Annotated in this window: 107 protein-coding genes and 1 riboswitch (2 of these 108 cut by a window edge); of the genes, 46 read left to right on the top strand and 61 right to left on the bottom strand. The window is 64.0% G+C overall.

The features are described 5' to 3' along the window. The 7 genes from AACZ17_RS01330 to AACZ17_RS01360 form a co-directional block, all read left to right on the top strand. A protein-coding gene (locus AACZ17_RS01330; RefSeq protein ID WP_290744387.1) for a biotin-dependent carboxyltransferase family protein crosses the window boundary here: on the top strand, positions 1-513 show its 3' portion. Its footprint begins 429 nt before the window's first position; the window shows 513 of its 942 coding nt (coding positions 430-942); its start codon lies off the left edge, out of view; its stop codon occupies positions 511-513. A 5-nt stretch (positions 514-518) separates the two neighbouring features. Next, a complete protein-coding gene (locus tag AACZ17_RS01335) occupies positions 519-1,367 on the top strand; it encodes a glutamate cyclase domain-containing protein (RefSeq protein WP_290744389.1) in 849 nt (282 codons plus the stop codon). 34 nt (positions 1,368-1,401) lie between these two features. Beyond that, complete coding sequence (locus AACZ17_RS01340) at positions 1,402-2,259, top strand: aminotransferase class IV (RefSeq protein ID WP_290744391.1); 858 nt, start codon at positions 1,402-1,404, stop codon at positions 2,257-2,259. Continuing rightward, positions 2,259-3,344, top strand: a complete 1,086-nt coding sequence (gene alr / locus AACZ17_RS01345; protein WP_290744393.1) for an alanine racemase — start codon at positions 2,259-2,261, stop codon at positions 3,342-3,344. The genes AACZ17_RS01340 and alr overlap by 1 nt, the downstream gene beginning before the upstream one ends. Positions 3,345-3,408: 64 nt before the next feature. Continuing rightward, entirely contained in the window at positions 3,409-3,597 is a 189-nt protein-coding gene (locus tag AACZ17_RS01350) for a hypothetical protein (RefSeq protein ID WP_027948541.1), read from the top strand. Between the two features lie 76 nt (positions 3,598-3,673). Next, a complete protein-coding gene (locus AACZ17_RS01355) occupies positions 3,674-4,273 on the top strand; it encodes a hypothetical protein (RefSeq protein ID WP_290744396.1) in 600 nt (199 codons plus the stop codon). Positions 4,274-4,352: 79 nt separating this feature from the next. Beyond that, positions 4,353-5,861 carry a Ppx/GppA family phosphatase gene (locus AACZ17_RS01360; protein WP_290744398.1) on the top strand — a complete coding sequence of 503 codons (1,509 nt, stop codon included), beginning with the start codon at positions 4,353-4,355 and terminating at the stop codon, positions 5,859-5,861. Between the two features lie 21 nt (positions 5,862-5,882). Here the strand turns inward: AACZ17_RS01360 and AACZ17_RS01365 are convergent, their stop codons facing one another. Then, entirely contained in the window at positions 5,883-6,941 is a 1,059-nt protein-coding gene (locus tag AACZ17_RS01365) for an alpha/beta hydrolase (protein WP_290744400.1), read from the bottom strand. Positions 6,942-7,088: 147 nt separating this feature from the next. Between AACZ17_RS01365 and AACZ17_RS01370 the strand changes: the two genes are divergently transcribed. Further along, entirely contained in the window at positions 7,089-8,363 is a 1,275-nt protein-coding gene (locus tag AACZ17_RS01370; RefSeq protein ID WP_290744402.1) for a DUF2254 domain-containing protein, read from the top strand. 14 nt (positions 8,364-8,377) lie between these two features. On the opposite strand, the gene AACZ17_RS01375 is transcribed toward AACZ17_RS01370, so the two are convergent. The 3 genes from AACZ17_RS01375 to AACZ17_RS01385 all read right to left on the bottom strand — a co-directional run bounded on the left by AACZ17_RS01375 (position 8,378) and on the right by AACZ17_RS01385 (position 11,316). Further along, on the bottom strand, positions 8,378-9,211 hold the full coding sequence (locus tag AACZ17_RS01375; RefSeq protein WP_290744403.1) for a general secretion pathway protein GspB: 834 nt from the start codon (positions 9,209-9,211) through the stop codon (positions 8,378-8,380). 31 nt (positions 9,212-9,242) lie between these two features. Then, a complete protein-coding gene (locus tag AACZ17_RS01380; protein WP_290744405.1) occupies positions 9,243-10,907 on the bottom strand; it encodes an AAA family ATPase in 1,665 nt (554 codons plus the stop codon). 85 nt (positions 10,908-10,992) lie between these two features. Continuing rightward, complete coding sequence (locus tag AACZ17_RS01385; protein WP_290744407.1) at positions 10,993-11,316, bottom strand: DUF4156 domain-containing protein; 324 nt, start codon at positions 11,314-11,316, stop codon at positions 10,993-10,995. Positions 11,317-11,489: 173 nt separating this feature from the next. On the opposite strand from AACZ17_RS01385, the gene AACZ17_RS01390 reads away from it, so the two are divergent. Next, positions 11,490-12,263, top strand: a complete 774-nt coding sequence (locus AACZ17_RS01390) for an SDR family oxidoreductase (protein ID WP_290744409.1) — start codon at positions 11,490-11,492, stop codon at positions 12,261-12,263. A 15-nt stretch (positions 12,264-12,278) separates the two neighbouring features. Here AACZ17_RS01390 and purU read toward each other — a convergent pair whose 3' ends face one another. From purU to AACZ17_RS01405, 3 genes are all read right to left on the bottom strand, one after another. Further along, positions 12,279-13,154, bottom strand: coding sequence for a formyltetrahydrofolate deformylase (gene purU, locus AACZ17_RS01395; protein WP_290744411.1), 876 nt, complete (start codon positions 13,152-13,154; stop codon positions 12,279-12,281). Positions 13,155-13,198: 44 nt separating this feature from the next. Continuing rightward, a complete protein-coding gene (locus AACZ17_RS01400; RefSeq protein WP_290744413.1) occupies positions 13,199-14,041 on the bottom strand; it encodes an SDR family oxidoreductase in 843 nt (280 codons plus the stop codon). A gap of 142 nt (positions 14,042-14,183) precedes the next feature. Then, positions 14,184-14,756, bottom strand: a complete 573-nt coding sequence (locus tag AACZ17_RS01405) for an XRE family transcriptional regulator (protein ID WP_290744415.1) — start codon at positions 14,754-14,756, stop codon at positions 14,184-14,186. Between the two features lie 89 nt (positions 14,757-14,845). Between AACZ17_RS01405 and tdh the strand changes: the two genes are divergently transcribed. After that, positions 14,846-15,874, top strand: coding sequence for an L-threonine 3-dehydrogenase (tdh, locus tag AACZ17_RS01410; RefSeq protein WP_290744417.1), 1,029 nt, complete (start codon positions 14,846-14,848; stop codon positions 15,872-15,874). Between the two features lie 6 nt (positions 15,875-15,880). Further along, complete coding sequence (locus tag AACZ17_RS01415) at positions 15,881-17,062, top strand: glycine C-acetyltransferase (protein ID WP_290744419.1); 1,182 nt, start codon at positions 15,881-15,883, stop codon at positions 17,060-17,062. 25 nt (positions 17,063-17,087) lie between these two features. Here AACZ17_RS01415 and AACZ17_RS01420 read toward each other — a convergent pair whose 3' ends face one another. Further along, positions 17,088-17,606 (bottom strand): PadR family transcriptional regulator, encoded by a 519-nt coding sequence (locus tag AACZ17_RS01420; RefSeq protein ID WP_290744421.1) that lies wholly within the window; start codon positions 17,604-17,606, stop codon positions 17,088-17,090. A gap of 161 nt (positions 17,607-17,767) precedes the next feature. Between AACZ17_RS01420 and AACZ17_RS01425 the strand changes: the two genes are divergently transcribed. Then, entirely contained in the window at positions 17,768-18,733 is a 966-nt protein-coding gene (locus tag AACZ17_RS01425; protein ID WP_290744423.1) for a nitronate monooxygenase family protein, read from the top strand. Here AACZ17_RS01425 and AACZ17_RS01430 read toward each other — a convergent pair. From AACZ17_RS01430 to AACZ17_RS01460, 7 genes are all read right to left on the bottom strand, one after another. Beyond that, positions 18,730-19,857, bottom strand: coding sequence for a DUF1214 domain-containing protein (locus AACZ17_RS01430; protein ID WP_290744425.1), 1,128 nt, complete (start codon positions 19,855-19,857; stop codon positions 18,730-18,732). The two genes, AACZ17_RS01425 and AACZ17_RS01430, sit on opposite strands and share 4 nt — an antisense overlap. After that, positions 19,854-21,023: a sulfotransferase gene (locus AACZ17_RS01435; RefSeq protein ID WP_290744427.1), complete on the bottom strand. Its 1,170-nt coding sequence runs from the start codon at positions 21,021-21,023 to the stop codon at positions 19,854-19,856. The genes AACZ17_RS01430 and AACZ17_RS01435 overlap by 4 nt, the downstream gene beginning before the upstream one ends. A gap of 139 nt (positions 21,024-21,162) precedes the next feature. Next, a complete protein-coding gene (locus tag AACZ17_RS01440) occupies positions 21,163-23,625 on the bottom strand; it encodes a zinc-dependent metalloprotease (RefSeq protein WP_290744429.1) in 2,463 nt (820 codons plus the stop codon). Between the two features lie 31 nt (positions 23,626-23,656). Then, entirely contained in the window at positions 23,657-24,712 is a 1,056-nt protein-coding gene (locus AACZ17_RS01445; RefSeq protein ID WP_290744431.1) for a 3-deoxy-7-phosphoheptulonate synthase, read from the bottom strand. 62 nt (positions 24,713-24,774) lie between these two features. Continuing rightward, positions 24,775-25,356: a nucleotidyltransferase family protein gene (locus AACZ17_RS01450; protein ID WP_290744433.1), complete on the bottom strand. Its 582-nt coding sequence runs from the start codon at positions 25,354-25,356 to the stop codon at positions 24,775-24,777. Further along, the gene (locus tag AACZ17_RS01455; protein ID WP_290744435.1) at positions 25,353-26,318 is read right to left on the bottom strand and encodes an XdhC family protein; all 966 of its coding nucleotides are present in this window, start codon (positions 26,316-26,318) and stop codon (positions 25,353-25,355) included. Before AACZ17_RS01455 ends, AACZ17_RS01450 begins: the two co-directional genes overlap by 4 nt. 3 nt (positions 26,319-26,321) lie before the next feature. Beyond that, a complete protein-coding gene (locus tag AACZ17_RS01460; protein ID WP_290744437.1) occupies positions 26,322-26,834 on the bottom strand; it encodes a DUF501 domain-containing protein in 513 nt (170 codons plus the stop codon). Positions 26,835-26,960: 126 nt separating this feature from the next. After that, positions 26,961-27,111, top strand: a riboswitch (cobalamin riboswitch). 101 nt (positions 27,112-27,212) lie between these two features. Here AACZ17_RS01460 and AACZ17_RS01465 point away from each other — a divergent pair. Genes AACZ17_RS01465 through AACZ17_RS01485 form a run of 5 tightly spaced genes read left to right on the top strand, consistent with a single transcriptional unit; the run spans position 27,213 to position 32,384 of the window. Continuing rightward, complete coding sequence (locus tag AACZ17_RS01465) at positions 27,213-29,072, top strand: TonB-dependent receptor (protein ID WP_290744439.1); 1,860 nt, start codon at positions 27,213-27,215, stop codon at positions 29,070-29,072. A gap of 10 nt (positions 29,073-29,082) precedes the next feature. Further along, positions 29,083-29,691 (top strand): cob(I)yrinic acid a,c-diamide adenosyltransferase, encoded by a 609-nt coding sequence (cobO, locus tag AACZ17_RS01470; protein ID WP_290744441.1) that lies wholly within the window; start codon positions 29,083-29,085, stop codon positions 29,689-29,691. Beyond that, complete coding sequence (locus AACZ17_RS01475; protein ID WP_290744443.1) at positions 29,681-30,718, top strand: iron ABC transporter permease; 1,038 nt, start codon at positions 29,681-29,683, stop codon at positions 30,716-30,718. The genes cobO and AACZ17_RS01475 overlap by 11 nt, the downstream gene beginning before the upstream one ends. Further along, positions 30,715-31,494: a heme ABC transporter ATP-binding protein gene (locus AACZ17_RS01480; protein WP_290744462.1), complete on the top strand. Its 780-nt coding sequence runs from the start codon at positions 30,715-30,717 to the stop codon at positions 31,492-31,494. Before AACZ17_RS01475 ends, AACZ17_RS01480 begins: the two co-directional genes overlap by 4 nt. Next, a complete protein-coding gene (locus AACZ17_RS01485) occupies positions 31,494-32,384 on the top strand; it encodes a cobalamin-binding protein (RefSeq protein ID WP_290744842.1) in 891 nt (296 codons plus the stop codon). The genes AACZ17_RS01480 and AACZ17_RS01485 overlap by 1 nt, the downstream gene beginning before the upstream one ends. On the opposite strand, the gene AACZ17_RS01490 is transcribed toward AACZ17_RS01485, so the two are convergent. Next, the gene (locus AACZ17_RS01490) at positions 32,385-33,068 is read right to left on the bottom strand and encodes a YIP1 family protein (protein WP_290744464.1); all 684 of its coding nucleotides are present in this window, start codon (positions 33,066-33,068) and stop codon (positions 32,385-32,387) included. A 149-nt stretch (positions 33,069-33,217) separates the two neighbouring features. On the opposite strand from AACZ17_RS01490, the gene AACZ17_RS01495 reads away from it, so the two are divergent. Beyond that, positions 33,218-34,447 (top strand): hypothetical protein, encoded by a 1,230-nt coding sequence (locus AACZ17_RS01495; protein ID WP_290744466.1) that lies wholly within the window; start codon positions 33,218-33,220, stop codon positions 34,445-34,447. Between the two features lie 117 nt (positions 34,448-34,564). After that, positions 34,565-36,415, top strand: a complete 1,851-nt coding sequence (locus AACZ17_RS01500) for a lytic transglycosylase domain-containing protein (protein ID WP_290744468.1) — start codon at positions 34,565-34,567, stop codon at positions 36,413-36,415. On the opposite strand, the gene AACZ17_RS01505 is transcribed toward AACZ17_RS01500, so the two are convergent. Both AACZ17_RS01505 and sstT read right to left on the bottom strand, forming a co-directional pair. Next, positions 36,400-37,203: a PhzF family phenazine biosynthesis protein gene (locus AACZ17_RS01505; RefSeq protein ID WP_290744470.1), complete on the bottom strand. Its 804-nt coding sequence runs from the start codon at positions 37,201-37,203 to the stop codon at positions 36,400-36,402. The genes AACZ17_RS01500 and AACZ17_RS01505 overlap by 16 nt on opposite strands. Further along, positions 37,200-38,417, bottom strand: coding sequence for a serine/threonine transporter SstT (gene sstT / locus AACZ17_RS01510; protein ID WP_290744472.1), 1,218 nt, complete (start codon positions 38,415-38,417; stop codon positions 37,200-37,202). The genes AACZ17_RS01505 and sstT overlap by 4 nt, the downstream gene beginning before the upstream one ends. A gap of 186 nt (positions 38,418-38,603) precedes the next feature. On the opposite strand from sstT, the gene AACZ17_RS01515 reads away from it, so the two are divergent. Continuing rightward, complete coding sequence (locus AACZ17_RS01515) at positions 38,604-39,881, top strand: aminotransferase class I/II-fold pyridoxal phosphate-dependent enzyme (protein ID WP_290744474.1); 1,278 nt, start codon at positions 38,604-38,606, stop codon at positions 39,879-39,881. 94 nt (positions 39,882-39,975) lie between these two features. On the opposite strand, the gene AACZ17_RS01520 is transcribed toward AACZ17_RS01515, so the two are convergent. Further along, positions 39,976-42,381, bottom strand: a complete 2,406-nt coding sequence (locus tag AACZ17_RS01520; RefSeq protein WP_290744476.1) for an acyl-CoA dehydrogenase — start codon at positions 42,379-42,381, stop codon at positions 39,976-39,978. 281 nt (positions 42,382-42,662) lie between these two features. On the opposite strand from AACZ17_RS01520, the gene sodB reads away from it, so the two are divergent. Then, a complete protein-coding gene (sodB, locus tag AACZ17_RS01525; RefSeq protein ID WP_290744478.1) occupies positions 42,663-43,244 on the top strand; it encodes a superoxide dismutase [Fe] in 582 nt (193 codons plus the stop codon). A 33-nt stretch (positions 43,245-43,277) separates the two neighbouring features. On the opposite strand, the gene AACZ17_RS01530 is transcribed toward sodB, so the two are convergent. Continuing rightward, complete coding sequence (locus AACZ17_RS01530) at positions 43,278-43,736, bottom strand: Lrp/AsnC family transcriptional regulator (protein WP_339637588.1); 459 nt, start codon at positions 43,734-43,736, stop codon at positions 43,278-43,280. Between the two features lie 165 nt (positions 43,737-43,901). On the opposite strand from AACZ17_RS01530, the gene AACZ17_RS01535 reads away from it, so the two are divergent. The 4 genes from AACZ17_RS01535 (at position 43,902) to AACZ17_RS01550 (ending at position 50,512) form a co-directional block, all read left to right on the top strand. After that, positions 43,902-45,584: an aminotransferase class V-fold PLP-dependent enzyme gene (locus AACZ17_RS01535; protein WP_290744480.1), complete on the top strand. Its 1,683-nt coding sequence runs from the start codon at positions 43,902-43,904 to the stop codon at positions 45,582-45,584. A 178-nt stretch (positions 45,585-45,762) separates the two neighbouring features. Continuing rightward, positions 45,763-46,917, top strand: coding sequence for an efflux RND transporter periplasmic adaptor subunit (locus AACZ17_RS01540; RefSeq protein WP_290744482.1), 1,155 nt, complete (start codon positions 45,763-45,765; stop codon positions 46,915-46,917). Beyond that, positions 46,918-50,049: an efflux RND transporter permease subunit gene (locus AACZ17_RS01545; RefSeq protein ID WP_290744484.1), complete on the top strand. Its 3,132-nt coding sequence runs from the start codon at positions 46,918-46,920 to the stop codon at positions 50,047-50,049. Positions 50,050-50,242: 193 nt separating this feature from the next. Continuing rightward, entirely contained in the window at positions 50,243-50,512 is a 270-nt protein-coding gene (locus AACZ17_RS01550; protein WP_290744486.1) for a hypothetical protein, read from the top strand. Here the strand turns inward: AACZ17_RS01550 and AACZ17_RS01555 are convergent. The 21 genes from AACZ17_RS01555 to rpsB all read right to left on the bottom strand — a co-directional run bounded on the left by AACZ17_RS01555 (position 50,509) and on the right by rpsB (position 73,298). Continuing rightward, on the bottom strand, positions 50,509-50,790 hold the full coding sequence (locus AACZ17_RS01555; protein ID WP_290744488.1) for a DUF1244 domain-containing protein: 282 nt from the start codon (positions 50,788-50,790) through the stop codon (positions 50,509-50,511). The two genes, AACZ17_RS01550 and AACZ17_RS01555, sit on opposite strands and share 4 nt — an antisense overlap. A gap of 23 nt (positions 50,791-50,813) precedes the next feature. After that, positions 50,814-51,944, bottom strand: coding sequence for a hypothetical protein (locus tag AACZ17_RS01560; protein ID WP_290744490.1), 1,131 nt, complete (start codon positions 51,942-51,944; stop codon positions 50,814-50,816). Between the two features lie 70 nt (positions 51,945-52,014). After that, the gene (locus AACZ17_RS01565; RefSeq protein ID WP_290744492.1) at positions 52,015-53,037 is read right to left on the bottom strand and encodes a TIGR03617 family F420-dependent LLM class oxidoreductase; all 1,023 of its coding nucleotides are present in this window, start codon (positions 53,035-53,037) and stop codon (positions 52,015-52,017) included. A gap of 10 nt (positions 53,038-53,047) precedes the next feature. Next, positions 53,048-54,262 (bottom strand): MFS transporter, encoded by a 1,215-nt coding sequence (locus tag AACZ17_RS01570; RefSeq protein ID WP_290744494.1) that lies wholly within the window; start codon positions 54,260-54,262, stop codon positions 53,048-53,050. A 16-nt stretch (positions 54,263-54,278) separates the two neighbouring features. Continuing rightward, entirely contained in the window at positions 54,279-55,070 is a 792-nt protein-coding gene (locus tag AACZ17_RS01575; protein ID WP_290744496.1) for an SDR family oxidoreductase, read from the bottom strand. 152 nt (positions 55,071-55,222) lie between these two features. Beyond that, positions 55,223-58,711, bottom strand: coding sequence for a DNA polymerase III subunit alpha (gene dnaE / locus AACZ17_RS01580; protein ID WP_290744498.1), 3,489 nt, complete (start codon positions 58,709-58,711; stop codon positions 55,223-55,225). 9 nt (positions 58,712-58,720) lie between these two features. After that, positions 58,721-59,329: a ribonuclease HII gene (gene rnhB, locus AACZ17_RS01585; RefSeq protein ID WP_290744500.1), complete on the bottom strand. Its 609-nt coding sequence runs from the start codon at positions 59,327-59,329 to the stop codon at positions 58,721-58,723. After that, positions 59,326-60,480: a lipid-A-disaccharide synthase gene (gene lpxB, locus AACZ17_RS01590; protein ID WP_290744502.1), complete on the bottom strand. Its 1,155-nt coding sequence runs from the start codon at positions 60,478-60,480 to the stop codon at positions 59,326-59,328. Before lpxB ends, rnhB begins: the two co-directional genes overlap by 4 nt. Next, positions 60,480-61,250 (bottom strand): acyl-ACP--UDP-N-acetylglucosamine O-acyltransferase, encoded by a 771-nt coding sequence (lpxA, locus tag AACZ17_RS01595; protein WP_290744504.1) that lies wholly within the window; start codon positions 61,248-61,250, stop codon positions 60,480-60,482. Before lpxA ends, lpxB begins: the two co-directional genes overlap by 1 nt. Positions 61,251-61,253: 3 nt before the next feature. Then, positions 61,254-61,682 carry a 3-hydroxyacyl-ACP dehydratase FabZ gene (fabZ, locus tag AACZ17_RS01600; RefSeq protein WP_027948594.1) on the bottom strand — a complete coding sequence of 143 codons (429 nt, stop codon included), beginning with the start codon at positions 61,680-61,682 and terminating at the stop codon, positions 61,254-61,256. Positions 61,683-61,706: 24 nt separating this feature from the next. After that, a complete protein-coding gene (gene lpxD, locus AACZ17_RS01605) occupies positions 61,707-62,720 on the bottom strand; it encodes a UDP-3-O-(3-hydroxymyristoyl)glucosamine N-acyltransferase (protein ID WP_290744505.1) in 1,014 nt (337 codons plus the stop codon). A 6-nt stretch (positions 62,721-62,726) separates the two neighbouring features. Continuing rightward, complete coding sequence (locus AACZ17_RS01610) at positions 62,727-63,245, bottom strand: OmpH family outer membrane protein (RefSeq protein ID WP_290744506.1); 519 nt, start codon at positions 63,243-63,245, stop codon at positions 62,727-62,729. 27 nt (positions 63,246-63,272) lie between these two features. After that, positions 63,273-65,870, bottom strand: a complete 2,598-nt coding sequence (gene bamA, locus AACZ17_RS01615) for an outer membrane protein assembly factor BamA (RefSeq protein WP_290744508.1) — start codon at positions 65,868-65,870, stop codon at positions 63,273-63,275. Between the two features lie 69 nt (positions 65,871-65,939). Beyond that, positions 65,940-67,295, bottom strand: coding sequence for a sigma E protease regulator RseP (gene rseP / locus AACZ17_RS01620; RefSeq protein WP_290744510.1), 1,356 nt, complete (start codon positions 67,293-67,295; stop codon positions 65,940-65,942). Then, positions 67,295-68,506: a 1-deoxy-D-xylulose-5-phosphate reductoisomerase gene (gene ispC / locus AACZ17_RS01625; RefSeq protein ID WP_290744512.1), complete on the bottom strand. Its 1,212-nt coding sequence runs from the start codon at positions 68,504-68,506 to the stop codon at positions 67,295-67,297. Before ispC ends, rseP begins: the two co-directional genes overlap by 1 nt. Before the next feature lie 2 nt (positions 68,507-68,508). After that, positions 68,509-69,345: a phosphatidate cytidylyltransferase gene (locus AACZ17_RS01630; RefSeq protein ID WP_290744514.1), complete on the bottom strand. Its 837-nt coding sequence runs from the start codon at positions 69,343-69,345 to the stop codon at positions 68,509-68,511. After that, a complete protein-coding gene (gene uppS, locus AACZ17_RS01635; protein ID WP_290744516.1) occupies positions 69,338-70,108 on the bottom strand; it encodes a polyprenyl diphosphate synthase in 771 nt (256 codons plus the stop codon). The genes AACZ17_RS01630 and uppS overlap by 8 nt, the downstream gene beginning before the upstream one ends. A 13-nt stretch (positions 70,109-70,121) precedes the next feature. Beyond that, a complete protein-coding gene (frr, locus tag AACZ17_RS01640; RefSeq protein WP_290744518.1) occupies positions 70,122-70,679 on the bottom strand; it encodes a ribosome recycling factor in 558 nt (185 codons plus the stop codon). A gap of 30 nt (positions 70,680-70,709) precedes the next feature. Continuing rightward, positions 70,710-71,435, bottom strand: coding sequence for a UMP kinase (gene pyrH, locus AACZ17_RS01645; RefSeq protein ID WP_290744520.1), 726 nt, complete (start codon positions 71,433-71,435; stop codon positions 70,710-70,712). A 143-nt stretch (positions 71,436-71,578) separates the two neighbouring features. Further along, on the bottom strand, positions 71,579-72,436 hold the full coding sequence (gene tsf, locus AACZ17_RS01650; protein ID WP_290744522.1) for a translation elongation factor Ts: 858 nt from the start codon (positions 72,434-72,436) through the stop codon (positions 71,579-71,581). 112 nt (positions 72,437-72,548) lie between these two features. Further along, positions 72,549-73,298: a 30S ribosomal protein S2 gene (gene rpsB, locus AACZ17_RS01655; RefSeq protein WP_290744524.1), complete on the bottom strand. Its 750-nt coding sequence runs from the start codon at positions 73,296-73,298 to the stop codon at positions 72,549-72,551. Between the two features lie 389 nt (positions 73,299-73,687). Here rpsB and map point away from each other — a divergent pair, with 389 nt between their 5' ends. From map to dapE, 7 genes are all read left to right on the top strand, one after another. After that, positions 73,688-74,461, top strand: coding sequence for a type I methionyl aminopeptidase (gene map / locus AACZ17_RS01660; protein ID WP_290744526.1), 774 nt, complete (start codon positions 73,688-73,690; stop codon positions 74,459-74,461). Then, the gene (gene glnD, locus AACZ17_RS01665) at positions 74,448-77,156 is read left to right on the top strand and encodes a [protein-PII] uridylyltransferase (protein ID WP_290744528.1); all 2,709 of its coding nucleotides are present in this window, start codon (positions 74,448-74,450) and stop codon (positions 77,154-77,156) included. Before map ends, glnD begins: the two co-directional genes overlap by 14 nt. 6 nt (positions 77,157-77,162) lie before the next feature. Further along, positions 77,163-78,353, top strand: coding sequence for a succinyldiaminopimelate transaminase (gene dapC, locus AACZ17_RS01670; protein WP_290744530.1), 1,191 nt, complete (start codon positions 77,163-77,165; stop codon positions 78,351-78,353). A gap of 3 nt (positions 78,354-78,356) precedes the next feature. Then, complete coding sequence (nth, locus tag AACZ17_RS01675; RefSeq protein WP_290744532.1) at positions 78,357-79,013, top strand: endonuclease III; 657 nt, start codon at positions 78,357-78,359, stop codon at positions 79,011-79,013. 89 nt (positions 79,014-79,102) lie between these two features. Beyond that, the gene (locus AACZ17_RS01680; RefSeq protein WP_290744534.1) at positions 79,103-79,459 is read left to right on the top strand and encodes an ArsC family reductase; all 357 of its coding nucleotides are present in this window, start codon (positions 79,103-79,105) and stop codon (positions 79,457-79,459) included. 42 nt (positions 79,460-79,501) lie between these two features. Continuing rightward, positions 79,502-80,521 (top strand): 2,3,4,5-tetrahydropyridine-2,6-dicarboxylate N-succinyltransferase, encoded by a 1,020-nt coding sequence (dapD, locus tag AACZ17_RS01685; protein ID WP_290744536.1) that lies wholly within the window; start codon positions 79,502-79,504, stop codon positions 80,519-80,521. 15 nt (positions 80,522-80,536) lie between these two features. After that, positions 80,537-81,664 carry a succinyl-diaminopimelate desuccinylase gene (dapE, locus tag AACZ17_RS01690; protein ID WP_290744538.1) on the top strand — a complete coding sequence of 376 codons (1,128 nt, stop codon included), beginning with the start codon at positions 80,537-80,539 and terminating at the stop codon, positions 81,662-81,664. Here dapE and AACZ17_RS01695 read toward each other — a convergent pair. Then, positions 81,653-82,408: an SDR family NAD(P)-dependent oxidoreductase gene (locus tag AACZ17_RS01695; RefSeq protein ID WP_290744540.1), complete on the bottom strand. Its 756-nt coding sequence runs from the start codon at positions 82,406-82,408 to the stop codon at positions 81,653-81,655. The two genes, dapE and AACZ17_RS01695, sit on opposite strands and share 12 nt — an antisense overlap. Before the next feature lie 102 nt (positions 82,409-82,510). On the opposite strand from AACZ17_RS01695, the gene AACZ17_RS01700 reads away from it, so the two are divergent. Next, on the top strand, positions 82,511-83,287 hold the full coding sequence (locus tag AACZ17_RS01700; RefSeq protein ID WP_290744542.1) for an SDR family NAD(P)-dependent oxidoreductase: 777 nt from the start codon (positions 82,511-82,513) through the stop codon (positions 83,285-83,287). An 11-nt stretch (positions 83,288-83,298) separates the two neighbouring features. Here AACZ17_RS01700 and AACZ17_RS01705 read toward each other — a convergent pair whose 3' ends face one another. From AACZ17_RS01705 to AACZ17_RS01715, 3 genes are read right to left on the bottom strand one after another with little or no spacing between them, the layout of a single operon-like run. Beyond that, complete coding sequence (locus tag AACZ17_RS01705) at positions 83,299-84,117, bottom strand: class I SAM-dependent methyltransferase (protein ID WP_290744544.1); 819 nt, start codon at positions 84,115-84,117, stop codon at positions 83,299-83,301. Between the two features lie 5 nt (positions 84,118-84,122). Continuing rightward, positions 84,123-85,025, bottom strand: a complete 903-nt coding sequence (locus AACZ17_RS01710; RefSeq protein ID WP_290744546.1) for a hypothetical protein — start codon at positions 85,023-85,025, stop codon at positions 84,123-84,125. Positions 85,026-85,028: 3 nt separating this feature from the next. Beyond that, positions 85,029-86,378, bottom strand: coding sequence for a hypothetical protein (locus tag AACZ17_RS01715; RefSeq protein WP_290744548.1), 1,350 nt, complete (start codon positions 86,376-86,378; stop codon positions 85,029-85,031). A gap of 97 nt (positions 86,379-86,475) precedes the next feature. Here AACZ17_RS01715 and AACZ17_RS01720 point away from each other — a divergent pair, with 97 nt between their 5' ends. After that, positions 86,476-86,982: a hypothetical protein gene (locus tag AACZ17_RS01720; protein WP_290744550.1), complete on the top strand. Its 507-nt coding sequence runs from the start codon at positions 86,476-86,478 to the stop codon at positions 86,980-86,982. Here AACZ17_RS01720 and AACZ17_RS01725 read toward each other — a convergent pair. The 3 genes from AACZ17_RS01725 to dapA are packed head-to-tail and all read right to left on the bottom strand — an operon-like array spanning position 86,944 to position 89,675. Beyond that, positions 86,944-87,738: an MBL fold metallo-hydrolase gene (locus AACZ17_RS01725; RefSeq protein WP_339637597.1), complete on the bottom strand. Its 795-nt coding sequence runs from the start codon at positions 87,736-87,738 to the stop codon at positions 86,944-86,946. The genes AACZ17_RS01720 and AACZ17_RS01725 overlap by 39 nt on opposite strands. 9 nt (positions 87,739-87,747) lie before the next feature. Next, entirely contained in the window at positions 87,748-88,791 is a 1,044-nt protein-coding gene (bamC, locus tag AACZ17_RS01730) for an outer membrane protein assembly factor BamC (RefSeq protein ID WP_290744552.1), read from the bottom strand. Between the two features lie 11 nt (positions 88,792-88,802). Then, complete coding sequence (gene dapA / locus AACZ17_RS01735) at positions 88,803-89,675, bottom strand: 4-hydroxy-tetrahydrodipicolinate synthase (protein ID WP_290744554.1); 873 nt, start codon at positions 89,673-89,675, stop codon at positions 88,803-88,805. Between the two features lie 163 nt (positions 89,676-89,838). On the opposite strand from dapA, the gene AACZ17_RS01740 reads away from it, so the two are divergent. The 5 genes from AACZ17_RS01740 (at position 89,839) to AACZ17_RS01760 (ending at position 93,925) form a co-directional block, all read left to right on the top strand. Next, positions 89,839-90,360 (top strand): DUF3806 domain-containing protein, encoded by a 522-nt coding sequence (locus tag AACZ17_RS01740; RefSeq protein ID WP_290744556.1) that lies wholly within the window; start codon positions 89,839-89,841, stop codon positions 90,358-90,360. Between the two features lie 79 nt (positions 90,361-90,439). Beyond that, complete coding sequence (locus tag AACZ17_RS01745) at positions 90,440-91,573, top strand: ABC transporter permease (protein WP_290744558.1); 1,134 nt, start codon at positions 90,440-90,442, stop codon at positions 91,571-91,573. After that, positions 91,573-92,349 carry an ATP-binding cassette domain-containing protein gene (locus tag AACZ17_RS01750; protein WP_290744560.1) on the top strand — a complete coding sequence of 259 codons (777 nt, stop codon included), beginning with the start codon at positions 91,573-91,575 and terminating at the stop codon, positions 92,347-92,349. The genes AACZ17_RS01745 and AACZ17_RS01750 overlap by 1 nt, the downstream gene beginning before the upstream one ends. Continuing rightward, entirely contained in the window at positions 92,349-93,320 is a 972-nt protein-coding gene (locus AACZ17_RS01755; RefSeq protein WP_290744562.1) for an MlaD family protein, read from the top strand. The genes AACZ17_RS01750 and AACZ17_RS01755 overlap by 1 nt, the downstream gene beginning before the upstream one ends. Beyond that, positions 93,317-93,925 (top strand): PqiC family protein, encoded by a 609-nt coding sequence (locus AACZ17_RS01760; protein WP_290744564.1) that lies wholly within the window; start codon positions 93,317-93,319, stop codon positions 93,923-93,925. The genes AACZ17_RS01755 and AACZ17_RS01760 overlap by 4 nt, the downstream gene beginning before the upstream one ends. Here AACZ17_RS01760 and AACZ17_RS01765 read toward each other — a convergent pair. Then, entirely contained in the window at positions 93,916-94,680 is a 765-nt protein-coding gene (locus AACZ17_RS01765; protein WP_290744566.1) for an SDR family oxidoreductase, read from the bottom strand. The genes AACZ17_RS01760 and AACZ17_RS01765 overlap by 10 nt on opposite strands. Positions 94,681-95,044: 364 nt before the next feature. Between AACZ17_RS01765 and AACZ17_RS01770 the strand changes: the two genes are divergently transcribed. From AACZ17_RS01770 to AACZ17_RS01780, 3 genes are all read left to right on the top strand, one after another. Further along, on the top strand, positions 95,045-97,324 hold the full coding sequence (locus tag AACZ17_RS01770; protein ID WP_290744567.1) for a hypothetical protein: 2,280 nt from the start codon (positions 95,045-95,047) through the stop codon (positions 97,322-97,324). Positions 97,325-97,530: 206 nt separating this feature from the next. Continuing rightward, entirely contained in the window at positions 97,531-97,980 is a 450-nt protein-coding gene (locus AACZ17_RS01775; protein ID WP_290744569.1) for an OB-fold domain-containing protein, read from the top strand. Then, entirely contained in the window at positions 97,980-99,167 is a 1,188-nt protein-coding gene (locus tag AACZ17_RS01780; protein WP_290744571.1) for a lipid-transfer protein, read from the top strand. The genes AACZ17_RS01775 and AACZ17_RS01780 overlap by 1 nt, the downstream gene beginning before the upstream one ends. Positions 99,168-99,186: 19 nt before the next feature. On the opposite strand, the gene AACZ17_RS01785 is transcribed toward AACZ17_RS01780, so the two are convergent. The 5 genes from AACZ17_RS01785 to AACZ17_RS01805 are packed head-to-tail and all read right to left on the bottom strand — an operon-like array spanning position 99,187 to position 103,142. Then, positions 99,187-100,044, bottom strand: coding sequence for a CoA ester lyase (locus AACZ17_RS01785; RefSeq protein WP_290744573.1), 858 nt, complete (start codon positions 100,042-100,044; stop codon positions 99,187-99,189). Further along, entirely contained in the window at positions 100,041-100,460 is a 420-nt protein-coding gene (locus AACZ17_RS01790; protein ID WP_290744575.1) for a c-type cytochrome, read from the bottom strand. Before AACZ17_RS01790 ends, AACZ17_RS01785 begins: the two co-directional genes overlap by 4 nt. Continuing rightward, on the bottom strand, positions 100,457-101,983 hold the full coding sequence (locus AACZ17_RS01795; RefSeq protein WP_290744577.1) for an FAD-dependent oxidoreductase: 1,527 nt from the start codon (positions 101,981-101,983) through the stop codon (positions 100,457-100,459). Before AACZ17_RS01795 ends, AACZ17_RS01790 begins: the two co-directional genes overlap by 4 nt. Further along, positions 101,980-102,678: an NUDIX domain-containing protein gene (locus AACZ17_RS01800; RefSeq protein ID WP_290744579.1), complete on the bottom strand. Its 699-nt coding sequence runs from the start codon at positions 102,676-102,678 to the stop codon at positions 101,980-101,982. The genes AACZ17_RS01795 and AACZ17_RS01800 overlap by 4 nt, the downstream gene beginning before the upstream one ends. Positions 102,679-102,686: 8 nt before the next feature. Then, on the bottom strand, positions 102,687-103,142 hold the full coding sequence (locus tag AACZ17_RS01805; RefSeq protein WP_290744581.1) for a MaoC family dehydratase: 456 nt from the start codon (positions 103,140-103,142) through the stop codon (positions 102,687-102,689). 188 nt (positions 103,143-103,330) lie between these two features. Here AACZ17_RS01805 and AACZ17_RS01810 point away from each other — a divergent pair, with 188 nt between their 5' ends. From AACZ17_RS01810 to AACZ17_RS01820, 3 genes are all read left to right on the top strand, one after another. Beyond that, positions 103,331-104,149 (top strand): mechanosensitive ion channel domain-containing protein, encoded by an 819-nt coding sequence (locus AACZ17_RS01810; protein ID WP_290744583.1) that lies wholly within the window; start codon positions 103,331-103,333, stop codon positions 104,147-104,149. Positions 104,150-104,284: 135 nt separating this feature from the next. Next, a complete protein-coding gene (locus AACZ17_RS01815; protein ID WP_290744585.1) occupies positions 104,285-105,553 on the top strand; it encodes an efflux RND transporter periplasmic adaptor subunit in 1,269 nt (422 codons plus the stop codon). Beyond that, on the top strand, positions 105,550-108,681 hold the full coding sequence (locus AACZ17_RS01820) for an efflux RND transporter permease subunit (protein ID WP_290744587.1): 3,132 nt from the start codon (positions 105,550-105,552) through the stop codon (positions 108,679-108,681). The genes AACZ17_RS01815 and AACZ17_RS01820 overlap by 4 nt, the downstream gene beginning before the upstream one ends. A 4-nt stretch (positions 108,682-108,685) precedes the next feature. Here AACZ17_RS01820 and sppA read toward each other — a convergent pair whose 3' ends face one another. Genes sppA through arsC form a run of 4 tightly spaced genes read right to left on the bottom strand, consistent with a single transcriptional unit; the run spans position 108,686 to position 111,865 of the window. Continuing rightward, complete coding sequence (sppA, locus tag AACZ17_RS01825; protein ID WP_290744589.1) at positions 108,686-110,530, bottom strand: signal peptide peptidase SppA; 1,845 nt, start codon at positions 110,528-110,530, stop codon at positions 108,686-108,688. Beyond that, positions 110,527-110,913 (bottom strand): DUF2069 domain-containing protein, encoded by a 387-nt coding sequence (locus AACZ17_RS01830; RefSeq protein ID WP_290744591.1) that lies wholly within the window; start codon positions 110,911-110,913, stop codon positions 110,527-110,529. The genes sppA and AACZ17_RS01830 overlap by 4 nt, the downstream gene beginning before the upstream one ends. After that, entirely contained in the window at positions 110,910-111,515 is a 606-nt protein-coding gene (wrbA, locus tag AACZ17_RS01835; protein ID WP_290744592.1) for an NAD(P)H:quinone oxidoreductase, read from the bottom strand. The genes AACZ17_RS01830 and wrbA overlap by 4 nt, the downstream gene beginning before the upstream one ends. Continuing rightward, positions 111,515-111,865, bottom strand: a complete 351-nt coding sequence (gene arsC / locus AACZ17_RS01840; RefSeq protein ID WP_290744594.1) for an arsenate reductase (glutaredoxin) — start codon at positions 111,863-111,865, stop codon at positions 111,515-111,517. The genes wrbA and arsC overlap by 1 nt, the downstream gene beginning before the upstream one ends. Positions 111,866-112,002: 137 nt before the next feature. Between arsC and AACZ17_RS01845 the strand changes: the two genes are divergently transcribed. Beyond that, positions 112,003-112,449: a TlpA disulfide reductase family protein gene (locus AACZ17_RS01845; RefSeq protein ID WP_290744596.1), complete on the top strand. Its 447-nt coding sequence runs from the start codon at positions 112,003-112,005 to the stop codon at positions 112,447-112,449. A gap of 55 nt (positions 112,450-112,504) precedes the next feature. On the opposite strand, the gene sat is transcribed toward AACZ17_RS01845, so the two are convergent. The 3 genes in view from sat to AACZ17_RS01860 are tightly spaced (at most 56 nt apart) and all read right to left on the bottom strand, a layout consistent with a single transcriptional unit that may run on beyond the window. Further along, a complete protein-coding gene (sat, locus tag AACZ17_RS01850) occupies positions 112,505-113,686 on the bottom strand; it encodes a sulfate adenylyltransferase (protein ID WP_290744598.1) in 1,182 nt (393 codons plus the stop codon). 26 nt (positions 113,687-113,712) lie between these two features. Next, positions 113,713-114,330, bottom strand: coding sequence for an adenylyl-sulfate kinase (cysC, locus tag AACZ17_RS01855; RefSeq protein ID WP_290744600.1), 618 nt, complete (start codon positions 114,328-114,330; stop codon positions 113,713-113,715). Positions 114,331-114,386: 56 nt separating this feature from the next. Continuing rightward, a protein-coding gene (locus tag AACZ17_RS01860) for a sulfotransferase (RefSeq protein ID WP_290744602.1) crosses the window boundary here: on the bottom strand, positions 114,387-114,711 show its final stretch. The gene runs 854 nt beyond the window's last position; 325 of the gene's 1,179 nt are visible here — the last part of the coding sequence; its start codon lies beyond the right edge, outside the window — the gene reads right to left on this strand; its stop codon occupies positions 114,387-114,389.

Below are 114,711 nucleotides of genomic sequence, written 5' to 3' on the forward strand. Positions count from 1 at the left end.
AAACTGGCACCCGACGACGTCCTGCCCTGCCGCAGTGATACCCGGCGTCCACGCCTGTGTGTGCCGCCTGCCGAGAGGCCCCATTACGCCGGGCAACTGACTGTTCGCGTGGTCCCGGGTTACCAGCAGCAGCATTTCGACCGCCTGCAACAGCGACGCTTTTACAGCGCGGCCTGGTCCGTATCGCAACGCGCCGATCGCATGGGCTATCGCCTGGAGGGCCCGGAGATTCGCTGCGACATCGCGGGCATCGTCTCCGAAGGTATCTGCCTCGGCGCCATTCAGGTGCCGGCAGACGGCCAACCGATTGTGCTGCTGAACGACCGGCAGACCATTGGCGGCTATCCCAAGCTGGGTTCGGCGATCTCCATCGATGCATCCCGCATGAGCCAGTTGATCCCCGGGGGCACGGTGCACTTTGCCGCAGTCAGTCCCCATGCGGCGCACAATGCCCTGCATATGCACCACTGGCGGCTACAACACCTGCCCCTGCAGCCACTGCCCGAGGAGTGAGAACCGTGGATGAACAGGCACTGAGTGAAGCCATTGAAAGCCTGCTGGTGGCACGCAATCCACGGCAGATGCAGGTCGCCCGCGCGGCACTGCGCCCGGGCTATTATCTGCGCGCCGCACGCCGTCTGCACGATATCCGTGGCACGGTATTGATTGGCACCGGCTTTCCCGTAGCAGGCACTTTCGAGACCGATGGTCCTGTCGGTGCCATCGCCCTGTACAAGGGCCTGCAGGCGCTCGGTGCACGTCCGGTGATTGCCTGCGCGACACCGCTGGCACAGGTACTGGCCGGCAGCTATCGTATCCTGCCACTGGAACGGGACCCCGCGGATGATGGCTCGGCCAGCGCCGCCCACTGGCTGGCAGCCAACCAGCCCAGCGCCATTGTCAGCATTGAGCGACCGGGCCTGGCCGCCGATGGCCGCTACTACAATATGCGCGGGGAGGATATCAGCGCCCAGTGCGGCGTATTCGACCCTTTCCTGACCCTTGCAGACTGCCCCACCATTGCCATCGGCGACGGCGGCAACGAAATCGGCATGGGCAATATTGCCGAGGCCATCGCCGGTCTTGATATTCGCGTGGCGGTTACGCCCTGCGACGAATTGCTGGTGGCGGACGTCTCCAACTGGGGCGCCTATGGGCTGCTAGCCTTTCTGGGACTCTGGGCAGAGCGCGACCTGCTGTCAGAATTCTCCGCCCTGGAGACCCTGCGCTACCTGTCAGAGCGCGGCAGCGTCGACGGCGTGACGCGAGCGAACACGCTCACTGAAGACGGAATGCCGCCCTCCGAAGGCGAGGCGGTGATTCGTGAGCTGCGCACGCTAACAGGGTTTCTTGAGGCGGCAGCATGAAGCTATTTTTATTTCACCCGGCTGAGGTACGGCTATGAGTATCGTCTATCTGAATGGCACTTATCTGCCCATGAGCGAAGCCCGTATTTCTCCCATGGACCGGGGCTTCCTCTTCGGCGACGGCATCTACGAGGTGGTGCCCTCCTACGCTGGAAAGCTGGTGGGTTTTGGCCCACATATGCAGCGCATGCAGCAGGGCCTTGACGCCATCGAGTTGAAAGTCACGCTGGACGAGGCGGAATGGCGGACCATTGCCGAAGAGCTCGTGCAGCGCAATGGCGGTGGCAACCTTGGCCTCTATTTCCATATCAGCCGCGGTGCAGACCTGCAGCGCAATCACGCCTACCCGGAGAACATCACAGCGACCCGCTACGCCTTCGCTTTCGACATTGCACCACCCCCGGCGCCGGACAAGGCAGCGGCTCGCTGCTTTCACGTCTCCACAGCGGAAGATCTGCGCTGGCGACGCTGCAACATCAAATCGACCGCCCTGCTGGGCAATGTCATGCATTACCAGCATGGACACAGTCGTGGCCACGGTGAAACGCTGCTCTACAACCAGGCGGGCGAGCTGACAGAAGCTGCCGCCTGCAACGTCTTCATTGTCGCCAACGGCGCAGTGGCAACGCCACCACTGGATCACCAGAAACTGCCCGGCATTACCCGGCTCATGCTGCTCGACATGCTGCGTCGTCACAGCAGAATCCCCGTGGCCGAGCGGGTAATCACCATGGAGGAAGTACGCAACGCTGACGAAGTCTGGCTTACCAGTTCCAGCAAGGAAGTGGCGCCGGTGCTGTCCATCGACGACCAGCCGGTCGGCGACGGACGCGTGGGCGATGTGTGGCTGGCTGCCCAAACCCTGTTTGCCAGGCACCGGTACGACTACTGATGGCCAGACCCTGCGAAGCACGGCTGGACCTGTCGGCGCTGCGCCACAACCTTGCACTCGCCCGCCGGTTGGCGCCACGTTCGCGGCTGATGGCGGTGGTCAAGGCAAACGCCTATGGCCACGGCGCCACGACCATGGCCGGGGCACTGGAGCCGCTGGTTGACGCCCTGGCGGTCGCCTGCCTCGAAGAGGCACTGGAACTGCGGGACGCGGGCATCCACGCCCCTATTCTGTTATTGCAGGGTGCCTTTCACCCCGATGAGATCCCTCTCGCCGCACAACACAGGCTGTGGCTGACCGTGGAGAACGCCACTCAGCTGGCCTGGCTGGAGCGGGCGACGCTGCCGGAGCCGCTGCACTGCTGGCTGAAAGTGGATACCGGCATGCATCGCCTGGGTGCGGCGCCGGAGCGGGTCGCCGAGTTTCACCAGCGCCTGCTGGCCTGCGGCAAGCTTGCGGGGCCGCCCGTACTGACCACGCACTTCGCCTGTGCCGACCAGCTGGATCACCCCGCAACCCCGCAGCAAATCGCACGCTTCGAGGAACTCACACACGCGCTCCCGGGAGCGCGCAGCGCCGCAAACTCGCCGGCGACACTGGCCTGGCCCGACAGCCACTACGACTGGATACGGCCCGGCTTTATGCTCTGGGGCAACTCACCCTTCGCGGTCCCGCACGCCGAGGCGGATACGCTGCGGCCCGTCATGACGCTGGTTTCGCAGGTCACCTCGCTGCGCGATATCGAACCCGGCGAGGCGGTGGGCTACGGTGCCACCTGGCAGGCGACACGGAGCTCGCGCATAGCCACCGTGACTGTCGGCTACGGGGATGGCTACCCTCGCAGCGCGGGCAGCGGCACGCCGGTACTGGTCAACGGCCATCGCGCGTCTCTGGCGGGCCGCGTCTCCATGGACATGATCAGCATCGACGTGACGGACCTGCCGGGGGTCGCCCTGGGCGACCCCGTGGTTCTGTGGGGCGACGGCCTGCCGGTTGCCGAGGTCGCCGAAAAAGCACACACAATAGGCTATGAACTGCTGACCCGCATGCCGGCGCGCGTGCCACGCCGGGTGGTGATCGGGTAGCCCGGAGCATCCGTGAACCAGCTGTGGTACACTGGCAGGCCGTCCAGCTTAAAGAGACCCTGTTATGTCTGCCAAGCCACAACGCGCACCCGCCAAGAAAAAGCAGCCCGCGGCGGTGGAGACCTCCAACTCCATAGAAGAACAAACGCGCGCTTTCCTGAAGACCGGCGGCAAGATCCAGAACATCCAGTCAGGCATCAGCGGCCAACCGGGCGGGTACGCCGCGCGGCCCTCCGGCGCAGGACGTAAATAGCACCCCCCGGGGGGCGGATCCAGACGCCCCCGAGGCGCGTACATTCTCCATCGGTCTTACCTGAGCGGGAAGCACCATGGACAACACGCTAGACACCAGCGTCGCCGACAAGGGCGGCGTACACCCCGGGATCGTGGCATTTGCACATGCTGCCCTGGGCGCATTCCTATTGGCGATATTCGCACTGACCAACGACTGGTTCCGCAGTTCCTCACTGCCTCTTGCCGCGCTGCTGGGCGTACTCAGCGGCGCAGCGGCGGGTGCCATCATCTGCACCCTGGTTCATGAATGGTTCCACTACCTTGGCGCCATCGCCGCGCGGGGCCGCTACCGGCGTCCGCCCCGCCTTGCCCTATTCGCTTTCGACTGGGATTTCAAGCACAACAGTCCGCGCCAGTTTCTGGTCATGAGCTACGCCGGCACGCTGGGCTCCCTCGTAGCGATTGCCCTCTTCATGTTCAGCATCCCGGCAGAGACACCCTGCAGCATTGCGCTGTTGGCGGCCAGCGTGGGCAGCCTCGCCTTCGCCGGCGCCATCGAGTGGCCGGTGATCGCCCGGGTACAGGGCGGGGGAGATCCGCTGGGCGAACTCTCGAAAACAACACCGAGGGTGGTGCTGACCAGCGCCGCCATTGGCTTGGTCACCCTGCTCATCGTGGCCTACGCACTGACCTGATCACGGCGTACTCCGTGCGCCGGCAGGGGGCATCCGCTATCATGGGCACCTCCGAACACGAGCACGGGACACCACTGCCTTGTCGCAACCTGTACAAGCGCCTCTTGCCGACGGCAGCCTGCTGGCAGCCGTCGACCTGGGCAGCAACTCCTTTCACCTTATCGTCGCCCGTGTCGAACATGGCGAAATGCGTCCGGTCGAGGCACTGGCAGAGAAAGTCCAGCTGGGGGCGGGGCTGGTGGATGGACGGCTGTCCGCGGACGCCATCGCACGTGGCCTGGACTGCCTGGCTCGCTTTGCACAAATGCTCGGCAGTGTCGATCCGGAGCGCATCCGCGTGGTCGGCACCAACGCCCTGCGCATGGCTGACAACCGCCGGGAGTTCACCCTGCCCGCCCAGCGGATTCTCGGGGCGCCGGTCGATGTGGTGTATGGCGGAGAGGAAGCACGCCTGGTTTACCTGGGGGTGGCCCACACGCTGGCCGACGACGCCCAGTCGCGGCTGGTGATTGATATCGGCGGCGGCAGCACCGAGCTGATCATCGGCCAGCGGTTCGAACCACAGCGACTGGAAAGCCTGCAGATGGGATGTGTCTCCTATTCGGACAGCTGCTTTCCCGCTGGCAAGCTAAACCGCACTCACTACCGTGCGGCATACGAGCGGGCCCGGCTTGAGGTTTCCCACATCCGCTATCATTTCCATTCACGCCACTGGGCGGAATGTGTGGGCTCTTCCGGCACACTGCAGGCCATTGAATCAGTGCTGGTCAGCCAGGGCTGGAGTGAGGGCGGGATTACACGCAAGGCGCTGGCAAAGCTGGAAAAACGCCTGTTGCAGTTCAAGCACTTCGATGCCATTGAGCTGGAGGGGTTGAGCAGCCAGAGACGCAACGTCATCGCAGCCGGCGTCGCCATTACCAGTGCCCTGTTCGATGAGCTGGGCATCACGCAGCTGCGAACCTCACGAGGTGCACTCCGCGAGGGCGTGATCTACGACCTGATGGGACGTCTGGGGCACGAGGATGTGCGTGAACGCACCATCAATGCGCTGATGCAACGCTACAGCGTGGATACGGTCATGGGGGAGCTGATGGCCCGCCGTGCGCGCACCCTGTTCAACGCCAGTCGCGACGGCTGGTCGCTGCGCAGGACCGACCGCGACCTCCTGGAGCGTACGGCACTGACGCACGAGATCGGCATGGCCATCTCGCACAAGCACTACCAGCGCCATACCGCCTATCTGCTGCAAAATGCCGACCTGCCCGGGTTCTCCCAGGAGGAGCAGGAGCAGATGGCGCTTCTCGCCGCCACACAACGTGGCAAACTGGACCATCCGCTCTGGGCTGCCGTGGCCGAGAGTGACCGCCCGCGTCTGCTGCGCCTGGTCACCCTGTTCCGGCTGGCGCTGCTGTTCAAGTACGTCGAACAGCTGGAGGCGCTGCCCGACTTTGCCGTACATGCGCACGAGGACGGCATCAGCCTGGAGTTTCCGCCGACGTGGCTACAGCGCCACCCGCTCACGGCGCGGGAACTCGAGCAGGAGGTGACGCTGCTCGGCAAGGAGGGCCTGCACCTCGCTATCCATTGACGTGGCCGGCGTTCTCGCCGCTCACGACGACAACTGGGTGTCCTGACTGACGATATCGGCGAGGTAGTCGAGGAGTATCTCGTTTACCGCATCCGAAGCCTCCAGCTGGACCATGTGTCCGGCACCCGGAATCATGCGCACCGCACGCAGCTGTGGAAAAATGGCACGCATCTGGCCAATCGGGTCTTCACCGTGAAAGCCCTCGAGGTCGACATCGTGCTCGCTGCCGAGAAAATAGGCAGGCACCGCACTTTGCACCCCTTCAAACGGCTTGCGCTGGGCCCACTTGAGATCAAATGCGCGGTACCAGTTAAGCCCTCCGGTGAAGCCCGTGCGACTGTATTCGGCGACAAAGAACTCCAGCTCCAGTTCCGACAACCACGGCCAGGGCAGTGCTGGCGGCTCCTCCATGGCGTCAATGTAAGACGTACCCGGCGGGTGACGGAACATGTCGAAGTAATTGCAGGCACCGCTCAAGGTATGGAACACCTTGTGTAAAAACCGCCGGGGCTGCGCCGCCAGTTCCCGATCTGCGCGCGGCGGTTCGCGGAAATACTCGATATGCAGGAAGTGCTGTTCGCCCATGCGCCGGTATTCGGTGAGCGGCGGCTCATCCGGGTTGTGCGGTGCGGCCGGGTTCTCCAGGCCAATCACGGCAATCACCCGCTTCGGGTGACGCAGGGCAAGGTCGTAGACGGCAAAGGCTCCGAAATCGAGGCCCGCGAACACCGCCCTGGGCTCGCCGATGTGTGCCAGCAGGCCGACCAGGTCCGCCGTGATGTGATCGATATCATAGGCCTGCAGCGGCAGCGGCGCGTCGGTCTGCCCCATACCGCGCATATCCGGCGCAATCACCCGATAGCCGGCCTGCGCCAGTGCACTGATCTGGCGATGCCAGCTGAACCAGAGGTGGGGAAAGCCGTGGCAGAGCACCACCGGCATGCCGGCTCCCTGCTCGACATAGTGCATGCGGATGCCGTTGATAGTGGCGTGGTGGTGTGTCCATTCCATGGCAGAGAGGCCCTCCCGGCCGCTGATGCCCGCCAGCAGCCGATTGTCTGTCAGTGTTATCCGTCGCATCCCGTTGCAAACCGGGACCCCGGCCCTGCAGTATGGCGAAAAGCGGGCCCTGATCCTCCATGCAGTGTACTCTGCATCAAGGAGCGCTGTGAATCGCGTCGGCTACGGCGATCACGGGGGCCGGATAACACACAGGGGGTAAGGCGCATGCGGTTGACAAAGCGTTGGCAATGGCTGCAGCGCAAGGTTTCGCGCAAATTGTGGCTGATCGCCCTGCTCTACACGGTCGCCGGCTTCATCTCGGTGTTGCTGGGTATCTGGCTGACGCCGGTAATCCCTCCCGGCATGTCCGACCTGGTAACAGCGGATGCGGTTGGCAGAATCCTGAACATCCTCGCATCCAGCATGCTTGCAGTCGCCACATTTTCGCTGGCCACGCTGGTGAGCGCCCATGGCTCCGTGACGGTCAGCACGTCACCCCGCGCGACTGCGCTGGTGATGGACAACGAAGTCTCCAGGCACGCCCTGAGCGTGTTCATCGGTACCTTTCTGTTCAGCCTTGTCGGGCTCGTGGCGCTGAATGCGGGCGTATACGGAGAGCGCGGACACGTGGTCCTGTTTCTGACTACCGTGCTGATCATCATGTTGATTGTCATTGCGCTGATACGCTGGATAGAGCACCTCTCCGAGCTGGCCAAGGTGACGGAAACCGTCGAGCGGGTGGAGGACGCCGCTACCCGGGCGCTGGTGGGGCGGGCGCGCTTTCCCGGAATCGGCGCACGCCCCTGTGAGTCGGTGGAACACCGTATCCCGGTCGGTGCAGGCAGGGTTCTGGCGAACAGTGTCGGCTACGTGGAGCACATCGACATGGCAGCCCTGCTGCAGTGCAGTGCGGAGCACGGGCTGGAGATCTTCGTGCTGGTGGAACCCGGTACCCTGACCAACCTGCAGACACCGCTGGCCTGCGTGGCGGGGGGCGACTGCCCGCAGCCGGTGCTCGAGCACATCCGGGCAGCGTTTTCCCTCGGCCGCGCACGCACCTTCGACTATGACCCCCGCTTCGGCCTGATCGTGCTGGGGGAAATCGCCTCACGCGCACTATCACCCGGGGTGAACGACGCCGGCACCGCCATCGATGTGATCGGGCGTGCCACACGCGCACTGTCAGCCTGGGCCACAACGGCGGCGGAAACGGACGCCGAGGGCGAGGCGCCTAAGGCACAGGTCTGGTTCCAGACACTCGCGGTGCACGATCTGCTGGACGATGTCTTCACGCCGATTGCCCGCGACGGGGCGGGCAATATCGCGGTGCAAATCAGGCTGCAGAAAGCCTTCGCCGCCCTGTCGCAACTCGACCACCGGGCGCTGCAACAGGCGGCCCGCGACCACTCACAGCTTGCCTGGGAGCGCGCTCGCGATGCGCTGTCCATGGATTTCGAGCGCGATGCACTGCTGCCCCTCGTGCTATCGCGCCGCGACTGAAGCAGCGTTTCCGGCTACAGGTTCACCCAGCTGTTCAGTGCCCGCAGGCGGAACTGCTCGCCCTCGTGACTGAGCACGACGGAGTCCGGCAACACCTCTTCCACCCGCACGCCGCGGCCGACCGACTGCCCGGCCGACGCCTGCTGACCGTTGATGGTCACACTGGAGCCGCCGTCCGCGCGGTAGTCATGCTGCAGGTACATCAGGGTCGGCACCGCGTCCTTGCGCTGCTGGGAAAGCTCGGCAAGGAAAGGTGCAGGGTGCTCGGCAAGTCGCACATCCTCCAGCGCCTGCTCCGCGGCGGCCGCCAGGGCGGCGATATCCACACTGTTCTCGGCTCTCGGCTGCGGGTCTTCGGCGCCTGCAACACTGTTCTCCGCGGCGGGTGCTGGTTGCGCCTCGGACACATCGGTTGCCGGTTGGGCGGCACCGGCATACAGCGCAGCCACATCCGGGCTGGCCTCGCGCTCCCCGGGCATTGCCGTCGCGGTCGCAGGCGCAGCCGTGTCTGCAGGGGCAGGCGTGACGACTGTGACCGCCTCAACTGCTACTGGGGATGCCGTTGCCTCGGCTGTGGTTTCGACATCGGTGGATGCGCTGGTCGACGGCACTGCCGGCGTCGCCGGCTGCAGCGGAGCCTGCGGGGCAGGCCCGGCAACCCGGGTGACATAGCCGCCAAGCAGGATGCCGACCACCAGAACGCCCGCTGCCGCCAGCAGAAACCAGAACCAGCGCTGTCGGTGTGGCTGCGATTCAGCCTCGAAATGGACGCTGTCCACCCCGGGCACCGGCGCGGCATTCTGCTGCTCGCGACGCGCCCGGTTGAGCGCTTCCAGAATCAGCGACACGGCAGGCGCTCCTGTACTGTCGAGGGAAGAATCATTGCGCCTCAGCCCCGGCCGTCAAGCGCTGCAACGCCGCCGCCGCGGTCAGGTCGCGCCCTGCGGCGATGTTCAGCCGCAGCAGGGTCTGTTCGCCGACCACCCCATCCGCGCTGAGCTGCCGGCTGGCCTGGAACAGGCGCACGCGCTCCGCCAGCAGCGGAGAGTAGTCTTCCCGGGCCAGCGGCTCGGCCTGCCCGTCCAGCTCGGCAAAAAGCCCCGCGATATCCGCGACGACCGGCCCCGAGTCCGAGCGGCCTACGGGCCCCGAGAAGCCCTCGGGTGGGCGCCAAAGCAATCGGTAGCTGCCGCGCCAGCGCTCCGCCAGCTGCACGAACGGCACACGTCTCAGGCCCGCTTCGGACCACAGCAGGGCATTGCCCGACGACTCACCGAGGAACAGGGCGGCGGCCGCGAAGCGATCAGCAGTCACCAGATCCAGCATGACGGGCCGGTTGAGCGCTATCACCTCCTGCCAGGTATCGGCGCTGTCTCGCAGGCAAGTCAGGGGAAAGCGTATGCTGTTGTCACACAGCACATCGAGTGGTGGCGCCGGACCCGGCGCCTGCAACTGCCACAGGGTTTGCAGCGCTGCCGCCGGCGACAGCTCCCAGGCAGGCGCCTCGGTCTGTACCGGTGCGGCCACTGCCTGTGTTGGCGGTGGTGCTGCCGGAGCCGGCTGCGTGGCAGTCGCCGCAACCGGAGCCGTGGCTGCCGGTGCTGAGGCCGCCGATGGCGTCGGCGCAGCGAGCTGACTCAGTCGCGCCAGCCACCACACGCCGACCAGCAGCACCAGTGCCGCCGCAGCAAACGGCCACAGCCGCAGCCAGCGGCGTGCGCCAGTGGCCGGCTCGCCCAGCACCTCCTCAATGGCCTGGGCCAGCACCTGCCGGTCGGCCACCGTGCGATTGCGGCCGTAGGTGCCCAGCAGCACGCGGTCGCACACCACGTTGATCAACCGGGGGATCCCGCGGGTCGCGCGGTGAATGCCACGGACTACCTCGGGCGGAAACAACTCGCGTCCGGCTGGCAGCCCGGCGACCTGCAGCCGGTGGCGGATATACGCTGCCGTCTCGGCCTGATTGAGGGGCGCAAGGGTATATCGCGCTGTGATGCGCTGATTCAGCTGACGCAGCTCCGGACGCTGCAGCAGTTGCGCCAGCTCAGGCTGGCCGATCAGCACGATCTGCAAGAGTTTTTCGCTGTGTGTTTCCAGGTTGGTGAGCAGGCGGATCTGCTCCAGCACCTCAAAATCCAGGTGCTGGGCCTCATCGATCAACAGCACCGTCTTGCGGCCCTGCGCGTGGTTCCGCAGCAGAAAGGCGTGCAGGCTGTCCGTCAAGGCCTTCAGCGACAGCTGGTTGGCGTCATACTCGATGCCGAGTTCATCGCAGACGGTGGCGAGTAGCTCCTGCGCGTTCAAGGCCGGGTTCAACACAATGGCGATATCGGTATCGGGTGGCAGCTGCTCCAGCAGGCAGCGGTTGATCGTGGTCTTGCCGGTGCCCACCTCACCGGTGAGCAGTATGAAGCCACCGCCGCTGCCCACGCCGTAAAGCAGATGCGCCAGCGCATCGCGGTGACGCGGACTCATAAACAGATAACGTGGGTTTACCGCAATGGAGAACGGCGTTTCACTGAGGCCAAAATACTGAAGGTACATAATTGCCTGCGCTGCCCCGGGGCCTGCGGACTGTCATCCTGTGGATACCCCCGGCAGCGTCAACGACGCCCCGTGGGGACGTGGATCAGGGACAGAGCCAGGCGGTGTAATCGCCCGTTCCCTCGTGGATGGATTCACGCACGACCGCGTTGCCGCCCATACTGAGCGCGCGTTCGCGCGCCAGATTGTCGAGTTCAACACGAACCTTGTTTTCACCGCGCTCAATGCCGGCCACTTTCCAGGCGACGTTGGTGGTGATGTTGCCCAGTCGCTTGCACTGCGCAACCTCGGACGCCTCCACCAGCGGCAGGGCACGCGCTTCATCCGGGATCTTGACCCAGGTACAACCCGTCACCAGCGCCGTCAGCGTACCCAGCGCCGCCGCGCGAAAAAGACTCTGCCGTTTCATGTCCTGCCCTCTGCTGTACACCGCGGCAGATTAGCACAGGGCTGCCGCCGCCGGTACCATCACCGCGTGCCAGGCAAGCGAGATCATCTGCACCGGGCAAACAGCGGCAGCGAATTTGGCTCACGCGGAGCATCAATAGTATATTCCGGCGACCTGCAGCAAAGGACATCGACATGCACACACCTGAAGTGGTCATCATCACCGGCGCCGGCGGCGGTATTGGCGAGGGACTGGCTCGCGTCTTCGCCCGCCATGGCTGGACGGTAGTCGTCGCCGAAATCGACCGCGACAGGGGCCAGGCTGTCGCCGACGCGCTACCCGCCCTGGGCGGCAAGGGGCTCTTCATCGAAACCGATATACGTGATCTGGCCAGCGTGCGCGCGATGGTCAATCAGGCGCTGGACGCCTTCAGTCGTGTGGATGTACTGGTCAACAACGCCTACCCCACCGGCAGCGCCGGCACCACGGTGAGCGGCATCAGTGATGATCGCCTGCAGGGTTCAATGATGGCGGGGTTTCATGCCGTCGCGGCCGCCATGCAGGCGGTGTATCCAGTGATGGCCGCACAGCGCTGGGGACGTGTCATCAACATGTGCTCGCTCAATGGCGTCAATGCCCATGCCGGTACGGTTGACTACAACTGTGCCAAGGAGGCGGTTCGCACCCTGACCCGCACCGCCGCCGTCGAGTGGGGCAAGGACGGCATCACCTGCAACGCGGTGTGCCCGGGCGCAGCGACTCCGGCGTTCCGTGCGCGCATGGCGGAGATGCCGGAAATGATGGCCGGCATTCAGAAGATGATCCCCATGGGCTACAGCGGGGACCCCGAGGAAGACATTGCGCCGGTGGTGCTGTTCCTCGCCAGCGAAGGATCGCGTTACCTCACCGGCAACACCCTCTACGTGGACGGCGGCGGGCACATCAACGGCGTGCCCTGGAAGCCCTGACGCGGCGCGCCGCCGCTACAGAATCACCGTGCGCTGACCGTTCAGCTGCACACGCTCCTCGCAATGCAGTCGCACGGCGTGGGAGAGCGCCGTGGCCTCGGTGTCGTGACCGAGATGAATCATCTGCTCTACCGACACCTGGTGGTCGATTGCCTTGACCTCCTGGGCAATGATCGGCCCTTCATCGAGGTCGCGGGTGACATAGTGGGCCGTGGCACCGATGACCTTCACCCCGCGGTCATAAGCCTGGTGATAAGGCCGGGCGCCCTTGAAACCGGGGAGGAAGGAATGGTGGATGTTGATCGCGCGGCCCGCGAGCTCGGCACACAGCGCATCGGAAAGAATCTGCATGTAGCGCGCCAGCACCAGCAGGTCCGCCTCCTCCTCGCGGAACACCTGGAGCAGCTGCGCTTCCTGCTCCGCCTTGTGCTCCGGGGTCACCGGCAGGTAGTGGTAGGGCAGGCCGTACCACTCGACCAGCTCACGGCAATCCTCGTGGTTGCTCACCACACCCACCAGCGTCGCGGGTAACGCACCGGCGCGCCACTTCGTGAGCAGGGCCACCAGGCAGTGGTCGTAACGGGACACGGCAAGCAGTACCCGCGGCAGGTCGTCGGCGGGGCGCAAGCGGTACTGCATGCCCATATCGTCCGCCAGCAGCGCAAAGCGGCGGCAGAACTCGGTATAGGGCACCGTCATGACGCGGTCATCGAAGACGCAGCGCAAATGGAAGGTGTTGCTGACCGGGTCGCTGAAATTGGAGATCTCCGTGATGAAGGCACCGGCCTCGAGAAACAGCTGGGAGTAGCGAGCCACAACGCCCAGCCGGTCTGGACACTGGAACGACAGGATGTAGGCGCGCGGCGCGGCGCCCGGTGTTGAATCAGTCACGGAAGTCCTCGTTGTCTATCGGGTTTACGCCCTGGACGCGGCAGTCAGAAATTGAAACCGTTGCCGGACACCACCGGCACATTGGTCCACAGGTCATTGGGGTCACGATACCAGCCCGCCGCCGCGAGCGCACCGCCATCAAGGTTTATCGTCGTGCCCGTGACCCAGGCAGACAGTTCGGAGGCGAGGAACAATGCACAGCCTGCGGCATCCTGTGGCCTGCCGAAGCGCTCCAGCGGTATCCAGCGCCGGACGTGCGCCTGATGCTCAGGGGCGATCAGTTCGGATGGACGCACCTGATCGGTCTCGGTAGTTTCAGGCGCAATCGCGTTGACGCGAATACCATCCGGTCCCAGCTCCAGCGCCAGGCTGCGGGTGAACCCGGTAATCGCGTGCTTGAAGGCGCAATAGGTGGTCACCATGGGAATGCCGCGGAAGGCCTCGATGGAGGAGATACTGATGATGCTGCCGCCCCGTCCACGCGACTGCAACAGCGGTATCGCAGCACGCGTCACGGTGAAGATATGCTTCAGGTTAACGGCGTAGAGTCGCTCGAGATCCTCATCGGTACAGGCGGCGAAGGGCTTGATGAGACCGAGGAAGTCGCCAACGTTATTGACCAGCACATCGAGCCCGCCGAAACGCGCCTGCACCTCAGCCATCAGGGCGTCGACCGCCGCGCAGTCGCAGACGTCGGTATTGGAGACCAGTGCATCGGTCGCGCTGGCATCCAGGGCCTCCCGCAAGTCAGCACAGCGCTCGGCATTGATCTCCGCCACCACCAGTCGGGCCCCGCGCGTCGCAAACGCCTCAACGATGGCGCGACCGATGCCCGCACCGCCGCCGGTTACCAGTACGATCTTGCCTGTGAAATCGAGATCCTGCATGGCCCACTCCTGTTCGTCTTTGTTGGTATCGTTGCACCCGATATAACAGAAGCCTCCGCGCAATGCATGCTGGCGCACCGCCCCACCCCCGACCACCCCAACCGGGTTTATGTAGTTAGGCCGCGCCGCGCAGGCCGGGCCGCTACTTGTAGGTCACGACCAGGTAGCCGCGCAGGGGCTCATCGCCCAGTGACCGGATGCTGTGCTCCACATCCGCGCGGTAGTGGGCCGAATCACCGCTGTCCAGGCGACACTCGGTGGCTCCCGCCACAACCAGCGCCGCGCCAGCCGAGAGTGTCAGCAACTCCCGCGTGCCGCTGAAGTGTGCCGAACTGTCCAGACTGGCACCCGGCTGCAGCTGCAGTTCATAGAACTCCACGTGCTTTTCCATGTGCAGGGGCGACAGTGTGCGAATTTGGCACTCGCTGTCGGCGCGAAACAGGCTGGAGGGGTCGTTCGCGCGCACCACTTCAATCAAACCGCTGGCCAGGGGATCATCCACCAGTTCGCCTATACTCAGACCAAAGGCCTGTGCAATGCGGAAGGTCACCGCCAGCGTCGGGTTGGCCTGCCCGCGCTCGATCTGGCTCAACATGGAGCGGCTGACCCCGGAGGCGGCGGCCAACTGGTCGAGGGTGAATCCGTGCGCCTGGCGAAGCTCCGTCACGCGTTCGCAAAGTACCTTGCTGGCCGGATCGAGAGAGGATTTCGACATACGATTTCCAGTTTAGTAGAGAATATTCTTGTATCTGGGATTCCAGATCTCTACTATACCGGATAATTTCCATTATGGTGTAGTCGCCCATGAAAGCACTGGTCAAGAAAGAAGCCCGTCCCGGCCTCTGGCTGGAAGAGGTTCCCGAGCCCGCGTTCGGCATCAACGATGTGCTGATCAAGGTCAAGCGCACCGCCATCTGCGGCACCGACATGCACATCTACCACTGGGACACCTGGGCCCAGAAAACGGTGCCGGTACCCATGATCGTCGGCCATGAATTCGTGGGCGAGATTGTTGCTGTGGGCTCGAACGTGGTCGATTTCCGCCCCGGCCAGATCGTCTCTGGCGAGGGCCACGTGGTCTGCGGTCGCTGCCGCAACTGCATGGCGGGCAGACGCCACCTGTGTGCAAAAACCAGCGGCATCGGTGTCGACCGCTCCGGCGCGTTTGCCGAGTACATGGCGCTCCCCATGTCCAACGTGTGGGAGCATTCCGCCGGCATTGATCTCGATGTAGCTGCCCTCTTCGACCCTTTCGGCAATGCGGTACACACCGCGCTGCAATTCGACCTGCTCGGCGAAGACGTCCTCATTACCGGTGCCGGCCCCATCGGCGCCATGGCGGCGGCCGTCTGCAAACACGCCGGCGCGCGCCATGTGGTGATCACCGATGTCATCGACAAGCGCCTGCAGCTGGCGGCCACCCTGGGTGCCACCCGCACGGTCAACGTGAGCCGGGAGAGCATTGCCGAGGTCCAGAAGTCACTGGGTATGGACGAGGGGTTCGACGTGGGCCTGGAAATGTCCGGTAACCCCCAGGCCTTCCGCGACCTGCTGGCCAACATGTGCCACGGCGGCAAGGTGGCCATGCTCGGCATTCCCAGCGAAAACACCGCCGTCGACTGGAACACGGTGATTTTCAACATGCTCACCCTGAAGGGGATTTACGGTCGCGAGATGTACGAAACCTGGTACAAGATGTCGGTGATGATCGAGTCCGGGCTGGATATCTCTCCGGTTATCACCCACCGCATGAGCTTCCGCGACTTTCAACAGGGCTTTGATGTCATGAGCTCGGGGGAAGCGAGCAAAGTCGTACTGAACTGGGAGGACTGAACCACCATGTACAGCGCATTTCGCGAACACCTGGCCGGACAGCTGGCGGAAATTGATGCCGCCGGCCTGACCAAGCACGAGCGGCTCATCACCACACCCCAGGGTGCCCATGTCGGCGTGGCGCAGAGGGAGCTGCTGAACCTCTGCGCCAACAACTACCTGGGGCTGGCACAGCACCCGGCGGTAAACGGGGCTGCCGCGGAGGGCCTGCGGGACTGGGGCTATGGCATGGCCTCAGTGCGCTTTATCTGTGGCACTCAGACCCTGCACAAGCAGCTGGAGCAGCGGCTGTCGACGTTTCTCGGTATGGACGACACCATACTCTATCCCTCCTGCTTCGACGCCAATGGCGGGCTTTTCGAAACTCTGCTGGGCGAGGAAGACGCAGTCATCTCCGACGAACTCAACCACGCCAGCATTATCGACGGCATCCGCCTGTGCAAGGCCAGGCGCTTCCGTTACCGCAACAACGACATGGCCGACCTGGAAGCGCAGTTGCAGGCCGCGGATGCGGCGGGTGCCCGCTTCAAGCTGATCACCACCGACGGGGTGTTCTCCATGGACGGCTATATAGCGCGTCTCGACGAGGTCTGCGACCTGGCGGACCGGTACGGTGCCCTGGTGCATTTCGACGACTGCCACGCCACCGGCTTCCTGGGTGCCACCGGCAAGGGCACACACGAGTACCGCGGTTGCATGGACCGGGTGGATATCATCACCGGAACCCTGGGCAAGGCGCTGGGCGGCGCCAGTGGCGGCTATACAGCGGCGCGTCAGGAAGTGGTCGACCTGCTGCGGCAGCGCTCGCGCCCCTACCTGTTCTCCAACACGGTGGCCCCGCCGGTGGTGGCCGGCGCGATCAAGGCACTGGAGCTGGTGGAGTCTGAGCCGAGCCTGCGTACCCGGCTGGCCGACAATACCGCTCGCTTCCGCGAGGGCTTGCAGGCCCTGGGCTTCGAACTGCTGCCCGGGGAACACCCGATCGTGCCCGTGATGCTGCACGATGCTGGCGCCGCAGCGCGGTTTGCCGAGGCGATGCTCACCCGGGGCGTGTACGTGGTGGCTTTCTCCTTTCCCGTGGTACCGAAAGGCAGGGCACGCATCCGCACCCAGATGTCTGCAGCATTGAGCACCGGGGATATCGACGCGGCGCTGCACGCATTTGCGGAGGCCAAAGCGAGCCTTTGAGCGGAGGCATGCCCCAGGCTGCAGGCTACCCGATATCTCCCAACATCGCCTGTGCCTCATCACACCAGGCGAGAAAGTGCTCGCCCTGGCGGATACCCGCCAGCAACGCCAGATAAACGCCCTTGCGCCGCACGGGCAGTGCGTCCGGATCCGCGTAGTGGCGCCGGCGGATTTTTTCATAGAGGTACAGCCGCTGCATCATCTGCTCCCGCCGCTGCCCGATCTCGACCGCCAGATGCGCGGCGTTGGCCTCTGACAGGTTGTACAGTTTGACGTACAGATCATCCTTGCCCTCCTGCACTCGCGAGTTGCCCAGCACCCACTCCGCCATGGCATCGCGGCCGGCCTGGGTCAGCGCATAGACGATCTTGTCCGGCTTGCCGGCCTGGGCGACGGTCTCGCACTGCAGCCAGCCGCGGTCTGCCAGCTTGTGCAGCTCCTGGTAGATCTGCTGGTGACTGGCGCGCCAGAACAGGCCCAGTGAAATATCAAAGGCCTTGGCGAGCTCGTAGCCCGACATGTCGTCTTCCAGGAGAGCAGTCATGATTGCGTGAGAGAGAGCCATGGCTGCGACTGTTAACCTTGTGTGACGGTCTGACCGGAGTTTGTCAGCTTACTCCTGGTGCGCGCTCCATGCAAAAGGTTGCATATCAATCAAATATGCAATAAATTGCATAAATCCATCGGTCAACCGGAGCCCTACCCATGGCACTACCTGCAATTCTGAAGGAAAAACTGCGCTTGCCGGCCGTTGCCGCGCCCATGTTCATCGTCTCCAACCCGGACCTGGTCATCGCCCAGTGCAAGGCGGGGATTGTCGGCTCTTTCCCCGCCCTGAATGCGCGGCCTGCCGAACAGCTGGACGTCTGGCTGGAGAAAATCACCCGCGAATTGGCGGCCTGGGATGCGGAGCACCCGGAGACCCCGGCGGCGCCCTTTGCGGTCAACCAGATCGTGCACGGCTCCAACGACCGCCTGCAGCACGACCTCGAGATGTGCGTAAAGTACAAGGTACCCATCGTAATCACCTCGCTGGGAGCAAAGGAGATGGTCAATGAGGCGGTGCACAGCTATGGCGGCATTGTCCTGCACGACATCATCAACAACCGCTTCGCGCGCAAGGCGATCGAGAAAGGCGCGGACGGGCTCATTGCCGTGGCCGCCGGCGCCGGCGGCCACGCAGGCCCCCTGTCACCGATTGCCCTGATTCAGGAAATTCGCGAGTGGTTCGATGGCCCGCTGCTGTTGTCCGGCTCCATCGCTACCGGCGATGCCATTCTCGCCGCGCAGGCAATGGGCGCCGACCTCGGCTACATCGGCTCGGCGTTTATCGCCACACAAGAAGCCAACGCCGAACAGGCCTACAAGCAGGCCGTCGTCGACCACGGCGCGGCGGACATCATCTACAGCAACCTGTTCACGGGTGTACACGGCAACTACCTGCGCCCCTCCATCGAAGCCGCCGGGCTGGACCCCGACAACCTGCCCGAGAGCGATCCCTCGGCGATGAATTTTGGCTCCGGCGGCAACAGCGATGCCAAGGCCTGGAAGGATATCTGGGGTTGCGGCCAGGGCATCGGGGCGGTCAAGCAGATCCTGCCTGCGGGCGAGCTGGTAGCCCGCCTGCAGCGTGAGTATGCAGCTGCGCGGGAGCGCCTGCTCGCCAGCTAGCGCCGGCGGCCGGGCAATGTTCCCAACTCGCTGAACTTGACCACGCGGGCGTGCACCGGCGGGTGCTCGCTCGCGCCGATCCAGCGCCAGCACAGGGTACCGCTGTGATGGCCCGCAGTTTCCACCCAATTCGCCTGCGGTGGCTGCTCGTGGGCCACCACGATCACCACACCACCGTCGTCTTCATAGGTCGCGGTGTGCTTGTTGAAGTGGATCTGGTGGTAGCGGAAATCCAGTGATTCCATCCACCAGTTCTGCAGCACGAAGTTCCAGGTCTGGCAGGCGGGTACAACCGGTGCCTCAATCAACAGTGCTTCGTCCGGCGCCAGGGCCCAGGCGCTGTGGAAGTAATAAATGTTCGGGTCGCCGCCAATGGCCTGGCAAAATGCCTGATCCGCCGGCGCCACCTGGTTCAGCGTGGGCAGGAAACTCGCGGCCCAGCCCTCGAACAGCCCCGTCGTGCTGCGAATGAACTGCACCGCGCCCTGCAGTGCCCGATCCAGCTTCTCCGGCGACAGGGGGTCGGGACGTTCGTGCTCCGCGCCCAGGCGCTCAATGCGGATCTCGGCGCGGGTCTCGTTGCGGCGGTCCTGAAAGGTCTGGCGCACATTCAGCGAATTGGTCTCCGGCCCCATCGGCAGCCAGTTGCCGGGCTGTTGCCGCTGGCTGACGATAATCTCCAGCGTGCCGTCCGGGTTGATTTCCATGTCCCGCGAATCCAGCCAGCCGTCGGTCTTCATGCCGCCGCCACTGCTGTAGCGATTGATCACCGTGCCAAAACCCAGGTAGTTCACAGTGCCGCGCGTACCCGTGATGCGATAGTCATACTGCGGATCAATGGTCGCCGTCTGGTAGTGATTGTCGGGATTGTCCGCACCCAGTTTGATGGTTTCGTGGGCCGGGCAGCGCAGCTCTGGAAACCGCGGGTCACCCGCCTCCAGAAAGCTCTCCAGCCCGGCGCGCAACATGCGCGAAAGGTAGCGGTAGCCCTCGGCCCGGGTAAACGCATCCTGGGGCGCTTTCTCGGCGTCGACCAGCGCGCCCGCGGCTTTCAGCGCATCGCAGAAATCGCTCCAGGTGCTGCCGTCCATGACGCGCTGTTCAGCGTTTACAGGTTCATTCATACGGTGACCTCTTCATCCAATGTCAGGTGATAGCGCCGCATGTAATCGGCAAAGAGCGCTGCCACTTCAGCGCGACTGATGGCGTAGTCCTCCAGCCGGTAGCGATGCACGCCGTGCTTGCCACGCGGGTGGGCATCCAGCCACCCCTGCATCCGCGCCCGGGCTGTGTCATCCAGCGGCATGCCGCGCAACGCATACAACTGCTCAATAACCTGCCAGGGGTTGGCGACAAAGTCATCGTGGTACACATCGAGAAACTGGCCCGGGTGAGTCGGCTCCAGCGCTGCACGATCGGCCTCGAAGGTGCGCGTGTAGGCGGTTAGCATGGTCATCCAGTCACGTCCGATTTCCGCCCGGTCGATGACATCGCTGCTGCTGCGCCGCAGCACTTCGCTGAAGCTGCAACCGGAGCCGACGAACGCCAGCGGTGCACGATGCGTCTGCACGATGATCGCGTCGGGATAGACGCGCAGTATCTCGCGCAGGCCAAGCTGGTGAAACGGCGCCTTGAGCACCCACTGCCCGGGATGGCGGGACTGCAGCAGCTGCAGCTGCCGACGATGGTAGTCATAGCTGTCGGAGCGACACAGGTTGGTATACAGCCAGTTGGCATAGCTCGGCACGTGAAACAGCGCCGAGTATTCCACCGACATGAAATTGCGATTGAGCAGCATATAGCACTCGTCCGGCTCTTCTGCGTCAATCAGGTGTGTCTGTTTGAAACCCGGCAGGAAGGTCTCGGTGAGCGCCACCCCCTCGGCACGCGCGGCAATGCGCGGGTCGCTGGAGTAGGTTGCGGTTTCCGGCGGCGGCACGGGCTGCTGGGCTTCCCAAAGACGCAGGGTGCGATTGCGCGGGTCCTGGTTCAGCAGGTGGTGTAATGCGGTGGTGCCAGTGCGCGGCAGGCCCAGAATGAACACCGGCCGCAGCACGGTTTCCTCCGCCACCTGCGGATGGCGCGCCAGATAGTCTTCTATCTCCAGACGGCGGGAGAGCCCTTCCAGAATGGTCATTTCGGCGCGCAATCTGCCGAAGTCGTTCAGCCGCGCCTCGCTGTGCAGCGCTTCCAGCAAGCGCTCCAACGCCTCGTAAAACGCCGGGTCGCCAAAATCTTCCAGCCCGGTATCCAGCATCGCCTGCTGGCGTAGTGCTTCCAGTTCCAGCACAGGAACATCCTTTCCATCGTTATTATTATGGCGTTACTGCCTGCGCCCACTCTACAAAGCCGCGGGCCCACTGGCATCCCCGAGTCGGTGACTGCCGGCTGCTGGTATAACAAGCGAGACCAGCGCCCGCACTGCGGCCTCAGATGGGAGAGCCCGGCGGGGCCGCGAGGGCACGCAAACCTTCGATGGCGCCCGGCGCGTCCAACCGCTGCGCGATCTGCAGTAACGCAAAACGGTAGTGCGCCCGCCACGCGGGCGGAACCACCGGCACACGCTGCTCCAGCCAACCGCGCAGCGCCAGCAGGGCATCCAGGCTCTCCGCACGTACCTGCGGCTCAACCTCACCGCTGCCCACCAGACGCAGCAAGCGCTGCAGTGTCTCCATATTCACCACCCGCTGCAGTGCGCCTGCGTTGCCCTGCTCGGTGTCCGCGTACCAGCTGCGTTTAAGCAGGGCGTCCAGCAGCTCCGCATAACCCGGCTGGGCGGCAGAGCGCGCCTGGTTGTTGTTCATGCGCACGGCCCGGGTCGGGTTCAGCAACAGGTCCAGCGTCAGGCCCGCTGCCGTTGACGCCGCCGCGAGGGGATCAAACACGTAGCCGGTGTCACGCGGGAACAGTTCACGACTGTCGCTGTAGCCCGGCGGACGGGGCGGTATCTGCGCCAACAGGGCGGGAGGCAGGGCCAGCGCCTCCGGGGCCAGCGTCGCAAGCAACGCCTCCAGCGCAGCGCGCTGTTGCGCGGGCAGCACCGCAGCCACAGGCACCTGTCCGTCACCACGCAGGGCATAGGTAAAGACCTGTCCACCCAGGAGCGTGGCGGCCGCCTGCAGTTGGTAGCGGTGCAACAGGTACATGGGCACCAGCACATCCTCCAGCTGGGCCAGGGGACGGCCCACCCGCACCGTGCGCTCGGAAAACCGTGCCAGCACCGTTGCACGCAGGGTCATCAGCCGATTCAGCTCGGCCACCGGGTCAGCGCCGTTGTCCCAGAGGCTGCCCAGCGGGTGCGCCGGGCCCGCCGTCACGGCAAAGGCATCGCCTCTGGCATGTGCGTCCGCCACGTAGTGCAGGCCGGCAGCATAGGTATCCTGGATAATCTGCTCGCGTGCGGCACTGGCGTCTACCGCTGCGGGGAAATGCTGGTAACCGTAGATAATGGCGCGTTTATCCCACTCGCCGATACCGGTTGCATAGGCTGCCGAGAGGTCTGGCTCGCCTGACGCTGTGAGCGTCACATACGGGTGCGGGTAGTCCATCACCGATGCCCGGTTGTCCGCACTGGCGGCAAAGTTGTGCTCCAGTCCGAGGGTGTGGCCCACTTCGTGAGCGGCCAGCTGGCGTATGCGCGCCAGCGCGAACTCCAGCATGTCTGCAGGTACATGACCGTCCTCACCGTACGGTGCCAGCAAACCCTCGGCCAGCAGGTAATCCTGACGCACCCGCAGTGAGCCCAGCGTCACATGTCCCTTGATGATTTCCTGGGTGCGCGGGTCGCGCACGCTGGCCCCGTAAGACCAGCCGCGGGTTGAGCGGTGTACCCACTGAATAACGTTGTAGCGCACATCCATCGGGTCTGCGCCCTCCGGCAGCAACTTGACCTGAAAGGCATTGTCGTACCCTGCTGCCGTAAATGCCTCGTTCCACCAGGATGCACCCTCCATCAGGGCACTGCGCACCGGCTCCGGCGCGCCGCGGTCCAGGTAGTAGACGATGGGCTCCACGGCCTCGCTGCGCGCTGCCCCGGGATCCTTCTTCTGCAGCCGGTGCCGCCAGGCGTAGGGCCGGCGCACGGGCTCGCCGATGGGGGCCGCGTAGTCAGCAAGTTGCTGATCGTAGTCGGGGTCGATAAACCCGGAGCGCGGGTCATAGGGCAGGGGCTCGTATCCCGGCTCGGGGAGGCGCACAAAGGAATGATGCTGGTGCACGGTCAGCACGCGCGGGTCCGGGGTCACCGTGGCCAGCTGCTCGCCCGCGGGCTCGCCGGCCAGGGTCACCAGCGCGTCCACCTCGGTGTTGTCAGGGAAGGTGCGGGTACGCGGCAGGTACACCGCCGAACGCGCCGGGTCTGTGCGGTACTCGCCCTCACCCCGGTCACGCAGGCGGCGCGCGACGCCGTGCACATCGCTGAGAAAGTAATCTGTGCCGTCGACAAGCACACGCCCGGCACTGCCTGCCACGACCGGGAAACTGGCCAGCGCAGAGCGGGCGAAGGCCTCATCAACCGCCCGCCGCTCATCCGCGTTGCTGCTGCGGGCGGTGTAGAGCGGGTTATCCGCCATCAACAATACCTTGTCGCCTACCCGGGTGAAGCGCGCCAGACGGGTGCTGCCCAGCTGACCGCGATCCAGGCCGAGATCATTGGAGCCAACCCCGCTGGACAAACTGCTGACGTAAATGAAGGGCTGTTCGAACGCGTCGATCTCGAGGAACAGTCGCCCCCGCTCATCGTCCCAGTACAGGCTCTGGAAGCCTGCCATGTACTGCATGCCAGCGGTGTGCTCACTGATCCCGGGCAGCCCGGGGGCACCCGCCTCGCGCGCTCCCTCACCGCAGGCCGTCAGCAGGAGCATGGCGAGCAGCCAACTCAGACGTCTGAACATGGTTCCTCCCATGAGGGCGTGGTGCGCCCGGTTACTGAGCCCGCCGGGCGCGCACTGCGGCGGCCAATTCGGCCAACAACGCTTCGGTATGGGCCCAGTCGATGCAGGGGTCGGTAATGCTCTGGCCGTAAACCAGCGGCTCACCCGCCACCACATCCTGGCGGCCCGCCACGAGGTTGCTTTCGATCATCAGTCCGAAAATGGCACGATTGCCCCGCGCCACCTGCGCGCCGATATCACGAATCACGTCAACCTGCCGCGCCGGGATCTTGCGACTGTTGGCGTGGCTTGCATCTACCATGATGCGGGTCGGCAGGCCCGCCTTGCACAGCATCGCGGCGGCATCATCCACCGAGAACATGTCGTAATTCGGGTGCTTGCCGCCGCGCAGGATAATGTGGCAATCCTCGTTGCCCGCCGTCTGGAAAATCGCCGAGTGCCCCTGCTTGGTCACCGACAGGAAATGGTGCGGCTGGGAGGCGGATTTAATCGCGTCTATCGCCACCTGGATGTCGCCATCCGTGGCATTCTTGAACCCGACCGGACAGGACAGCCCCGACGCCAGTTCGCGATGCGTTTGGCTCTCGGTGGTACGTGCACCAATGGCACCCCAGGCCACCAGGTCCGCCACATACTGTGGGCTGATAAGGTCCAGGTACTCGGTGCCCGTGGGCAGCCCCATGGCGGCAAGGTCTGCCAGCAATTTGCGGGCGAGGTGCAGGCCCTTGTTGATCTGGAAGGTATTGTTCAGGTCGGGGTCGTTGATCAACCCCTTCCAGCCTACCGTTGTGCGCGGCTTCTCGAAGTACACCCGCATCACCACCTGCAGATCGGACTGCAGTGCATCGGCGACACGCTTCAGGCGCGCGGCGTAATCGCGGGCCGCGTCCGGATCGTGAATGGAGCAGGGGCCCACCACGACCAGCAGGCGGTCGTCTTCTTCCACCAGAATGTTGTGGATCGCCTGCCGCGCGGCGGTCACGGTCCGTGCCGCCGCGTCACTCACCGCAATGTCGCTGATCAGCTGCTGCGGTGCGATAAGTTCATTGGTGCGCCGAATGCGCAAATCGTCAGTATTGGTTGTCATGGATGTCCCGGTGGCGAATGCAAAGCCGGGTACTATAGCACCGGCGAACCGGCCCTTGCAGCTTATGCCGGGCCGGTAGACCAGCCTGTGAGATCGTCCGGACAGTCGATGTCGCGCAGGATACCCGCATCCGTCACTGCGAGCCTGTCGCACAAGGCTCCCGCCTCCTGAACCAGCGCCCGCGCACCGGCGTCGCCGGTCGACTGCCGCAACCGGGGAAACCAGTCACTACCAAAGCCGACCGGGTGCCCGGGACGCCCGCGGAACTCGGGCACGACAATACGCTCAGGGGTCAACGCGGCGGCTGCCCGGCAAAACGTGTCCACCCGAATTCCGGGCATATCTGCCAGCGCAACAAGCACGCCAGCCCAGGGCGGCAGCTGCGTCACGCCTTCTGCAAGCGTGTGACCCATACCGCCTGCAGCCCCCGAGCAGACGAGCACCTCGCCGGGCTCCAGTCCGGACTCCTCCGCGAGCCCTGCCTCCCCGGGGCGAAGGCAGACCCGCAGCGGCAAGCCCGCCCGGCGCACCGTCTCGACCACGGCCGCCAGCAACCCGGGGCCGCCCGGTAGCCGGGCGCGGCGCTTGTCGCTGCCGAAACGCCGACTTTCCCCGGCGGCCAGCAGCAACACCCCAACAATCACGCGACGACCTGCCGGCGGCGCAGGCTGACCAGTTCAGCCATGATAGACACCGCGATTTCCAACGGCGTCTTGCTGCCGATATCCAGCCCGACGGGGGCATGCAGGCGCGCCAGCTGCGCAGCGTCCAGACCCAGCTGCCGCAGCCGTTGCAAACGCTTTTCGGTCGTTCTCTGCGACCCCAGGGCACCCACATACCAGGCCTCGGTGGTGAGGGCTTCCATCAGCGCCATGTCATCAATGCGCGGGTCGTGCGTCAGGGTAATAACAATGCTGTGGCGGTCACTGGCGTATGCGCGCACGGCGTCGTCCGGCATTCCTCCCAGCAGCGAGACAGCCGGGCCCTGCCACTGCGCACGCAATCCCTCACGCGGATCGACGACCAGCACATCGTAATCCATCGCCAGTGCCAGCTCGGCGAGGGACTGGCTGAGCTGCCCCGCACCCACCAGCAGCATGCGCATCTGCGGGCCAAAGGTCTGGCGCAATTCCCCGGGCTGCAATTGCAGCGGCAGGTGCGCCGCCACCGAGGACCACTGCGTGGTGCCAGCGGGAATGGCAACCCGCCGCTGCAGGCACTGCCGCGCCGCAATCGCCTCCACTGCCGCGGCCAGCCAGGGCAGGTCCCGCCCCGGCTCGAGCCGCTGCAGCAACACCTGCAACAAGCCCCCGCAGGGCAGACCCAGGCGCTCATTCTGTTCCGCCGTGACGCCATAGGGCACCAGCTCGGCACCCGCCACCGGCAGCGCCTCAGAGCGCAGGCGCTCCAACAGGTCCTCTTCAATGCAGCCGCCAGACAGCGAGCCCGATTGATCGCCGCGGGCATTGCACACCAGGAGCGAGCCCGGCGGTCGCGGGGCAGAGCCCTGCGCCGAGGCCACCGTGCACAACCACACCGGAACCTGCGGCATCTGCTGCAGCCAGGCGAAAGCCGCCTGCAGAACGGCCTGGTTGGCGCTTTGCATGCGCTAGGTCTCCCCCGCGGCGACGACCCCGGCCGCCCAATGCGCATCGAGCAGGCCACCGATGGTATTGGGCACCACCAGATGGGCCGCATACCAGGTGTGCAGGCAGCGTATGCGCTGGAAATCGGCGATACCGCCGATCCCGCGCTGGCGCAGTACATCGACAAACCCCAGGCGCTGCAGGGATGCCCGCTCCTCGGCACTCAGGTAGGCGTCGCGGAGTCGGATGTGGGCGGCGTGGTCAGCGGCCATCCCCGCCTGCAGCGCGCTGTCACCATCCACCTGCTGCTGCAGGCGCGCAATCAGTCCGCTCGCCTCTTCCCGGTCGATGCGGTAGTTGAATGCCGGATCCACCAGCCAGAACAGGGTCGGGAACGGCGTGCTCTCGACCAGGGACGCCACGCGAATCACCTGCGGCCGACCCTGCGCATCCGCCACGGCGACCTCCCGCAGCCCGCGGGGCTTTCTACCCAGCAGCTCCGCTACCTGCGCTGCCTGCTTTACTGAAACTGTCATGGACGCCCTCTTTTCACCTCTGGCTCGCCATTCTACGCGATGCGCGCCCGGTGAACGACGCCTGCAACAGCTTGACACAATCTGGACAATTGACAGTCCCCGCCGCGACCTCTACAGTGCGCGACGTACCAGGTGCCTGCCGCCGGTGTCGCTCGACACGGCTGGGCAGGTTAAATGGGAAGTGAGGTAAGGCACCGCGCCGATCCCTCCGCTGCCCCCGCAACGGTAAACAGACCACTCTGTGAGCCCGATACCTGCCTGTTACGAGCAACGATGGAGCGGAGGGCTTCATTGAAGGTTGCATGATGCCACACTCGCATTGCGTTCCCTGATCCCCTCCCTCAATCGCCACATTTATCACGGCATTGAGGACTACCGATGAAAGCAGTAAAACTCGCCGGCGCCGTTGCGCTGGCCGCCAGCCTGCCCGCCCTGGGCAACACCACCCATCCGGCTCTGGAAGAGATTGTCATCAGCTCTTCGCGGGTCGCCATGCCCCTGCGCGAAGTCGCCACCTCCGTTTCGGTTATCAGCGCCGAGGATATCCAGCGCCTGGGCTTTGCCAGCCTGCAGGATATCCTGCGCACAGCGCCATCGGTGGCAGTGACCAACAACGGGGGCGCCGGCAAGGTGTCATCGCTGCGGATACGCGGTGAGGAGGCATATCGCACTCTTCTGCTGATCGATGGGATCAATGTGTCCGACACCACGGCACCGCAGTTCGGGCCGCGCCTTGAGCATCTGCTGAGCAGCGGTGTACAGCGGGTGGAGATCCTGCGCGGCCCCCAGGGATTGATGTACGGCGCCGATGCCGGTGGTGTCATCAACATCAGCACCGGCACCACGCAACCCGGTGCGGGGGGGCAGCTCGCCGCTGAAGCGGGGCGCTATGGCACCTCGCAATACAGTGCGGAGTTCCACGCCGGCAACGCACAACTCGATGGCAACCTGTCACTCGCCGATTTCAGCACCGACGGCTTCAATTCGCGCACAAGTGATACGGATCCTGCAGATGACGACGGCTACGACAACCGCACCCTGCATGCCCGCGCAGGCTGGAATGTCAGCGACCAGCTGCGTCTGGAGCTGGTCGGCCGCGATGTGGACAGTGACAACGAGTACGACAACTGCTTTACCGTGGATACCTTCGCTCCGAGCAATCGCTGTGCAGACAGCTACCAGCAGCAGGCGCTGCGCGCGGCTGCCAGCTTCCGCGGCGAACAGTTCCAGCACGAGCTCGCCTACAATCGCAGCGAAACTGAGCGGCAGCTGTTTACCGCTGGACTGGCGGGATTCGGTACTGAGGGCGACCTGACCCGTGTCACCTATCTCGGCAGTTACGCATCCGGCAACAATCTGCAGCTGGTCTACGGCGTCGATCACGAGACACAGTCACTGAACGACGGCACCTTCGACACCGAGCGCGACCAGACCGGCTACTACCTGGAATACCAGGGCAGCGTCGCTGACCAGCTGTTCTTTACCGCCGGTGCACGCTATGACGACAACGAAGACTTCGGCAGTCACGACTCCTATCGCGTCAGTACCGCCTACCTGCTGCCGGCCCTGGATGCCGGTGAAGTGAAGTTCAAGGCCGCCTGGAGCACGGGATTTCGCGCGCCCAGCCTGTATGAAATCGCCTATAACAAGAGTTTTTTTGCCAGCCCGCCCGCCGCAGGCAGCGCGCTGCAGGAAGAACGCAGCGAGGGCTATGACCTCGGCGTTGGCTGGTACGATAACAGCGGGCTGGTGCTGGAAGCGGTATATTTCAGGCAACAGGTGGAGAACGAAATCTACTTCGACCTGGAGAGCTTCTCGGGCTATCTACAGGGCAGCGACAACAGCGATTCCAGTGGCGTTGAGCTGATGGCGGACCTGCCGCTGGCTGTGGGGCTGCGCCTGCAGGGCAACTACACGTACAACGACACCGAAACCGCGGCCGGTGGCCAGCGGGTGTACCGCCCCCGGCATCTCGCCAATCTGGGATTGCAGTGGCACTCACTCGGAGAGCAGCTGTTACTCAGCCTGAACCTGCGCGCATCCCGCGATGCCCGCGAGTTTGACGGCTCCAAACTCGACGACTACGACGTGTTCGATGTAAACCTCCGCTACCGTTTCACGCCGCGCCTCGAAGTGTATGGCCGGGTGGAAAACCTGCTGGACGAGCGCTACGAGGAAATCCCCAGCTACCGCAGCAGTGAACGCGCCGCCTACACGGGCGTGCGCTACAGTTTCTAGGAGCACCGCCATGACAGATGAGCGCAAGAACGAACGGCACAAGAAGGCCATGCAGAAGCAGAAGGCGAATGTCGATGCCAGCATCAGTGCCGCCAGCACCGAACGCGGTGTAGGCATACTGCTCACCGGCAACGGCAAGGGCAAATCCAGTTCCGCCTTCGGCATGGTCATGCGCGCCCTCGGCTACGGCTACAAAGTCGGCGTTGTGCAGTTTATCAAGGGCGAGCAGCTCTCCGGCGAGGAGATCTACCTGCGGGAGCACTGTCCGCAGGTAGACTTCTATCAGATGGGCACGGGGTTCACCTGGGATACCCAGGATCGCAGCGCAGATATCGCGGCCGCGCAGCGCACTTGGGAGCAGGCCGCAGCCATGCTCGCCAACCCCGCATACCACCTTGTGGTACTGGACGAACTCACCTACATGCTGGCCTTTGACTATCTCCCTGAACAGACGGTACTCGCGGCCCTGGCCGGCAGACCGACTGAGCAGAGCGTGGTGGTTACCGGCCGGGGTGGCGGCAAGGCGCTGCAGGACATCATGGACACCGTGTCCGAGGTCAAGGAAATCAAACACGCTTATAACGCCGGCATCAAGGCCCGGCTCGGCGTTGATTACTAACGTCATCGATCGACGGCGTCGGGCGCAGCGGCTGCTGTTGCTCCTCGTTGTCACATTGCCTCTGGCCATGCTGCTGGCTCTCGGCACGGGTGCTGTACACATTGCGCCCGCGGATACGTTGGCGGTCCTGCTGGGAGGCGACCGCGGCCAGGCCACTCTGATCGTGCAGCAGATTCGCCTGCCGCGGGTCCTGCTGGCCGGCATTATCGGTGCCACTCTGGCCATGAGCGGCGCGGCCATGCAGGGGCTGTTTCGCAACCCCCTCGCGGACCCCTCGCTGATTGGCGTCACCGCTGGCGCATCACTGGGCGCCTCTGTGCTGATTGTGGCTGGGGGCAGCAGCCTGTCCGGGCTCGCCGGCCTGAGCCTGGTATCACTGGGCGCCTTTGCCGGTGGCGTGCTGGCGGTATTACTCGTCTATCGGTTGGCCAGTTCGGAGAACGGCACCTCTGTCGCCACCATGTTGTTGGCCGGTATCGCCATTACCGCGCTGGCCGGCGCGGCCGGCAGCCTGCTGGAGTTTTTCACCGACAACGAGCGCCTGCGCCAGATCAGCCTGTGGAAAATGGGCGGGCTGGACGGCGCCAACCTGCCGCGCCTGTTGCTGGCCTCGGTAGTCGCCGGGGCCGTACTGCTCGCATTACCGCGCTACGCCCTGCCGCTCAACACCCTGCTACTGGGTGAGTCGGAAGCGCGCCATCTGGGAATACCTGTCAACCGCACCAAGCTGGCATTGATAGGCTGGGTGGCTGTGGGCGTGGGGACGTCGGTCGCGCTGGTAGGCACCATCGCGTTTGTCGGTCTGGTGGTGCCCCACATCGTGCGCCTGCTGATCGGGCCCGATCATCGAACCCTGCTTCCCGCGAGCGCACTCGCCGGGGCCATCCTGCTGGTCTGCGCCGATGCACTGTCGCGTATCGTGCTGGCGCCCACCGAGCTGCCGGTCGGCATCATCACTGCGCTGATCGGCGTGCCGTTCTTCATCTCCCTGCTGCGCCAACGCCACCAGTACGGGATGCAGACATGACCCTGCTGCAGTTACAGAGTGTGGACGCCGCGCCCTGGGGCGACCCTGTACTCACGGACATCAGCCTGGGTCTTGCGCCGGGAGAAGTGATGGGCCTGATCGGCACCAATGGCGCCGGCAAGTCCAGCCTGCTGCGGCTGCTCGCCGGGGACTTTGCCGCCACCAGTGGCAGCGTGCTGTTTGCCGGTCGCGCGCTGGAGAGCTGGCCGCGTCAGCAGCTGGCTCAACAGCGCGCGTTCCTGCCCCAGCTCTCACTGCTGAATTTTCCCTACACGGTCGAAGAAGTGGTGCTGCTGGGACGCACGCCACACAGCACCGGATTGCGCGCCGACCAGGACATTGTGCGCCAGGTGCTGCGCGCCACGGATACACTCTCCCTGCGTAATCGGCTGTACACGCAGCTCTCCGGTGGCGAGCGGCAGCGTGTGCAACTGGCCCGGGTACTGGCGCAGCTGTGGCACCCCGACGATATGCGCGGCACCCTGCTGTTGCTGGACGAGCCTACCGCGGCACTGGACCTGGCGCACCAGCAGCAGCTCGCCGCAACCATCGCCGGTATCGCAGCGCGCGGCTGTGCGGTGATACTGGTGGTGCATGATGTCAACCTGGCCGCCAGCGTGAGCCATCGCCTGCTGGTGCTGGATCGCGGTCAGGCAGTGGCCAGCGGGAGTCCGGACACCGTGCTGACCCCGGCGCTGTTTCGCGAGCTGTTCCATGCCGAGGTGCTCGTACAGCCCCACCCGAACGGGCGCCAGCCGCTGGTCATCGGCCTGTGATGCGCAGCGTCGCCCTGTGCTGGCTGCTGGCACTGTACGCCGCCGCAAGTGCGGGCCAACCGGTGACGGTGGTCGATTTCGCCGGGCGCACCGTGACCCTGTCGCAACCTGCACAGCGTATCGTAGCCCTCGCGCCACATATCGTGGAAAACCTGTACAGCGCCGGTGCGGGCGACCGCCTGGTCGGCGTTGTCAGCCACAGCGATTTTCCGGAAACGGCGCGTGCACTGCCTGTGGTGGGCTCTTTCAACGCATTCAGCCTGGAGCAGATTGTCGCGAGCCAGCCGGACCTCATCCTGATGTGGGGCTCGGGAAACGGCGCCGGCGCACTGGAGAAACTGGAGCGTCTGGGCGTCCCGGTGTATGTCAGTGAATTGCGCTCACTCGAGGATATCGCCACCAGTATCCGTCGCCTGGGACGGCTGGCGGGTACTCAGGAGGTCAGTGAAACCGAAGCGCGGCGCGTCGAGAACGGATTTAGAGACCTCGCGAACGCCTATACCTCAGCCGAACCGCTCTCCGTGTTTTACCAGATCTGGCACCGGCCTCTGCAGACTGTCAACGGAGACCACATGATCAGCCAGATCATTACGCTCTGCGGCGGCAGAAACATTTTTGCGGATGCCGCCACACTGGCACCGCGCGTCAACCTGGAATCGGTGCTGGCGCGCAACCCTCGCGTGATTGTCGCCGGCGGCATGGCGACGGCACACCCGGAATGGCTGCAGCACTGGCAGAGCTACCCTGGTCTGCGGGCGCTTGAGGACGGCCTGGTGTCGGTCAACCCGGACCTTATCCAGCGCCCCACCGCACGCGCCCTGGAGGGCGCGCGGGAACTGTGCGGCAAACTGGCCTCGGTGCGTGCCAACCCCCAGGCGGGTGATCTCTGACTATTGGTCCCTGTCTGTCTGGGCGCCCTCTTCCAGGCCCTTGAGAAACTCGCCCATTTTGCGGCCGGCCTCCTCGGGAGACAGGTCTTCCAGATCCTCGAACTGGCCGCCCATGGCTTCCATGCGCGCTTCCATCTCACGGGAAGCACGCTCGCTGCCCAGGCTGGTGAAGATAAACAGTACGGCCAGCACGCCGAAGACAATCTGTGCGGTTTTCCGCTGTCGCCCATGCACGGCGACGCTGGCCTCCACCAACAACCAGGCCCCCCAGGCTATCGTCACGATACTGCCGATGTAGGGGACAATCCCCAGCAGGGCGCTGACGGGGTACAGTGCGGCCAGCGCCGCCTGGCAGCGAAATGCCACTTCGTAATCTTCCGTGGACCCCATCAGCTTCCAGATAACATACAGCACTGCCGCACCAATGAACGCCCCCAGCACAGCCATCAGCGGACCAAAGATCAGGGCACCGAACACACCCACCAGCAGCCCGCCGGCAGAGCCGAACAGCGCAAATAACGCTGCAATGACACCGGCCACCGCACCCATGACCGCGACAAACACCACGGGATCGCCAAAGCCGCCGGTCTTGGGCATCGACTGAAAATAACTGACCGGCTGGGTGACGATCGCCCGAACCTGCTCAATGATCTGCTGGATATCGAAACTGCTTTTCTCGCTCATGACGCCCCCTGCCGATTATTGCCTTGTTGTTGAGACCGCAGGGAAATAGTACGTCCGGCCCGGCACAATTGCCACCGGTATGGCTTTTGCCAGCGCCACTGGTATCCTCAGCGCTGTCACTTCACCGATGTCTGGTTGCCATGTCCGCTATGACGAAAACCCTCCTTGCCGCCCTGCTCTGGCTATCGTTCGTCGCCACTCGCGCCCAGGCGGAAGACTACGACATTCTCTATCAGGCAAAAATTGCTCCCGACAGCGAGGTCGCCCGGGTGGAAATACGCCTGAGCGGCGAGCGGCTACCGAGCCGGCTGACCCTGACGCTGGACCCGGAGCGTCACCGTTCACTGCGAGCCGCGCGTGGCTTGACCGTGGAGGGCGACACGGCCGTGTGGAAACCGCGTGAACCTGAGGACAGCCTGCACTACGAGTTCGTGATCGACGAACAGAAAGCCAGTGGCAGCTATGATTCGCTGCTGACCGACAACTGGGCGATTCTGCGCAGTGACAAACTCGTGCCGCCCATCGCCGTGCGCGCACCCAAGGGACTGGAGGGCAAAGCGGAACTGCAGTTTATGCTACCGGAGGAATGGTCCGTTGCCGCCCCCTACCCCACGCGTGAGGGTATACCCTCGCATTACCTCATTGCCGACCCGGGACGGATATTCCCCCGCCCCAAGGGCTGGCTGATACTGGGAGACATCACCAGCCGGCAGGACATCATCGCCGGCACAGATGTGCGCGTCGCGGCACCTGCTGGCCAGGGAGAACGGTTGCAGGATACGCTCGCGTTCATTGCCTGGAACCTGCCCGAAGTCAAACGTGTGCTGCCCGACTTTCCCGATCAGCTGCTGATTGTGACCGCCGGCAAGCCGATGTGGCGCGGCGGACTGTCCGGCACGCGCTCCCTGTTTATGCACGCCGATCGACCGATGATCAGCGGCAACCGCACCAGTAGCCTGATTCATGAGCTCATCCACGTCGGGACGGGCATCAGCGGCGGCAAACGCGCAGACTGGATTGTCGAAGGGCTGGCGGAATACTACGCCTCCGCCATTCTGATGCGCACCGGCGGCATGAGTGACTGGCGCTATGCTCAAGTGATCGAGTGGAAAACGGCGTGGGCGGAAGAGGCGGACACGCTGTTCGCACGACGCTCATCCGGGCCGGTGACCGCACGCGCCGCCGTATTCATGCACCGGCTGGACCAGGCCCTCGCCAGGGCGACCGACGGCGAGGCGGGCATAGACGATGTGACCCGGGCCCTGGCGCGGGAACGGGGTCGGGTTTCGCTGGGGCAGCTCAAGGACATAGTCGCCGGACTGGCCGGCGAGGCAGTCGACGTCGACGCCCTGATCAAAACCCTCGAAGGAGCCCACTGAGGCCGGCGTCGGGCGTGACTTTTTGCCGAAGATATTTGCCGCACACAGTCTGTCGCGGAGCATCTGCTGTGCGTATCATCGGCCCTGGTTTCCCTGGCATCCCGGTCGCTGCACCCCATGCGTCAACAGTCTGCTCTCCCCCGCCTGCGCGGCGCACTCTGCAGCGCGCTGCTGCTGGCCTGCGCGCTGCCCACGGCAGCGGCCGACATTGAGCTGCCCCTCGAGCTGGATCTTGCCATCGTTGAAGAGGCACTGGCCGCCCAGCTGTTCAACGGTGCAGACCGCAAGGCTGAGCTGTTCCACGATTCCAAGGCCTGCAATGCGCTGACCCTCTCCGACCCTCGGGTGGAGGGCACCGAGCAGGGCCAGCTGCGCCTGACAAGCCGCTTTGATGCGCGCATAGGACTGCTGCTGGGTGGACGCTGCCGCATGCCTGTGGCCTGGAGTGGACTGATTGAAACCTTTGAAGATGTGCGCGTTACACCCGGCAGCGACCGGGTATCGTTTCGCGTTACGGATTCCAACATGCTCAGCAGTGAAGATGGCAGCCGGAAACTGCCGGGGATGCTCTGGGACTGGATCAAGGACCAGGTGCACCCGCGGCTCGGCGCCATCACACTGGATTTTGGGCCCGCCCTCACGGAACTGCGCTCACTGATTCACGATGCCTTGCCGACAGCGTTGGAGGAGCGCAACGCGGTCGCCAACTCACTGCAATTGCGCGGGGCGCACGCGAGGCCCGGCGCGCTCACCGTGGTCATGTCGATGCGCGCGCCCAGCGTTGTGGTCGCCGAACTGCCCGCAGGAGATCCGGCGCCCCTGACCGAGGCCGAACTGGCGGCCTGGGACGCTGCCTGGCAGGCCTGGGATGCCTTCGCCACCTGGCTGATCAAGGATCTCGCGGCCCCGGCGGACCCGGAACTGCGCGCAGAATTGCTCGCCCTGCTGATGGAGGCGCGCTACGAATTGCGCCATGCCCTGGCCACTGACCCTGCCGGACGCGATCCGGTGCGTGGACTTTTCCTGTCAACCTGGACACGCCTCGCGCCCATGCTGCGAGAAAACGCCCTCGCCGTACCGGGTGGCCGCAGCCTGGAGCTTGCCGCCTTTATCAGTGCCGGCAACGCCCTGCAGGCACTGGATGAGGTGGCGCCGCAACTCGGCTTTACGTTGGACAGCCAGACTCTGCGCCGCCTCGCCCGCCTGCTGGCCCCCAGCGTGAGCGACGATGAGTTGGCCTACAGCACGGCGGTTGATCCCGAACTGCGGGAATTGCTGGGACTGCCGCCTGAACTGGCCATTGAAAGCCCGGAGGAGACCGCCGCGTCCGGCCCTTTTGCCTGGCTGATACCGACTGTGCACGCCAGCACAGTGAGCACGAGTCTGGTGCAACTGTTGACCGGCTGGGTACCGGCAGCCGCTGAACTTGACCGCTACCTGCTGGCCATGGAGCAACTCCTGGATGAGAGCATTGCGGCCGAGCGTGCCCGCGGCACTGTACCCGCCGAGTTTTTCCCGCTGTACCAGGACCTGGTACGTGCGACTGCCTGGCAGGAATCCTGCTGGCGTCAGTTCGTGGCGGAAAACGGCGCTGTAGTGCCCATTCGCTCCTCTGCGGGCTCGGTGGGCCTGATGCAGATCAACCAGCATGTCTGGCGCAACATCTACGACCTTGAGGCGCTGCAGAACAATGTCGGCTACAACGCCCGTGCCGGCAGCGAGATTCTGTCCCACTATCTGGTGGACTACGCGATCAAGCGCGGTGAGCACACGGTGAATGGCAACGTGGACGACCTGGCCCGGGCCACTTATGGCGTGTATAACGGAGGGCCACGCCATCTTACCCGCTACCGGCAGGGCAGCCGGAGCGCCTACCTGCGCAGCGTGGACGCGGGTTTCTGGGAGAAGTACCAGGCGCTGCGCACGACGGGAGCCAGTGCCGTCAAGCAGTGCTACGGCGGCGCCTGAAGCTGCACACCATGCAGTTCACCCACCAGGAACAGCACCGCACTGCCGGTAAACTGCACGCGGCTTCCCTGCAGCTCGATGCCCAACTCGCCGCCACGCGCTGACACCTGACGGGCCGACAAACGGTTTTTCCCGAGGCGCCCCGCCCAATAAGGCGCAAGCCGGCAATGGGCCGAACCGGTGACCGGATCCTCCGGCACACCCAGTCTGGGCGCAAAAAAACGGCTGACAAAATCGTGCCGCTGACCGGGCGCGGTCACGATGACACCCTGCGCAGGCTGCTCGCTGAGCAGCGTGAGGCTCGGCCGCAAGTCACGGACCTCCGATTCACTGGCATACACGGCAAGCAGATAGTCCCCACCGCGGTGCACCTCTACCGGCGCGCTGCCAAGTGCCGCCGCCAAACCCGAGGGCGTGGAGCAGGACACGACAGGCACTGCCGGCAGGTCCATCAGGTAACGCTCTCCCTGACGACGCACCTGCAATTCACCGCTGCGGGTGAAAAACCGCGCGCAGGCCTGATCGTAGCCCAGTTGTGTATAAAGCACGTGTGCGGCGGCGAGGGTGGCATGCCCGCACAGGTCTACTTCCGCAGCCGGTGTAAACCAGCGCAGTGCATAGCCCTCCCCGCTGGGCACAAAAAAGGCGGTCTCCGCGAGGTTGTTCTCCTCCGCAATCGCCTGCAGCACACTGTCATCCGGCCACGCCTCAAGCGGCACCACAGCAGCCGGATTGCCCTCGAATACCCGCTCGGCAAACGCATCCACCTGGTACTGGCGCAGCGTCATACGCCGGTACTCCCGGACGCCGGCGCAAACAGTCGCGACTGGTCCGCTGTGTAGGTGTACACCACGTCCGTACTTGAATTGAGCGCGGTCTCCGCGGAATCCTGTACAACGCTGATCACGAAGCCAACCGCCACCACCTGCATGGCCACATCAAGGGGAATGCCGAACAGCGAACACGCCAGCGGGACCAGCAACAGGCTGCCCGAGGGCACGCCGCTGGCGCCACAGGCGGACAGCGCTGCAATCATGCACAGCAGTAACGCCCCCCCCAGAGACACCTCGATATTCAGTGTGTTGGCTGCGGCGAGCGTGAGCACAGTGATCGTGATGGCGGCTCCCGCCATATTGACCGTGGCACCGATCGGTATAGTCACAGTGTATAACTCCTCGCTGATGCCCAATTTCTTCGCCAGGTTCAGGTTAACCGGAATGTTCGCCGCCGAACTGCGGGTGAAGAATGCCGTGATTCCCGACTCCTCCAGACATTTGAAGACAATCGGATAAGGGTTGCGTTGCAAAATGAGAAACACGAGCAGCGGATTGACCAGCAGTGCCATGATCAGCATACAGCTCACCAGCAGGAGGGCGAGGCCGGCGTAGCCGGCCAGAGCCTCAAGGCCGGTACTGGCAACCGTGGCACACACCAGGCCGAAAATACCCAGCGGTGCCAGGCGAATGACATGGCGCACGATATCGGCAACGCCCGTGGCCAGGGTCTGCAGGTGCTCGCGAAAACTGTCACTGGCACGCCGGAAGCTGATGCCCAGCAGAATCGCCCAGGTCAGGCAGCCGAGAAAATTGCCGGTGAGCAGCGCGTTGACCGGGTTGTCGATCAGCTTGAACAGGACATCGCTGAGCACCGCCGTGACAGCCACCGGCGGGCTGCCACTGGCTACGGCCGACAGCGCGATGTGCTGGGGAAAGGCAAAACTCATGCCGACGGCTACCACTGCTGCGCTGACGGTCCCCGCGAGGTACAGCATTAGCGTGAAGGCCGACTTGCGCCCATCGCTGCCGCTCTCATGTCGATTGGCAATGGCCGACATGACCAGCAGCATGACCAGCAGGGGCGCGACCGCCTTCAGCATGCCCACGAACAGGTCGCCCAGCAGACCGAGCGGCGCGGCGACGCCCGGGGCCGCTGCGCCCAGCACCGAACCGAGCGCGACACCGATCAGAATCGGCGGCACCAGGCCCAGGGACATCAAGCGCATGGGGCGATCCTCACGTAGCAAACAAGCTTCATGCGCTGCCTCCTTCCACACCGAAACCGCTACTGTATACACTTCAGCTTGCGGGGCAAGTTGTGACACGTCCCGAGGCGATGGGGGCTTGCCAAGCGTCCTGCGTCTGCTAACCTCCTGCCCAACACGAATTTGACAGAGAGTGAGCACGCCACGATGAAACCAGCAACCCTGGCACTGCACGCGGGCTACGATGGCGATCCTGCCACCAACGCGGCAACCACGCCCATCTACCAGACAACATCCTACACGTTCAACGATACGCAGCACGGCGCTGACCTGTTCGACCTCAAGGTCCCCGGCAACATCTACAGCCGCATCATGAACCCCACCAACGCCGTGCTGGAAGCGCGGGTGGCAGCGCTCGAGGGCGGCATCGGCGCGCTGGCTGTGGCCTCCGGAATGGCCGCCATTCGCTATGCCATCGAGGCCATCGCCGAGGTCGGCAGCAACATTGTCAGCACGTCGCAGCTGTACGGTGGCACCTACAACCTTTTTGCCCACACCTTTCCCCGCCAGGGCATCGAAACGCGCTTTGCCAAAGCCGATGACTTCGACACGGTCGCCGCACTGATTGACGAAAACACCAAGGCCCTGTTCTGCGAGTCCATCGGCAACCCGGCCGGCAATGTTGTGGATATCGCGCGCTGGGCGGAAATCGCCCACGCTGCGGGCGTGCCCCTGATCGTCGATAACACCGTGGCCACGCCGGCGCTGTGCCGCCCCTTTGAACATGGCGCGGACATCGTTGTGCACTCGCTGACCAAGTACATTGGCGGCCACGGCACAACCATCGGCGGCGCCATTGTCGACTCGGGCAAGTTCGACTGGGCCGCACATCCTGAGCGCTTCGCGATCATGAACACACCGGACCCCTCCTACCACGGTGTGGTGTATACGGAAGCCATGGGGCCCGCCGCGTTTATCGGCCGTTGCCGCGTTGTGCCGCTGCGCAACACCGGCGCAGCGCTGTCACCCAACAGCGCTTTCCTGCTGATGCAGGGTCTGGAAACACTGGACCTGCGCATGCAGCGTCACTGCCACAATGCGAAAAAGGTCGCCAAATACCTGCGCAAGCACCCGCAGGTGAGCTGGGTCAATTACGCGGGCTTGAAGGACAGCCCCTACCGTGAAACCTGCAAGAAAATTTGCGGCGGCAAGGCCTCAGGCATCCTGAGTTTCGGTATCAAAGGCGGCAAGGACGCCGGTGCACGCTTCATAGATGCGCTGCAGTTGATTCTGCGCCTGGTGAACATCGGCGATGCAAAATCACTGGCCTGCCATCCCGCGAGCACGACCCACCGCCAGCTGAACCCCGCTGAGCTTGCCTCTGCCGGTGTCAGTGAGGATATGGTGCGGATCTCGGTCGGTATCGAGCACGTGGACGACATCATCGCCGACATCGAGCAGGCCCTGGCAGCCAGCCAGGGCTAAGCCTCCGTCGACACCCTCCCCGCGGGACGCGTCCGCTCATGGCGATAGCCCCGCGCCGCGGGGCTGCGCCATCCCCTCGACGGCCATTCGATCTTCACAGCAAGGCCTCGAAATGGTCAGTGAGCACGCAGTCCCGGCGGCGCGCGTCATACTCACGCAGCCGCTCAACATCCTCCGCCGGGATCAGTTGCTTGCTCACGGCATCCTGCAGGGCCTCGTCCAGCGTTGCGGCGTCCAGTTCACCCTTGCTCCAGGCTTTCTGCAGCGCAACGAAGGGCTTCTCCACGGCCAACAGCATCTGGTAGGTGCTTTCCACCCGCCCCACCGCATCCTCGGGATCAACACTCAGGTGGACCCGCTCGGCAAGCATGCTGCGCACCGGGTTGGGCGCCATCACCAGGTCACCCAGGTTGCGTATGCTGTTGTCGTCTGGCGCCGGGTAGATGCGGCCCAGGGGCAGACACAGGGCACGCAGCGCAAGTCCCAGAGCGCGAGGCTGGAAGTTTGCGCAGTAGGCAACCAGCGCTTCCTGGGCGAGGTGCAGCGCGCGTTGCAGCGCATAGGCCGCGTGCGCATCAGCCTCCTCGCTGCGCGGCTGGGTGGCATGGAACTTCAACAGGCTGCTGGCGATAAGCAACTGGCTGTGCACATCACCCAGTCGGGCGGACAGCAATTCGCGGCGTTTGAGGTCGCCACCGAGCACGCCCAGTGCCACATCGGCGCAGATGGCCAGGGCGGCACTCAGATGATTGATACGCTGGTACCAGCGCTTGCTGAAGTCATCGGCCCCGGCAGGCACCGCGCTGAAGTACGCGCCGCTCAGGCCCAGCGTGACGAGGCGGGCAAAATTACTCCCCGCGTGACCAAGGTGCCCCATCAGCAACGGTTCAAACTCGCGCAGGCCTTCGTGGATCTCCTCCGCTTCAAGGGTCTGCATCTCATCAAACAGATAAGGATGGCAGCGCATCGCACCCTGACCAAAGATCATCAGGGACCGGGTCAGGATATTGGCGCCCTCTACCGTTATCGCAACGGGCAGCGCGTGGTAGCCCGCGGCCAAGAAGTTGCGCGGCCCCAACTGGATGCCGCGACCGCCCACAACATCCATACCGTGGTTGACCAGCGTGCGCATCAACTCGGTTGCGTGGTATTTCGCCATGGCGGTCATGACCGAAGGCGTGCCATCTTCCAGGGAGCGCGTGACCAGTTCCCGCATTGCCTCCAGCGTGTAGGCTCCCGCCGCTATTTCAGCCGTGGCCTCCTGTACGCCCTCGAACTTGCCCACTTCCATGTTGAACTGCCTGCGTATACGTGCGTAGGCGCCAACCATGAGGTAACACATCGCACCGCTCGCGGTGGACAGCGCTGGCAGGGACACGCCCCGCCCGGCGCCGAGGCACTCAATGAGCATGCGCCAGCCCTTGCCGGCCATTGCGGGCCCACCGATAATCCAGTCGACGGGAATGAACACGTCCTCGCCCATGATGGGGCCGTTCATGAACGGCGCGCCCGGGTTGTGCCGGCGGCCGATTTCAACACCGGGGTGATTCGCCGGCAACAGGGCACAGGTGATGCCATAATCTGACTTGTCCGGGTCACCCAGCAGGCCCTCCGGATCCTGCAGTTTGAAGGCCAGCCCCACCACAGTCGCCACCGGCGCCAGGGTAATCCAGCGCTTGTGAAAATTGAGGCGCAGGCCGATCACCTCCTGGCCTTCGAACTCGCCCTTGCAGACCACACCGACATCCGGGATCGCGCCGGCGTCCGAACCCACCTCCGGACCGGTCAGCCCGAAGCAGGGCAGTTCGCTACCGTCTGCAAGGCCGGGCAGCCAGCGCTGCTTCTGCGCTTCGGTACCGTACTTGACCAGCAGCTCGCCCGGCCCAAGCGAATTCGGCACCATAGCCGTGACAGCGGCGGTGATGGAACGGCTGGCGATCTTCGCCATGATGCGGCTCTGGGCATAGGGACTGAAATCACGCCCACCGAATTCCTCGGGAATGATCAATCCAAAGAACCCCTTGTCACGCAGATACTCCCAGACGTCCGGGGAGAGATCCTGCCGCTGGTGAACATCCCACTCCGAAATCATCCCGCACAGGGTTTCAACTTCGTTGTCCAGAAACGCCTGCTCGCTCTCGGTCAGCGCCGGCGGCTGCAGGGCGCTGAAGGCCTGCCAGTCGGGCTGCCCGCTGAACAGCGCCTTGTCCCAGCCGGTGGTGCCCGCCTCCAGAGCCTCACGTTCGGTGCTGCTCATCGGCGGCATGGCCTTGCGCAGCAGCCGGTATACCGGGGCAACCAGGTACTCCCTGCGCCAGGATGCAACATTCAGCAGCAGGAGCACGGCCAGCGTGGGCAGGAAAACCAGCCACATCCCGCCCTCGCCCAGCGACAGGACGAAAGCCCCAAGGCCGACCAGCAGCGAGCCGGCGGCCAGCGAGGGACGCAACAGCAACACGGTCAACAGGAGCAGGATAAACAGGACAATCGACAGCAACATGGCAGGACACCTCATGCAAGCGCACCGGGCCGGTGCGAGAAGTTCAGGCCCTCGACCTACCATAATGCATTCGGGCAACCACGCACAATGACCGCGCCTGCGCCGTGGCGACGCGCTGCTCGCCGCAAACTGGCCAGCAGCAGGGCAAAAACGCTATAATCGCGCACCTCGCTGGACCTCCTCCAATAACAGCGGCGGCGTTTCAGTGATGCGCCGACGACACAAAACACCGTCTGGACGATGGACAACCCACGACTTCTGAACATTCCGGAGGCAACAACATGGCTTTTGAACTTCCCGCTTTGCCCTACGCACGCGACGCTCTCGCACCCCATATCTCAGCCGAGACGCTCGATTACCACTATGGCAAACACCACAACACCTATGTCGAAAAGCTCAATGGCATGGTTCCCGGCACTGAGTTTGAAGGCAAGTCGCTGGAGGAAGTGATCCGGACCAGTTCCGGCGGCATTTTCAATAACGCTGCTCAAGTCTGGAACCACAGTTTTTACTGGGAGTGCCTGAGCCCGAATGGCGGCGGTGAAGCCACAGGCACGGTCGCGTCTGCAATCAACGCCGCTTTCGGCTCCTTTGCCGAGTTCAAGAAGGCCTTCACCGATGCCGCCGTCGGCAATTTCGGCTCCGGCTGGACCTGGCTGGTGAAAAACAGCGATGGCACCGTCGCAATTGTCAACACGAGCAACGCCGAAACACCGCTCACCGACAGCAGCGTGACACCGCTGCTCACTGTTGACGTGTGGGAGCACGCCTACTACATCGATTACCGCAACGCGCGCCCGAAGTACCTGGACGCCTTCTGGGCCCTGGTTAACTGGGACTTCGTGAACAAGAACTTTGCCTGACCCCGGGGCCGCCGGTCAGCGACCGGCGGCCTCTTACCCCAGCGGCAACGCCGTGGTCGCCTTGATTTCCTCCATGACAAAACTTGCCGAGACGTCAAACAGGTCGGCAGCGATCAGGCGCTGGTACAACCTGTCGTAGCCGGGCATATCCGCAACCACCGCTTTCAACAGGTAATCGAGCTGCCCGCCCAGCCGGTAAACCTCCAGCACGCCCTCCACTTCCTGCACAATCTGTCGGAACTGCTCCACCCAGGCCGCATTGTGCTGGTTGGTGCGAATGGTGATAAATACCGTGAGCCCAAGGCCGATACTGGCCGGATCGAGCAGCGTGACGCGCTGCCGTATCACACATGCCTCCTCAAGCTTCTGCAACCGGCGCCAACATGCCGACTTGGACAGCGCCACACGCTCGGCGAGGTCACCGACCGACAGCGATGCATCCCCCTGCAGCAGCCTCAGCAGCTGTTTATCCTGATTATCGAGCACGACCATGGACAACTCCAGTAAAGGACAATAATTTCGTATTATGCCCAATTATCGGAATACTATTCCCTTCTATTCGATTTTTTACGCACATTTTCGGACAATGTACCGGCACTACGGGCGTACACTGGCTACCTCGATCGGGCCCATCCACCACCTGCCAGGAGCAACCCCATGTCTTCTCTCATTGCCCGCATACGCGATGCCGTCATCGGCAGACAGCACAGCATTGCCACGCCCTTCGGTGAAAAGCCGCTGGTGTATGCCGACTACACCGCCTCGGGCCGCAGCCTGAGCTTCATTGAAGACTACATCCGCGACGAAGTGCTGCCTTTCTACGCCAACACACATACAGAAACTGCATTCACAGGCGCGCGTACCACCGCGCTGCGGGAAGCGGCTCGCACCATGATTCGCGACGCGGTCAACGCGGGCGCTCAGGACAGGGTCATTTTTTGTGGGTCCGGCGCGACAGCCGCCATCAACAAGATCATTGATATCCTGAACCTGCGGCTACCGGCTGATCTCGCCGACCGCTACTCGCTCGCGCAGGCTATCCCGCTGGAAGACCGGCCGGTGGTGTTCATCGGCCCCTATGAGCACCACTCCAACGAACTGCCCTGGCGCGAGAGCCTGTGCACCGTCGAGGTCATTCCGCTCGACGCTGCAGGAGGCATTGACCAGGCCTGCCTCGCCGCAGCCCTGCAGAAATACGCAGCGCGCAAACGCAAGATTGGCAGCTTCTCCGCCGCCTCCAACGTCACGGGTATCAAGAGCGATGTCACGGGCATTACTCGCCTGCTGAAAGAGCACGGCGCACTCGCCTTCTGGGATTATGCTGCCGCCGGACCCTACGTCGCCATCGACATGAACGGCGCGGATCCGCTGGACGCCATTTTCCTGTCGCCCCACAAGTTCGTCGGCGGCCCGGGCACCCCCGGCGTCCTGGTTGCCAAGAACGCGCTGTTCCAGAACCGGGTGCCGGCCACCGTCGGGGGCGGTACCGTAAGCTGGGTCAATGCCACGGGCCACGTCTACGCCCGGGATATTGAGCGCCGTGAGGAGGGCGGCACGCCGGCCATCGTCGAGTCCATCCGCGCCGGCCTGGTATTTTCCCTGCAGCAGGCCGTCGGGACGGATACCATCGCGGCCCGCGAGGCAGACCTCGCGGCCCGTGCTCTCGCACGCTTCCGCAACTGTGCCAATCTCGAGGTACTCGGCCCGTCATCTGCTGCGCGCCTGCCTATTTTTTCGCTGCGGTTTCGCCACGGTCAGCGTGATTTGCACCACGGTTTCGTGGTGGCACTGCTCAACGACCTGTTTGGCATTCAGGTACGCGGCGGCTGCTCCTGCGCCGGGCCCTATGCCCATAGCCTGCTGGGCATCGACAGCGAACGCAGCCAGCAGTTCGAGACCGCAATCACCAATGGCGACAGCCTGATGCGGCCAGGCTGGGTCCGCGTGAACTTCAATTACTTTATTGACGAAGCGGAGTTGGAATACCTGCTGCGTGCCTTTGAACTGGTCGCAGAGCACGGATGGCGTATGCTGCCCCAGTACGCGTGGCACGCGAGCCACGGGGTCTGGCGCCACCACCGCGCGCAGCAGCAGACGCCGCCGCCCTTCACTGGTCTCAGCTGGCTGAACACGCAACCGCGGCCGCCCGAAACAGCCGCCAGGCCACTGGATACCCACTTGCAGCAGGCAGAACGCCTACTGCAGGAACCACTCGCCAATCCAACAGCTGCGCCGCTGATCTTGAGCGACAGCAACGAAGCACTGCGCTGGTTCGTGTTACCGCAGGAAATTCAACCCGGCGAGCGGCGCAGCCGGTGGAACACTGCCAGCGAAGCCTGATTGGCGGGAATCGCCACACTGGGGGCACAAGCCTCGCGAATGTGTGAAAAATTTACAATCGCATTGCGTCAACGCCGTGACAAACCGTCTGATTAGAGGGTTGCTTACCCGAGCTGCTGGCATGCAGGTGCCAGAACCCGGTATTCGCGAAGCACAGGTGCATGCCATGCCAATAACAATGAAAAGCAAACTACTCCCGGTGCTGGTCATCGCTGCCGCCCTCGCGGGCTACGCAGCGCTGCACGCCGCCGCGCCGGAGCCCGAACAGGACACAACACCGGTGCGTCCGATCAGCGTTTTCACCGCTACGGTGCGTGCCGAGCAGACGCAGCTGAGTGTCCGGACACAGGGTGAAGTGCGGGCTGCAACCGAACTCGACCTGGTGACACAGGTAGGCGGGCGGATTGTCGCGGTATCTCCGGAGTTTACCGAGGGCGGCCGCGTCGCCGCCGGCGAGACTCTGCTGCAGATCGAAGATACCGACTACCGACTCGCGCTGAGCGAGGCCCGTGCCGCCGTGGCCGAGGCCGAGGTGAGGGTGCAGCAGGCCCTGGCCGATGCCGATGTGGCGCGCAAGCAACTGCGCAACGAACCGAACGCCTCCCCGCTGGCCCTGAAGCAACCACAGCTCACAGAGGCCCGGGCCATGCTGGAAGCGGCGAGCGCCCGCCTTGAGCAGGCTGAACTCGATCTCCAGCGCACCCGGGTTCACCTGCCATTCGACGGGCGCCTGCTGAGCACCCTGGTCAATGTCGGCCAGTACGTCACCCCGGGCACACCGCTGGGCCGGGCATTTGCCACCAACCGCGTGGAGATCCGGTTGCCACTCAGTGACGATCAGCTCGCAGCCCTCGACCTGCCCATCGGCTACACCGCAGCGCCAGGGCAGGAGCCTCCGGTGATCCTCAGCGCTATCGTGGCCGGTCGACAGCATCAGTGGCAGGGGCAACTACGGCGACTCGATGCCGCCATCGATCCCGGTTCTCGCATGCTGTACGCCATGGCCGAAGTCCAGGAACCCTACGGGCGTGGGGCGTCGGCAGAGGGCATGCCGCTGGCCGCCGGGCTGTTCGTAGAGGCGACCATCCCCGGCCGCACACTGGACGCCGCCCTGCTGATTCCCCCCGCCGCCCTGCGACCGGGAAACAAAGTGCATGTGCTGGATAGCAGTGGCCTGCTGGCTACCCGGGATGTCGAGGTGCTGTCGCGCAGCGCCACGCGCGTAGTGATCGGCAATGGTCTGCAACCCGGCGAACAGGTGATTACCTCGGCCATCCGCAACCCGGTGCAGGGCATGGCACTGTCGGCAATCGCCGAATCGGGGAACGGCTGAATGCGCGCGTTTATCGGCTGGTGGGTACACAATCCGGTCGCTGCCAACCTGCTGATGGTGGGCATCCTGCTCGCTGGCGCCCTCGGTTTCGTGAGTATGGAGCGCGAGGCCTTTCCCCGCTTTGAGATCAACCAGGTCGAGATTGAGGTCACCTGGCCGGGGGCAGCCCCGCAGGAGGTCGAGGAGCAGGTCGTACTGCGTATCGAGGAGTCTCTCGATGACCTCGACAATGTCAAACGCGTCTCCTCTACGGCCTCCGAGGGTCTTGCCAGGCTGGAGGTCAGCACCTGGCCCGGCGTGGACCTCGAGCAATTCCTGAACGATGTAAAGAATCGTGTGGATGCAGTGACTGCGCTGCCGCGGGACATCGAGCCCCCGCGGGTGAAACGCAGCGACTTCCGCGAAGAGATGATCCGCGTGGCCGTGCACGGCGAGGTCAGCGAACGTGAGCTCACGCGACTGGCCGAGGACCTGCGCGACGAGGTGGCCGCACTCCCCTGGATCTCACTGGTCGAGCTGTTCGGCACGCGCCGCGAGGAAGTCACTATCGAGCTGTCCCAGGCCGCCATGTTGCGCTTCGGCGTCAGTTTCGATGAGGTCGCCAGCGCGATCCGTGGCAGCTCCATCAACCTCTCCTCTGGCCAGGTCAGGACCGCTACGGGTGATGTGCGGCTGCGCGCGCGCAATCTTGCCGACAACAGCGAGGACTTCAGCCAGATCGTGCTGCGCCAGAATGCAGAGGGCGCCACCGTGCGCATCGGCGATGTCGCCCGGGTGATTGACGGCTACGAAGAAAATGAAATTCTGGCCACATTGAACGGCGAGCCCGCGGTCCTCATACAGATCCTGTCAACCGACAACATGCAGGTCGTGAAGGCCAGCGCGGCGGTCAAGGCGTGGATGGAGAAAACGCGCCCCACGCTCCCCGCGGGAATCAGCCTTACCCTCTGGTTTGATACTGCAGACATCTATGAAAGCCGCATGGACCTGATAGGCAGTTCGGCCTGGCTGGGGCTGATGCTGGTATTTCTCGTCCTGATCATGTCACTGCGCCCCAAGGTTGCCCTGTGGGTAACTGCCGGTATTGCAGTCGCCTTTGTGGGCACCTTCGCGGTCCTGCCAGCCAACGATGTCTCGCTCAATGTCATGTCCACGTTCGCCTTCCTGCTGGTACTGGGCATTGTGGTGGACGATGCCATTGTCGTGGGCGAGAGCATTCACCAGCATGCCCACGCCGGCGGCGGCATCGACGCGGCGATTGACGGCGCCTATGCCGTCGCGCGCCCCGTGGTGTTCGCGGTGCTCACCACCATGATCGCCTTCGCGCCCTGGTTTTTCGTGGACATCGAAGGCGGCAACATGACGCGCCAGTTCTCCATCGTCATTACCGCGGCGCTGACCATCTCCCTGATCGAGGCATTCTGCATACTGCCGGCCCACCTGCGCCACCTGGAACACCGTGAACACCTCGGCCCCTGGCGGCTGCGCCAGCGACGCTTCGAAGAGGGTATCGTCGCTTTTGCCAACACCCGCTATCGCCGCCTGCTTGCGCTGGGGACCGACTACCGTTACCTGACCGCCAGCCTGTTCACCGCAGCCTTCATCCTCAGCCTTGGCGTGTTCGGTGCCGGCTGGGTCAAGTTCACCTTTTTCCCCGAGGTGCAGAACGAACAGGTTCACATCAATGTGGTGATGCCCAGCGGTGCCCCCTACTCCCGCTCACTGGCCGTCCTGGCGCGGCTGCAGGAAGCCGAGAAGCAGCTGATTGCCGAAGTGGAGTCACAGGCCGCCGCCGAGGGTGGCAGCGGCTCCCTGGTGGAGGGCTGGTATACGCGCTCCCGACGCGACAGTGTGATCGCCATCGTCAGCCTGTCGCCACCGGAAGAACGGGCGTTGTCTGCCCGCGAGACCGCCGAGCGTTTCCGCGAGTTGGTGGGCGACATCCCGGATGCGGAAGAGATCGAAGTCAGCTACACCCTTAACGACCAGGGCGCGGCCATCACCTGGGTGCTGCGGCACCGGGACCTGGACGTCCTGCGCGCTGCGAGCAACGACCTGCAGGCCCAACTGCGCAGCTATCAGGGCAGTTACTACGTGCGCGACAGCCTGCGGGCCGGGAGTGAGGAAATACACCTGAGCCTGCGTCCGGGCGCCGAGAAACTGGGCATCAGCCTTGCCGATGTATCGCGCCAGGTACGCCAGGCCTATTATGGCGAGGAAATTCAACGCCTGCCCAGGGAGCACGGTGATGTCCGGGTGATGCTGCGCTACCCTGCGGAACTGCGCGCACAGCTTGCAAGCCTTGACAGCTTCCGGGTGAGGACCGCGGACGGACGTGAAATCCCCCTGCTCGCCGTGGTAGATGTGGAGGTCAACAACGCTGTGGACCGGATCCAGCGCCAGGACGGCGAGCGCATGGTGCGCATCTCAGCGGAGGCCGCACCGGAGCTGGTCAGCGACATGAACAAGGACCTCAAGGAGAACTTCCTGCCCGTACTGCAGGAGCGTTATCCGGACCTGGTGATCCTGCGCGGTGGTGAGCAGGAAACCGAACAGGCGTTCTTTGACGAAATCATCGCCCTCTACGCAGTAGCGCTCTTCGCCATGTATGCGCTGATCGCCGTGGCCTTCCGCTCCTACGCGCTGCCCCTGCTGATCATGACGGCGATTCCCTTCGGCTTCATGGGCGCCGTCTACGGACACCTGCTGTTCGCAACCCCCATGGCGCTGTTCTCGTACTTCGGCATCGGCGCCGCGGCGGGTGTGGTGGTGAATGACAACCTGGTGCTGGTGGACTACATCCGCCGCTTGCGTGAGCGCGGCGCATCCGCGGCTGACGCTGTGCTGGAGGCAGGGGTCGCCCGTTTCCGGCCCATTCTGCTGACCACAGTGACTACCTTCGTGGGCCTGCTGCCCATCATGGCGGAGCGCTCCACCGACGCACAATTCCTCAAACCCGCAGTCCTGTCGCTGGCCTTCGGCGTGCTGTTTGCGCTGTTGGTCACGCTGCTCATGGTGCCCGCGCTTTACCTGATCGGGGAAGACTGTGCAGGGCTCGCCCGACGCCTGCTGCCCGGGTTGGGCGAGCGACCCCAGGCACCGCAGAACGTCGCCACCCAGCCAGAGCGGTAAAAATCCCGGCTTCGTACATTGCTTTGTCACACTATGCCGCTATGCTGCGCTCCGCCAGCTGGCACAGACTTTGCTGCAATCCGGAGACGGTGGGCCTTTCGGGCCTCCACAGGGTGCTGAGGGGCTGGCAACGCACGGCGATGGTGCATCGGCGCACCGCAACAGGGCTTGAGCTTTCAGGGAGATCCGCAGAATGAACAGCGAATTTAACGCAGAAGAACGCTTTCGGCGCACCGTGGGCGACGTTGTAGTCGCGGAGATGCTGTTTATTCAGGCTACGGTGGAAAGCGCCTCGGTGATCGGCTCCGGACTGCAGGAGCTCGGGCACCACCTGCTCGCCGCGCCCAGCGATCCCCGCCAGCCCATTGGCTCCATCGCCAGCCTGCTGCAGGCCACTGCCGATCGCGCGCTGGAACCCTACAGCACCCGGTTCGGTTACTTCCGCCAGCTCCGGGAGCTCTAGCGACCTGCCTGCAGCGCCGCCAGTTGCTCCGGCGTCGCCTCGGTCTGGTAGCGCGCTTTCCACTCGTCGTAGGGCATGCCATAGATACGCTCCCGCGCCTCGTCGCGGCTGAGCGCCACACCCTCCTCCGCCGCCGCTTCCGCATACCAGTTGGCGAGGCAATTGCGGCAGAACCCGGCAAGGTTCATCAAATCGATGTTCTGCACATCCTTGCGCTGATCCAGATGGGATAGCAGGCGACGAAAAGCCGCCGCCTCGATAGCGTGTTCCTGTGACATAAAAAAGTAGCCTCCAGAATGACCTAGTCGCCCATTGGGGCGACACTGCTCAGAATCAGTTGTACCAGACGCGTCTGCCGGGTGACACCCGTCTTCGAAAAGATGGCGCTGAGATGGGATTTCCCAGTGTTGCGGGAAATGTGCAGGCGCACGCAGGCTTCGTCCAGCGTTGCGCCCCCCGCCAGTAGCAGGCTCAGGGTGGCCTCGGCACGGGTCAGCCCGAACAGGGTCATCAACACATCCACCGGTGCTTCGCGCTGATATTCCGGATCCGACACAAAAACGGCCACGGACGGATTGCGGCTGCCATCCGGTGCTGCCACCAACGGCAGTGGCCGCATCAGCAGGCCGGGGCCCGGACTGCTGCCACTGTCCAGCCGGAGGGCCTTGACCAGGCCTGGCTCCCCACGCAGGTGCGCCTGCATGACATCATCCAGGCACTCCCGGAATGCCTGCTGGTCGCTACGATGCACCAGGCGCAGCTGCCCCTCGTGCTGCGTCAGCCAGCGGCCTTCAGCCAGCAGGCGCTCGCCGGCGCTGTTGCTGTGTCGAATCCGCGCCCGCCGGTCCAGAATGAACGCACCCAGCGCCATGCGGTCCACCGCTGCCGCGAACAGCGTACGCTCGCTCTCCACCCGCGCGATGCGCGCGTGCAGACGGATCGTCTGCTGAATATGGGGCAACAGGCAGCGGGCGAGCTCGCGCTCCGGTGCCGCGAAATTGGTCCGTCCTGCGACCCGGGCAAAGCGCAGGCGTGCGGTATTGCCGAGTTCATCACCCAGATCTGCACCCATAATATGCCTGATACCGGTGGGCTCCACGTATTGCCGGAAATAGGCTGACTGGTAGTACTCGCCGGGGGGCATAAAGGCATCCACGGTGAAGACCTCACCCGGCGGCAGGTTCACGAAGGGGTCTAGGGCAAAGTAGCTCTCGTTATAGGCGTTCACCGCGTCCGGGGAGAGCACCACGGAATTGATGACCAGCCCGCTATCCCCCTCGCGCGGTGCGCGCAGGATCAGCGTGACGTAGTCGGCATCCAGCGCCTCCCCCAGCAGGCGCAGAAACGCCTGCCAGGGAGGGTCTGCTAGCGGGCCTCGCGAAAGCGCCAGCAGCAGCTCATTCATGGGGGCCGAAATCAGATATTCGCGCATGGTGGGTTCCAGCCGGGTCTACGCGCATTGTCCCGCCCGCGAGCGAGGCGGTCAAACAGCCCCCAAAACCTCAAGCTCGCAATCTGGCAATGGCGGCGGCGGCCTGTGTATCCTGGGCAGTGTCCTGCGGCATCGGGAAAGTGATGCTGTCGGCAAGCCCGGCATAGCGTGCGCGCAGCACCTCCGCGATTTCCGCGTAAGAACCCCGTGGCACGAAGGCACTGAGCATCTCGTCGGTGACGACGGCGGGGAGATCCTGCCAGCGCCCCTCCCGGGTCAGTGCCTGCAGTTCGGCACCGCGCGCCTGCCAGCCAAACAGCTCGAGGCTCGGCCAGTAGGCCGGGGTTGAATACAGGAACCCCAGCAAACGGCGCTGTTGTTCCCACTGCTGCGCCACCGCCTGCTCATCGACGCCGGTGGCCACCAGCGGCCCCAGAATCAGCCGCAGCGCTGCGGGATCACGTCCGGCGCGCTCCAGACCGTCGCGCAGGCGGGGCAAGCACACTGTCCGGAGGTACTCAGGGGGCGTATTCGTGGGGTGGGTGATCATACCATCCGCGATCCTGCCCACCATGCGCGTCATGGCGGGCCCCACCGCGCCACAAAGCAGTGGGATGTCCGGATGCGCGATAGGGCCTGGATTGAAGAAGGGCTGCAAGCGGGTAAACCGGTAATGCTCACCCTCGAAGCGCAGGGGTGTACCGTGCTGGAAACTGTCGAAGATAGCGCGCAATGACTGCACATACTCGCGCAACTGTGGCACGGGTGAATCCCAACGCGCCGAATACCGCTGTTCGATGTTCTGCTTGATCTGGGTGCCGAGACCCAGCTCGAAGCGTCCACCAGAGAGTTGCTGCAAATCCCAGGCGGCCACCGCGACGGTCATCGGGCTGCGCGGAAACGCCACCAGCACCGAGGTGCCCACACGCAGACGTCGCGTCGCCTGCAGCGCCAGCGCTGCCAGCAACAGACCGTCGTGGATGGCATCGGGGACATGCAACCCATCAAACCCCATGGCCTCAGCCCGGGCCGCGTGCGCGGCAATGCCACAGGGGCCCATGGATTCCGGTGTCGTTGCATAAACCTTGAACACGGTGCTGCGCTCAGGCGCTGTGATCGCCAGCCGCAGGCAGGCGAATCAGGGGCAGCAGCGCGAGTCCGATGAGCAGAGCGCCGATAAACCCGACAAATGCACCTGCATAGCTGCCACTGCTGTCGTAGATCAGCCCCGCCAGAGGCGGCCCCACCAGCGTCAATGGCATGATCACCGGGTTCATGAGGCCCATGACGCGCCCGTAATTGGCCGCCCCGAACAACACCGCCAGCAGCGAACCCCAGACCGGCAGCATCCCGCCGGCGGCGAGGCCAAGACTGACGCTGCCTGCCAGTAGCAACGTGTAGGTGTCACCCAACAGGTAGCAGGCCACGCCCACCATCACCAGCATCATGGATGCACCCAGTGCCACGCGCAGGTCGAGACGGTCGGCGATGGTGCCGAAGCCAAGCTTGCCCACAATGCCCGCCAGGGCGATGGCGGACACCAGAAATGCCGCCCGCTCGGCCGGAGAGCCCACACCCAACGCGAACGGTACCAGATTTGCCAGCACCGCCGAATACACGCCGAACAGCAGGCCCATCGCCATCGCCACCAGCCAGAAATTCCGCTCGCGCAGCAGCGCTGCCGTGGACAAAGGCGGCGGCGCAAATGCGGGGCCGGAGGGCGGCGCATCACCGTCGGGGTGCAGGCCACGATCGCCGGGACGGTTGGCCACCATCCACACCGCTGGCAGGGTCACCAGCAGCGTGCCCACGCCGAGGATACGCAGCGCGTTGCGCCACTCGTAGGTATCGATCAGCCACTGCACCAACGGCGGGAATACGAAACCACCGACCGAGGTGCCGACTGCGGCAACACCCAGGGCCATGCCGCGACGACGCGTAAACCAGCGCGCCAGCAGGGTTGAGGTCGTCAACGGGCCGAGCAGGTTGATGCCCAGCACCATCAGCCCGGCATAGACCAGCGGCACCTGCCAGCTGGCGGTGGTGAAGGATAACAACAGATAGCCCGACGCAAGACCCAGCGCACCGATTAACATCATCCCGCGCAGTGATCCGCGGTCGATCATACCGCCCAGAAACGGCGAGATCAGACCACCGGCCAGCGTCATCCCCGTCATACCCAGCATCATGGTCATCCGGCTGGCCTGGAAAGCCTCGCCCACGGGCACCGCAACCACACTGTAGGAATACATGATGCTGCCGTTGCTGACCATGAGCACCAGGAACGCAACGCCGACCAACCACCAACCGTAAAACACCAGCCCGTTCTCCCTGTCAGATCGGCATGAACTCACCGCCATTGACATCCAGCGCAGCTCCCGTCACCACGCGCGCGTAGTCAGAGCCGAGGAATACCGCGGCTTTGGCGCAGTCGCCGTCGTCGGGGATATGGCCCAGCGGAATGCTGCGCGTGACCTCGGCGATCAACTCGTCCTTGCTGCGACCCGACGCCTGGGACTGCCAGTCGAAGTACCCCTCGACAGCGGGCCCCCACATCCAGCCCATGTGGCAGCTGTTGACGCGGATATTGTCGCCCCCCAGTTCCAGCGCCAGGTGCTTGGTGGCCGCGCGCAGGGCGGACTTGGAGGCCCCGTAGCCACCCTGGGTCGCCAGCGGCTTGTGCTCGACCATAGTGGCAATCATGACAATCGCACCACCCCCCGCCGCACGCAGGGCGGGAATGCAGGCCTGTGTCAGCTGCATGGTGCCAAAGAAATTGACCTCCATACTGCGGCGCCAGCCATTCAGGTCGGCCTCCGCAATGGGTTCGAAACTGCCGGGATCGTAGGCGCTGTTGAACAGCACATCGATGCGACCAAACTCCGCCACCGTTGCCTCGGCGAGCGCCTGGCACTGTGCATTGTCGGCGATGTCGGTGACCACCTTGAGCACCCGGGTACCCAGGCCCAGCGCCTGGATTTCCGCCTCTGCGGTATCCAGCTTGGCGGGCGTGCGTGCCGCGAGTACCACCGCGCTGGCACCCTCCTTTGCGGCCAACGTAGACAATTCCTGACCCAGTCCGGGACCAATACCTGAGACGATGACAACCTTATCCTGCAGCAGCATGGACCTGTTCCTCTGTTGTTATGTGGGAAGTGCTTGTTCAGCAACTGGGTCATTCTGGGCAGGCAGCGAAGCCAGAGCAAACGAAACCGGTGAGAGACTGCCGGGCAGTGCAGCAGTTCGAACCGGCTTCCATTGCCACGCGGACAGCGGGATCAGCCGTATTGCAGCGCCACCTGTTCCTGGCCCACACAGTCGCGCAGCTGTTGCAGGAGCTCGTCGCTGGGCGTGACCGACCAGCGCTCACCCAGTCGAATGCGCGCGCGACCAGCGGGCTGTTCATACCACACCGAGACCGGACAGCGCCCTCCCCCGGCTGCGGCAAGCGCCTGCGCCAGCCGGTCTGCCAGGGCGTCATCGAGAGCCGCCTGGCTGACCTCGATGGTCAGCTCCGCTGCGTGGGACTCGCGCACCGCCTGCAGGCTGTGTACGTCCTTGGCCCGCACCGACAGACCGCCAGAATAGTCATCGTGTGCCACGTTGCCCTCGACAATCACGATCTGGTCTTTAACCAGCAGCTCGCGTTTTTCGCTGAGGGTTTCCGGGTAGACCGTCACCTCGATGCGCGCGCTGCGATCGTCCAGCTGCAGAATCGCCATGGTGTCGCCGCGCTTGGTCTTCATGGTGCGGCTGGCGACGATGAGTCCGGCCAGCATCTGGCTGCCCTGCTTGTCGGCGCGCAAATCCGCGATCAGCGTTGGTGCGAAGCGTCGCACCTCCTCCGCGTACTCATCGATGGGATGACCTGTGACGTACAGCCCCAACGTGTCCTTTTCCCCAGTGAGTCGCTCACGCACCGACCAGGGCCGCACGGCGTGGAACGCGGCATAGACATCGCCCGCTGTGCGGGTCGTATCGGACACGACCTCGCCAAACAGGTCCGCGATACCACACTCGCGATTGCTGGCACTCTGCTCGGCGGTTTTCAGTGCATCGTCCAACGCCGCGAGCAACACCCAGCGGTCTGTGCCGAGCCGGTCAAAGGCACCGGCACGGATCAGGGCCTCGATCGCCCGCCGGTTGACTTTGCGCGGGTCGGTGCGCGCGCAGAAGTCGAACAGGTCGCGAAAGGGGCCGCCCTCCTCGCGCGCCCGCAGCAGGTTCTCCACCGGGCCCTCACCGAGCCCCTTGATGGCGCCGAGCCCGTAGATAATCTCGTTGCGGCTGTCCACCGTGAACATGTACTGCCCTTCGTTCACATCCGGCAGCCGTAGCGCCAGTTGCATGGCCCGGCACTCCTCGACAAACACCACGATCTTGTCCGTGTTCTGCAGTTCCGAGCTCATGACCGCCGCCATGAAATGCGCCGGGTAATGGGTTTTCAACCAGGCGGTCTGGTAGGACACCAGGGCGTAGGCCGCGGAGTGCGACTTGTTGAAACCGTAACCGGCAAATTTCTCCACCAGGTCAAAAATACGAATGGCCAGCTCGCCGTCTATGCCCTTGCTGCGTGCCCCCTCTTCAAACACGGCACGCTGCTTGGCCATTTCTTCCGGTTTCTTCTTGCCCATGGCACGGCGCAGCAGATCGGCTTCACCGAGACTGTAGCCCGCGAGTTCCTGGGCAATCTGCATGACCTGCTCCTGGTACAGGATGATGCCGTAGGTGGGCTCCAGGATGGGCTTGAGCAACACATGCTGGTATTCAGGGTCCGGGTAGGAGATCTTCTCCCGTCCGTGTTTACGGTTGATGAAGTTGTCCACCATGCCCGATTGCAGCGGCCCGGGGCGGAACAGCGCAACCAGGGCGATGATGTCCTCGAAACAGTCCGGCTTCAGGCGCTTGATCAGGTCTTTCATGCCGCGCGATTCCAGCTGGAATACCGCCGTGGTCTCCGCCGCCTGCAGCAGCCTGAAGCTCGCGGCATCGTCCAGGGGAATTGCACTGATATCCAGCGGCTCCTCACCCTGCTGTGCCCGCACGGCGTTGATCATGCGCACCGCCCAGTCGATGATGGTCAGGGTGCGCAGGCCAAGGAAGTCGAATTTGACCAGGCCGGCGTCTTCCACATCGCCCTTGTCGTACTGGGTGACCAGACCTCCCCCGGCTTCATCGCAGTACAGCGGGGAAAAGTCGGTCAGGCGGGAGGGGGCAATCACCACGCCGCCGGCATGCTTGCCCACGTTGCGCGTGATGCCCTCCAGCTGTACCGCCATATCCCAGATTTCCAGCGCCTGATTGTCCTCGGCGAGAAAGTCGCGCAGCACCTCCTCCTGCTCCAGCGCCTTTTCCAGCGTCATGCCGACTTCGAACGGAATCATCTTCGACAGCTTGTCGCCGAGGCTGTAGGGCTTGTTCTGCACCCGCGCCACATCGCGCACCACGGCCTTGGCCGCCATGGTGCCGAACGTGATGATCTGTGACACGGCTTCACGGCCGTAGGTGTCGGCCACGTAATCGATAACCCGGTCGCGCCGGTCCATGCAGAAATCGACATCGAAGTCGGGCATGGACACCCGCTCGGGATTGAGGAAGCGCTCGAACAGCAGGTCGTACTGCAACGGATCGAGGTCGGTAATTTCCAGGGCATAAGCCACCAGTGAGCCGGCACCGGAACCCCGCCCCGGACCGACGGGGATCTCATGCTGCTTGGCCCAGCGAATGAAATCCATAACGATCAGGAAATAGCCGGGGAAACCCATCTGGATGATGGTATCCAGTTCGAAGTCGAGGCGCGCCCGGTAGCTTGCCTGGTGTTCGGGGAAATCGGGACTGGCGGTGTCAAAGAGGCGCGCCAGGCGACGATCCAGGCCCTCGTGGGAGAGCTGCCTGAAATAGGCATCCATCGTCAGACCGTCGGGCACCGGGTAGTCGGGCAGATAGGGCTTGCCCAGTTCCAGGACCAGGTTGCAGCGCCGCGCGATCTCCACGGAATTCTGCAGGGCTTCCGGCAGATCGGAGAACAGCTCAGCCATCTCGGCGGGCGAACGCAGGTACTGCTGGTCGGTGTAGGCCCGCACCCGCCGCGGGTCGTCAAGGGTACGCCCCTCGCGGATGGACACCCGCGCCTCGTGCGCCTCGAACTCGCTGGCATCCAGGAAACGTACATCGTTGGTCGCAACCACCGGGCAGGCAAGACGCCCGGCCAGTTCCACGGCGGCGTGCAGGTGCGTTTCGTCACCCTCACGCCCCGTGCGGTGCACCTCCAGGTAAAAGCGACCGGGATACAAACTCATCCAGTAAGCCGCCCGTGACTCGGCCTGCGCGGCGCGTTCCGCCAACAGTGCCTGCCCCACATCACCGGCCGCGCCGCAGGAGAGGGCGATAAGGCCGTCACTGCGCTCCGCCAGCCAGGCCTTGTGCACATAGGGCTCCCCGAGATACTGGCCTTCGGTATAGGCGCGCGAGATAAGCACGGTGAGGTTGCGATACCCGGAATCGTTCATGGCGAGCAGGCAGAGCGGGTAGGCGCGCTCGGGGTCATCCTCGTCGAGAACGCGCAAATCCACGCCGAAAATCGGCTTCACGCCCGCTGCCAGAGCCGCCTTGTACACCTTGATGAGCGCGTAGAAATTGCTGCAGTCAGTGACCGCTACCGCCGCCATGCCCAGCGCCGCAACGCGCTCGACCAGGGGCTTGACGCGCACCATGCCGTCTACCAGTGAATATTCGGTGTGGAGCCTGAGATGTACAAAATCGGTCATGGGGTCAGTTTACCCCCGGTGCGTCTCCGGCAACAGTTTTTTGACCGGCGCAAAGCTGCGACGGTGTGCCGGTGTCACCCCGAGACGCTGCAAAGCCTGCAAATGCCGGGCAGTGGGGTAACCTTTGTGGCTGGCGAATCCGTAGCCGGGATAACGCTGGTCCAGCTCAACCAGTTCAGCATCCCGCTGTACCTTGGCCAGAATGGACGCCGCCGCGATGCAGGCCACCCGGTCGTCCCCTCCAATCACCGCATCTGCCCGGTAGGACCAGACCGGCAGGCGGTTGCCATCGACCAGCACGCTGACCGGTTGCGGATCCAGTGCCTCTACCGCGCGACGCATGGCGAGTAGCGACGCCTGCAGTACGTTCAGGGTATCGATCTCAGCCACCGAGGCACGCCCCAGCGCCCATGCCACCGACTGTTCGCGTATCTGCTGCGCCAGGGCCTCGCGACGCAGCGGGCTGAGCTTCTTGGAGTCGCGCAGGCCGGGAATCGGTAGCGCTGGATCCAGGATCACGGCGGCCGCCACAACGTCACCCGCCAGCGGTCCGCGACCGACTTCGTCCACACCGGCTACACCGGGCGCAGCGCCGTCTAGGGCCAGCAGGTCGTTCATCGCGCGCGTTCGTCCAGCACGGCCTCAATGCCATCGGCACAGCGCTCGCCGAAACCCAGCGCCAGTGACTGGTGAATAGCGGCAAAAGCCTGACGCTGCTCCGCGGCCACCTTGGCGTTGTACAGCAGCGGCTGAACCGCTGCGACCAGCGCGGCGGGGGTCGCAGCCTGCTGAATCAGTTCCGGCACCAGCGCGCGCCCCGCCAGGATATTGGGCAATGCCGCGAAGGGAATGCGCACCAGCCGCGACACCAGCGCCCAGCTCAGGGGCGCCATGCGGTAGGCCACTGCCATCGGCCGCTGCACCAGGAGAGCCTCCAGCGTCGCCGTGCCAGACGCCAGCAGGACGGCATCCGCCGCCGCCATCACCTCCCGCGAGCGCCCGTGGACAAGCGTTAGCGGAAGCCCTCCGGCGGGCTCCAGCAAGCCGCGTATCTGCGCCTCACGCTCGGCGTTGGCGGCGGGCAGGGCAAACTGCAGCTCAGGGTCTGCTGCGGCAAGACGGCGCGCGACGTCCAGGAACAGGGGCGTCAGCGCCGCCACTTCCCCGCCCCGGCTGCCCGGCAGCAGGGCGAGCAGGCGGCCCTCCTGCGCAAGCCCCAGGCTGGCACGGGCGCTGTCCCGATCGGTGAACAGCGGGATCTCGTCCGCCAGCGGGTGCCCGACAAAGTCGGCCGCGATACCGTGCTGGTGGTAGATAGCCGTTTCGAAGGGGAACAGGCACAACATCCTGTCTACGGCACGGCGGATCTTGCGAATACGCCCCTGGCGCCAGGCCCAGACCGAGGGACTGACCAGATGCACGGTCTTGATGCCCGCCCGACGCAGCTTCGACTCCAGGCGCAGGCAGAAGTCCGGTGAATCGATGCCAATGAACACATCGGGCGGATTGGCGAGAAAGTGCCGGTATACGCTGCGGCGGATGTGCAACAGCTCCGGCAGACGTTTCAGCGGCTCGACAAAGCCCATCACCGAGAGGCGATCCATGGGAAACAGGCTGTTCAGGCCTTCGGCCTGCATCAGTGGCCCGCCAATGCCCTCCACCTCGAGATCACGGTAGCGGCGGCGCAGCGCGGACAACAGGCGCGAACCCAGTATATCTCCGGAGGCCTCACCGGCGAGAATGCCAACACGCAGGCGCTTGCCTGCCACTAGCGGACGATGCCGCGCTCCGAGGCGCGTATGGAGTCGATCATCACCTGCACCTCGGGCGTATCGCGCAACATGGTTTCCAGCCGCTGGATCGCCAGTTCCAGCGTCAACCCCTGCCGGTAGACAATCTTGAAAGCGCGCCGGAGCTGGCTGATCGCCTCGGAGGAAAAGCCGCGCCGGCGCAGCCCCTCGATGTTGATGGTCTTGGCCTCGGCGGGTGCGCCACTGACGGTGACGTAGGCGGGCACATCCTTGCCAATGGCGGTACCCATGCCGCTGAAGCTGTGTGCACCGATCTTGCAGAACTGATGCACCAGGGTATAACCGCTGAGTATCGCCCAGTCACCCACCTGAACGTGCCCAGCCAGCGCGGTGTTGTTGACCAGGATGGTGTGGTTGCCAATACAGGAGTCATGACCTATGTGCACGTAGGCCATGATCAGGTTGTTGTTGCCGATGGTCGTTTCCGCCCGGTCCTGCACGGTGCCCCGGTGGATCGTCACATTCTCGCGGATGATGTTGTTGTCGCCGATCACCAGGTAGGTGGGCTCATCGCGGTACTTCAGGTCCGGGGTTGCCTCACCAATCGTCGAGAACTGATAGATGTGGTTGCCCGCACCGATGCGCGTTGGGCCCTTGATAACGACGTGGGACTCGATCTTGCACCCCGGGCCTATCTCGACATCCGGGCCTATCAGTGTCCACGGACCTACTTCAACATCGTCGGCGACGCGGGCTGAGGGGTCTACGATGGCCTGACTGTGAATCATGGGTCAGCGGTCGGCGCAGAGAATGGTGGCAGAGGCGCAGAGGGCACCATCGACATCGGAGCTGACCGCAAATTTCCAGATACCGCGGCGGTCCGACAGAATCTTTGCGCGCAGCATAACCTGATCCCCCGGCACACAGGGGCGCTTGAAACGCAGGTCGTCGGCGCCGACAAAGTAGTACATGGAGCCGTCGGCCGGTGTCTTGTTCATCGACTTGAAACCCAAAATGCCTGCCGCCTGCGCCATGGCTTCAAGCAGCATCACACCGGGAAAAACAGGCTTCTCCGGGAAGTGGCCATTGAAAAAGGGTTCATTGATTGTCAGGTTCTTGCACGCGACGATGGACTCGCCGAGGTTCAGCTCCAGCACCCTGTCCACCAGCAGAAAAGGATAGCGGTGCGGTAGGTGGTTGCGAATTTCGGAAATATCCATGATCAAGCTGCGGGTCCCCCACGATCACTCTTGTTGCTGTTTTTCCAGTCCCGCAAGGCGCTTCTGGATGCTGTCCAACTGCGCAAACCGCACAGCGCTGCGCTTCCAGTCCCGGGTGGAGGCCATTGGCGTTCCCGAAGAATAGGAACCCGGCTCGGTGATCGACTTGGTGACCATGGTCATGCCTGTGATATGCACGTTGTCGCAGATCTCAACGTGACCGACAACACCAACACCACCCGCGAGCGTGCAGTTCGCCCCTATAATCGTGCTTCCCGCCAATCCGGTGCAACCCGCTATCGCGGTATTTTTGCCGATGTGACAGTTGTGTGCGATCTGTACCAGATTATCGATGATGGCACCGTCCTCGACCACGGTATCCTCCAATGCACCACGGTCAATGGTCGTGCAGGCGCCGATCTCGACGCGGTTGCCGATGCGCACACCACCGAGCTGGTGGATTTTCTGCCAACCTTCGGGGCTGGGCGCAAAGCCGAAACCATCGGCTCCCAGCACCGCATTGGCGTGCAGCGTACAGTGCTCGCCAATCGTCACATCCCGGTAGAGCACCACGCTGGCGTGCAGGCGGGTGCCCGCCCCGATCCTGCAGCGTTCACCGATCACGCAATTGGCGCCCAGCACCACGTTGGGCCCGATGTCCGCGCCGGCGTCAATCACCACATTGGCACCCACCGAAACGCCGGGTGCCAGCCTTGCCTGCGCCGACACCGTCGCGCTGGGGTGTACGCCGGCTTCAACGGGTGTTTCGTCTACGAACAGTGCCGTGGCACGGGCGAACGCCAGATAGGGGTTGTCGGCCAGCAAACAGGCGACGGGGCAGCGCTCCGCCTGGTCGGGACGCAGGATGACCGCCGCAGCCCGGGTTTGCTGCAACTGGCCCAGATAGCGCGCGCTGGCCAGAAACGACAGCTGGGACGCACTGGCCCGTCCCAGCGGCGCTATGCCCGTCACCGACAGCGACGGATCTCCGCGCAGCTCGGCCCCCAGGAATGCAGCCAGCTCTCCCAGGGTGCGCATGCTGGCTTACTCGGTGAAGGCCTGGTTGAGCTTGTCTGTCACCTTGGCGGTGATGCTGTAGCCGGCATCCGCGTGGATAACGGAACCGCGCTGCAGCAGAAGGCCGATACCTTCCGTGGTGATGAGTTCCTGCAGGACCTCCTGCACCTTGGGCGACATCTCCTGCAGCAGTTGCTGGCCGACCTGTTGCTCGGTCTGCTGCAACTTGCCCGCAACGTGCTCAAGGTCTGCCTGCTTGCTGGCCAGATTGCGGCGCGCAGAGAGCTGCTGGTCCTGACTCATCACCGCGGAATCCTTCTGGTAATCCTTGACCATCTTGTCCAACTCGTCCTTCAGGCGGTCGAACTCTGCCTTGTCGGACTTGTAGGCATCGTTGTTGCGCTCAGCGGTCAGGCGCTTCTGCGCGTGGTCGGTTTGCAGAATGGCCTGCTCCAGATTGACCACGGCGATCTTGCCCTGCGCCCAACCGAAAGTCGGCAGCAGCAGAGCGGCAGTGAAACATACGGTTTTAAGGACTCTAGACACAATACACTCCAACGTCAGAAAAAATGATCAGAAACCCCGACCCAGTGTGAACTGGAAAATTTCGCGCTCATCTTCGGGGGACTCGTTGAGCGGCTTGGCAAGGCTGAAACTCATGGGCCCGAAACCGGTTATCCACGTTACACCGACACCGACTGAATAGCGGAGTTCACCCGCATCAATGTCGAAGCAGTTCAGCTGGTTGCTGGAGCACTTGGTGTTGAACACGTTGCCCACGTCAAAGAAGAAGGCCGAGCGCAACTTGCTGCGATCTTTCAGGAACGGTAGCGGGAACAACAGCTCCACACTGCCTTCGATCAGGGCGTTACCGCCGAACGGGTCCGGGGTGGTATCCGGCACGCTGAAGGTCAGCTTGCCCGTATCCGGGTCGAGGCGGTAGCCAAACTGGGTGCCGTCGGGGCCGCCCACTTCGGTGGGGTTGCCGTTCTCATCAATCCCGGTGACCGGCTGGTTGATGTCATACAGGGCAGCCGGCGTACCGCGGGGACCCAGGGTATTACTCTCAAAGCCGCGCACCGAGCCGAAACCGCCGGAGAAGAAGTGCTCGAAGAAGGGCAGGTTGGTGGTGTCGCCATAGCCATCACCGTAGCCGAGCTCCGTGCGGAAGCGCACGATCCACTCCTCGGTAATGGGCAGGAACTTCTCGCCGCGGTAGACCAGCTTGTAGAACTGGGCATCGGAGCCCGGTACCGCCACCTCGAAGACCAGCGACTGCGACGCACCGCGGGTCGCCAGGATACCGCGGTTGAGGGTCGACTGGTTCCAGCTCAGTGAGGTGGTCCAGTTGAGGTACTCGTCGCCATTCAGGTCGAGGAAGCCAGGCTCCTCCGGAATGGTGAGCGATCCATCGGGCAACTCCTCCAAAGGACGGAATACCTCCGGCGCCGAGAACGTGCCGTCGGGCAAGAGGTTGCTTTCGAAGAAACCCTCAACGCCCTCAACCAGGCGCGGGCTGGCCTTGATTTCCTGCACCGCGAAACGGCCGGCGGTGATGTCCGTATTGGCGACTCCGAAGCTGAACCCGAGGCGCTGGGTCTCCTTGATCGGGTAGCCGAAGTTGAGCGCCGCACCGAGGGTATCGGTGGTGTAGCGTGCCACGTTGATCTCAGACAGGTCGGTCGAACGGTAGAAGACGTTGAAGCCGCGGCTGACACCGTCTTCGGTAAAGTACGGGTTGGTGTAACTGAAGTTGTACAGATCCTGGTAGCGTGAGGAGTTGAGGCCGATACCGATGCGCCGTCCTGTGCCCAGGAAGTTGTCCTGTTGCAGGTTCAGGCCGAATATCAGCCCCGCATCCTGCGCGTAACCGAAGCTGGCACCGATGCTGCCTGACGACTGCTCTTCCACCGTAAAGTCGACGTCGATGAGGTCGTCATGACCGGCGACCTCAGGGGTCTCTACGGTCGCCTTGCTGAAGTAGCCGAGACGTTCCAGACGAATGCGCGACTGCTCGATGGCCGACGCCGAGGCCGGTGCGCTCTCCATCTGGCGCATTTCGCGGCGCAGCACTTCATCTGCCGTTTTCTGGTTGCCTTCGAAACTGATTCGCCGCACGTAGGTGCGCTTGCCCGGATCGACGAAGAACTTGAGGCCGACCGTGTTGTCCTCTTCGTTGATCTCCGGGATGCCGGTGACCTTGGCGAAGTTGTACCCCTCGTTGCCCAGCCGCCGCGTGATGAACTCTTCGGTCGAGGTCACCATCTGCTGGGAGAACGTCTGCCCCTCACCGACCAGGATGAAGCGCCGCAGATCGCTCTCGGGCAGTACCAGGTCACCGGACAGGTCGACACTGCTGACGGTAAACTTCTCACCCTCGGTCACGTTGGCGGTGATGTACACCGAACGCTTGTCGGGAGACACCGACACCTGGGTGGAGTTGATCGTGAACTGCAAATAACCCCTGTCGAGGTAGTAGGAGCTCAGCTTTTCCAGGTCTCCCGTGAGTTTTTCGCGGGAGTACTTGTCGTCATTGGTGAAGAAGGAAAACCATCCCGTCGTCTGCAACTCCAGCAGATCGGTAAGTTCCTCATCGCTGAACACCTCATTACCCACCACATTGATGTGCTTGATGGCAGCGACGGTGCCTTCATCGACGTCAATATTGATCGCCACGCGGTTGCGCGGCTCCGGCAATACCTCGGTCTCGATGTTGGCGTCATAGCGGCCCTGCTGCACGTACTGGCGCTGCAACTCAAGCTGCATGCCCTCCAAGGTAGAGCGCTGGAACACCTGGCCGATGGCCAGACCGGCGCCGCGCAAACCGTCAAGCAGCGCCTCGGTCTCGATCGCCTTGTTCCCCTCGATGTTGATCTCGCTGATACTCGGGCGCTCGGCAACGATGACCACCAGCACGTTACCGTCGCGGCCTATGCGGATATCGTCAAAATTCCCCGTGGCAAACAGGCTGCGGGAAGCGGCGCGGATAGCCTCGGCGTTCACCAGGTCGCCCACCGCGAGCGGCATGGCTGCGAACACCGACCCTGCCGAGATTCGCTGCAACCCCTCCACGCGGATATCCGCAACGATAAAGGATGCGTCCTGCGCCTGGCCCAGGGGAGCCAGCAGCAGCACGGCAAGCGCCAGTAGCAGATTAATGCGTCTTTTCAAAATAGTCCCAACCACTGGTGAGGCCCGACCCCAAGGTCCTTGATGTGTCAATGCCCGGGTTGCCCAACCCTACAGGCGCGCGAAATCGTTATATAGAGCCAGTGCCATGACCCCGAGAATCAGGAACAGGCCAAGCTGGTAACCCAGCATCTGCACTTTTTCAGGCACTGGCCGCCCCGCCAGGAGCTCCACCGTGTAATACAGCAGGTGGCCACCATCAAGCACCGGAATGGGCAACAGATTCAAAACTCCGAGGCTGACACTGAGCAGGGCCAGAAAGCCGATGTAGGACTCCAACCCCGACTTCGCCGAAGCGGACGCCACTTTAGCAATGGTGATGGGGCCACTCAAGTTTTTTGGCGAGATCAATCCCTGGATCATCTTCTTGATCGAGCTCAGAGTAAAGCCCACCAGGTCCCCCGTGCGCACAAATGCCGCTCCCAGGGATGCTACGGGGCCACGCTCAAACTCGCGCAGCATGCCCTCGGGCAACGCCGGCATCGACACGGCGATACCGACACGACCTATCGTTTCGCCCGCGCTGTCAGTTTCTGCATCCGGCACAATCTGCATTGCTACTGTGTCATTGCCCCGCTGCACCTCCAGGGCAATCGACTGGCCCGGCCGGTCGCGCACGTAGGCCACCCACTCCAGCCACTCGTCCATGGGCGTACCGTCGGCGCTCAGCACGCGGTCCCCCGGCAGCAGACCGGCGCGCTCCGCCGGACTGTCGGCGACCACCTCGCTGACCACTGGCGGCACGGAGGGCGCATAGGGTGTGATGCCAAGACCGGTCAGCAAATCGGGGGACTCATCGTCTCCCAGCCACTGCTGAAGCTGGCCTTCGGATTCGTAGATCATGCCCGAGTCCGGATACTTCACGCTGAACTGCACCGTCCCGGTATCGCCGATGCGATCCAGCAGGCGGAAGCTCAAGGCCTGCCAGGTCGGCGTTTCCTTGCCGTCAACAGCGACAATTTCCTGCCCCGCCTCCAGCCCGGCGATATCCGCCACAGAGCCGGGTTTGACCGCGCCGATCACCGGCGCATAGCCGCTTTCGCCGGCCATGAACAGGAACCAGTAGGCGACAATAGCCAGCAGGAAATTGGCGATGGGGCCCGCCGCGACAACCGCGATCCGCTGCAGCACCGGCTTGCGATTGAACGCCAGTTCACGCTCGCCAGCGGCGACCTCCCCTTCCCGCTCGTCCAGCATCTTCACATAGCCGCCGAGGGGGATCAGGGCGATGCAGAACTCGGTGCCGTGCCGATCCTGCCAGGTGTAGATGGACTTGCCAAACCCTATTGAGAAGCGCAGGACTTTCACACCACACCGTCGCGCCACCCAGAAGTGGCCGAACTCATGCACCGCCACCAGCACGCCGAGCGTCAGCAGGGTGATACCGATGGTGTAGGCCAGATCCATTAATTCTCTCCGCCGGCGAGGGGCCGGCTACTATAGCGTGCGACTTGCAAAGCTGCGATGTCGCGGGCTTCGCGGTCCGCAGCTTCGACCACGCTGAGCGAAGTGGGTTCAACCACCCGCACGGCCGCCAGCGCTGCCTCGATCACCGCCGGTATGGCGTTGAACCCGATATCCCCGGCGAGAAAGGCCTGCACTGCGACTTCGTTGGCCGCGTTGCACACGGCCATTGCGGTACCTCCCGCGGCGGCGGCCTCCCGCGCCAGGCGCAGACAGGGAAAGCGGCCCTCATCCGGAGCCTCAAAATGCAGCCGGGACAGCGCCACCAGATCCAGGGGTGCCACGCCGGCGTCAATTCGCTGCGGCCAACCCAGTCCGTAGGCGATCGGCGTCCGCATATCGGGGTTCCCCAACTGGGCCAGCACGGACCCATCCACATACTGCACCAGAGAGTGCACGATGCTCTCCGGGTGTACCACGATCTCGACACGCGACGGCGCAACATCAAACAGCCAGCAGGCTTCAATCAGCTCCAGCCCTTTGTTCATCAGCGTCGCGGAATCCACCGATATCTTGCGCCCCATGGACCAGTTGGGGTGGGCGCAGGCCTCTGCTGGCGTGGCCGCCGCAATCGCCTCGGCAGTCCAGTTGCGAAACGGGCCGCCGGACGCGGTGAGCAGAATCCTGCTGACCCCATCCAGCCCCGGCGTCGCATCCCTGCCCTGCGGCAGGCATTGGAAGATGGCGTTGTGTTCGCTGTCGATGGGCAGGATCAACGCGCCTGCCTTGCGCGCTGCCGCCATCAGCAGATGGCCGGCCATGACCAGCGACTCCTTGTTCGCCAGCAGGATGCGCTTGCCCGCCTCGGCCGCCGCCAGGGTCGAGGGCAGACCCGCGGCTCCAACAATCGCCGCCATGACGGCATCGACGTCGGCGTGTGCGGCTATCCGCTGCAGGCCTTCCGCACCGGCCAGCACCTCGGTGTCACAGGCACCCGCCAGGCGTTTGCGCAGCGCCTCTGCAGCATCCGGATCGACCATGACCGCGTAGCGCGGATGGAACGCCTCACACTGGGCAGCCAGCGTGTCAACGGAACGGTGGGCGGCCAGGGCCCAGGCGCGAAATCGCTGCGGGTGGCGGGCGATGACATCCAGTGTGCTGACGCCAATCGACCCGGTGCTGCCAAGCACGGCCACCTGCTGAATACCAGACACGACTACCACCCCGCCAGAAGCAGGCCGAGCGCAAACACCGGCGCTGCGCTGCACAGGCTGTCCAGGCGATCGAGCAGGCCCCCGTGTCCGGGCAGCAGGGAACCGCTATCCTTCACGCCGCTCTCGCGCTTCACCATGCTGACCGTCAGGTCACCGACCACAGAGGCCAGTGCCGTCGTCACCACCACGGCAATGACCGCCGCCAGGGAAATGTGCGCCATGCGCGCCGGCAACACCGACCAGAGGGCGACGGCAAGCAGCGTGGCGCAGGCGACACCGCCCCAGAAACCCTCCCAGGTCTTGGCGGGACTGACATGCACCGCCAGTTTGTGGCGACCAAAGCGGGTGCCCGAGAAATAGGCACCGATATCCGTCGCTGCCACAATGACCACCATGACCACCAGCAGCAGGCCACCGCGCGGAAATGCCAGCAGGTACACCGCGGCCAACCAGGCCGAGGCGAGAATCAGCAGCCCCATGAGGCTGCGCATCACGCGGCTGCGCCACAGCACTGCACTGGCCGGATAGCTTTTCACCCAGAGCAGGGAAAACGACCACCACAGGCAAGCGATACCGAGCACGGGCTGCACCTGCTCCCGTTGCGGCGCCAGGCCCAGCTCGGCATACACGAACAGCGCAGCCAGCAGCAGACCCAAGGTGAGCACGAACACGCCGCGGGACAGCGATGAGCGCCAGCCCGCGAGCCGCGCCCATTCCCAGGCGCCGAGGCAGACAACGACCCCGAGCATGAAAGCCAGCCACAGCAGCGGCAGAAACAGCACCGCGGCAAGAAACAGGCCTGCCATGGCCAGCGCCGTCACAATTCGCTGCTTAAGCATCCTGCACTCCCGATGCCAGCGCATCCGGCTCACGCACACCAAAACGGCGCTCGCGACGGGCATAGTCGGAAAGGGCACGGGCGAACTCCAGTTCACCGAAATCCGGCCACAGGGTGCTGGTGAAGTAGAGCTCGCTGTAGGCAAACTGCCAGAGCATGAAATTGCTGATGCGGGCGTCCCCGCCGGTGCGAATGCACAGGTCGGGGGCTGGCAGGTCACTCAGTGCCATCACCTCCGCCAGTGATGCCTCATTGATGTCCTCCGCTGCCAACTCGCCCGCCTGCACCCGGGCCGCCAGCGTGCGCGAGGCCTGGGCAATGTCCCAGCGGCCACCGTAGTCCACAGCCAGCACTACCGTGGCAACCGTATTGTCGCGGGTCAGGCGCTCCGCATTCGCCATCAGGCGCTGCAGCCGCTCGCTGAATCGGCTGCGCTCGCCGATAAAACGCAGGCGCACACCGTCCCGGTGCAGGTCGCGCACTTCGTTGCGCAAATACCGGGAGAGCAGCGCGAGCAGGGCCCGCACCTCAGGCCGCGGACGCCCCCAGTTTTCGCTGCTGAACGCAAACAGCGTGAGGACCTCGATGCGGTGCTGCTGGCAGGAGCGCAGGACGCCGCGAACCGCCTCGACGCCGGCGCGGTGCCCTGCGTGTCCGGGGAGCGACTGGCGCCGCGCCCAGCGATTGTTGCCATCCATGATGATGGCAACGTGACGGGGAACCGGAGTGGCCTCCGGCTGGCCTGGCGATTCGCGGCTGGGCATGCGGCCAGGTGACTCAAATTTCCATCAGGTCAGCTTCTTTCTCAGCCAGCATTTTCTCAATGCGGTCCGTGAAGCTGTCGGTCAGTTTCTGCACCACTTCCTGACCGCGGCGCTCGTCATCCTCGCTGATGTCCTTCTCCTTGACCAGTTCCTTCAGCATGCTCATGGCATCACGCCTGGCGTTACGCACGGATACGCGCGCCGCCTCGGCCTCCGCCCGCGCCTGCCGCGTGTACCCCTTGCGGGTCTCTTCGGTCAGCATGGGCATGGGAATGCGGATGACGTCGCCAGCCGTGGAGGGGTTCAAGCCCAGGTCCGACTTGAGGATCGCGCGCTCAATCTTGGGGGTCAGGGAGCGGTCCCAGGCTGTCACCATCAGGGTGCGCGCATCTTCCACGCTGATATTCGCCACCTGGTTCAAGGGGGACTCGGAGCCGTAGTACTCGACGCGAATACCATCGAGAATACTGGGATGGGCGCGACCCGTGCGAATCTTGTTGAAATGATGCACGAGAGCCTCGACGCTCTTTTCCATCCGCTCCTGGGCCTCGGCTTTGATGTCTTCAATCACCTTTATCTCTCTCCTTGCGCTGCAATAAGGCTACTGGATCAGGGTCCCTTCCTGGCCACCGCGCACGATGCTGAGCAACGCACCGCGATCTTCCATCTTGAAGACCCGCACAGGCAGGCGGTGATCCCGGCACAGGCAAATGGCCGTGAGATCCATGACCTCCAGCTTCTTGTCCAGCACTTCGTCGTAGCTCAGCTGCTGGTATTTCACCGCATCGCTGAATTTCATGGGGTCGGCTGAATACACGCCGTCCACCTTGGTCGCCTTCATCACCAGCTCGGCGTCGACTTCGATGCCCCGCAGGCAGGCGGCTGAATCCGTGGTAAAGAAGGGGTTGCCGGTCCCGGCACAGAATATGACCACATCGCCGTTACTCAGCGCGCGAATCGCCTTGCGCCGGTCATAGTGATCGACCACGCCACTCATGGGAATGGAGGACATGACCTGCGTTGCGATATTCGAGCGCTCCAGGGCATCGCGCAGCGCCAGCGCGTTCATCACGGTTGCCAACATGCCCATGTGGTCACCGGTGACGCGATCAAGCCCAGCCGACTGCAGCGCGGCGCCACGGAACAGATTGCCGCCACCGACAACGATGCCCACCTGCACGCCAATGCCGACCAACTGGCCGATTTCCAGCGCCAGCTGGTCGAGTATGCGCGGGTCTATCCCGAACTTCTCACTACCGGTCAGGGCCTCGCCACTGAGTTTGAGCAGTATCCGTTTATACTTTTTGTCGCCTGAAGCCTGTGGCATAACGGTTGTCTCCCGAACTGTGTGCATAATACAGGACAAACCGGCCGCACCCTAGTGCCCCACCGGATAAAGTCCGGCTGCCCCCTCACCCATACCCACAAAAAACGGGGCCGCAGCCCCGTTTTCAGCGACACTGGAGCCTCTCAGCCCTTCAGCTGGGCTGCAACCTCTGCCGCGAAGTCGACCTGCTCCCTCTCGATGCCCTCACCCACTTCAAAACGGATGAAGGACGCCACCGATGCACCCGCCGCGGACACCAGCTTGCCAACCGTGACATCAGGGTCCTTGACGAAAGCCTGCTCAACCAGGCTGTTCTCGGCGAGGAACTTCTTGATGCGGCCACCGATCATCTTCTCGATGATCTCTGCCGGCTTGCCGGAATCCTGCGCCTGCACCGTGTAGATTTCGCGCTCTTTCTCGATGAGTTCGGCCGGCATATCCTCGGCGGAAACCACCTGCGGGTTGACCGCGGCCACGTGCATGGCAACGTCCTTGGCCAGGTCCTGGTCACCGCCCTTGAGTTCCACCAGAACGGCAATGCGGTTGTTGCCGTGCACATAGGCACCGACAACACCGGCATCCGCCGTCACCAGGCTGATCCGGCGCACGCTGATGTTTTCACCGATTTTCTGTACCAGCGACTCGCGAGCCGCCTCCAGTTCACCCGCCATCAGGGCGGCCACGTCGGTTTCGCGCTGTTCAAATGCCGCGTTCACCACCCGGGCGACGAAGCCCAGGAAGTTCTCGTCCCGCGCGACGAAGTCGGTTTCGCTGTTCACTTCCACGATCACGCCGTAGCTGCCATCTTCGGCGATACGCGTGGACACAACACCATCAGCCGCGGTGCGGCCGGCCTTCTTGGCCGCCTTCATGCCGCTGGATTTGCGCAGCTCTTCGATGGCTTTTTCAATGTCACCGTCAGCGGCTGCGAGTGCCTTCTTGCACTCGAGCAAGCCCAGGCCGGTGCGCTCACGTAGTTCCTTGACCAATGCTGCAGACATGGTTTCCTCCTGCTACAACCCTCGAGGGGCCGTGAATTCCTGAACGATTGCCTCCGCTGGGGAGGCCGGGATACTCCGGGATGGGCCGCGGCGGCCCCCCGGAGTGCGAGGCTTACTCGGCCGCTGGTTCGGCAGCGGCAACTTCGACGAACTCGTCGCGCACAACGCTCTGGTCGCCACCGTCAGCCTTGCCCGCGAGGCAGGCGTCCGCAACGGCGGAAACATAGAGCTTGATGGCGCGAATCGCGTCATCGTTACCCGGGATTACGTAATCCACGCCATCGGGGTTGCTGTTGGTGTCGACGACGCCAATCACTGGAATACCCAGCTTGTTGGCCTCGGTGATGGCAATGCGCTCGTGGTCGACATCGATAACGAACAGGGCATCCGGCAGGCCGCCCATATCCTTGATACCGCCGATGCTCCGCTCCAGCTTTTCCATGTCACGGGAGCGCATCAGCGCTTCCTTCTTCGTGAGCTTGGCAAAGGTGCCATCGGCCTGCTGTGCCTCGAGCTCGCGCAGACGCTTGATGGAGGCGCGAATCGTCTTGTAGTTGGTGAGCATACCGCCCAGCCAACGGTGGCTGACGTAAGGCATGCCGGCGCGATCGGCCTGCTCCTTGATGATCTTCCCGGCGGCGCGCTTGGTGCCGACAAACAGAATCTTGTTCTTGTTCGCTGCCAGGCGCTGCACCAGGTTCAGTGCCTCGTTGAAGGCAGGAACGGTGTGCTCGAGGTTGATAATGTGGATCTTGTTCCGGGCACCGAAGATGTAGCGATCCATCTTGGGGTTCCAGTAACGGGTCTGGTGACCAAAGTGAGCGCCTGCCTGCAGCAGGTCGCGCATGCTTACTTGCGACATGGTAAATACCTTTTGTATCGGGTTAGGCCTCCACATATCCCTTGCGCCAAACCGGCCGGAGCCGGCACCCTGACGCAGGTGTCGATATGTGTGCGACGTTAGGTTTCCTTCTCCACGGCAGCCTGACAAACAGGTCTACCCGCAAAGAAGCCGCGCTTTATACCACAAGAGCGCCCCTCTGGGAAGCGGCGAGGCAGACGCCGCGTGGACCCGCGCGACCCCGTCTACGCGTCCGCGGACGCCGCGTGGCGCCCTTTCAGCTGCCCTGGGCGGGTCACAGCCGGCGGTTACTCACAGGGAGCGCGAATCCTGTAGAATACCCCGTTACCCGCGGGTGCATCGGCAACGCCGACCGGCACTCGTTCCCTACAGAAAACGACAGGTAATGCATGGCAGTTACGATCAAGACAGCGGACGAAATCGAAAAGATGCGCGTGGCCGGGCGCCTGGCCGCCGAGGTTCTGGAGATGATCCGACCCCGGGTCGAGCCCGGCATTACCACCGGTGAACTCGACCGGATTTGCCACGAGTATATTACCGGGGTGCAGCAGGCCATTCCCGCGCCCCTGAACTACCACGGCTTCCCGCGCTCCATCTGCACCTCCATCAATGAGGTGGTGTGCCACGGCATCCCCTCGGATACCAAAAAGCTGAAGTCCGGCGACATCGTCAACATCGACGTCACTGTCATCAAGGATGGCTACCACGGCGATACCAGTATCATGGTGGAAGTCGGTGAGGTGGCACCCCATGCCCAACGCCTGATACGGGTCACCCAGGAATGCCTCTACAAGGCACTGGCTCTGGTCCGCCCGGGCACGACGCTGGGTGACATTGGTGCGGTCATCCAGGAGCACGCAGAGAAAAACTACTACTCCGTGGTGCGGGAGTACTGTGGTCACGGTATCGGCAAGGTGTTCCACGAGGACCCGCAGGTGCTGCACTACGGCAAGCCGGGCACCGGACTGGTGCTGGAGGAAGGCATGACCTTCACTATCGAGCCGATGATCAACGCCGGCCGACGCCACACGAAGCTCAACGCAAAGGACGGCTGGACGGTCACCACCCGTGACGGCAGGCTCTCCGCACAGTGGGAGCACACCCTCGGGGTGACCGCCGACGGCTGCGAAATCTTCACACGGCGCAGCGATGAAAGCTTCTGATTCCGCTGGCGTGGCCTACGCCCAGAGCCCACAGCTGCCCGCGGAACTCTTCGACCCGGCGGCCTTTGCCACCGCCGTCGCCGCGGGCAACACCCTGCAGGCCGGCAAACAGGCGCTGAAAACCGCCGCTGACTATCTGGACGCCCAGTTCAGCGCCGGCACCCGGGTGAGCGAGCTGCTGCGCCTGCGTTCATGGTTCATGGACGTATTGCTGGGCACGCTGTGGGATAGCAGCGACTGGTCCGGGGTCGAGCCCGCCCTGGTCGCCGTGGGAGGTTACGGCCGCGGCGAGCTGCACCCCCACTCGGATATCGACATCCTCGTGCTGCTGGGAGAGGACAGCGAGCCCTGCCACGCGCAGCTGGAACGCTTCCTCACCCAGCTCTGGGACCTGGGGCTGAATATCGGGCACAGTGTGCGCACCGTCAGCGAGTGCTGTAGCAAGGCACGCAAGGACATCACCATACTCACCAACCTGATGGAAACGCGGGTGATTCGCGGGCCGCAGGCGCTCATGGAAGCCGTTCGGGCGCGCACCGGCCCCGACCAGATGTGGCCCAGCGCCGACTTCTTCCGCGCCAAGCTTGAGGAGCAGCGGGCCCGCCACGCCAAATTCGCCGATACCGAATACAACCTGGAACCGAACGTGAAGAGCTCACCCGGCGGCCTGCGCGACCTGCAGATCATCGCCTGGATAGCGGAACGCCATTTCGGTGTCGACTCTCTGGAGAACATGGACACGGGGGAGTTTCTCACGCCGGATGAGCGCCGCATGCTGCTGCATGGTCGGGATTTCATGTGGCAGGTGCGCTACGCCCTGCACATGGTCGCGGGGCGCGAGGAAGATCGCCTGCTGTTCGACCACCAGCGCACCCTGGCGGCACTCTGGGGTTTCAAGGATGGCAAGAAGCTCGCCGTCGAGCAGTTCATGCAGACCTACTACCGCTGGGCGCTGGCGCTGGGTGAGCTGAACGAGCTGCTGATACAGAACTTCGACCACGCCATCCTCAGGGCCGACCAGCTGGACGAGGTGCGCATCCTCAACGAGCGGTTTCAGGTACGCAACGGCTACATCGAGTCCCTGCGCGACGACCTTTTCAGCACACAGCCCAACGCGCTGTTGGAAGTCTTCGTGCTCGCCGGGCGCGAGCCGGGCATCATCGGGGTGGGTACCGCCACCATCCGCCTGATTCGCGAGCATCGACACCTGGTGAACAGCGCCTTCCGCGCAGACCCGGCAAACCGCGCCAGCTTCCTCGAGATCCTCCGCTCGCCCCACAACATGACGCGACTGCTGCGCGGCATGGCGCGTTACGGCATCCTCGGCAACTACCTGCCCGAGTTCGGCAAGATCGTGGGGCAGATGCAACACGACCTGTTTCACACCTATACGGTGGACGCGCATACCCTGGAAGTCATCCAGTATATGCGCCGCTTTCAGAAACCCGAGTTCGACGAACGCTTCCCGGTCAGCAGCCGCGTTGCCAGGCGACTGCCCAAGATCGAGCTGCTCTACATCGCCGGCCTGTATCACGATATCGGCAAGGGGCGCGGTGGCGATCACTCGGAGCTGGGCGCGGTGGATGCCGCGCGTTTCTGTGCGGAGCACGGCCTGAGCGAGGAGGATGCAGAACTGGTGGTGTGGCTGGTGCGCAACCACCTGACCATGTCCGCCGTTTCCCAGCGCAAGGACATCTCCGACCCGGAGGTGATCCAGCAGTTCGCCCACCATGTGGGCGACCTGAACCGGCTCGATTACCTGTTCACCCTGACCGTTGCCGACATCAACGCCACCAACCCCACACTGTGGAACGCCTGGCGCGGCAGCCTGTTGCGACAGCTGTATACGGGGACGCGGCGGGCGCTGCGGCGCGGGCTGGAAAACCCGGTGGACAAGCAGGTGTGGATTGAGCAGACCCGCAAGGCGGCTGCAGACCTGCTGGAGTACCGCGGTTTCACCGTTGAAGAGCTGGAAGACCTGTGGCGCGAACAGGGCGAGGACTACTTCCTGCGCGAGAAACCCGAGGACATCGCCTGGCACACCGAGGCGATTGCCGGGCATTATGAGCGCGACCAGCCCCTGGTCCTGATCCGCAACAGCTCCGACTCCAGCGTGGCCAATGCGACGCAGATTTTCATCCACGCGCGCAGCCACGCGCAGCTGTTTTCGCGGGTCTGTGCCGAGCTGGAGCAGCTGGAGCTCAGCGTGCACGATGCACGCATCTACAACGCCCGCGACGGCATGAGCCTGGACACCTTTTTCGTGCTCAATTCCGATGGCAGCCCCATCGCCGACGACAGCGCCCGCCTGCGGCACATCCGCGACCAGCTGGCGCGCTCCCTGGCGACGGCGGACTTCGACCGCGCCCCCAATATCCAGCGTCTCACGCCACGACAGATCAAATCGTTCCCGGTGCCCACTGAAACCAGCATGTTCCTGGACGAGATCAAACAGGTGACGGTGCTGGAGGTATCCTCCCGGGACCGCCCCGGCCTGCTCGCACGGGTGGGCCGGATCTTCGTCGAGCATGGCGTGGAACTGCAGGCCGCCAAGATCCAGACCCTGGGCGAACGGGTTGAAGACGTGTTCTTCATCACCGATGCCGAGCAGCGGCCGCTGCAGGACGAAGCGCTCTGTACCGCCATCCAGAATGCCATCAAAGTGCAGCTTGACGATCAACTCGAGGACCACTAGCGCCCCATGAACGCCCTGCTCGGTGCGCTGCACCCCTACCCCTTTGAGAAACTGCGTGCACTGTTCGCCGACCTGCAGCCACCCGGCGACCTGGCGCACATTCCCCTGTCCATCGGCGAACCGCGCCATCCCTCGCCGCCGTTCGTGCTGGACACGCTGGCAGCGAACCTCCCGCTGCTGGCCAACTACCCCGCCACCCGCGGCGAGGCACCGCTGCGCGAGACCATTGCCGGCTGGCTGCAACAGCGCTTTCAGCTGCCGGGGGTGGACCCGGAATCCGAAATCCTGCCCGTGAACGGCACGCGCGAGGCGCTGTTTGCCTTCGCCCAGGCGGTGGTGACCGCTGGCGCCGGCGCGGCCGTGGTCAGCCCCAATCCGTTCTACCAGATTTACGAGGGTGCCGCGCTGCTGGCCGGAGCGCAGCCCGAGTTCGTGAACGCCAGCGCCGCAACGGGTCACCTGCCCGATTTTGCCGCGGTTCCCGAATCCGTATGGCAGCGCTGCCAGCTGCTCTACATCTGCACCCCGGGCAACCCCAGCGGCGCGGTGATGAGTGTTGTAGCGCTGCAATCGCTGGTGGAACTGGCGGAGCGGCACGACTTCATTATTGCCAGCGACGAGTGCTACTCGGAAATCTACGCTGACGAGAGCAGCCCCCCACCGGGCCTGTTGCAGGCCTGCGCGGCGATGGGCAACGACCGCTTCCGGCGCTGCGTGGTATTCCACAGCCTGAGCAAACGCTCCAACCTCCCGGGGCTGCGCTCCGGCTTCGTGGCCGGGGACGCCGAGGTACTCGCCGACTTCCTGCGCTACCGCACCTACCACGGCTGCGCCATGCCCCTGCATCACCAGCAGGCCAGCGTGGCGGCGTGGGGCGACGAGGACCATGTGCGCGCCAACCGCGCGCTGTATCGGCAGAAATTCGACGCGGTGCTGCCCATTCTGCAGGGGCACCTGACCGTGGAACGGCCAGATGCCGGTTTCTATCTCTGGCCGGAAACCCCGCTGGCCGACACCGAATTCGCCCGGCTGCTGTATCAACAGGCACACATCACCGTGGTTCCCGGCAGCTTTCTCGCCCGCGAGACGCCCCGGGGCAACCCCGGCAGCAACCGGGTGCGCATGGCGCTGGTGGCCTCGCTGGAGGACTGCGTGGAAGGCGCCGAGCGTATCGTCAACGTGCTGGAGCAGCGCTAGGCCATGCTGCCAAAAGCCCAGCGCGTTGCCTTTATCCAGCAACGCCTGCAGGAACTCTACCCCGAGCCGCCTGTCCCGCTGGACCACAGCGACCCGTATACCCTGCTGATTGCCGTCCTGCTCAGCGCCCAGTGCACCGATGAGCGGGTCAATCAGGTGACGCCTGCGCTGTTCGCCCGCGCCGACAATCCGCAGGACATGGCGCAGCTCACCGTCGAGGAGATCAGGGCGATCATCCGCCCCTGCGGCCTGTCGCCGCAGAAATCCGCTGCCATCAAGCGCCTCAGTGAAATCCTGCTGGCTGAACACCAGGGAGTGGTACCCGCCGACATGGAGGCACTCGAGCGCCTGCCGGGGGTCGGGCACAAGACGGCCAGTGTGGTGATGTCGCAGGCCTTCGGGGTGCCCGCCTTTCCCGTCGATACGCATATTCACCGACTGGCCCAGCGCTGGGGACTTACCAGCGGTAAAAGCGTGGTCCAGACCGAGCGCGACCTGAAGCGACTGTTCCCCCGCGCGGCCTGGAACCGGCTGCACCTGCAGATCATCTTCTACGGGCGCGAGTTCTGTTCAGCACGCGGCTGCGATGGCCGTGTGTGCGACATCTGCCGCACCTGCTACCCGGAGCGTAAACACCCCAAACGCACTCACAAAGCCTGAACAGTTGCGTGGCGGCTCCCGCCCGAGCCTGTACCACCGTAGTTTTTTTGCTATCCTTGCGCACCCCACAGAGCCGCAGCGAGGCAGGCATGATTACCGTCTACGGCATCAGCAATTGCGACACCGTGAAGAAAGCGCGGCGCTGGCTGGAGCAGCACGCGATCGAATACCGCTTTCACGACCTGCGCAGCGACGGCCTGGACAAAAGCCAGGTGCAGTCCTGGCTGCAGGAACTCGGCTGGGAAACACTGGTCAACCGACGCAGCACCAGCTGGAAAGCACTGGACGCAGCAGAGCGTGAGCAGATGGATGACCGCCGGGCGCTGGCGGCCATCCTGCAGCAGCCCACGCTGATCAAGCGGCCCCTGCTCGACATCGGCCACGAACGCCACTGCGGCTTTTCGGCGCCCGCCTGGGAAGCACTGCTGCTACGGCATACTCTTTGAACCCACCCCGCCGCAGGCGGGCCTCGTCAGGAATCACGTTTTATGAACCATGCGGCATATGCCCTGGGCCTAGGTCTGGGCACTCAGAACAGCAGCGGTGAGTGGCTGGAGGTCTTTTTCCCTCACCCGGTGTTGTCACCCTCCAGCGAACTGGTTGCGGCCTTTGGCGCACCCGACAACACGGGCACGCTCTCCCGCGAGCAGTTGCTGGCCCTGGAAGCCGCGCTTGCGGCGGCGGGCCAGACCGAACAGGCGCAGATTGCCGCGCATCTGGCCAGCAGCCAGGCGCCCGCCGTTGCGGTGCTGCTGCAGGAGGACGCCGCACCCGGCTCAGTGCCCGAGGCCTACCTGAAACTGCACCTGCTGTCGCACCGACGGGTGAAGCCACACGGCACCAACCTGCAGGGCCTGTTTGCCATACTCCCCAACGTGGCCTGGACCAGCGAGGGCGCCATTGACATCAGCGAGCTACCGGCACGGCAACTCGCCGCCCGGCTGCGCGGCGACACGCTGGAGGTCAGCTGCGTCGACAAATTCCCGAAGATGACCAACTACGTGGTACCGACCGGGGTGCGCATTGCCCATACGGCCCGTGTGCGTCTCGGCGCCTACCTGGGCGAAGGGACGACCATCATGCACGAGGGCTTCGTCAACTTTAACGCCGGCACTGACGGCCCCGGGATGATTGAAGGCCGGATATCCGCCGGGGTGACGGTGGGCAGCGGGTCCGACCTGGGCGGTGGCTGCTCGACCATGGGCACCCTGTCCGGCGGCGGAAATATCATCATCTCCGTGGGCCGCGAATGCCTGATCGGCGCCAACGCCGGCATCGGCATTCCACTCGGCGACCGCTGCACTGTGGAAGCGGGCCTGTTTGTGACCGCCGGCACTAAGGTGGTGGTGCTGGACGCCGACGGTCACGCGGTGGAGACCCTCAAGGCGCGGGAACTGGCCGGCAAGTCCGGGCTACTGTTCCGGCGCAACTCCGCCACCGGTGCCGTCGAGTGCCTGACCAACCGCACGGCGGTAGAACTCAACGCCGAACTGCACGCGCACAACTAGCCACGGGGCCGCACCATGGAACGCACGCTGGAATTGACCTGTGAGCTGATTCGACGCCAGTCAGTCACGCCCGAAGACGCCGGGTGCCAGGCACTGATGATGGACCGACTGGCCCGCCTGGGCTTCCGCTGCACACCGCTGCGTTTCGGCGACGTCGAGAACTTCTGGGCGGTGCGCGGAGACAGCGGCCCCCTGCTGGTGTTTGCCGGGCACACTGATGTGGTGCCCACCGGCCCCGAATCCGGCTGGGATAGCCCGCCGTTCGAACCCACACTGCGCGAGGGCATGCTCTACGGTCGCGGCGCCGCCGACATGAAAGGCAGCCTCGCGGCCATGCTCGTGGCCTGCGAAGACTTTGTCAGCGCCCACCCCCGGCACAGCGGCCGCATCGGCTTCCTGATTACTGCCGATGAGGAGGGCCCGGCCCACGATGGCACAGTCAAGGTCGTGGATTACCTGCAGCAGCAGGGTGAGACAATCGACTGGTGCCTGGTCGGCGAGCCTTCGAGCAGCGCGCAATTGGGCGATGTGGTCAAGAACGGCCGGCGCGGCTCACTGGGTGCCGTACTCACGGTGCGCGGCGTTCAAGGCCACATCGCCTACCCGCAGCTGGCAGACAATCCCATTCACCGGGCGCTGCCCGCCCTGCACGCTCTGACCTGTCAGGTATGGGACCAGGGCAACGCCTTCTTTCCGGCGACGTCCCTGCAGATTTCCAATATCACCAGTGGCACCGGCGCGACCAACGTGATCCCCGGCGAGCTCCAGGTCATGTTCAATTTCCGCTTCTCCACGGAAGTCACGGCAGACGACCTGATACGACGCACGGAACGCCTGCTACAGGCCCACAAACTGGATTACACCCTGGACTGGCAGCTCAGCGGGGAGCCCTTCCTGACCCCGGCCGGCAGCCTGGTGGACGCCGTGGTGGAGAGCATCCGTGCCGAGACCGGCCTGGACACCGAACTGTCCACCGCCGGCGGCACCTCCGACGGTCGCTTTATCGCGCCGACCGGGGCACAGATCGTCGAGCTCGGCCCGGTGAATGCCACCATCCACAAACGCAATGAGTGTGTGCGCGCCGCGGACCTGCCGCGGCTGGCCCGCCTCTACCAGGGCGTGCTGGAACGCCTAGTGCTGTAGCGCCTGCAGCTGTTGCTGCACTGCGCCACGCACGATATCCCGGTTGACCTGCCCCGGAATCACCACCACCTCGTCACCCGCCAGGGCGGCGAGGCTCTCGGCCACCACCGCGTCCGCCTCCATCCACATCGATTCCGGAAAACGCCCCTTGTCGAAACCTGAAAAATGCGCTGTATCGTGAATCTCGGTGCGCGTGAGGCCGGGGCAGAGACACTGCACCCGAATACCCTGCCCCGCCACCTCAGCCTGCAGCGACCTTGAAAAGGCCAGCAGGAATGCCTTGCACGCGCCGTACACCGCGGTTTTCTGCAGTTCCACGAAGGCGCCGACAGAGGCCACATTGATGATCTGCCCGCGGCCCTGCTCACGCATGAAGGGCAGCGCGGCACGCGCCAGCTCCAGTGGCGCGTCAATCTGCAGGCGCACCATTTGCAGCTCGACCTCAAGCGTGCTGTCGGCAAAGTCGCCCAGCGTCGAAAAGCCCGCGTTGTTGATCAGCAGATCCACCGGTCCCTGCTGACGCAGCGCCTCCACCGTGCGCGTTACACCCTCCACCGTGCTGAGGTCCGCAACCACGGGATGAATGCGCGTCAGCCCATCCAGCTCGGCACCCAGTGCCTGCAGGTGATCGCCGCGCCGGCCCACGGCAATGATGGTTTTGCACTGGCGGGCAAGCTGGCGGCAGTATTCTGCGCCCAGTCCGGAGGTGGCGCCGGTGACCAGCGCGATCCCTGTGTTTTGCATCGTGATATGTCCCTGTTCCTGAGGTTGGGCGGCGCGCAGACAGCGCGAGCGGTGTGGCGTACCATGCCGGTGGCAACGGCCAACATCTTGAGGAGAAAACCGATGACGCGCAAGCGCACCGCATTGATTACCGGGGCATCCGCAGGGCTCGGTGAAGAGTTTGCCCGCCAGCTGGCAGCCCAGGGCTATGACCTGGTGCTGGTGGCGCGGCGCAGGGACAGGCTGCAGGCCCTCGCCGCGGAGCTGGCGCAGGCGCACGGCTGCACTACGCTGGTGGAGGTGGCGGACCTGTCGGACCCCGCCGCCCCGGACGCGCTCTACAACAGCCTGTCGGCGCAGGGCATCGAGATAGACTATCTGGTGAACAACGCCGGAATCGCCGGCTCCGACCTCCTGCAGGATCGCGACTGGGCAGATCACCAGGCCTTTTTCCAGTTGATGATGCTGTCGGTGGCACAACTCTGCCATCTGTTTATACCTGCCATGCGTGAGCGCGGCTTCGGCCGGGTGATCAATGTCGCCTCCGTCGCGGGGCGCATTCCCCGCGCCGGTGGCTGCAACTACGGCCCAAGCAAGGCCTACCTGATCGCCCTGTCGGAGGACCTGGCAGTCACACTGCAGGGCAGCGGTGTCCAGGTGTGCGCCCTGTGCCCCGGTTACACCCATACCGATTTCCACAGCACAGCAGGGCTGCAGGACATGAAAGACGGCATGCCGGGATTCCTCTGGTACGGCGCGGACGTGGTGGTGCGTGAGGGCCTGCAGGCTGTGGAGCGCGGTAAACCGGTTTACCTGTCTGGGCGCCTCTACCGCTGGCTGGACCCGCTGTTGCAGTCCGTGTTCACCCGCCGGCTGTTCCGCATGGCCGCGCGCCACTGAGCCCTGAGGGCCTAACGCAGACTGCGTAGCACGTAGACGTCATAGCGCACGGCCTTGCCGGCAATGGTGTGCGAGGGCTGCTGCGGGGTCAGGCAAGGGGCCCGCAGAGGGCGCTTGACCACCACCCGGGCGACGTCGCAGCCCAGGGCCCAATCGAGCAACTGCGCGGCGTCGTCCGCTGTCGTGCCCCCGGCGAACAGAGTCTGGAACAGCGCCATCTCCTTTTTCACCGCTGCAGACTTGTCGCGTTCCGGGAACATCGGGTCCAGGTAGATCACGTCCAGCGTATTCAGCACCGCGGCCGGCAGGGTGGAGGCTTCCCCGTGATGCAGTGTCATGCGCCCTGCGACGCGGTTCAGCCAGGCGTCTTCTGCCCGCGCTGCGCGCTCCAGGCCATCATCCAGCAGCGCCAGCACGACAGGTTCACGCTCGGCGAGGACAACCGCACACCCGAGATCCGCCAGCACGAAGCTGTCGCGCCCCAGCCCGGCAGTTGCATCAAGCACCGCGAGCGCGGGCTTCTTGCCAATACCCACCGCCTTGCCCAGCAGCTCATTCTGGCCACCCCGACGCCGGTGCCGCATGGCCGCGCCACCAAAGTCGACGCTGATCGGCCCCGGGGAGCGACCACCTGCTGCCACCGCCTGCAGGGAAAGCGCACCGGCGCCCACCCACAACAGTGCCTGCACCGCGGGAGGAGCGTGTGCCTGCCCGGGTTCCACACAGTGCGTACCCAACTGCTGTGCCAGTGCCTGCGCCCGATCACGCTGCGCACTGTCCTGCGCGGCTACCGCGATTTTGCCGAGGGGGGCGCTGTGATGTGGCTGCATGGCAGTCAGGCCCGGGACGGCGCCAGCCACTGCTCCAGCCGCGCGCAATTGGCGACGACCGCATCGAGGTAAGGATTGTCACCACCGAAATAACTGCTGGCGTAGTGGTAGGCGCCGGCAAAATCCCGCTCCAGACGGGAACCGGCAACCCCGTGCACAAAGCCGGGAGTGCGCTGAATCAAGTCATCCCGCGAGCGATAGTGACAGCGGGCTGGCTCCGGTGTGTGTTCTCCCACCGCAATGCCGCTGGCGACGAACTCGTCGTACAGGGCCTGGCGACACTTTTCGAGGTAATCCGGTGCGGCGATCTGCGCCAGCAGGTCAGCCGTACCCAGCAGGGCGCCGAGCTGCCATTCCTGACGGCTGCGCACGTTCAGGTACTCGGGCTTGCGGTGACAATTGGTGAAGTGCACGAGCCGGGAGCAGACCGGCGCCAGTTCAGCCAGCCCCACCGCCGGGAACTGCGCGCGAATCAGGGCGGCACCGCGGGGCACGTGGGTGCGCGTGTAGGCTGCGCCCGTGCTGTGCCGGCGATCCCCACGGCGGCGCAGATAGCCTGCATCGTGAAACAGCGCGCTGGCGACCCCGGCCAGGGCCAGGTCGGCGTCAAACGCCCAGGGACCGGGCCAGCGCTTTTCGCGCCCTGCCATCAACCGCGTCATCGCCAGGGTGACGTCCAGCACGTGCTCGGCATCATGGTAGCCCGCATCGCAACCGTGGTACTCGGGATGCTCACCGGCATACAGCACGCAAAACAGTTCGCTGAGGGTATCCAGCGGCGCCCAGTCCCCCTCCGGCCAGTGCGCTTCGAGGATCGCCCGCACTTCGGACATCACGGCGGCCGGATCACCCAGGGTCACCTGACCGGTGATGTCGCAGCGCTTTGCTTCTGCCGGGGACGTCATCACGATTCAGCCATTCTCCCGCGGTTCGCGCTCGAAACGGTCCTGCAGTAATGACGCCAGCTCTTCAACCTGTTCCTGTAACGTAGGTTCCTGTATCGCCGCGGCTGGCTGCGATGCGCCATTGTGCAGGCTGCTCAGGGCCGCCGGTGGTGCAGCGATGGCTGCAGGAGGATCTTCCGCCAGGGCACTCTCGGCCAGCCCCAGCGTGAGGGTCCGGTCTTCGAACTCGAGGGTGAATTCGAGATTGTAGGCGTGCCGGGACAGACCGTGCTTGTCGGTGATCAGCAGGCGGCGCACCGCGCGACGATCATCGCCACTGCCCGCACCGGACAGGCGGCATTGCAGGCCCTGCAGCGTCTTGCCGGCAAACTGTATGCCGTGCAGCGCAACCAGCCCCTCGTTGCACTGGCTGATGAAGGCCGGCGCATAAATGCGCTCCACTGCCGCATCGCCCTCTACCGCGCGCCCAGCGGTTTCGAAGTGCCCGATCAGAATCTGCTGTGGCTGGGCCTTTTCCGCCATGCGCGCCAGCTCGATCGTGACATCGCCCACGATGTAGCTGTGTACAGTGGGATTGACGCCCTCGGCCTGGTAAAGCTCGTAATGGCTGCCGATGTGGTAGGCGGCGCGGATGACCGGCACGGTGTTGCCGTGCGAGGCCCGTCGCGCCACCGCGTTGTCGGCCACGACCAGCAACAGGAAATAGAACAGGTCATGGTTTGCCTGCGCGCCCAGTGCACGGTTCCAGACATAGTAGCCATCGCCGGTGGTGGTGCGCGAAAAATGCACCTCGATGCCTTTCGCCAGCAGCTTGTTGTAGGCGGAATTCAGCGAGTAGGACAGGCTGTTCAACTGGCTGGCCTGCTCGAAGGGCGTAAACAGGGAGAACTCGGCAATGTCGAACAGCAACACCGCGCGATCGCTGACATAGCTCAGCCCATAGCGTTTGATCAGCTGTTCCACACCGCTGGTGACTGCCGGGTCATCGGCGAGTGGCGTATCCAGGCGGATAAAGCCGGGGGCAATGTCCAGCCTGTTGGCAATGGCAAAGAATTCATCCCGGGGTTTGCCGCGGCTGCCGGAAATGAGTTCGCGCACAAAAGCCTCGTTGTCCTGCACGCCCTCTACGCCGGGCCGCGCACAGAAGTTACCGAGGAAGTAGTGAGGGACGAAAATGACAAGTATGCCGCGTTCATCGGCGCTCCAGCACAGCACGATGTTCTGGCCCAGCCGCCACTGCTTGCGCAGGGCGCTCTCAAGCGCCTTCAGATTGCCGCGCTGGGAGATGCTGATGGTCCTGTGGTCTGCCACGGCGCCGCCTGTCATGCCCGCGGGCTCGTCCGGTCTTTCGGTCATAGCCTACTCGTTTCTGTTCGCCCAAGCCGGTACCATTATAGGGTGCCACGCTGCCTGAATCCATGCGCCAGCCGGGCGCGCATCAGGGGCTTAAAACATGGGAACACAACGCATGCTCGGTCGATGGCTTATCGGCATCTCCCTGTGTTGGCTGGCAGCTTGCCAACAATACGATTTCAGCGTCAACGAGCGCGTCGTGTACAGCCCGCGCCCGCTGCTGACGGATTTCCGGATTGAAGACCCGGCATTGCGCAGCTGTATCGAACAGGCCATCAACGACAACAAGATCAGCAGCGTCGGCGAATTGCAGACCCTCGACTGCAGCGGTGCCGGGGTGCGCAGCCTCAATGGCCTGGGGCGCTTCTCCAGCCTGAGCTGGCTCAACCTGGGCGGCAACGCGCTGCAGGACATTCGCGAGCTGGTGGCGCTGCTTGAACTGCGCAGCGTACTGCTGGACGACAACCGGATAGAGGATGCAAGCCCGCTCTACCGATTGCCCGCGCTCGCCGTGGTCAATCTGGAGGGCAATAGCGGCCTGCGCTGCCCCGCCCCGGACAGCTGGGTTTCACTGGAGCGCCTGACCCTGCCCCGGCACTGCCGCTAGCGTCAGCCAGTCGAACCCGGCGTTCTGCGCGGCGAATACCACGCGCTGATCCCCTGCACCCAGCACGCTCTCGAGTGCTGCAGCCGCCCGCGTGGGACAGTTATTCTGTTCACTGATATGCGCGACAACCAGATGCTCGAGGGTTTCTGGGCCGAGCTGGCGCAACAGTTCAGCGGCCTGGTGGTTGTTCAAATGACCCCAGTCGCTGGCCACGCGCTGCTTCAGCGAGGGCGGATAACTCCCCGCCCACAGCATGTCCAGATCGTGATTGAATTCCAGCACCAGGGCATCGCAGCCCCGAAAGCGCTCCACCACGTGCGGGGTAATGCTGCCGAGATCGGTCAGCACCCCCAGCGAGCGACCGCCATGAGAAAGCCGATACTGGCAGGGTTCACGTGCATCGTGGGGAACGGCCACAGGTTCTACCGACAGCGCGCCGATCTGCAGACGTTCCTCGCTGTTGAAGCAGGTGACGCGCGGACACCCCTCGAGGCGACCACTGCGCTGCGTACCGTGCGTCAGATAGACCGGTATATCCCACTGCCTTGCCAGGCGGCTGACACCGGCGCTGTGATCACTGTGTTCGTGCGTGACCAGAATGGCAGCGAGATCATCGGGGCACAGGCCCAGCAGGGCCAGACGGCGCTGGGTTTCCCGCAGGGAAAACCCACAGTCGATCAGCACCGTGGTTCCGCCGCCCGTCACGACCGTGGCGTTGCCCTTGCTGCCGCTGCCCAGTGATGCAAAACGCAGCATGCGGGCGCCCTAGTTGATGTTGCCCTTGAGCAGTGTGAGCAGCGCCTGCTGGTCACGTTTCTCCAGGGTTGCCTCGCCGGCTACCGGCGCCATGCCCACGGTGACCGCCTTGTCTCCCGCTGCGACGACCGACACCAGGAAACTGCGCCCGATCATGGGATTCTCATCTTCGTCGGAGAACATCCAGGAGAACCAGCCGCCGTCCTCTTCTGCCGCCTCGCCAAGGAAACGCACATAGTAGACACCCTCACTGCGGTCGCGATCGGTGATTTCGAAGCGGGAGTCCTCCAGGGCTTTGCCGACGGACGCCCAGGCCCGGGTGAAGGGCAACCCAACCCGCAGGACGCTGGTGCCATTGGCGCCGTCCTCCATGGTCAACTTCCCTTCCGCACTCATCGCGCGGTCCGCGAGCATGGACACCGGAGCGGAGTCGGCGCTGTTGGCGATGAACTGCGCCACTGCGCGCAACATTTCCTGCTCCTGGGCGGTATCGTCAGAGCGCGCGGGCCAGCCGCTTACGTCGCCCGCCTGGCGCATCTGCAACACATGCAGTTCACTGCTGCCGCGCTGCACGCCCTGCTCTATGCGGAAGCGGAAACGCGAGGCCATGGTCTGTCCTTCCAGGTCCAGCCAGCCGGTTTCGATCAACCCGGCCTGGGCGTCCACGCGCCCTACCGGAATACCCGCCGACGTGAGAAAGCTGCGTACCTGGGGCCAGAGCTGGCCCGGAGCAACCGCAATCAGCGCCCAGCTTTCATCACCGAGGGACTGGATGCGCACCACATCCTCGCCGGCCCCGGCCACCAGTGGCGTTGGCCGCGGCACTTCGAACTCCCCGGCGAGCACGGTATCGTCCTGCACGGGGGGAATGGGGTAAATCTCCTCGAGCCTGGCTTCTTCCTTGCCTTCCGGCAAACGAATGGGGTCCATCTCGCGCGCGTTCTTGTAGTCATCCGAGGTGTCGGGAAACAGGCCCTCGTCACCGAACAGATAACTGCAACCCGCGCTGGCCAGCAAGCTGCCAACCAGTGCTGTGCGCAATACCAGCTTCATAGATTCCGCCATTAAATTCCCGCCGCCTCCAACGCTGCAAGGACCTGCGCATGAAAGCGCTCATCCAGAGGCGTCAAGGGTAAACGAATACCTGCCTCAATCAAGCCGCGCTGCTGCATGGCCCACTTTACCGGTATCGGATTCGCCTCCAGGAACAGCGCACGGTTGAGCCCGGACAGGCGCTCGTTGATCTGCGCGGCCTCGGCCCGCTCGCCCGCGAGCGCCAACCGGCAGAGCTCGGCCAGCTGCCGCGGCGCAATGTTTGCGGTAACGGAGACATTGCCGTGCCCCCCGGCGAGCATCAGTTCCATGGCCGTGGGGTCATCCCCGGAGTAAATCGCAAAGTCGTCAGGGCAGCGCGCCTTGAAGTCCGGCACCCGTGACAGATCACCGGTCGCATCCTTGATACCGACGATGTTGTCGAGCTCGGACAGGCGCACCACGGTATCGTTGTCTATATCCACCGCCGTACGGCCTGGCACGTTGTAGAGAATCTGGGGAATGTCGACCGCCGCCGCAATGGCCTTGAAATGCTCGTACAGGCCACGCTGCGTCGGGCGATTGTAGTACGGCGTTACCAGCAGGCAGGCATCAGCGCCATTGCGGGCCGCAACGCTGGTCAGCTCGATCGCCTCGCGGGTCGAGTTGGCACCCGTGCCGGCAACCACCGGGATGCGACCGTTGACGTAGCGCACGCAGTGGCGGATGACCTCGAGGTGCTCCGGGACGCTCAGGGTGGCACTCTCGCCGGTGGTCCCGACCGCGCCGATGGCGCTGGTGCCTGCCGCAATGTGCATGTCCAGCAAGCGCTCCAGACTGCCCCAGTCGAGGCTGCCATCCGGGTGCATTGGCGTCACAAGCGCGACAATACTGCCGGTTATCATGGGAAATCTCCAGAAATGTGCCGGGCGCCGGCCACAGCCGCTGAACGCCGGAATAAAGAAGAGCGCAATTATCCATGCAGGCAACACGAAGACAACCGCGATGCGCTAAAATACGCGCGGGCACGCACACAGACCTGCACCAAAATACGCACCGGAGTATACCATGAGACCTTCTGACCCCGCCCAGTGGTTTCTCGCCACCTTCTTCCTGTTTGCATCCCTGGCCACGCCGTCGCTCACCGCGGGCGCCCAGAATGAGGTCACGGTCAGCCCACCGTCCAAGATCGCCCGCGCCCACATGGCCCAGCAGCGCGCCAGCGTGGACGATCTCGCCCGCCGGGAACTCGGCCAGGGTATCAGCGGCGACCCCGACCGCGACATTCGCATGCTGCAGCGCCTGCTGGACAGGGGCATTGTGACCCCGGAGGACGTCGGCACGCTGCAGGCCATGGGCCTGGTACTGGGCGACCTGCTGGCGAGCGAACTCGGGCTGGCGTGGGTGATCTACAACGACGCCAGCGGTCGCAGCCGGGCACTGTACGACAAACAGACCGACAATTACCTGTTCCCCATGACCATGATTTCCCGTCGCCAGCAGGTGGGTAACCAGAAACCGGTCGCGGACATCTACCGGGATGCAAAGGCCGTCATTGAGGAGAAGCGGCCCAGGCTACCCTTCCAGTAGAACGGTAGCGGGGACTGGCTGGTCATCCCCCGGGTTAGGGTTTAGCATAGTTGACGACTTTTTCAGGACGTCTCCGGGCATGAACCAGCCGGCCGCCGGCTTCGAGCTGGACACCGACAACGCATCAAACACCGCTACACTCCGACTTTACGGCGGCTGGGTGGACGCTGCTTCGGTACCCGAGTTCCGGGACGTGAGGGCGCAGCTCACGGCGCTCACGGTGGACAATCTCCGCTTTGACTGCGATGAGCTGGGCGACTGGACTACGCTGCTCATGTCGTTTCTGCTGAGCTGTGCCAGCTACTGCGAGGAGCGCGGTGTCGACGTCGATACCGAGGGGCTCCCCGAGAACGCCAGGCGCCTGTTATCAATCGCCACCTCGGTACCCGCCCACCAGCGTCAACAACCCGCCCCCCGGCCCTGGTGGCATGTGCGCAGCCCCTCTGAAGCGCTGCGGGAACTGTTGGATGACCTGCGCGTGTCGCTGGCTTTCTTTGGCGATATCTGCATCGCACTCGGCGCCCTGATCGCCGGCAAGGCCAACACCCGCTTCGCCGACTTTCGCACCTTCTGCTACCAGTCCGGTCCCGATGCGTTTGCCATCATCAGCCTGACCAGCGTTCTTGTCGGTATGATTCTCGGGTACCTGGGAGCCGTGCAATTGCAGCAATTCGGCGCCGGCATCTACGTCGCCGATCTCGTCACCATCGGGCTGCTGCGCGAAATGGGTCCGTTGATGACCGCGATTGTGATGGCGGGCCGCACCGGTGCGGCCTACGCCGCCCAGCTGGGCACCATGCAGGCCAGCGAGGAAATCGATGCCGTGCGCACGCTGGGCGTGTCGCCGATCGAGTTTCTGGTGATACCGCGCATCCTGGCGCTGGTGGTGACCATGCCGCTGCTTACCATTTACGCCAACCTGCTGGGCATTGTCGGTGGCGGCATTGTCGCCGGGGGCATGGGCATTTCCCTGTTGCAGTATTCCAGCCAGGCGGGAGCCGCTGTGAGCATCGCCCATATTGGTATCGGGTTGCTGAAAAGCCTTGTGTTTGCGGTGCTGATCGCCATTGCAGGCTGTCGCTCGGGCATGCAGTCCGGGCGCAATTCTGCGGGCGTGGGCAGGGCCGCTACCGAGGCAGTGGTCACCGCCCTCGTCTACCTGATTGTGGCAGACGCCTCCATCAACATCCTCTTCCAGCATCTGGGTATCTGATGACTGACGACGAGCGCGAAGTCCATATCGAGGTTCGCGAGCTGACCATGGCGTTTGGCAGTAACGTCATTCAGCGTGACCTGAGCTTCCCGGTATACCGGGGCGACATCTTCGTCATCATGGGCGGCAGCGGCTGCGGTAAAAGCACGCTGCTCAAGCACATGCTGGGGCTGCTGGAGCCAGCGGCGGGTGAGATTCTGTACACAGGCACCAGTTTCACCCACGCCTCGTCGGAAGTACGCGACGCGATGCGCCGCAGCTGGGGCATTACCTACCAGTCCGGTGGGCTGTTCAGTGCCATGACCCTGGAACAGAATATCAGCCTGCCACTGCAACTGTACACTGACTACACAGCGGCGCAGATCAGGGACGTGGTACGCTACAAATTATCGCTGGTCGGCCTGGGTGGCTTTGAAAGTTACTACCCCTCGGAAATCAGCGGTGGCATGAATAAACGCGCAGCGCTCGCCCGGGCCATCGCTCTGGATCCGCAGATCCTCTTTTTCGACGAGCCCTCTGCCGGGCTGGACCCGATAAGCTCGCGGTTACTGGATGACCTGATCTTGCAGTTGACCGAATCGATCGGCGCTACCGTGGTGATGGTCACGCACGAATTACCGAGTATATTCGCCATTGCCAACAACAGCGTTTATCTCGATGCGAGCACCCGCACCATGATTGGCTATGGCGACCCAAAACAGCTGCGAGAACACAGCGAGGAGGCGGTCGTGCGGCAATTTCTTACCCGCAGCGCCGACGCAGGAGAAACCGGGTAATGTCTGAAGAAAGAGCACACAGTGTCGCCATTGGCGGCTTTATTGTCGGCGCCCTGCTGATTGCATTGGCGACGCTCCTGTTCGTGCTGGGCTCAGGCCTGGGCAGCGATCGCAGCAAGGTGGTGATGGTTTTCGACAGCTCGGTGAAGGGCTTGAGCGTGGGGGCACCGGTCACCTTGCGCGGCGTTGAGATCGGCCAGGTCACAGGCATCAACCTGCTGCTGGACAGCAACACCGCCAAGTTGATCATGCAGGTGGAGGCCGAGCTATCGGGCGAGAGCATACAGATGACCGAGCGGCCATCCGTGGCCCTGATCGACGACCTGATCGGCCGCGGACTGCGCGCCCAACTGGGCCTGCAAAGCCTGCTCACGGGCCTGCTGTATATACAACTGGATTTTCACCCTGAAACGCCCGTAGACCTGCTCGCCATCGACACGGAATACACGCAGATACCTACAATTCCCACTGAGCTGGAACGCATCGTGAGCCAGATCGAGGGCCTTGATATTGCGCAGATGGCAGCCAACCTGCAGAGCATCGCCGCCAACGTCAATGCCTTCGTCGAGCAGGCCCCGTTCCAGCAACTGCCAGCGGACGTCGGGCTCACCCTGGCCAGCCTGCGCTCCCTGACCACACAGCTCGAAGCCACCCTGGCCACCGCTGGCCCCGGCATCGACCGCGTGCTGAACAACTCCAATACGCTGGTCAGCGAAGCTGCGGAAGCGCTGCCCAGGCTGACCACCCTGCTGGAAGACAACATGACCGTGCTGCGCAACGCTACGGCGCGGTTTGAAAGCACCATGGGTGAAATCGATGGCCTGGTATCTGCCGACTCCGCAACCGCCTACCGCCTGAACGAAGCCCTGCGGGAACTGGCACTGGCCGGGAGGGCGCTGCAGATGCTGGCAAAAACACTGGAGGAGCAGCCTGAGTCGCTGCTTCGCGGCAAGAGCGAGAACAGCCAATGACCCCAATCAAACTTCTCACCGTCGTCTGCGCCCTGTTGCTGGCGGCCTGTGGCAGCTCCCCCCAACACCAGTATTACCTGCTCAACAGTAACCAGCAGGCCCCGGCGATGGGGCAGAGCCCGTCACTGGGTGTGGGGCCGATCACCATCCCCGAATACCTGAATCGCTCAGGCATGGTGTACAGCGAAAACGGCAACCGACTGCATGTGGCCCGTTACGAACGCTGGGCCGAGCCGCTGGAGGATGGTATACAGCGCGTTCTGGGGCTGAACCTGTCTGCGGCCTTGGGCACGCAGAATATTCGCCCCCACCCCTGGCAGCGCAATGATATACCCGAGTTCGCGGTGCAGGTCTGGCTGCTGTCACTGGACGCCGGCAATAACAGCGCGGAACTGGTCGCCGAATGGCGCGTTACCCGTACCGGCGACGAGGCGAGCACGCCAGTGGCGCAGCGCATCAGCCGCCTGTCGACGCCCCTGCCGGGGCCCGGGTGGCAGGCCGCCGATACGGCGGCGGCCTACAGCGACCTTCTACAGCGGCTGAGCGACGAGATCGCCAGCGTCATCCGCAGGGACCTGGAGGCCGGCGCGAGCGATCAGAACTGATCGCTGCGCAGCATGGCGTCGGAACCGCCATCGACAAAGAACACCGAACCGCACACGAAGTCCGCCTCGTCGCTGAGCATAAAGCGCATCACATTGGCGATTTGACCGGGTTGTGCGGTCTGGCCCCAGGGCACCATGGCACTGAAGTCGCGCATCACACCGCCCAACTGTTCATCGGCAAACACCTGCTGGGTCAGCGGTGTATCGGTGATGCCGGGCGCCACCGCGTTCAGCCGCACCCCGGCTTTTGCCCAGGCCACGACATTGCGGCGCATCCACACCGTCAGCGCATGCTTCGACGCCGAGTACACCGTCTGCCCCATTTCACCCTCGGCCACGTCCAGCGCCTTCGCTTCATCACCCGCGAGAAATGCCTGGGCCAGCGGGTGCGAGGTCTGCGTCATGGGCGCCGAATTGGAACTCACCAACAGCACAGTGCCACGCCGCTTGCCCACCAAATCCTGCAAGCCTGTCGCCATTGCAACCGCCGCGAAATAGTTCACCGCGGCAATGATGCGTGGCGGCGCTACCGGCGGCAGGCCCGCACAGGGGATAAACCCGTCGAGACCATCGGCAGCGCGCTCACGCACAGACGCCAGGGCGCGGTCACGGCCTTCCTGCGTAGAAAGGTCGGCGATGATGTCACCCTCCTTGATATCGATCGAAATGACTTCGTGGCCCGCCGCGCACAGCTGCTCACGCAGCGCAGCGCCGATACCGGTGGCGCCGCCGGTCATGGCATAGCGTTTCTTCATGCTGGTACTCCCTGATTCTGGTTGATGATTACGGCGTGTATTGTCGCGCCTGCGGCGGGTGGTTGTGTGGGTCGGCCTGAAATGCGTGGCGGCAAGCTCAACTTACTGAACCGGTGCTCTCTCCCTATGCTGAGACCGCACCGGCAGTCGTGCTCTTTCTGGCGAAATTCGACCGCGGTGCGCGGTAACACCTGTGGTCGCACCGCACCACTTCGACTAGTCTCTGAGCTGGATGGTTCAATGCCGGCACGCACCGTGCACTTGGTCCGCGTCGATACGCCACCACAACCGGTGGATAAAACACGAGGAGCCCCACATGATTCACTCTACGCCATCAGTGAGACCTGCGAAGTGGCGTCAACGCATGCTCACCGCCAGTATTCTGCTGCTGGGCGCATGCACCGGGGACTCAGACCCGGGCTGGGTGGATTCGCCCACTCCAGTCACCGACATTGTGACGCCACTTCAAACACAGGACATTGCGGGGGAGTGGCAGGGCTTGCTGAGCTGCGCCGGCCGGGATTTCCCCCTGAGCCTTTCAGTAGCGGGTCTTGGAGACAGTCAGCTCGAAGTCCGATGGACCCTGGAACCAGCTCTGGGACGACGGGGCTACATATCACCCGACGGTCGCACCGAGATCAAAGACCGACTGCTGCTGGGTGAGTACGAGCCGGTCACTGGCCATGCTGCTGTTCAAGAGCAGGTCAAAAACCGGCCTCTGGCGCTGCAACTGCTGTTCGGAGATGACATCGCGTTGCTCGACTTTCAGCGCTGCGACCTTGGGCTGTTGCAACGAACACCCGCCAAAGCCCTGGTCGAACTGCAACATGAACTGATACTGATTCAGGAACCCGTGGTGATTCGCGCCGAGGATCAGCAAGGGGAATGCCCCGGGGAGCTGAAGTCGTGGATTCAGGCGGCTTTGGAGCTGCCCCTGGATGACAATGGCCGGGGTGATACCAGTGCTCTTTGGTCCGCCACCGTGACTGAACCGATCTTCGGCAAACCCTTGGCAGAACTCGGAGCAGAACGGCGTATAGACCTGCGCCGGGCACTCGCAGGCCGTTGTATGGTACGCGGCGACACCCGCCGGAATACCGTGGTCGGCACACTCATGCAGATCACCGATTACCGTTCATTTCGCGATGGACGCTTGACGCAACTGGCCCAACCCTTGGCACAAGCCTGGCTGACGAACCGCGCGCAACCGCTACTGCAGTCAGATCCCCTGCCCCTGCTCTCGCCTGCAACGAGCCAGGCGCTGGGCCGTATACCCCGCACCTTCAATTTTGACCGCCTGTTATCGGGAACAGGCAGGTACGATGCGCACAGCTACGCACAACAGATGGTCGCAGTGAACGATACGCTTACCGCGCGACGCCGGGAGCGGGACTACCTGGAAAACATGCGCAATGCGCGCTTTTTCCCGCTGCTCGAGTTACGGCAAGCAGCGCTGGCACGGGACGACATAGCCGACACACCCGTTGAAGCATTGGTGGCGGCAGAGCTGGTGAGCAAAGCGGAAGCGCATATTCTGGAAGCCGCGACAGCACAGGACGCGGCACAAATGGCGGACTGGGTGGCTGCCGTTGACGCGGATTTGGTGTGCAGCAGGACGACACAAAAGGCCTGCTCACAGGCAGCGGACCTGTTTGCAGACAGGCTGGAGGCGTTAGCGGACCAATTCGCGGAAGACGAGGCCAGTACCCTTGCAACGCTGGAAGACGAGGCGCCAACGCTGCAAAACCTCGCCTCACTCGTGGCCGCAAACGCCGCACTCCTGCGCAGATACGGTCGTACAGTGACATACGGGGATTTTCCCGATGCTCTTGAGCAGTACCAGGCCCTGCGCTTTGACTGGCAGCGAGAATTGGAAGACGCCCTTGCAGCACAGCTCACAGCAGCGCGCACCACGTCCGCGTTAACCGAGCTGGATGCGCGCTACTTTGCGGCCAGTGATTTAACGGATCGCGCGGAGCGCCATCTCGAACGCCTGGGAAAGGTTTACGATCAGCAGCTCTCCGGGTCCCGCCCTTTCGTCAACACGGGCGCTGACGCCTACCTCAATGCCCTGTACAACCAGGAATTCGCAACCCTGGCTCGCATGGACGCTGAGCTACTGGCCGGAGTGGCGCCGGTATTCCGCTTCATGGCACAGCAAATCAACGCCGTCAGCAGCCTGCTGGGCAGCGCAGGACGCCCGTTGAATAGCGCCTCCCGCGAGCTGAACACGCCCAGCGCGGTAACAGCCGTGGCCTTGCGTTACTTGCTGGAATTCGAGGACCAGTACGCATCGTGTTTGGGCGAGGACGCTGCCACCATCACGTTTACGGAACGTGTGGACTCGGTCACTCGCACAGGTAGCGGTATCGAGCTCAGCCGCATTCGGGGCGTACCGGTATCCACCACCTACCGCATCAAGCGCGAGCACCTGGATCTATTCCAGGATGTATTCAGTCGCCCTGAATCCCCAGGCGCAGAGGGCATATTCGAAGCGCTGTTCGGCTTGCAGGGAGTGAACAATCTGACCAATGCAGTCAATGAACTTATGGACGAGCACCGATGCGACTCTGACGCGGTGCAGGGTTTTGAGAAGGGGTTGTTAGCGTATTACGCAGATCGCAAACGGCGTTGGGGACGGTAGGTTTCACTCTGCGGGCTCCCCTCACACTGACCTGGACAGGCAGTTCGGCACAGTCACACGCCCGTGTGCTCAGTCACCGCGCACCTGTAGGTACAGGTCTGCATTGGTATACCCACCACCGGAGAAGCGCCGCTGGCCGGCGGTCCGGTTGCCTGCAACGGGTGCCGGGTAGTACCCTGCAGGCCGCGTTTCGGCGGAGAATCCCCATGAATGAGAAACCCCTGGCACCGGCCATTGAAGGCTGGTTCACGATGGACGAAAAGCCCCGGCTGATCGGCACCCAGTGCTGTGCCTGCAGCACCTATTTTTTCCCCAAACAGCAGCGCTACTGCAAGAACCCAGGCTGCGACAGCACCGAGTTCCGCGAAGTGGAACTGAGCAGGACAGGCCGGGTGTGGAGCTACACCAATGCCTGCTACAAGCCGCCGGCGCCTTTTGTGGCCGCCGAGCCCTTCGAGCCCTATACCATCGCCGCAGTCACGCTGGAGGAAGAGCAGATGACGGTGCTGGGGCAGGTTGTCACCGGTGTCAATGTCAGCGACCTCAAGGTGGGCATGGCGATGGAACTGGTGCTGGAACCGCTGCATGAAACCGATGATGACATCAAGATGACCTGGAAATGGCGGCCACTCGCAGAACAGGGGGAGCAGCACTGATGAGCAACGATATCGCCATAATTGGTGCGGGCATGCACCCCTGGGGCAAGTGGGGACACAATTTCGTTGAGTACGGCGTCGCCGCGGCGCGCGAGGCGCTGGCGGATGCCGGCATCCCCTGGCAGGACGTGGGCTTCGTGTCCGGCGGCGCCACGGTGCGCTGCGGTTATCCGGGCTATGTCGCAGGCGCCACCTTCGCCCAGGCCCTGGGCTGGCAGGGCTGTGAGGTGAATACCTCCTACGCCGCCTGTGCCTCAGGCTCGCAGGCGCTGGCCGCCGCGCGCAACAAGATTCTCGCGGGCGCCTGTGATGTCGCCCTGGTCGTTGGTGCCGACACCACTCCTAAAGGCTTCCTTGCCCCTGCAGGTGGCTATCGACCGGAGGACCCGGACTGGGTGCGCTTCTACCTGGGCATTACCAACCCGACCTATTTTGCCCTGTACGCGCGGCGGCGTATGGACCTCTACGGCGACACGCTGGAGGATTTCGCCGCCGTGAAGGTGAAGAATTCCCTGATCGGCAGCAAGAACCCGCGGGCGCGCTACCGCAAGTGTTTCACCGCGGAAGACGTGGCGGCCTCCGCCATGGTGGCCGACCCGCTGCGGTTGATGGACATCTGCGCCACCAGCGATGGCGGCGCTGCCCTGATCATTTGCAGCGCTGACTATGCACGCCGCATTGGCAAGGCCGATGCGCCACGCATTGCGGCCATTTCCACCGTCACGCCGAGCTTTGCCAGCGCGGTGGTGGAAATGCCGGATATTGCGACGGACTCCGCGGCGGCTGCCGGTATCGATGCCCACAGCTTCCGTGCAGCGCTGCCAGTGAAAGCCTACGAAGAAGCCGGTATCGGCCCCGAGGACGTCGATGTTGCGGAAGTCTACGACCTGTCGACCGCGCTGGAACTAGACTGGATTGAAGACCTGCAACTGGCGCCTCGCGGTGAAGCCGCACAGCTGCTGCGTCGTGGCGACACCGCGGTGGGTGGCAGGATACCGGTGAACCCCTCAGGCGGCCTGGCCTGCTTCGGTGAAGCCGTGCCGGCACAGGCACTCGCCCAGGTCTGCGAACTCACCTGGCAGCTGCGCGGCGAATGTGGTGACCGGCAGGTGGCCGGTGCCAGGGTGGGCATCACCGCCAACCAGGGCCTGTTTGGACACGGTAGCTCGGTCATTATCAAGCGCTGAACGGCCAGCGCCGCTGCGGTTACAGCCGAGCAATATGCTCGGCCGTTGCCAGTACGCGGCGCGCTTCATCCACGTGCATCGATTCAATCAGCTTGCCGTCGAGCACCGCGACGGCAGCGCCCGCTTCCGTGGTTTCCTGCCACAGTGCGAGCAGCCGACGGGCGTGTTCCACCGCCGCGGCAGAGGGCCCGAAGACGGCGTTGGCGATCTCGATCTGCCCCGGATGTATCAGCGTCTTGCCGTCGAAGCCCAGCGCCCGCCCCTGCTCACACACGGCCTGCAACCCGGCGCTGTTGCCGATATCGAGATAAACGCCGTCCAGCACCATGATGCCGGCCAGCCGTGCCGCCAGTACACAGCGCTGCAGGGCATAGGACAGGCCCCGGCGCTGATCGTCCGGTGGCAGGCGCAGTTCCGCACAGAGGTCCGTGGTGCCCATGAGCAGCGCGTCCACGCGCTCGCAGTCCGCAATCTGCTCGACGCGCGCCACACCCGCTGGCGTTTCGATCATCGCCCAGATGACCATGTCGCTGCGGCCACAGGCATCGAGCTCGCGGGTAACGGCGCGCACCTGCTGCACAGACTCCACCTTGGGCAGGCACACCGTCGCCACACCCGGCGCCGCCGCAACTGCCTGCAGATCATCGAGACCCCAGGGCGTGGACAGGGCATTGCAGCGCACCACGAGCTGTCGCGCACCGTAGCCGCCGGCGGCGATCTGCGCAACGACCTGAGCGCGCGCCTGTGCCTTGGCCTCCGGCGCTACCGCGTCCTCCAGATCGAAAACAATGGCGTCAGCGGGCAGGCCTCGCGCCTTCTCCATCGCCCGCTGGTTGGAACCGGGCATATACAACGCGGTGCGCGGCGTCATCTTCATTCCTGTACTTGCTCCTCAATCGGTGGGCGCACGGACGCGCGTTTCAGGTAGGCGACAAGATCCGCCCGCTGCTGCGGATCCGGAATCCCGCGCGCCATCATCGTGGTGCCCGGAAACATGGCCAGGGGGTCTGCCAGCCAGAGGTAAAGCAGCTGCGGCGTCCACACGAACTGCGCATTGCGGAACGTCTCCGAGTAGTACGCAAACCCCGGTTGCTTGCCCGCCACCTGACCGAAGATGCGGTACAGGCTGGGCCCGTTATTGTGGCCGACCTCAGGCTCCGGATAATGGCAGGTGCGGCACTGGCCAAACACCAGCCGGCCACGCTCGGGATCTCCCTCGGGCATCGTCGTGGTATCGGTCTGAGCGCCCGCGGGCGCCACAGCAAGCAATAACAGCAGCAGGAGTGGCTTCATGCGGAAACCTCATGGTTTGCCGCGGCCACACCGGCGCGGCGCCCGAAGAACGTGCAATCACCCACAGACAGACCGCTGGCGATATAGGGTGCAACAGGCAGGCCCGCCGTGGTGCGGCCTGCCGCATAAAGGCCGGGAACAGGCTCGCCAAAACCGCTGATCACACGGCCGTCGATATCCGTGTGCAGGCCGCCGAAGGTGTGGGCGGTGAAGAAGGCGCGCTTCACCGAGAGGTCCCAGGCTTTGAACGGGGGCTTGTCGAGTGGGCGCAGGTACTGCGCCTGCTTGTGGAACAGGGGGTCGCGCCCCAGGTCCGCGAAGCGATTGTAATAGGCGACCGTGTGCTGCAGGGCGCCCTGGGGAAAATCCGTGCGCGCCGCCAGATCGCCGATGGTCGGTGCCTCGGCCACCAGCAGGAAATTGTCCTGCGGAAAATCGAAACTGCTGCTGGCATCGGTAATCAGCCAGGCGCGTCCCTGTTGCCGGTAGGCAATGGCATCCCCCAGCACACCGTAGTAGCTGTCCTCGGGCACGAAGCGTTGCGCACTGGCGTTCACCACGATACCTGCCAGGGTCGACTCCGGCGGGTAAATGGGGGTGATGGCAAAGCCCTCATGCATGTGCAGGGTCTCGCCGCCCACGCCGGCCCCCATGACGATGCCCTGCCCCAGATCGCCCGCGTTGCCCCAGGGCGCGGAGCAGTCGAACAGGGCCGGCGCGTGGCGCTGCACCATCTCGCGATTGTGGATGAAGCCGCCACAGGCCAGAACGACACCGCGCCGCGCGCGAATATTGCGCGTTTCACCGTCCACCAGCACCTGCATGCCAGCCACGCGGCCGTCCGACTCCACGATCAGGCGCTGACCGGCAACGCCCGCACGCATCGTGACACCCGCCGCGGCGGTCTGCGCCAGCAGCGCCTCCATCAGGGTGCGGCCGCCGGTCATGCCGGGCAGGCCCGGCACGTGACCGCGCGGTACCGGGCGCGCAATCTCCCGCGCCGGCCAGGCGAGTTCGTTGCCCGAGTAATACAACGACTCATCGCCCAGCGTCAGCTCCTTCACCGACGTAAAACGATCGTTGTAGGGCACGCCCATTGCCACCAGCCAGTCGAAATGGGCGACACTTTCCTCGCAGTAGAGCTGGATCTTGGCCAACTGGGGATGGCCGCCGCTGTTACCGGCGATAAAGCGGTACATCTCCTCCACGCTGTCTTCAAAGCCCGCCGCCTTCTGCAGGGTGGTGCCGCCGCCGGCATACACCACGCCGCCCGACATGGCTGACGAACCGCCAAACTTCGGCAGGGCTTCGATGAGCAATACGCGGGCACCTGCGCGCTGCGCCTCGATCGCTGCGCTGCAGGCCGCCGAACCGGAGCCTGCGACCAGTACATCCGTCGTCTCGTCCCAGCGACTCACCTCCCGACGGCTCAGCGCCGCAGCAGGGCCGGCGAGCCCGACACCTGCAGCCCCCGCACCGAGGCCGGCAAGCAGTTGCCGACGGCGCCAGCGTGTTGTGCTCATTCCACCCCCTCGCGGATGTACTCCAGCTGATCATTGATCATATAGGTTCGATGCCGGGGGCCACTAACCGCTTCCACCAGGTTCGCATAACCCGCGTCCTCTTCGTAGAGGAAACAGACACCACCCTCCTGCATGATCATGCGCGGCGCATACCGCCGCGGTGGACGCGCGCCCAGCGCCGCCCGGGCGGTGGCGCAGTCGCGGAAATCAGCGAGGTCGACGAGGCTGACGAAGGTTGGCGGCATCAGGCGGAACGGACTTTGCGTATCGCGAATCTCTGCAAAGGCGTCCTGCGGGCGCACCCAGCGGTGCGCGGAGATCTCACCCCCGTCAACGCGTATCTCCGCATCGGCGTCGAGCACCGCGAGGAAAAACCAGGTGCTGTAGCGCCGTCGGGCACCCTCCGGAGTCGTCCAGTGGGACAGGAAATGCAGCTGCTCCAGCGTAATCTGCACATCCGCTTCCTCGCGGGTCTCGCGAATCGCCGCGTGCAACGCGGCCTGATCGTGGTCACCTGCCACCGGGTAGTCGGACGGATCAATTCGCCCTCCCGGAAAAACCCACTCCCCGCCCATGTGTTTCAACGCCCTGTTGCGTTGCAAGAGCAGCACTTCCAGCCCCTGCGGGCCATCGCGCACCGGCACGACGGTCGCCGAGGGCACAATCGGCACGTCGCCTTCGCCCATTTCCAGCATGACGCTGCTCAGGGGAAGAAACGGCTGATCGTGTCGATGACGCAGGCGGGGCGATCACTGCCCTCCACCTCAATCGTCACCCTGACCACCACCTGCACGCCACCCTTGACGTCTTCAGCCGAGAGGATCTCGCCGCAACCGCGCACGCGACTCCCCACCGGCACCGGTGCCGGGAAGCGCACCTTGTCACAGCCGTAATTCACGCCCATCGACACATTGTTCACCTGCAACAGCTGCGGCAGGAACAGGTTCGCCAGCGACAGGGTGAGATAACCGTGCGCAATGGTCTTGCCGAAGGGGCCGCTCGCGGCGCGCTCCGGATCGACGTGAATCCACTGGTGGTCACCCGTTGCCTCGGCAAACAGGTTGATGCGCTCCTGTTCGATCAGGAGCCAGTCGGTACAGCCCAGTGCCGTGCCTTCACTGCCGAGCAGTGCTGCGGGTTTTTCAAATACAGTGGTCATGCTGGATTTCCTGTCAACAATCTACGTGCCCGGACTATACCACCTGCGCGGCGGCTCGGCAGCGAGCGTGGTTTAACGTTTTCCACCACAGCCCCCGCCACGTCCGCCGAGCCCCGGCGCGCCCCGGCGCCTGCAGGCGCGCGGAGTTTCCGGTATATTCACCCACTCGATACACAGGAGACCCAATCATGCTGGAAAATCTCGACTTTACTGAACTGCTGCACACCTACGTCATCCCCTGGGGCACGCGCATCGTCCTGGCGCTGGCGATTTTCTACGTCGGGCGCATGGTGGTGGGCGCCGTTGCCGGCTGGGTCGAGAAATTCATGCGCGCACGGCGCATGGACGAGGTGCTGGTCAAGTTCCTGACCGCGATACTGCACTGGGTTCTGCTGCTGTTTGTGATCATTGCAGCGCTCAGCCAGCTTGGCATCGACACCACATCCATGGTCGCCCTGCTCGGTGCTGCGGGCCTCGCCATCGGCCTTTCGCTGCAGAGCTCTCTGTCCAACCTGGCGGCCGGCGTGCTGCTGATCATCTTCCGTCCCTTCACCAAAGGCAATTTTGTGGAAGCGGGCGGCGCCATGGGCGTTGTCGAGGCCATCAGCATTTTCACAACCACGCTGACCACACCGGACAACAAGGAAGTCATCGTGCCCAACAGCGCCGTGCTGGGGAACAATATTGTCAACTATTCCGCACGGCCCACACGGCGTGTGGACCTGGTGTTCGGCGTGTCCTACGGCGACGACCTGCGCAAGGCAAAGCAGCTGCTGGAAGAGATCATTGCCGCGGATACGCGTGTACTCAGCGACCCGGCGCCCACCATTGTGGTCGGCGAACTCGCCGACTCCAGTGTCAACTTCCTTGTGCGCCCCTGGGTGAAATCGGAGGATTACTGGGCCGTGTACTGGGATACCACCGAATCAGTCAAACTGAAGTTTGATGAAGCCGGCATCACCATTCCCTTCCCGCAAATGGACGTGCATACGCCGGAGCGGGACTGAGCCAGCCGCTGTATTAACAGTATTTCACAGCCTACGGGCCTGCCGATGTGATATAAAGCCTGTTTCGCACCTCCCCCGGTCCGCTCGCGAATGGCGGGCGACCGGGGCAGCAAAACGGTACTGCATGTGGCCACTGTGAAACGCCAATTCGTTGTTGCCAGCGCACTCTTGCTGGCAGCAGCCCTCGTTACTTTTCTGCTCTACGCCACACGGCCCGACACTGATATCAGCGAGCCCGTGTATGTACCGATCACTGTCGACGTGGTCGTGGCGGAAAAGGAGACTATCCGCATCCCCATGCAGGCGCAGGGCACCGTGTCGCCTCTGCAGCAGACCACACTGCTGGCCGAGGTTCAGGGCCGTATTGTGGAGGCCTCTGAAACCTTCAACGTCGGTGGCTTTGTCAACGCAGGGGATGTCTTGCTGCGTATTGACCCCCGCGACTACCAGGCGCGCCTCGCCCGGGCTGAGGCGGCCCTGCGCTCGGCGGAGAGCGAGCTTTTGCAGGAGCGCGGCCGGGCCGATGTGGCGCGCCGGGAATGGGAAAAGCTCCCCGCAGGCAGTCAACGCTCGGACGAAGCGCGTGATCTGTACCTGCGCAAGCCGCAACTGGCACAGGCTGAGGGGCAGCTGCTGGCAGCCCGCGCCGACCTGCAAACAGCACAGGACGACCTCGACAGGACCGTGGTGCGCGCGCCCTACACCGCGCTGATTCGCGCCAAGCACGCTGAGCTGGGGCAATTCGTCACACCAGGCACGCAGCTCGCGGAGGTCTTCTCGGTAGATGTGGCCGAGGTACGGCTGCCCATCCCGCAGACGCGGCTGGCCTATCTCGACCTGCCAGGTGTGCGCAGCACGGAGGCTGGAGCGCGCATCGACCTGTACACCGACGTCAACGGCGACGTGACCCACTGGCCCGCCAGGCTACACCGCAGCGAGGGTGTGTTCGACGAACGCTCGCGCGCACTCTATGCCGTGGCACGCATCGACGATCCCTATGGACTGACGCATCCGGGGCAACCGCCCCTGCGCATCGGCACCTTCGTCACCGCCAGCATCGAAGGGCGCCCCATGTCCGGGCTCGTCGCCCTGCCCCGGTATGTGATGCGGGCAGGTGATAACGTCGCGGTCGTCGACGACAACAACCTGGTGCGTAACCGAACCGTCACCACGCTGAACACCGGGGGTGACTTCGTCTACGTCTCGGCGGGGCTGGACGATGGCGACCAGGTCATACTCACCACACTGGACAGCGCGCTCACCGGTGCCGAGGTCAGCGTGGTATCGCGCATCAGCAGCCGCGAACTGCGACTGCGGAACACCGCCAAGGGCACCACGGCAGCGGGTGCTGACGTCGCCGCCGACGCCGCCTCGGCGCAACCCGGCGGAGCGCCCTCCGCATGAGCCCTCACCGGCAGGGCGGGGTGATTGCCTGGTTCGCCCACAACCCTGTGGCTGCGAACCTGTTGATGGCCATCATCCTGGTGGTGGGGCTGGGCTCCGCGTTCAATATCCAGCGTTCCATGTTCCCCTCCTTCGACATCGAGCTGATTTTCATCAACATGTCCTACCCCGGTGCCTCCCCGGAGGAAGTCGAGCAGGGCATCGTGCTGAAAATCGAGGAGGCCATCAACGACCTCGACGGCATCAAGCGGGTGGAGTCCGATGCCCTGGACTCCCACGCGCGGGTCATGGTGGAGCCCCAGGAAGGGATCGACATGAACGCCCTGCTGGGGGATATCAAGAACCGTATCGACGCCATACAGCATTTCCCCGCCAATGCCGAAAAGGCGATCATCAGCCAGCCGGAACTGCAGTTTCCGGCGCTGCAGCTGCAACTCTCCGGCGAGCTCGATGAGCGCAGCATGAAGACACTCGCGGAGGATATTCGCCGCGACCTGCTGACCCTGCCCGAAGTCTCTGCCGCGGAGGTGGTGGGCGCGCGCGATTACGAGATTTCCATCGAGATCTCCGAGTCACTGCTGCGTGAATACCACCTGACGTTGAGTGACGTGGCGGAGGTGATCGCACGCTCGTCGCTGGACCTGCCAGCGGGCTCGCTGCGCACCCGTCAGGGCGACATCCTGCTGCGCACGCAGGGACAGGCCTATGTGCAGCAGGATTTTGAATCCATCGTGCTGCGCAGCTTTGCCGATGGTACCCGCCTGCTGCTCGGCGATATCGCCACCGTGCGCGACGGTTTTGTCGAGGATAGCGGTTTCGCGCGCTTCAATGGCCGCTATTCACTGGGGATTCAGGTGTTCGCCATGGGGGAGCAGGACATCCTCGATACGGCGATCGCCACACGTACCTGGGTAGAGCAGAAACAGGGCGAATTGCCCGCTGCCGTCAGCCTGGACATCTGGTCGGATATCACCTTCTACCTGCAAGGCCGCCTGGGCATGATGCTGAAGAACCTTGCCATGGGGGCCCTGCTGGTACTCATCGTGCTTGCCCTGTTCCTGGAGATCAAACTCGCGTTCTGGGTGATGCTCGGCATCCCCGTCTGCTTCCTCGGCGCCATGGCTCTGATCAACACGCCCTACATCCACGCCAGCCTGAACATGATCAGCCTGTTCGGCTTTATCCTGGTGCTGGGTATCGTCGTGGATGACGCGATTATCATGGGCGAGAGCGCCTACACCGAGCAGGAGCGCCACGGCCACAGCATCCAGAGCGTGGTCGACGGCGTCAACAAGGTCGCCGTACCGGCCACCTTCGGCGTGCTGACCACGATAGTGGCGTTTGCGCCCACGCTGTTCATGGAAGGGGTGTTTGCCGCCTTCCCGGAAGCCTGCGGCTGGGTGGTGATCCTCTGCCTGCTGTTTTCCCTGGTGGAATCGAAGTGGATTCTGCCCGCACACCTGGCCCACAGCAGCCCCACGCGCAACCCCCTGCTGCTGGCGGTGGACCGGCGCCAGCAGCAGGTCAACCAGGGCCTGAAACGCTTCGTCGAACACCGCTACAGCCCGCTGATGCAGCGCTGCATCCGCAACCGCTATGTCACCCTCGCCGCCTTCATTGCCCTGCTGGTGCTGTGCAGCGGGCTGGTGCTGGGCGGCGTGGTGCGCACAGTCATCGCCCCCGATGTGCCCGGGGAGTTCATTTCCGTACAGCTGGAAATGACCGAAGGCACACCCGAAGAACGCACGCTGGCGACCATCGAGCACATTGTGGCGGCACTCGAACGTGTCGAGCAGGCGCATAAACAGGCCACCGGCGGCAAAGAGCACCTGGTGAATCACGTCTTCGTCTACGGCCGCAGCCGCACCACCGGCGGCGTGGATATCGAACTGACCAAGGAAAACGAGCGCAGCATCTCCACCCGCGAAGTGGAACGCCGCTGGCGCGATGCCGTCGGCACCCTGCACGGCACCAAAGTGCTGTCGATCAGCAGCGCCGACGGACCGGGCTTTGGACCGGCCATCGCCTTCGACCTCATGCACCGTGACTTCACCATGCTGCGTGCCGCGGCGGCGGAGCTGGAAACGGCGATTCACCGCTACGACGGGGTGTACGATATCCGCAACGGCGCCAGCGACACCGCCGATGAATTCCACATTGAGCTACTGCCCGAGGGCGAGGCGCTCGGCTTGACCCGCTACGCCGTTGCCAACCAGGTGCGCGACGCGTTCTACGGTGCGGAGGCCCAGCGCATGCAGCGCGGGCTGGACGAAGTGAAGGTCATGGTGCGCTACCCGCGCGCCGACCGGGAGACCGTCGATACCCTGCAGGAGATGTACATTCGCACACCGGACGGGCAGGAACTCCCCTTCCAGACCGTGGCCACGGTGGCCGTCAAGCAGGGCCTGCGCAAGGTCACCCACATCAATTACCAGCGCGCCGCCGAGGTAACAGCCGAGGCCAACAAGGATCTGGTGGAGCCATCGCGCATTGTCGCCGACCTCGAGAAATCCGTGCTGCCGGGCCTGCTGCAGAAGTATCCGGGGCTCAGCTATGCCGTGGCCGGCCTGGCCGATGAGGAAAGCAAGATGGTGACCAGCATGCTGATCGGCTTCGGCCTTGCGCTGTTCGGCATCTACGCGCTGCTGGCAATACCCACCCGCTCCTACCTGCAGCCCCTGATCATCATGGGCGTCATCCCCTTCGGCGTGATTGGCGCCGTCGTCGGTCACTGGCTGACCGGCTACCCACTGAGCATGATGTCGCTGATGGGGGTGATCGCGTTAAGCGGCGTGGTGGTGAATGACAGCCTGATTCTCGTTGATCACATCAATAACGCGATCAAGAGCGGCATAGAGCCGCTGCGGGCTGTTGTAGAGTCCGGCACGCAGCGTTTCCGCGCCATTTTGCTCACCTCGCTGACCACGTTCTTCGGCCTCGCGCCGATGCTGCTGGAGCGCAGCGCGCAGGCCCAGGAAATCGTGCCGATGGCGGTCTCCCTCGCCTTCGGCATTGTGTTTGCCACCGTTATCACCCTGCTGCTGGTCCCGGCGCTGTACATGATCCTGCTGGATCTGAAGCAGTGGCGCGAGCCGACTGCTCAGGCCTCCGCCCTGCCCGCTCGCTGAACGGTCAGGGCGCGGCACAGCCGACGCAGCGCATGTAGAGGTGCGCCGGGTCGTTCAGTTCGGTGAGCGTGCGGGCTGCAGTGGCCACAGGCTGCAGCAGCTGCTGCATGCCGGCATCCAGCCCGGGAAGCAAACCGCTCACCCCCACCCGCGACGCCAGTTGCCGGAGCAGCATGTCACGCGGCGACAGGGGCTGCTGTACGTATTCCACCGGGTGACGCTGCGGGTCCAGTCCACCCAGCTCGGCCGCCGCGGCAATCGCTTCCCGCAGTGAACCCAGCTCGTCAATCAGGCCCAGCACCTGGGCGTCGGCGGCACTCCACACCCGACCACCCGCAGCCGCCTGCACCGCCTCCTCGGACAGGCCACGGCCACTCGCCACCAGCTGCAGGAACTCACGGTAGGTGAAGTCCACGCCGCTGGCGAGGGTTTCCGCGACCTGCGGATTGAGCGGTCGATCAAGCCGCAGCGACCCCGCCAGCTCTGTGGTACCCACACCGTCCGTAGTGACTCCGATGCGCTCCAGCAGCCGCTCGAACGTGGGAAAGGCGGCGAACACTCCGATACTGCCGGTAATCGTTGTTGGTGTGGCCCAGATCTCATCGGCCTCGGCGGCGATGTAATAACCGCCCGAGGCGGCGATGGCGCCCATGGAAATCACCACCGGCGTGCCGGCCTCACGAATGCGGGCAATGGTCTGCCGAATGCGCTCGGCGGCCAGCACGCTGCCACCGCCAGTATTCACCCTGAGCACCAGCGCCTTGACCCCCGGCTGCTCGGCAGCCTGGCGCAACAGCCTGGACAGGGAGTCGCCCCCAATGGTGCCCGGCGGCTGCTCACCGGACATCATGTTACCTTCGGCGGTGACCACTGCCACGCGGTCTTCCGTGCGCTGGGTGAAGGCAACGGGACGCTTGCTGTTGATATAGGACTCGAAGAACACCGCCTCGTAGAAACCCTCATCGTCCTCTGCCCCAACCCGCTCAATCAGGTAGTCGTTGGCATCGGCGCGGGACAACAGCGTATCCACCAGCCCCTGCTCCTGGGCCACCCGGGCGGAATTGCCACCGGCGGCCGTCAGGTGCTCGGCATAGCGGTTGATGTAGCTGTCGAGGCTGCCAGGGGGCAGGTTGCGGCGGCTTTCAACCACGGTGACATATTCCCGCCAGAGGTCTTCAAGCCAGGCCAGGGTGATGGCTTTCTCTCCCTCGGACATGTCGTCACGCAGAAACGGCTCGGCCATCGACTTGTGCTCCCCGGCATAGAACACATGCATGGTGACCAGTGCCTTGTCCAGGGCCTGCCGGAAATGGTTGCGGTAACTCGCGAATCCCTCGAGGGGCACGGCGCCCATGGGGTGCAGAATCACCTCGTCCGCCTGGCTGGCAAGCAGATACTGGTCCTGCGTGAAGTAGTCGCCGACGGCAATGACCGGCTTGCCGGTCGCCTTGAAGGTATCGATAGCTGCGGCGATTTCCAGACTTTTGCTGATCCCCGCCGACACCAGAAAGTCGAGCTCCATGACCAGTGCGGTGATGGCCGGGTCCCGGGCGGCCTCCTGTATGGCGTCAAGCACATCGCGCAGGACGATTTCGCGCTCCGCAGGGGAAGGCTCACCCGCCAGCGCCTGCAGCGGGCTGACCTCCGACTTCTCGTCAACCAGTGTGCCCCCGAGGTTCAGCAACAGCGCCGCCTTTTCCGGCTGCGGCGGTGGCCCGCCGCTGAAATACAGCACGTAGATAAAGACCAGAAAGGCAAGAAACAGCAGGTTCGACAGCGCCAGGCGAAACCAGGTCAATCCGCGCCAGAGTGCGGAAAAAAGGCGGCGAATGGGCGATGGGCGACTCATGACGATGACTCCGGGGAGGTTTCGCGGGCTGTGTGCAGCTCACGGGCGCGCCAGCGCACGTACAGCATGGCGCTACAGAACAGTACAACGACGGCGACCATGCCGACCCACGGCAATGGCGCCGCCGGCGTTGCAAACAGGCGCTCCACCAGCGCGATAAAGTAGAGCAGGGACACAAAGCACAACCAGATGAAGCTGCGCAGGCGGTCGTGCCACATCCCGTAAAGAAACAGGCTCAGGGGCAGCAGGCTTCCCAACCAGATAATCCAGGGCGGCTGGGTGAATGCCAGGGAAAGCGCCGTCTGGCCAAACAGAGTGCCCCAGCTCAACCACGTGGCGCGCCACAGCCAGAGACTTGGGCCCTGGCGTTGCACAGGGGTCATCGCGCTGCCTCCAGAGCCAGGGACAGCCGCGCAACACGTGCGCCCAGTGCGCGACACAGCGCGGCTTCCTGCGGGTCGAGGCGCTTCTGGTTGTCGGCACCGGCCCAGTGGGAGGCACCGTAGGGCGTTCCGCCGCTGGTTGCCGTCATCAGTCCCGGCTCACTGTATGGCAGGCCTGCGGCCACCATCCCGTGATGCAGCAGGGGCAGCAACATGCTGAGCAGGGTAGACTCCTGACCGCCGTGCAGGCTGGAGGTCGAGGTGAAGACCGCGGCCGGCTTGTCGATCAATGCACCGCTCAACCACAGGCCCGAGCTTTGATCCAGGAAGTACTTCAGGGGCGCGGCCATGTTGCCGAAGCGCGTGGGGCTACCCATCACCAGCCCGGCGCACTCGCCGAGTTCCTCAAGCTCACAATACAGCGGGCCGTCGGCGGGGATCACATCCTCGATGGCCTCGCAGCTGGCCGATATCGACGGCACCGTGCGCACCCGTGCGGTGATGCCGGCAACCGACTCCGCCCCGCGCGCCACCTGGGTGGCCATGGCCGCAGTGGCGCCGTGGCGACTGTAATACAGCACCAGTACGTAGGGGTCGGCCATCAGTCGAGCAGCGCCAGCACGTTCTCCGGGGGCCGGCCGATCACGGCGCGCTCACCGCGCACTACCACCGGCCGTTCAATCAGCTTGGGATACGCAGCCATGGCGGCGAGAATCTCGGCTTCGCTACTGCCCGAGTGCAAACCAGCCGACTTGAATTCCGGCTCTCCGCGACGCAGCAGCCCGCTGGCCGGTACCGCCAGCTTTTTCAGCAGGCGCTTGAGCGCCGCGGCACTGGGCGGCTGATCCAGATAGGCAATCACATCGGGCTCTACGCCATGCTCCCGCAACAGGGCGAGTGCCGCGCGGGACTTGGAACAGCGTGGGTTGTGATAGATCTGAAACTCGCTCACGGAAAACTCCCCGGGGACAAAAAGCGTACATTATAGCAAAAGGGCTGGACGCCGCGCCGCCATGCAATCGTGGCATACTGCGCGCGCCAAGCCATTTTTTCCACTGATTCTGCCAATCAACAAGGAGCAACCCGGACGTGAGAAGCGCCTGCCTGACCCTGCTACTGTTAACCCTGACCGCGTGCCAGCCATCCGCACCGGAAAGCAACGCGGACCTGCTGCAAGGCCTGCGGGGCCAGTGGGTGGTCATCAATTACTGGGCCGAATGGTGCAAGCCCTGCATCAAGGAGATACCGGAACTGAACGCACTGGACAGCGATTACGAGAGCGTAACCGTGCTCGGCGTGAACTATGACGGTGCCACTGGCGACGCCTTACAAGCCCAGCTCGACGCGCTGCAGGTTCAGTTCGAAACGCTGGGTGAAGATCCGGCCGGCCTCCTCGGACTGGACCGACCCAACGTCCTCCCCACCACGCTGATCATCAACCCCGCGGGAGAATTGCTGGATACGTTGGTCGGGCCACAAACGCTGGAGTCGCTGCTGGCGGTGACGGTGCACCGCGCCAGCCAGGCCGAGAAGTAAACGGTGGGGTAGCGGCAGGCGTGGGCCGGCGCAGAACGCGCCGACCCTGCCGTGACTACAGGCTCTGGTAGTAATCCATGAGTATCCTGGCCACTTCCGGCCGGGAGAACTCGGGCGGCGGGGCGATGCCGTTGCCGAGCATTTCGCGCACCCGCGTACCCGAAAGCAGCACGAAGTCCTCCGGGCTGTGATCCGGCGCGTCGCGCATCATGACAACGCGGTCCAGCTTCTTGCTGTAAGCCGTGTGGTCGGCGCGGTAGATTTCCAGCTCCAGGGCACCTGCCGGTACCTCCTCGTCAAAGATGGTCTGCGCGTCAAAGCCGCCATAGTAGTCGCCTACGCCGGCGTGGTCGCGCCCCACAATCAGGTGCGTGCAGCCGCAGTTCTGGCGGAAGACTGCGTGCAGTACCGCCTCGCGCGGGCCGGCATACAGCATGTCAAAGCCGTAACCCGTGACCATCACAGTGTTCGGCGGGAAATAGACATCCACCATTTTCCGGATCGCCGCATCGCGCACGTCTGCGGGAATATCACCCGGCTTGAGCTTGCCCAACAGCATGTGGATGAGAATGCCATCCGCATGCAGGTCCTCCATCGCCATGCGGCACAGTTCCTCGTGCGCACGGTGCATGGGGTTACGGGTCTGGAAGGCGACGACCTTGTTCCAGCCGCGGGAGGCGATTTCGGCGCGAATCTCCACGGCGGTGCGGAAGGTGTCGGGGAACTCGCCGGGGAAGTAGGAAAAATTCAGCACCTCAATCGGGCCGGACAGCAGGGTGCGGCCCAGCGACTTGAAGGTCGCAACGCCGGGATGCGAGGGGTCCAGTGTGCGGAACACTTTCTCCGCGATAAAGTCGATCTGCGCGTCGGACACCGACTCCACCGCGTCCACCTCCATCACGGCAAGCACCGGGTTGCCCTCGGTATTGGGGTCGCGCAGCGCGATACGCGTGCCGGGCTGGATGTCCGTTGCCTCGGTCAGGTTGACAATGGGCACCGGCCAGAACAGGCCGTCGACGGTTTGCAGCTTCTCCGCCACGCTGAGGCTGTCAGCCAGATTCATGTAGCCGTTCAGGGGGTTGAAGTAACCAGCGCCCAGCATGACCGCATTGGCCGCGGCCGCTGAATTGAGCAGCAGCGACGGCAGCTGCTCCGCCTCCTTCAGCAGCGCCTCGCGACGGGCATCGTCAGCGACATAGAGAGGTTGCAGCTCGTCTGAGCCGTGTGGCTTGATCATGTTCGTCTCCGTTCGGGGTAGGGTAATCAGGACTTGATGATGCCGCGCTCGCGCAGCAGGGCGATGATGGTATCCACCTCTTCGGTCAGCGTTTGCTGGTCCGAGTGCAAATGCACTTCGGGCTTGAACGGGGCCTCGTAGGGGTCATCGATGCCCGTGAAGTTCTTGATTTCACCCCTGCGCGCCTTCTTGTACAGGCCCTTGGGATCACGCGCTTCCGCGGCTTCCAGGGAACAGTCCACAAAGATCTCGATGAAATCCATGCCCGCTGCCTCGTGTAACTCGCGCACCTGGTTCCGATCACTGGCGTAGGGGCTGATAAAGCTGCTCAGGGTGACGATGCCGCAGTCCACAAACAGCTTGGAGATTTCCCCGATGCGACGGATATTTTCGGTGCGGTCGTCCGCGCTGAAACCGAGGTTACGGTTGATGCCCAGGCGCACGTTGTCACCATCCAGCCGATAGGCGAGCACGCCCATTTCATTCAGGCGCCCCTCCAGTTCTACCGCCACCGTACTCTTGCCGCTGCCGGACAGCCCGGTGAACCACAGCGTGGCCCCTTTGTGACCCAACAGTTTCTCGCGGTGTTCTCGGGTGATGTCACCCTCGTGCCAATGGACATTGGTCGCTTTTTGCTCTGCCATGTGTGCTCTCTCGTGCAGTGGTTCAGGTTAGCCGCCGGGCACCCCGGCGACGATGTTCACTTATCCAGGATAAAGGCTTCCCGGTAGCCCTTGAATTGCGCCTTCAGGCCCTCTTCGGTCAGGCCGAACTGGTCCAGTGTGTAGGCGTGCGCAGGGCGCAGCTCACGCCGGTTGGAGTCCTGCCAGCGCGACATTTCGACACTCGCTTCGGGGGTCAGGTCCATACCGAGGAAGTCGTAGACGCGGCCGATCTCCACCATTGGCTGGCTGACCGTGTCCTTGAACCAGAGGTCCAGGAACCGCTCGGGGCCCATCTCACGGCGCACATCGATAGTGTGCTGCATGCCCTTGGCGAACTTGCGGGCCCACTGCTGCCCTACT

This window comes from uncultured Haliea sp. (assembly GCF_963973825.1).
In the GTDB taxonomy this organism is placed as follows: domain Bacteria; phylum Pseudomonadota; class Gammaproteobacteria; order Pseudomonadales; family Halieaceae; genus Haliea.

Bases quoted from the DNA above. Each gene is read 5' to 3' on its own strand.
- AACZ17_RS01340 (WP_290744391.1), top strand. From the start codon at position 1,402: ATGAGTATCGTCTATCTGAATGGCACTTATCTGCCCATGAGCGAAGCC.
- alr (WP_290744393.1), top strand. From the start codon at position 2,259: ATGGCCAGACCCTGCGAAGCACGGCTGGACCTGTCGGCGCTGCGCCAC.
- AACZ17_RS01350 (WP_027948541.1), top strand. From the start codon at position 3,409: ATGTCTGCCAAGCCACAACGCGCACCCGCCAAGAAAAAGCAGCCCGCG.
- AACZ17_RS01355 (WP_290744396.1), top strand. From the start codon at position 3,674: ATGGACAACACGCTAGACACCAGCGTCGCCGACAAGGGCGGCGTACAC.
- AACZ17_RS01365 (WP_290744400.1), bottom strand. From the start codon at position 6,941: ATGCGACGGATAACACTGACAGACAATCGGCTGCTGGCGGGCATCAGC.
- AACZ17_RS01370 (WP_290744402.1), top strand. From the start codon at position 7,089: ATGCGGTTGACAAAGCGTTGGCAATGGCTGCAGCGCAAGGTTTCGCGC.
- AACZ17_RS01380 (WP_290744405.1), bottom strand. From the start codon at position 10,907: ATGTACCTTCAGTATTTTGGCCTCAGTGAAACGCCGTTCTCCATTGCG.
- AACZ17_RS01385 (WP_290744407.1), bottom strand. From the start codon at position 11,316: ATGAAACGGCAGAGTCTTTTTCGCGCGGCGGCGCTGGGTACGCTGACG.
- AACZ17_RS01390 (WP_290744409.1), top strand. From the start codon at position 11,490: ATGCACACACCTGAAGTGGTCATCATCACCGGCGCCGGCGGCGGTATT.
- AACZ17_RS01400 (WP_290744413.1), bottom strand. From the start codon at position 14,041: ATGCAGGATCTCGATTTCACAGGCAAGATCGTACTGGTAACCGGCGGC.
- AACZ17_RS01405 (WP_290744415.1), bottom strand. From the start codon at position 14,756: ATGTCGAAATCCTCTCTCGATCCGGCCAGCAAGGTACTTTGCGAACGC.
- tdh (WP_290744417.1), top strand. From the start codon at position 14,846: ATGAAAGCACTGGTCAAGAAAGAAGCCCGTCCCGGCCTCTGGCTGGAA.
- AACZ17_RS01415 (WP_290744419.1), top strand. From the start codon at position 15,881: ATGTACAGCGCATTTCGCGAACACCTGGCCGGACAGCTGGCGGAAATT.
- AACZ17_RS01420 (WP_290744421.1), bottom strand. From the start codon at position 17,606: ATGACTGCTCTCCTGGAAGACGACATGTCGGGCTACGAGCTCGCCAAG.
- AACZ17_RS01425 (WP_290744423.1), top strand. From the start codon at position 17,768: ATGGCACTACCTGCAATTCTGAAGGAAAAACTGCGCTTGCCGGCCGTT.
- AACZ17_RS01430 (WP_290744425.1), bottom strand. From the start codon at position 19,857: ATGAATGAACCTGTAAACGCTGAACAGCGCGTCATGGACGGCAGCACC.
- AACZ17_RS01440 (WP_290744429.1), bottom strand. From the start codon at position 23,625: ATGTTCAGACGTCTGAGTTGGCTGCTCGCCATGCTCCTGCTGACGGCC.
- AACZ17_RS01445 (WP_290744431.1), bottom strand. From the start codon at position 24,712: ATGACAACCAATACTGACGATTTGCGCATTCGGCGCACCAATGAACTT.
- AACZ17_RS01455 (WP_290744435.1), bottom strand. From the start codon at position 26,318: ATGCAAAGCGCCAACCAGGCCGTTCTGCAGGCGGCTTTCGCCTGGCTG.
- AACZ17_RS01460 (WP_290744437.1), bottom strand. From the start codon at position 26,834: ATGACAGTTTCAGTAAAGCAGGCAGCGCAGGTAGCGGAGCTGCTGGGT.
- AACZ17_RS01465 (WP_290744439.1), top strand. From the start codon at position 27,213: ATGAAAGCAGTAAAACTCGCCGGCGCCGTTGCGCTGGCCGCCAGCCTG.
- cobO (WP_290744441.1), top strand. From the start codon at position 29,083: ATGACAGATGAGCGCAAGAACGAACGGCACAAGAAGGCCATGCAGAAG.
- AACZ17_RS01480 (WP_290744462.1), top strand. From the start codon at position 30,715: ATGACCCTGCTGCAGTTACAGAGTGTGGACGCCGCGCCCTGGGGCGAC.
- AACZ17_RS01485 (WP_290744842.1), top strand. From the start codon at position 31,494: ATGCGCAGCGTCGCCCTGTGCTGGCTGCTGGCACTGTACGCCGCCGCA.
- AACZ17_RS01490 (WP_290744464.1), bottom strand. From the start codon at position 33,068: ATGAGCGAGAAAAGCAGTTTCGATATCCAGCAGATCATTGAGCAGGTT.
- AACZ17_RS01495 (WP_290744466.1), top strand. From the start codon at position 33,218: ATGACGAAAACCCTCCTTGCCGCCCTGCTCTGGCTATCGTTCGTCGCC.
- AACZ17_RS01500 (WP_290744468.1), top strand. From the start codon at position 34,565: ATGCGTCAACAGTCTGCTCTCCCCCGCCTGCGCGGCGCACTCTGCAGC.
- AACZ17_RS01505 (WP_290744470.1), bottom strand. From the start codon at position 37,203: ATGACGCTGCGCCAGTACCAGGTGGATGCGTTTGCCGAGCGGGTATTC.
- sstT (WP_290744472.1), bottom strand. From the start codon at position 38,417: ATGCGCTTGATGTCCCTGGGCCTGGTGCCGCCGATTCTGATCGGTGTC.
- AACZ17_RS01515 (WP_290744474.1), top strand. From the start codon at position 38,604: ATGAAACCAGCAACCCTGGCACTGCACGCGGGCTACGATGGCGATCCT.
- AACZ17_RS01520 (WP_290744476.1), bottom strand. From the start codon at position 42,381: ATGTTGCTGTCGATTGTCCTGTTTATCCTGCTCCTGTTGACCGTGTTG.
- sodB (WP_290744478.1), top strand. From the start codon at position 42,663: ATGGCTTTTGAACTTCCCGCTTTGCCCTACGCACGCGACGCTCTCGCA.
- AACZ17_RS01530 (WP_339637588.1), bottom strand. From the start codon at position 43,736: ATGGTCGTGCTCGATAATCAGGATAAACAGCTGCTGAGGCTGCTGCAG.
- AACZ17_RS01535 (WP_290744480.1), top strand. From the start codon at position 43,902: ATGTCTTCTCTCATTGCCCGCATACGCGATGCCGTCATCGGCAGACAG.
- AACZ17_RS01540 (WP_290744482.1), top strand. From the start codon at position 45,763: ATGAAAAGCAAACTACTCCCGGTGCTGGTCATCGCTGCCGCCCTCGCG.
- AACZ17_RS01545 (WP_290744484.1), top strand. From the start codon at position 46,918: ATGCGCGCGTTTATCGGCTGGTGGGTACACAATCCGGTCGCTGCCAAC.
- AACZ17_RS01550 (WP_290744486.1), top strand. From the start codon at position 50,243: ATGAACAGCGAATTTAACGCAGAAGAACGCTTTCGGCGCACCGTGGGC.
- AACZ17_RS01555 (WP_290744488.1), bottom strand. From the start codon at position 50,790: ATGTCACAGGAACACGCTATCGAGGCGGCGGCTTTTCGTCGCCTGCTA.
- AACZ17_RS01560 (WP_290744490.1), bottom strand. From the start codon at position 51,944: ATGCGCGAATATCTGATTTCGGCCCCCATGAATGAGCTGCTGCTGGCG.
- AACZ17_RS01575 (WP_290744496.1), bottom strand. From the start codon at position 55,070: ATGCTGCTGCAGGATAAGGTTGTCATCGTCTCAGGTATTGGTCCCGGA.
- dnaE (WP_290744498.1), bottom strand. From the start codon at position 58,711: ATGACCGATTTTGTACATCTCAGGCTCCACACCGAATATTCACTGGTA.
- rnhB (WP_290744500.1), bottom strand. From the start codon at position 59,329: ATGAACGACCTGCTGGCCCTAGACGGCGCTGCGCCCGGTGTAGCCGGT.
- lpxA (WP_290744504.1), bottom strand. From the start codon at position 61,250: ATGATTCACAGTCAGGCCATCGTAGACCCCTCAGCCCGCGTCGCCGAC.
- fabZ (WP_027948594.1), bottom strand. From the start codon at position 61,682: ATGGATATTTCCGAAATTCGCAACCACCTACCGCACCGCTATCCTTTT.
- lpxD (WP_290744505.1), bottom strand. From the start codon at position 62,720: ATGCGCACCCTGGGAGAGCTGGCTGCATTCCTGGGGGCCGAGCTGCGC.
- rseP (WP_290744510.1), bottom strand. From the start codon at position 67,295: ATGGATCTGGCCTACACCATCGGTATCACCCTGCTGACGCTCGGCGTG.
- AACZ17_RS01630 (WP_290744514.1), bottom strand. From the start codon at position 69,345: ATGCTTAAGCAGCGAATTGTGACGGCGCTGGCCATGGCAGGCCTGTTT.
- uppS (WP_290744516.1), bottom strand. From the start codon at position 70,108: ATGCCCAGCCGCGAATCGCCAGGCCAGCCGGAGGCCACTCCGGTTCCC.
- pyrH (WP_290744520.1), bottom strand. From the start codon at position 71,435: ATGCCACAGGCTTCAGGCGACAAAAAGTATAAACGGATACTGCTCAAA.
- tsf (WP_290744522.1), bottom strand. From the start codon at position 72,436: ATGTCTGCAGCATTGGTCAAGGAACTACGTGAGCGCACCGGCCTGGGC.
- rpsB (WP_290744524.1), bottom strand. From the start codon at position 73,298: ATGTCGCAAGTAAGCATGCGCGACCTGCTGCAGGCAGGCGCTCACTTT.
- map (WP_290744526.1), top strand. From the start codon at position 73,688: ATGGCAGTTACGATCAAGACAGCGGACGAAATCGAAAAGATGCGCGTG.
- glnD (WP_290744528.1), top strand. From the start codon at position 74,448: ATGAAAGCTTCTGATTCCGCTGGCGTGGCCTACGCCCAGAGCCCACAG.
- dapC (WP_290744530.1), top strand. From the start codon at position 77,163: ATGAACGCCCTGCTCGGTGCGCTGCACCCCTACCCCTTTGAGAAACTG.
- nth (WP_290744532.1), top strand. From the start codon at position 78,357: ATGCTGCCAAAAGCCCAGCGCGTTGCCTTTATCCAGCAACGCCTGCAG.
- AACZ17_RS01680 (WP_290744534.1), top strand. From the start codon at position 79,103: ATGATTACCGTCTACGGCATCAGCAATTGCGACACCGTGAAGAAAGCG.
- dapD (WP_290744536.1), top strand. From the start codon at position 79,502: ATGAACCATGCGGCATATGCCCTGGGCCTAGGTCTGGGCACTCAGAAC.
- dapE (WP_290744538.1), top strand. From the start codon at position 80,537: ATGGAACGCACGCTGGAATTGACCTGTGAGCTGATTCGACGCCAGTCA.
- AACZ17_RS01695 (WP_290744540.1), bottom strand. From the start codon at position 82,408: ATGCAAAACACAGGGATCGCGCTGGTCACCGGCGCCACCTCCGGACTG.
- AACZ17_RS01700 (WP_290744542.1), top strand. From the start codon at position 82,511: ATGACGCGCAAGCGCACCGCATTGATTACCGGGGCATCCGCAGGGCTC.
- AACZ17_RS01705 (WP_290744544.1), bottom strand. From the start codon at position 84,117: ATGCAGCCACATCACAGCGCCCCCCTCGGCAAAATCGCGGTAGCCGCG.
- AACZ17_RS01715 (WP_290744548.1), bottom strand. From the start codon at position 86,378: ATGACCGAAAGACCGGACGAGCCCGCGGGCATGACAGGCGGCGCCGTG.
- AACZ17_RS01720 (WP_290744550.1), top strand. From the start codon at position 86,476: ATGGGAACACAACGCATGCTCGGTCGATGGCTTATCGGCATCTCCCTG.
- AACZ17_RS01725 (WP_339637597.1), bottom strand. From the start codon at position 87,738: ATGCTGCGTTTTGCATCACTGGGCAGCGGCAGCAAGGGCAACGCCACG.
- bamC (WP_290744552.1), bottom strand. From the start codon at position 88,791: ATGAAGCTGGTATTGCGCACAGCACTGGTTGGCAGCTTGCTGGCCAGC.
- dapA (WP_290744554.1), bottom strand. From the start codon at position 89,675: ATGATAACCGGCAGTATTGTCGCGCTTGTGACGCCAATGCACCCGGAT.
- AACZ17_RS01740 (WP_290744556.1), top strand. From the start codon at position 89,839: ATGAGACCTTCTGACCCCGCCCAGTGGTTTCTCGCCACCTTCTTCCTG.
- AACZ17_RS01745 (WP_290744558.1), top strand. From the start codon at position 90,440: ATGAACCAGCCGGCCGCCGGCTTCGAGCTGGACACCGACAACGCATCA.
- AACZ17_RS01750 (WP_290744560.1), top strand. From the start codon at position 91,573: ATGACTGACGACGAGCGCGAAGTCCATATCGAGGTTCGCGAGCTGACC.
- AACZ17_RS01755 (WP_290744562.1), top strand. From the start codon at position 92,349: ATGTCTGAAGAAAGAGCACACAGTGTCGCCATTGGCGGCTTTATTGTC.
- AACZ17_RS01760 (WP_290744564.1), top strand. From the start codon at position 93,317: ATGACCCCAATCAAACTTCTCACCGTCGTCTGCGCCCTGTTGCTGGCG.
- AACZ17_RS01765 (WP_290744566.1), bottom strand. From the start codon at position 94,680: ATGAAGAAACGCTATGCCATGACCGGCGGCGCCACCGGTATCGGCGCT.
- AACZ17_RS01770 (WP_290744567.1), top strand. From the start codon at position 95,045: ATGCTCACCGCCAGTATTCTGCTGCTGGGCGCATGCACCGGGGACTCA.
- AACZ17_RS01775 (WP_290744569.1), top strand. From the start codon at position 97,531: ATGAATGAGAAACCCCTGGCACCGGCCATTGAAGGCTGGTTCACGATG.
- AACZ17_RS01780 (WP_290744571.1), top strand. From the start codon at position 97,980: ATGAGCAACGATATCGCCATAATTGGTGCGGGCATGCACCCCTGGGGC.
- AACZ17_RS01785 (WP_290744573.1), bottom strand. From the start codon at position 100,044: ATGAAGATGACGCCGCGCACCGCGTTGTATATGCCCGGTTCCAACCAG.
- AACZ17_RS01790 (WP_290744575.1), bottom strand. From the start codon at position 100,460: ATGAAGCCACTCCTGCTGCTGTTATTGCTTGCTGTGGCGCCCGCGGGC.
- AACZ17_RS01795 (WP_290744577.1), bottom strand. From the start codon at position 101,983: ATGAGCACAACACGCTGGCGCCGTCGGCAACTGCTTGCCGGCCTCGGT.
- AACZ17_RS01800 (WP_290744579.1), bottom strand. From the start codon at position 102,678: ATGCTGGAAATGGGCGAAGGCGACGTGCCGATTGTGCCCTCGGCGACC.
- AACZ17_RS01805 (WP_290744581.1), bottom strand. From the start codon at position 103,142: ATGACCACTGTATTTGAAAAACCCGCAGCACTGCTCGGCAGTGAAGGC.
- AACZ17_RS01810 (WP_290744583.1), top strand. From the start codon at position 103,331: ATGCTGGAAAATCTCGACTTTACTGAACTGCTGCACACCTACGTCATC.
- AACZ17_RS01820 (WP_290744587.1), top strand. From the start codon at position 105,550: ATGAGCCCTCACCGGCAGGGCGGGGTGATTGCCTGGTTCGCCCACAAC.
- sppA (WP_290744589.1), bottom strand. From the start codon at position 110,530: ATGAGTCGCCCATCGCCCATTCGCCGCCTTTTTTCCGCACTCTGGCGC.
- AACZ17_RS01830 (WP_290744591.1), bottom strand. From the start codon at position 110,913: ATGACCCCTGTGCAACGCCAGGGCCCAAGTCTCTGGCTGTGGCGCGCC.
- wrbA (WP_290744592.1), bottom strand. From the start codon at position 111,515: ATGGCCGACCCCTACGTACTGGTGCTGTATTACAGTCGCCACGGCGCC.
- sat (WP_290744598.1), bottom strand. From the start codon at position 113,686: ATGATCAAGCCACACGGCTCAGACGAGCTGCAACCTCTCTATGTCGCT.
- cysC (WP_290744600.1), bottom strand. From the start codon at position 114,330: ATGGCAGAGCAAAAAGCGACCAATGTCCATTGGCACGAGGGTGACATC.